Genomic DNA, 115,343 nt, shown 5'->3' on the forward strand with positions numbered 1-115,343 from the left:
GCACTTTGCCCGGAAGTTTTTTATACTCCCCGAAGATTTGCACTGCGATACCAATTAAAATAAACAACAATCCTGCGATTGCAAACAGTTCGATTTTCTCTCCCATGAGGAAGTAAATCCAAACAAGGGAAGCCACCGGAGTAATATACGCCAAATTGGAAATAATCGCTATGTTTCCGGTCTGTAAGGCTTTTGCCCAAAGGGCATAGCTCAGTCCGTAAACCAACACCCCTGTCCATAAGACACCGCCCCACTGCGGCAGTGTTAGCACCGGAATTTCGATTTGCTGTGTCAGTAATGCAATCAGCGATGCAACGGTAGAAATCAAATAATACAACATCATTCCTACAAAATTATCGGCGGAAACGCCTTTATTTATCACGCAGAACAGACCATAACATACTGCTGCTCCACCAGCAAGGCATACCCCGGGAAGACTGATACCACTCAAATTATCAAGATTTCCTTCTGTCACTACGATAGCTACACCAAGGAAAGAAATTAAAAGTGCCAGCCCTTTCCAAACAGTCATTTTCTCCTTTAAAAGGATACAGGAAAAAATCACCAGAAAAAACGGCCATAAATAATTAATGACACTGGACTGCTGCGCTTTTAAGTATCCGAGACTGCTGTTAATCATCGCATTATAGAAAAAGGTCATCAGTCCCAGCAACACTAGAACGTGCAGCTCCTTCTTTTTAATTCCGCTACGACCTTTTTTCAACTTTCCCTGAGCAGTATTTAAAGCAAATAAAAACAAAAAAGCGACCAAACTATTGAAAAAGAGCATAACCATAGGATGCAGTTCCTTTACCATTAGTCCTATGACTGCAAAAGATGACCCCCACAGAAAAATTGTGATTCCTGCATAGGCATATTCTCTTGTCATTTCTTATTATAACATCCCTTCCATTTTTATTATCTTTATAAATCACATAGCATATCCGCAATTTATAAATAGTATACCAAATCTTCCATAAAAAGGAAATTGTAAACTTTTAATCACAGCATTAAGGATTAAACGGTAAAACTACCTACTGGAAGAGAATATAGAAAAAACTCTATGAGATTTGATTTTCTATGCTATTTATTGTATACTGGTAACGCCAAAGTATTTGGCCAGAAAATCTAATAATAATGGTTTTACATCCCCATTTTATAAGCTACATATAAGGAAAGGACTGATTCACATGGATTACGGAAAATTAGCACTGGAACGTCATGAAAAGGCTGGCGGCAAAATTGAAATTACCTCTCGAGTAGAACTGAAAGACGCAGAAGATTTAGCGGTCTACTATACGCCTGGAGTTGCAACGCCTTGTCTTGCCATAAAAGATGACCCAGAAGCAGCTTCCAAATACACATCGAGAGACAGGCTGGTTGCCATCGTAACTGACGGTTCTGCCATTTTGGGGCTTGGCAACATCGGAGCCCTTGCCGGCATGCCGGTTATGGAGGGAAAAGCGATTCTCTTTAAACATTTTGCAGGTATAGATGCCTTCCCAATTTGCCTGGCATCACAAGATCCTGAAGAAATTATTGCAACTGTCAAGAATATTGCCCCTGGCTTTGGCGGTATCAATCTGGAAGATATCGCTGCTCCTGCCTGCTTTGAGGTAGAAAGACGACTGAAAAAAGAACTGAATATCCCGGTATTTCACGATGATCAGCACGGTACCGCCATCGTTACCTGTGCTGCTCTGATCAATGCGCTGCGTATCACAGGTCGCGCCATGGAGAACTGCAAAATTGTCATTAATGGCGCTGGTGCAGCAGGCAGCGCAATCGCTCAAATGGCATATAATCTAGGGTGCCGAGATATCTTAATTTGCGACAGCAAAGGCATTGTTTCCGCTCACAGACAGCTGAGCAGCGCCAAGAAAGAACTTCTTGACTTCACCAATCCTGACAATATAGAGGGCAGTCTGAAAGAAGCTGTTGTTGATGCTGATGTATTCATCGGTGTTTCCGCACCAGGCGTCCTCTCTTCTGATATGGTAAAAACCATGGCAAAAGATCCAATCATCTTCGCTATGGCAAATCCTGTTCCAGAAATTTTCCCGGATGATGCAAAGGCTGCTGGCGCTGCAGTAGTCGGCACAGGTCGTTCCGACTATCCAAACCAGATTAACAATGTATTGGTATTCCCTTCGCTGTTCCGCGGCGCTCTCGATGCAAAGGCTACAACCATCACCGAGGACATGCTCATCGCTGCAGTTTATGCACTGGCTGACAGCATTCCTGCAGACGAACTTTGCCCAGAAAATATTCTGCCGACCGTATTTAACAAAGATGCTGCCAATGCTCTCGCTGCCGCTGTAAAAAAAGCCTGGGAAGACAGATAAATGAATCTGCTGATTTCGCCTATCGCTCACATGGAGAGCGTATTTCCTGATAAATTCGGTATTCCCCGTCAGAGCGGGCTTGCCCAGGGCATAGAATCCAGGATTATCTTTGAAAAGCCCTACCGCAGCATGGATTCTCTTCGAGGTCTGGAAGGCTTTTCACACATCTGGCTTATCTGGGGATTTTCAGAAAACCCTCAGATTACCGAAAAAAACTGGTCGCCTACGGTGCGCCCGCCGCGCCTTGGAGGAAACAAACGAGTTGGGGTCTTTGCAACCCGCTCTTCCTTCAGACCCAACGGTCTTGCTCTCTCATCAGTTCGCATAGAAGAAATCAAGCAGGATCCGAAACTGGGTCCAGTGATTGTCGTTTCCGGCGCAGATTTAATGGATCGCACACCGATTTATGACATAAAACCGTATATCACAACGGACTGCCATTCGGATGCCGTCTGTGGCTTTCAGGAAGAAACCAGAAATTATCAGCTGAAGGTGAATTTTCCCGCACCGCTGCGTTCTGCGATTCCAGAGAAACTGCAAAAAGGACTTTTAGAAGTACTCTCACAGGATCCACGTCCTTCATACCAGAGCGACTCGCAGCGGATTTACGGAATCCGTTTCGCAGGCTTTGATGTGCGGTTTCAGGTAGCAGATGATACCCTGACTATAATAGAAGTAAAAACGCTGTAGCCCACAGGCCACAGCGTTTTTCTCGCAGTTTTTATTTATTCCCGCTCCCAAAGAGCTTTGGCGGTAACCTTCGTATCTAAAAGTTCCGGATGTGCATATTTATTCCTCTGATAAGTATTTTCTTTAACCGTGAGCTCCACTTCAATGGTCCCTAAGGCTCCCTGCTGCCTTGCTCGCTTCTCTGCCGCCTGTTTTGCCAGTCGCTTTGCTGCCTCTACTGCTTCGCTATATTCAGGAATAGAGAAAGTTTTTTCACCGCCGGTAATCACGTAGGTCAAATAGGAACTCTTGATGCCTTTGTACGGTTCGATGATAATCGTACTTTCTGTGCTGATATTCCCCATAGCCGCACCGATAGCGTTTGCAACCTTGCCTGCTTCCGGGAAATCTGCCTCAGTGCCAAGAAGCCTTGCCACATCTTCCATAAAAATCTTTGTCGGGGCACCGATTCCAATGAGCCTGGACGGTGTCACAAATGATGGAATCAGGCAGGATCCACTTCCAGAAACTTGATCTGAAAAAATCATTGTCGTCAGCTTTTCCAACTGCTCTGTTTCCTCTTCCGTAAGATCTTTTCCCGTCTTATATTTCATCAGAATCCGCACCAGATTACTGTATAATCTGGACTTTGTCAGATTGTAAATCTCCTTGCAAACCTCCTCAGCAGGCAGCTTTGTTACGCTAGAAAGGTATGCCGCACCCAGCCTGCTGGCTTCGCAGTCAAACTCCGTATAGTCGCCAAACACGTGCATTGCATCAGTAGGTGTCATCCCCGCACGCATAACAATCCCTTCGTCCTCAAGACGCTTCATATGCAAAACATGCGGACTGATTCTTGCCGCATCTGCAGCGTCCTTAAAAATCAACGGTCCTAAAGCCAGCGCCTTAATAAAACGCTGTTCTGCGATCGTATATCTAGCTAGATTCTCCGGCATTCCCATCAACACGAAAAACTCATGAGCCGGATAGCTGAAAGGCTGATCCATATGTACCAGCGTTTTCAGCTTTTTTATCACTTCCGGATACTGACTTGCCAGCATACAGAGCGGAATATAGCGGCGTTTTTCCAGGTAAAGATTCCGTCCCTTATACTTGACCGCACTGTCGCCGCCAAGCGCGAAAGTATCAATAGAAACGCCCTTTACCATTGTTTTCCACTCGCCAATCGTAATGCCTCCCTCTGTAGAAACGGGCACACCATTTTTGACAAATGCTACATCGCTGGTAGTTCCGCCGATGTCTACAATCAATGCGTCCTCATAGCTGGAAAGCTCCATAGCACCGATAATACTGGCAGCTGGACCGCAAAGCAAGGTTTCTACCGGCCTCTGTGCAGCAAACTCCTTGCTCATAATGGTACCGTCACTCCTGACGATGACGATAGGCAGATGCAAATTCATCTCTGCCAGCGATGCATCGATGGAAGCGAAAAATTCCTCCATGACCGGAAGCAATCTTGCATTGAGCAAAGCTGTCGCACCTCTGCGAAGCACGTTCAGTTCCTGATAAAGCTCATATCCTCTCACACAGGGGATTCCCAGACTTTCGCCGATGATACGCGCCGCTTCTATCTCGTAGGCTCCATCATCGTATTTGGGATTGACCTGCACGATAGCTGCGCTGTCATACTCTGCAAACTGACTTTGTAAATCCGCTTTTAGTTTTCCCCAGTCCGGTGTGTTTTCCGGACTGTCATCTTTCTTCGCATCCCCTGTCATAAAATAGATCTCAGAAAGAGACGGCAATCCGTAAGCCTCCCTGGTCTTTTCAATCTGTGCCGGATTTACGCCGATCAACACCAGCTTAGCTCTGCCTCCCTTATGCTCTACACAGGCATTGGTCGCCAAAGTCGTAGACAAAGAAATATACTGCGCCCTGGAAACAGCTTCTTTCTCCAGTCCTTTCAGCACCGTTAGAATACCAACTTTTAAATCTCGCTTCGTTGTCAGTGTCTTACTCTGAGAAAGCACCTGATGGCTCCTGGTATCGAATACCACTGCATCGGTGCAGGTTCCTCCAGTATCAATTCCAATTCCGATCATGGCGATGTCCTTCTTTCTTTCATATTGCCTTTATTGTAACACATCAGCTGAATCGCTGCACGCACGACTGACAGAAAAATTGGTATAATCTTTAGGCGCATACCTTTCTCAGAAAAAATAACGCAGGAGCTATCTAAAATTCCTGCGTTACATTATTTACTTATCAATTAGTCAGATCCGATTAGTCTTCTTTTACCAATTCCTTCAGAGAAGTTGCAAGGCCTGCAAGACCAGAAATTTCGGACGGAATGATAATCTTGGTCGCCTGCCCGTCTGCTGCCTTCTCAAAGGAGTTCAGACTCTGCAGTGCAATAACCTCTTTATTCGGCTGAGATTCTACCAACATCCTAATACCGTCAGCGGTCGCCTGCTGTACCATTCTGATGGCTTCTGCTTCACCTTCTGCTTCTCTGATTGCAGCTTCCTTTCTGGCCTCAGCTTCCAAAATTTTAGACTCTTTGCTTGCCTGTGCTTCCAGAATCATAGCCTCTTTATTACCCTCTGCAATCAGCACTGCGGATTTCTTTTCACCTTCAGCTCTGAGGATTGCCTCTCTTCTTTCACGTTCCGCACGCATCTGTTTTTCCATAGCCATCTGAATATCTCTCGGCGGTGTAATGTTCTTTACTTCTACACGGTTGATTTTTATACCCCATGGGTCAGTCGCCTCATCCAGCACCATTCTAATTTTAGTGTTGATGTGCTCACGGCTTGTCAGGGATTCGTCCAGCTCCAGCTCACCGATGATATTTCGAAGGGTTGTTGCTGTCAGATTTTCGATAGCGTCCATCGGGCTTTCTACACCGTAAGTATAGAGCTTCGGATCAGTAATCTGAAAATATACAACTGTATCAATTTCCATGGTTACGTTATCCTTGGTGATGACCGGCTGAGGCGGAAAATCGATGACTTTTTCCTTCAAAGATACTTTTCTTGAAATTTTATCGATGAGAGGAATTTTGAAGTGGAGACCCACCTGCCAGGTTCCTTTATATGCACCCAGCCTTTCGATGACATAGGCTCTTGCCTGCGGCACGATTCTGATATTGGTTACAACCAGAGAAATCAGAATAACAATCACGATTGCGATAATAATTACATTAATAATAGCTTCCATATTAATCTCCTTACTGAATCCAAGGGGCTACAACTGCTTTGACCCCTTCTATCCTAATCACTTTAACCTTGCTTCCTTCATCCAGAGAATCCTCGCTGTTCTGGCTGACCGCAGTCCAGTCCTGACCAGAAAGCTTGATGATACCCGGTTCAAAAGGTTTAATCGCTGAAATAACAACGGCTTCTTTTCCAATCAATGCATCAACATTGGTCTTCTCTACACCAGTTTGCAGCTTCTTGACGAAGAGTTTCCTCGTTGAAACCAGCAGAACAACGGATACAACAAAGAAAAGTACTACCTGCACAGCAATGCCTGCACCTAAAAGCGAAGCCGCAAGTGCAATCACTGCGCCGCCTGCAAACCAGATGGTGGTCAGTCCCATAGTCAAGCCCTCTACTACGACAAAGACAATCGTCGCAACAAGCCAGAATACCGACATGCTAACTGTCAGTCCTAAAATCGTCAACAATCTTACCTCCTCCTTGCGTTTCTTTCTTAATCAAAGGCTTACTTTCTATATTCTTAAATCAGCATACTTGCCCCGTATGTGATATAAGAGACAACAATTCCGGCAATTACTACGCCGATAAAGACAGCCGGCAGTGCTCTCTTCAGTCGCATATTCAACATAGCTGCTACCAGTGCGCCGGTCCAAGCGCCGGTGCCTGGAAGTGGCACTGCTACTAAAAGCACTAGACCAAACCATTCGTATTTATCAATCATGACAGACTGTTTCTTCGCTTTCTCTTCAAAGCGGCACACAAGAAAATCCAGTCTCTCGCTTTTTTTTCTCATCCAGTCAAAAACTTTTCTGACAAAGAGAATAATAATCGGTACTGGCAGCAGATTACCTATAATCGAAACGACAAGCGCTTCTTTTACAGAAAGTCCCGCTGCTACACCTGCGGGGATTGCTCCTCGCAGTTCGAGAACGGGAACCATGGAAATCAGCATTGTCATCATTAAATTGCCAGTATGTGTTCCCCAAAAACTCATCATTTAAATCTCAATTACTCCTACTTTATTAAATTATATAATATTTTTGCGCCAATGTAAATACTCTTTCAGAATTTTTGACAAAATTTTGTCAATTTCTGAAGCTACCTTTTACAAAACAGACCTCGCTGCAAAATCCACAGGAGGTCCGCCTATTTTTTTGCTATTGCTTATCGTTTAGCACCGCCTGCGCCGCCGCAATTCTTGCAGCAGCCAAAAGCTGTGGTCTGCAGGACACATAGTTCAGTCCAAGCTGGTGACAGAACGCAATGCTGGCAGGGTCTCCCCCGTGTTCACCGCAAAGCCCGATTTTTAGGGTTGGCTTCACCTGTCTGCCTGCCTTAACAGCTGTATCCATCAGGCTTCCAATTCCATCTCTGTCGATGGTCTGAAACGGGTCCTCCGTTAAAATTCCTTTTCGGATATATTCTGCAATCATTAGTTCCGTGTCGTTTCTAGAAAATCCAAAGGTCATTTGCGTCAAATCGCTGGCACCAAAGGAGAAAAAATCCACCTCTTTCGCTACTTTATCCGCAATCAGTGCTGCTCTGGGTACTTCAATCATAGTGCCCACATAAAAGCGTACTTCACAGCCACTCTTTTCGCTGCACTGCTGTGCCGTTCTAACTACGATGTCCTTGACAAATTCCATCTCTTTATCAATTCCAATGAGCGGCACCATAATCTCTGGTGAAACTTCAATACCTTTTTGCTGCTGCACCTCGATAGCAGCTTCTATAATAGCACGAGTCTGCATTTCCGCCATTTCCGGATAAGTAACAGCTAGTCTGCAACCTCTGTGACCCAACATAGGATTCATTTCCTGAAGCCGCTTATATGTTTCTTCAATCTGCGTACAGGAAATACCTGTACATGCTGAAACCCATCTAATATCCTCCTCTGTATGAGGCAGGTACGTAGAAAGAGGCGCATCCAGCAGCCGAATGGCGACAGGTCTATCCTCCATCACTTCATAGATTGTCTTAAAACACTCTTTCTGATACTGAAACAGTTTTTCCAGAGCATGGGCTTTTTGCTGCTGACTATCCGCCATCACCGCCTGACAGATTATTGGCAAATTTTCTCTTTTAAGAAGAATCTGCTCCGTTCGGCAAAGTCCAATTCCTTCTGCACCAAGGGCTGCTGCTGTCTGCAGTTCCTCCAGTCTGTCCACATTGGCTCTGATTTTCAGTGTCCTAATTTCGTCAGCCCAAGACAGAATTTTTTCCAATTCTTCAGCACAGCCACCGTTTAAGCAGGAGGTTCTGCTTGGATCAATTCTCAAAACCGCCGTTTCCTTGGTAATCAGTCCTTCGCTAGCCATATCTGCCGCCGCTTTTACTGCCGCTTCCGCAGTTCGCTTCGCAGCGCCAGTCTGCACCATGCATAGCTTGCCGCGCTCAACGACAAATTCCATGTCCTGCATGTCCAAAAAATACTTTTCCAATACCGCAGAAATCCGCATAAGTTCTTCATAAGCAGCAGGGAAAATCATTGGCATTTCTTTCAAAGATTTTACTGCACATCGCCCCGATTCTGCCGCCTTCAGTTTTCCCTGCGCGTTTTGCAAGAATTCTCCTAAGAGCAAGTTCTCACCATTTTCTGGGTTTCTGGAATGGGCAACTCCGGTGCAGGAATCCTCTCCCAGATTTCCAAACACCATAGCCTGCACACAGACTGCAATGCCTGTGCCCTGTGTATCTGTGCTATGCCATGCAGAAAATATAGCGGCAATTGCAGCAAGGAGCTGCTCCTTTGGATTTTGCGGAAAACTTCCGCATCCCACTGTCGCTTCATACATCTGCTGCAGTCTTCTGTAACAGTCATAAGCAAATCCGGAATTTGCAGTCTGCTGACTCAAACATTCTGCTATATCATCGTTTAATCCAAGGTTCAAGATAGTATCCGGCGTCTGAACATCAGCACACGCTGCACTAGGGCGAACCGCCACCAACAAAGGATTCTCTTTATCAGCAAATCTTTTTCCGGTGACTTCTTCCAGTTCCTCAAGCTTCACAAATATTTCAGCAGCGATATCCTCGCCAATCGTGCAATCCTGTTCAACATATTGATTGCACGCCTGCGTTGTCACAGTAAATCCAAAAGGTACCGGCAGTCCAATTCTGGTCATTTCAGCCAGATTTGCCCCCTTTACGCCGAGAAGCCCTACGAGGTCCTTTGAGCCTTCGTTAAACGCATATACAAATTTGCTCATGCTCTAATCTCCTTCTTCCACCGATTAAAAGATTAGCTTTTCTTCGATGTATCCCTTTACTTCCCCAATCGGCAGTCTAACCTGCTCCATTGTATCTCTGTCACGAATGGTCACACATCCGTCAGCTTCCGTATCAAAATCTACACAGATGCAGAACGGTGTACCAATTTCATCTTCTCTTCTGTATCTCTTTCCGATAGATCCAGCTGCATCGTAGTCCACGCTGAAATACTTCGCAAGTTCTTCATAAACAGGTTCGGCAACCGGCGCCAGCTTCTTTGCAAGAGGAAGTACCGCAGCCTTAAATGGCGCAAGCGCCGGATGGAATTTCATCACAACTCTGGTGTCTTCCTTTCCGTTTCCGTCGGTCAAAGTTTCTTCACAGTATGCGTCAACGAGGAATGCCAGTGCAACTCTGTCTGCACCCAGAGACGGCTCAATACAGTACGGAATATACTTTTCGCCCGTTTCTGAATCTACATAGTTCATTTCCTGTCCGGAGAACTCACTGTGCTGTCTCAGGTCAAAGTCAGTTCTGTCTGCAATCCCCCAAAGTTCACCCCAGCCAAACGGGAATAAGTATTCCAGGTCAGTGGTTGCATTGCTGTAGTGAGAAAGTTCTTCTTTCTCGTGATCTCTGGTTCTGATATTTTCCATATTCATATTCAGAGATTTGAGGAAGTTAATGCAGTATTGCTTCCAATAGTCAAACCACTCCAAATCGGTTCCCGGCTTACAGAAGAATTCCAGTTCCATCTGCTCAAACTCTCTGGTCCTGAATGTAAAGTTACCCGGCGTAATCTCGTTACGGAAGGATTTACCAATCTGGGCGATACCAAACGGAATTTTCTTTCTTGCCGTTCTCTGTACATTCTTAAAGTTTACGAAAATACCCTGCGCTGTTTCAGGTCTTAAGTAAATCTCCGCCTTGGAATCTTCTGTAACTCCCTGAAAAGTCTTAAACATCAGGTTAAACTGTCTGATGCCTGTAAAATTACTCTTTCCACAATCTGGGCATTTAATCCCTTTTTCGGCAATATATCCTTCCAGTTTTTCATTGGACCAGCCGTCAACAGGAAGAACTTCCATGCCGTTTTCCTGCATGTACTCTTCAATCAACTTGTCAGCCCTGAACCTGGATTTACATTCCTTACAGTCGATTAGCGGGTCCGCAAAGCCGCCTACATGACCGGATGCTTCCCACGTTCTCGGATTCATCAAAATAGCAGCATCAAGGCCCACATTGTATTTCGATTCCTGTACAAACTTTTTCCACCAGGCTTTCTTGACGTTATTTTTAAATTCCACACCTAAAGGACCGTAATCCCAAGTATTTGCAAGTCCTCCGTAAATCTCCGATCCCGGAAACACAAAACCTCTGTTTTTCGCCAGTGCAACGATTTTTTCCATAGTAACTTCTTTGCTCATTAGTATTAAATTCCTGACCTTTCTCACTATATATTTTAGTCTTCTTTCTGAAATTCTTCGTGAATTTCATCATACTGACAGTCATCACATCTTTCTTCACAAGGCTCTACACAAACCTCGCATTCCTTATCGCAAATGTTGACGCAGCAGTCAAAATCATCTTCATCATCATAGCCTTTGTCTTTTTTCAGCTTATCTTTTGCTTCCATCGCTGCATCCTTTGCCTTTGCAAAGGCAATGCCGCTTTTTTCTTTGATATCTTCATAAACGCCAGGCGCCTTTTCTTTAATATCTCCATAGATATCGGAACCTTTTTCTTTGGCATCTTCGTAAAGGTCTTCAGCCTTTTCTGTAATATCAATAACAGAGCCGTCATCTTTTACAAATTCAATCTTGCATTTGAAGCCAAATGCTGCAACGATACCTGCAATCATCCCCCATGGTGCAACAACAGTCCCTAAAACCCCAACAGTCAGAGGAATATTCACCAGTGTATCTCCGTCACGAGTAACTAAAATCTTAGAAATATTTCCTTTCTTCACCGCCTCTTTCATCTTGGCAATCAATGCTTCCTTCTGTTCTCCCAGTTTTGCCGCCGGCTTCTGGTCAATGGTTTCCTCTATTGCAATAATCGCGTCTACCACATTCCCCTCTGCGGCTTCAAGAGCTTCCTTGGCTTCCTTATAGGTCACGCCGGTTCTGTCTTTCACCAGTTCAATCTTTTCTAATGTGATTTCCATGTTGATACCTCCTAAAATTCTCCTCTAAACATATTCTCGCTGTTTAACGTGCCAATCTCTAAATAATATGACATATATTCGCGTAAAATGCACTGCAGCAGCTCGCCTACACTATCTGCAAGCGCAATTTTTTCAAAGCCGCTCATAGGCATTTTTGAAAAAAACTTTAATATATTAACTATATCAAATTTCGGCGCATAAATCAATGTATCATTGCTGTTATTTCTGCATTTTCCGCAAACCATACCGCCGTCCCGAACACTAAAGTACTGCAACTGCTCTTTCTCTCCGCAGCAGGCACAGCAGTCCAAAACAGGAAAGACGCCTAAAATGCCCATCGCCTTGACTTCATAGGCCAAAACCAGTGTCCGATGCTTCTTCTCCCGCTTCTCCATGGCAGTTAGAAATTCCACGAGAAGATTGAAAAGTTTTGGCTGCGGCAAATCCTCCGGCATCATCTTTTCCGTAAGTTCCAGCACAAACGCGGATTCCATATATTTATCTACATCTTCGCCGATTCTAAAAAAGCTGCGCCTTACCTCTCCACTGTTAAGATTATAGTACTCTCTTCCCTTATATAACTCATAATTTCCATAAGTAAACGGGCGCAGCGCCAGCGCAGCTTTATTCCTGCCTTTCTCGCTTAGACTGCTGCCCGCACTGATTTTTCCATATTTTTTTGTAAATAAAAGAATCATTCGCCTGCCGCCGGCTGCTTTTACCTGCCGAAAGACAATCCCCTCTGTGCTCGTGTACATCCCTTATTCCTTATAACCAAAATTAGACAGTGCAAAGTCGCTGTCACGCCAGTTTTCTTTTACTTTGACCCACAGCTGCAAAAACACTTTAGTTCCAAGAAGTGCTTCCATTTCAAGACGGGCACTTTTGCCGATACCCTTCAGTTTCTTGCCCTGCTTGCCGATGATAATACCCTTATGGGATTTTCTTTCGCAGTAAATTACCGCGCCGATTCTAGTAATGTTCGGCTCTTCCTTATAGGACTCAATTTCTATGGCAACACCGTGCGGCACCTCCTCTTCCAGGTAATTGAGCACCTTCTCTCTGATGATTTCGCTGACAATAAACCGTTCCGGATGGTCTGTTACCATGTCTTCGGGGAAAAACATCGGCCCCTCTTCCAAATAGGTTTCAATCTTTGCAAGCAGCTGCGGTACATTTTTTCCCTCAAGGGCAGAAGTACCGTAGATTGCGTCAAAGACGCCGGTCTCTTCGTACTCGTCAAAAATTTCTTTGTATTCTTCCGGTTCCATTTTATCAATTTTGTTGATAACCAGAATTTTGGGCGTATCCAAATCTCTGATCATATCCAGAATATACTTGTCTCCCGGACCTTTTTTCATGCTGCCGTCAACAAGGAATAGAACCACATCTACTTCTTTATAAGTGTTGACCGCCATTTCCGTCATAGCCTCACCCAGCTTGTTTCTCGCCTTGTGTATGCCCGGCGTATCGATGAACACCATCTGCACACCGTCTGTACCGGTCACTGCCTCATCATCAAATCTGGTATAAATACCACGAATGCTGTTTCTGGTCGTCTGAGGCTTGTCCGTTGTAATTGCAACCTTCTCTCCTAATATGCTGTTTAAAAGTGTCGATTTTCCCACATTGGGACGACCGATAATACCGATAAATCCTGATTTCATCATATTCTAAATCCTTCCGGCAATAATTCCTGCAATGTATATTCTTTCAAATGTTCCTCGTCTTCTCCTACAATCACCCGCAGCGCCGGCGCAAACTCATAGAGAAACTGTCTGCAAATACCGCAGGGAAACGCACACCCCTGTTCTGCTGCGATGGCAATGGTCACGAAATCTGCAGCACCTTCAGAAATCGCTTTCACGCAAGCGGTGCGCTCTGCGCAGATAGTGCCGCCATAAGATGAATTTTCTACATTGACACCAGTAAACACTTTCCCCTCTGCTGTTAAAAGCGCTGCGCCAACCCGAAATCCCGAAAAAGGCACATAGGCGTTTTTTAGGACTGATTGTGCTTTTTGAAATAACTCCCTATCTTCCATGTTCATCTCCTTTTTTGCTAAGGTAATTTATCTTCCGATTCCCAGATACGCCATTACCTGCTCTTCTTTCTCCCGCATTTCGTTCTTGTCTGCCTCCTTCATATGGTCATAACCCAGAAGATGCAGCACACTGTGTGTAAACAGATAAATGATTTCCCGTTCAAAGGCATGTCCAAATTCCTCTGCCTGACGCTGTGCCTGTTCTTTACAAATTACCACATCACCCAGACAAATTTCTCCAACTTCCGGAAGCTCATCGAGGTCATCAAACTGTGGGAACGAGAGCACGTCAGTAACCTTGTCCGTCTTTCTGTAATCCCTGTTCAGGCAGCGAATCTCCTCTTCTCCTACAAAGGTAACACTGATTTCGCTGCGACCTTCGTCGATACCTAAAAGAGTAAGACAGCGTCCGAACGCCTTTTCCATGGTCTCTAAAATTTCCTTACTGACCTGCTGTTCTTCTTCAAAAAATATTTTCATCTGGTAAACCTCAATTATTCCTGTATTTCTTCCGGGTGTTTTTTATAATAGATATCATAAGCGTTAATAATTTTCTTTACTAACTCGTGACGCACTACATCGACATCTTTCAGATAACAAAAGTCGATGTCCTTTACATGCTTTAGCACCCGCTCAGCTTCCACCAGACCGCTCTTCCTGCCTCTCGGCAAGTCTATCTGGGTCACGTCACCGGTCACAACGACCTTAGAGCCAAAGCCCATTCTAGTCAGAAACATTTTCATCTGCTCCCTTGTAGTGTTCTGCGCCTCGTCCAAAATAATGAAAGCGTTGTCCAAAGTTCTGCCTCTCATATAGGCCAGGGGCACCACTTCGATGGCTTCTTTTTCCTTGAGCCTCAGTGCATTTTCTCTGCCCAATACATCATAAAGGGCATCGTAAAGCGGTCTTAAATACGGATCCACTTTTTCCTGTAAATCTCCCGGCAAAAATCCTAGACGTTCTCCTGCCTCTACTGCCGGTCTTGCCAGAATGATTTTCTGAACTTCCTTATTTTTAAAAGCACTTACCGCCATAGCAACTGCAATATAAGTCTTTCCCGTTCCCGCAGGACCAATTCCAAACACAATATCCTTCTTGCGAATGCTGTTTACATACTCTTTCTGTCCGATGGTCTTTGGACGCAGAGGTTTTCCCTTGCTGGTAAAGCAGATAATATCCTTGCTGACATTATTTTCTCTATAAGAAAGTCCCTGCTTCTCAAGACCTATGATATAGTTCACTTTCTGAACATCCAGGTGTTCTCCGCTTCTTTGTACCGCCATCAGTTCCTTTAGGATATTCTCCGCCAGCCCGATTTCCTCTCCTCGAAGAAGAAGACTATCATCTCTTTGGAAAATCTCAACACCTGTGTTATCCTGAATCAAATTCAAATTGGCATCCATATTGCCAAAAAGCTCAATCCGATCTATATCATCCTCTATCTGAATTCTCTTTAGTTCCTCGCTTGCCTTTGTCAATTACAATCTCCTTTTCTACGCCAACTCTCTGGCGAGTTTCTACAGTTCCATACACTCTAATTTTACCTTTTTTTTCGTCAAAGTAAAAGTCTTTATTTAAAATTTCAGCGTTTTTAGGTGTATTTTCTTTTATCCAATCCCGTAAAAGGGCTTCCGCCCGCTTTTTTGACTCCCCGGCATCCATATAGAAGGAAAAATAGTACGGTACTCTTGCCACAATTTTGCCGTCTGCATGAGTATAGTGCTCCAGTTTTGCGTCCTCCTCCACCGGATAGGAGGGATGCTCTATCGGCACGGTACCTGCGATAAGAATATCTCCTTTTTTCACAAAATCGTTCTCGGCTACAAGCGCCCTTCCTTTATAGGTGTAAATTCGCTCGATATAGCAGTCTTGATCGCTGACAATATCACAGGGCTTTTTACTATTTGCGGCGGCAGCTGGTGCCTGTTTACTTTCCGAAATCTGCACTTCTACATAGCCGCCTTCATAAGCCACCCTGCTCCAGACGATAGTATCAAAGTTTTGAAATAGTTTTTTCTCTATATCATCACAGTCAAAACGGCGCAGTGCTCCCTCGTAAAGCCCCTCTTCTGCAATCAGTTCCCTGATACTGGTTTCCGTAATGGTTTCACACCCAATAATATTAATTTCCCGTACAAAGAGTGTCTGTGCAAAGAAAAATAACAGAAACACGCAGATTCCTGCAATCATCATCTTTCCTGCCTTCAATTTTTTAAAAAGGCAGACTGTACCGCCTTCACCAATCTGCGTGATTTTGTATTTGCTCCCTGCCAGTTTTTTTAAAGTGCGCAGACCTTCCTTGCTGACTGTAAAATAAACTTCAGTTTCGTCTTTATAGCGGACTTGACGCAGCAGAATGCCCTTTGCTGCTGCCTGCGAGAGAATCCTCTCCGGCTTAAATCCCTCTAGTTTAACGTTTACCCGATGTTTTATAAAATTCGATTCCTGTGATTTCGCCCTCAAGTTCCATTCGCCCTTCCCAAATTTCACTGATGATAAAACGGTCGCCCGTCACCGTTACATAGAAACGCCCCGTATCTACCGTCACCTGCGTGTCGCTTATTAGCACCACCTGTTTCACATTTTCGATGATGGCAGTTTTCGCAGAAGCTGTAATCTTCGGTCCTCTTATATCAAAATCATATGTAATCTCATTTAGCAGTTTCATAAAAAAAGCATATGACATCAACAGCTCACATATGACAAAGATTTGGGAATAAAAGAAAAGGGAAGAGGCTCCCATTTTTATTGTTGCAGAAATACCCCCGATTTCGGATAACTTTCCCCTCTCCATTGGTACTGTTTTTCACTGCTACCTCTCAGAAATTTTTCCATTTCAGGTCTCATCAGTTCCGGATAGTCAGTAATAATCCCGCTAACGCCCATCTGCAAATACTGTCTGGCTTTCTCAAAGTCATATACCGTCCAGACATATACAGGCAACCCGTGAGTTCTCGCCTGATACACCAGCGAATAACTGATTTGATTTTCTTCCGGTGCAAGAAAATCTATATCATACTTCCAAATGGAGTCATCAATATCTCCAGAAGTGCCAAAGATGCAATATCCCACCCACCATTCAGGATGTGCTGTTGTAATAGGATAAATGCAGTCATAATATAAGGACATAAAAATCGTCCGATCACCAAAATCAAATTTTTCCACTAATTTAATAACAGCCGCCGCCAGTTCCTTCTCATTACCGCCCGACGGTTTCAGTTCAATGAGAAGACCCATACCACTTTTCGCATTCTTTGCAAACCGGATGGCTTCCTCCAAAGTCGGAATCCGTCCTTCCTCCCCCGGATGATTTCTATCTCGAATCTTTCGCGCCTGCAATTCTTTCAAAGTCAAATCTGCCACATTAACCCGCTCCCCGGAAAGACGCCAAAGATTAGTGTCGTGAATCAGCACCGGAACACCGTCTTTCGTTAACTGCACATCCACTTCTGCAAATGCGCAGTTCAAATCAGAAGCTCCCTTTACCGCTTCCATCGTATTTTCAATACCTGCACTGCTTCCCCGATGTCCGATAATCCAAGGCCTGTGAACATCTGTAACAGGTGATAATGCACCTGCTGCAACATAAACTGCAACGCCAAAAAACACTGTAGCTGCCAAAACCATATTCCGTTTCTTTTTCATCTTTACGCTAAAGGCTCTGCCGTGGCGACCTAAAATCTGCAATACAACAGCCCAATCACTTTCCCACACCGGATAATGGTTCCTCTCTCTACCCTCATAATTCTCCCAAACAACAACAAGCAGATAAACACTGCCTGCCAAAACTATGACGGAGACCGCTGTGAAGGCAAGCCAAATGAGAAAATCCAGCCAAAATCCCTGGGTATGTACCAAATACTTGGCAAAATCCAGATCGAAGTCCTTATATTCCAATCGTTTCCTACTGGTAATCCACGTAATATACGGCGTTGCAAAGAAGTAAAAAATCGCCCCGCCTGTTGCTGTCACCTTATACTTCCACGCCATCTTTTTCAAAAGCTTCAAATTACTGCTTACGGCTGTAAGCAATGTTTGCTGTCCCATCACCATATAAATCGGAACAAACATAGTCAGCAAATACAGAATAAAATGCGCAGCATAGATTGCCAGTACGCCGACAATGCCAATAAAACTTCGAATCATTTCTCCCTGAATAAACCACGGAATCTCAACCACAGGTACCATGGTGCTGGTCCAAAGTATATTAGTAAAAGGAATTACTAAAACAAAAACGAAAGCCGACAGAATCAGGTTCCAGCCTTTCAGCGAGTTAAAATTCCAAACAGAGCCTTTGAGAACCTGTGGCAGTTTAAATTCCTCTCCATCCCTGCATAACTTTACGATATGAATAACTACTGCATATTCGTAAAACACCAACATACCAGCACATAAAAATAATGCTGTAAAGATGAGGAATCCATTTACGCTGGAAAAAGTTGCAATAATATCCTTGTTAAAGTTAAGACCTCTGGAGGCTACATAAGTCTGATAAATCTCATTCATCAGCGGGTTTGCCAGACAAATGATAAACAGTTTGTATAAAATTTCAAATTGAATCACTTTCTTTAACACTTTCCTCATGTTCCGTCTCCTCCTTTGTCAATTGATTTCTATTTTACAATATCGCAGCCTTGTGGACAAGTATCTCTTTAAGAAGCTGCCAACGGCTAAAGTTGCAAAAATTTATCTCTTCCAAATAGAAAAAACAACCTGACATTTTGTCAGGTTGTCCTGTTTTCGTATTTTGTGCTTTATGACAGAAATTCCATCACAACTTCTTTTACCAAGGAGCCGTCCGCAAGACCCTTGACCTTGCCCATAACAGGCCCCATCAGCTTACCCATGTTCTGCTTGCCGCCTTCAATTCCCAGTGCGTCTGCAGTTTCCTTGACAATCTCCATGACTTTTTCCTTGGATAATTGTTCCGGTAAGTATCTGTTCAGAATTTCTATCTCCGCGTTATATGCTTCTGCCAGATCTGCTCTTCCAGCTCTTTCAAAATCAGCGAGGGCATCCTTACGCATTTTTACCTGCTTGGATAAAATTGCAATAATGCCTGCGTCGTCCAGTTCTTCTCTGTTATCCACCTCATACTGCTTAATGGCAGCACGAGCTAAACTGATTGTACTCTTAGCTGTTTCATCATGGGCTTTCATTGCCTCTTTAAAATCAGCCATTAATTGTTCTTTTAAAGTCATTTACTCTCACCTCGATCCTAAATGACTAGTATTTCTTAGCCTTTTTTCTAGCAGCTTCAGACTTTTTCTTTCTCTTTACGCTTGGTTTTTCGTAATGCTCTCTCTTTCTGAGTTCGCTCATAACGCCGTCTCTTGCGCATGATCTCTTGAATCTCTTCAGAGCGCTTTCCAAACTCTCGTTTTCTCTAACGATTACCTGTGCCATATTCCAATTCACCTCCTGACTAACTTGAAAATAATTAGCTGTGAACAGTCTTTTGCCTATAACGGAACTATTATACTATTTTTGGCGGCGATAGGCAAGTCTAAAATTAAAAATCTTTTTTTACATTTTTTGCCCGAGTACAAACATTCTGCCTGTGCTGGTCCCTTTCCTTCAGCCTAGTCTCAAAATCAGCGGCACTACAATCGGCACTGCTGCGCTTTGCACAACCCCGCTGATAAAAGAATATATGGCAATGTCGCTTCTCGTGGAACGTTCGATAATCGGCAGGCAAACATCCATAGACGAACATGCCGGCACCGCCATTGCCTCCAGATATCCTATCTTTTTTGCCACCAGCGGTACAATCAAAATTGATATAAACTCCCGCATAACGTTGTGCATAAAGCAAATAGCACTTGCGGTCACAAGTCCTGCTTCCATAATCAGTCCCGGTGCAAAGGTATACCAGCCAAAACCGCCGCCCACTGCAAGGGCTTCCTGCAGCGAGATTTCGGAAAGAATCGGCACACAGACCACCGCCCCAATCAGGGTTCCTGCCATCACTGCCACTGGAAAGAGAAATACACGCACGCCCACCTGTCTAAAATGCTGCATCGCTGTACCGTCCACGCCCATATCAAAGCCGACAAAAAACAGCAGTACGCAGAGTCCTGCATTTATCATCACGTTAATTAGATTTGAAAAAACTTCCATATCCGAAAAAATATGTGGTATACAAAAATGTCCAAAGAGCAGTCCGCCCGCCACACAAAGAACGATGATAGCAGTCATGAAGTTCATCTTGTTGTCCGAAGATGCTTCGTCTGCGTCTCCTTCGGTTTTTATTTCCGTTTCCGACGTCATTTCTCGCACCGTCCCGCCGCAGTCTGCCTTACTTTGAAGATTTCCAAAACGGTCAATCCCCATCAGTTTACGAACTGCCGTCATGGTTATGATGGAAAACAAAATGATGGAAATCGTCATAATCAACGCATAGAGTCCAATTGAATTGAGATTCTCCACCACCTCTCGGTTAGCACCCATTCGCATGCCCATGGAAAAAATCAATATGATAATCGCAAAGGTCTGCAGTCTTCCAGTCCATCGAATCAAAGTCTCGTGATTGCGCAGTTTGCTCCCAAAGAAATAACCAATTACCGCCATCGACAGGTATAGTGCTAAATCCGCCATGCCATATCTCCTTTTTTAACATGCTATGGTTCATTATAATATAAAAACAACAGGCTGACAATAGTTGCCAACCTGTTCTATAAAAAGTATCATTAGCCATCAATACTGACAAAATGATAGCAGCGTGTAGGATTTTGTCAGCAAATCGTAAAGACCCCGTCTTAATACGCCTGAAAACCTGACAGTACTGACAGAATCAAAAATAATTGTCAGTCCTGTCAGGTTTTTTGATAAAAACACAGACAAAACTGACAAAAATCTAAAAAGCTGTCAGCTTTGTCAGTTCCAGAAAATCATTAAACGTTTTCGTGCGTTTTACGTGATTTGTTCTCATTGTTTCTGTTATGCCGTCACAAAGCCCAGCGCGATAAATCCAACTGTCGCAATAGCAAAGGGAAGTGCTACAAGCGGTCCCGAAGTACGGAAATACTCTGCATTGGTAATTTGTGTGGAAGCAGAAGTCAAGATAACTGTGTCTGAATACAGACAGATATGACCGCCAAATGCAACGGCAGAAATCAACGCACCACCACAAAGCAGAGGACTTACCCCCAGAGCTGCTGACAGCGATCCTACAATCGGGAATGCAATGGCTGCAAGTCCCCAGAAGCTGCCGGAAGCAAAAGAAAGCAGTCCGATTACCACAAACACTGTTGCAGGAAGCAACGCTGGGTTTACAGCTTTCAATGCCACACCTACAACAAACTCAACAAGTCCCAGCTGTGCATTGACCTCAATTAAGGTGTACGACAAAATAATTACAACCAGCATACCGAACATGTCCTGCAAGCCATCCATGATATTGTCAAAATACTCCTTTGCAGTCATGAGTCTCTGCGGCAGATACATGACAAAGCACAGCGCCAACGCAGCAAACACACCAACGAGCAGATCTTCTGTGGTTACGGTTAACACCGCTACCAATAGAATCGGCGCCAAAAAGTTAATTGCTCTGCACTTTTTATCCTTAAATTTCAATTCTTCATCGGGCAGTTCTCCAAGCTGTGTTTTTGATTCTGGTGAAAATACTTCGCCAGTCGTCAAGGCTCTCTTCTCGGATTTTTTCATAGGTCCGAAGAGCGGAATTATTTTTAGAATAAACAAAGGCACGCAGATTACAGCCAGCCAGCCGTAAAGCATAAACGGAATGGTATGAATATATGCGCCTGATACGCTATAACCGCCCAGCATATCTGCCTTTTCCATCAAACCGCCCATGAATGCAGCCCATGATGAAAACGGAATAATTGCGCATACGGTTACACCTGTTGAGTTAATAATGTATGCCAGCATTTCCCTCGAAACTCTTTCGTTATCAGTAATTTTTCTTACTGCCGCCCCCACTGCCAGACAGTTTAAATAATCGTCAACACAAACAATAATACCTAAAATCCATGTGCCGATCATGGACATCTTTCTGGTTTTCAGGATTTTTTCCGATAGTCTGCTGAAGCCCAGCGCGCCGCCTGCTTCTGTAATCAGCTTAATTAGTGAACCGAACAATCCGCAGATTAAAAGCACCCACGCTGTATTTTCATCGGTCATGACTACATACAAAGAATCCAAAAATCCGTTAAACGCTTCCACCGGATTTCCACCGGCAATCATGAGAAATCCTGCAGCTACACCTAATAAAATAGAAATAAATGTATCCTTTGTAATCAGTGCTGACGCCAAAATCACAAGAACCGGAATTAAACTCCAAAATCCATAACTCATAAAATCATCTCCTCTCTGGTTTATTTAAAACTCTTTTCTGATAAAGTAATTTTTGCAAGCGCCGCTGTAAAAATTATAGCATTTTCCAACAAACACGTTTCTGTGATGTACTCATTTTCTGCATGACAAGTATCTTCATCTCCCGGAAAAATGGGTCCCCAGGATACGATATTAGGCATTGCCTTTGCATAGGAACCACCGTATGCCAGCACAAATTCATTTTTTCTGCCGCAGCCCTCTTCATAGGCCTGTCCAAAGGCATGCATAAAAGGTCTGTCTTTGCTCACATATACAGCAGGCATGTTGGTAATCACCTGCACTTTGCCGCCGCATGACTCCAAAAGGCTCGTAATCTTTCCAATCAGCTTACGGTCATCCGTACCGTATGCATAACGAATGTCAACGTATACCTCCAGCGCATCGTCAGTTGTACAAATTCTTGTCGGTGAAAATACGTTTCTGTCCACGTACTCTCCGTTTATGTACTGTTTCTCGTTGGAAAGCCCAATCCCTTCTCCATACAAATCTGAAAACCATTCTTCTAATCGTTTCAGACTCATCCAGATTGTTCCCTCTTCAAGAGAATATGTCTTTAATTTCTGCGCCATCAAAAAAATTGCATTTTGGCCTTTTTCCGGCTGACAGGCATGTGCGCTTTTCCCCTCGATGTTTATAACTTCCTCCCGGATTTTCTTCCCCTCTTCATACTGAAAAAGTTTTGCAGTGCAGCTGCCCGGCACAGTATTGACTGCGCTATCTGCGAAAAGTTCTGTTAAAAACAGTCCACTTTCCGATATCTGTTCCACCGGAAAAGACAGACACATCGTCATGCAGCCCTTTTCAATATTGCACAAGGGAAATTCCCCATCTGGCGTAAAACCATAATCAGGAAGAGGATACTGTTTCACATAAGCGTCCATATCCGACCATTCCCCTTCCTCCTGCGTGCCCAAAATCAGTTGAATTTTTTTATGCACTGGCATTCCACTGTCTTTAATCGCTTTCATGGCGTAAAGGGAAGCGATAATCGCACCTTTGTCGTCCAAGGTTCCCCTCCCGTACAGTTTGCTATCCTTTTGTACGAGAACAAAAGGAGGCGTCTGCCAAGCTGCTAGATTTCCCGGCGGAACGACATCTACATGCGCTAAAATCCCCACTGTTTCGTCACCATCGCCCAGCTCAATCACACCTACCTGCTCATCAAGGACACTTTTTGCGGAAAATCCCATATCGCGAGCCAGCTTCAAAATATATCGAAGTGCCTGCCTCACTTCCTTTCGATTCTCCGTTATACTGGGAATCCTGACAAATCCGGCTAAATCCCTTATCATGAATTCTCTTTGCCCTGCAATATAAGACTTCACTGCCGATATTTCCATTGTTTCACCTCCTCACAAAAAAGCATAAACCTCGGGGTAACCCCGAGGTCAATGATTTTCTGCAAACTTTTTTATTTTTTTCCTTTTCTTTGTCTGTGAATCGGCGCATAAATCTTGTATAGCCCACGTCGTGCGCCACCAACATAATAATTGGTATCTTCACGACCATAAAATATTCCTGTCAGTTTTATGCCCTGGTCAGCCGCGTAGTCCAACATAGGCTGAATCATTTCAAGTGGCTGACTGCTATAATGCACCTCTGTAATCAAGCAGTAGTCCTCCTGCTCCAAAATTGCGCTTTCACTTAAATTGGACGGGCTCAACTTCTGTATGCCTGCAACGGAAAGATATCTCTTGAGCTTTGGCGCTTCCTCATTTAAATCATAGTAAAAAGACATAGATACACTGCCCCAGTCCTCTTTATCAAAATCAAAACACTCCTGCAAATACCACACCATATGGCTTGCTTCTTCAAAACATCCCGGCCTTCTGAACTCCGCCGGCATAGAGCCAATCTGAAATTTTCCAAGAAGAAGCAGTTCGCTTCTGTACTCGTCTTCCCAGTTCGTCAAAGAATGAAGTGCGTCTACTCTTTCTTTTATTTCTCCTATAAGCTCATTTTTTCTGGTTTCAATAACCCCTGCAATTTCCTGCAGTGCAAGACCCGACATGATGTCTTTGATATCCTTCATAGTCAGCCCCATGGAGCGATAAAACATAATGTCAGTCAGCTTCATTAAATCCTCCGACGAATAAACCCAGTAATTATTTTCTTCATTTCTTTTCGGCGTAATAATCCCTTCTTTTACATAATAGCGAATCGTTTCTGTAGATATACCGAGGGCTTTTGAAATTTCTCCTACGGTCAGATACATGGCCTGCCTCCTTGTCCGCTGTATTATTGTGCAACAGTCCGTTGTACTTTTTATGCCAGTTCCTTTTCTAGTTATTCGTCCCAAGGTTATTATACCATTATTTTTTACTTTTTCAATATATGTGGATAACAGTATTACATTCATCTACCGCCACATTCCCCATCTCTACCAAGGAGAATATCAAGACCGTGAGGCAGTGCCGGCAGAATAAATTCCAGCTGCTCTTTTACCGCCTTAGGGCTTCCCGGCAGATTGATAATCAGCGTCTTTCCACGGAGGACTGCGACTCCGCGAGAAAGCATCGCTTTTGGCGTAATTTCAAAAGATTTAGCGCGCATATACTCTGCAATTCCCGGCACATTTCGCTCTGCCACTGCAAGGGTTGCTTCCGGTGTTACATCCCTAGGTGAAAGACCTGTGCCTCCGGTCGTCAAAATTAAATCCAGCTTCTCTACATCGCAGAGATTACGCAGGGTCTGTTCGATTACAGACTGCTCATCGGGAAGTAATACACTGCAAACAACCTGATAACTGTCTTCTTCAACGTCCTCCAGCAGCTTTATGATGAGAGGCCCGCTTTCATCTTTTCTCTCGCCTTTAGCGCCTTTATCGCTAAGGATCATTACTGCCGTTCTATACGTCTGATTACTGATGTGATTCTTTTTCTCTGAAAATGACATGACCGCTTTTGCCTCCTTCTTTTTCTTCAAGGTGAATTTCTCCGATCTCCATGAATTTATCCATGGCTTTACACATGTCATAGACGGTTAACAGCGCCACGCTGGCTCCCGTTAGTGCCTCCATTTCCACGCCGGTTTTTCCGCTGGACTTTGCAGTACAGATACAGGTAATAATGCAATGGATATCATCCAGCATCCAGTCCACAGAAAGGCCTGCTAATGGCAGCAGATGACACATCGGAATCAGTTCCCACGTCTTTTTAGCCGCCATAATCCCCGCTGTGGTTGCAACTGTCAGCACATCGCCCTTTGCAACGCGCCCCTCTATCACCGCAGCATAAGCCTGCTGTGACATCTTGATACAGCCTCTTGCTACAGCGCGCCGCTCTGTTACATCCTTTTCCGCCACATCTACCATCCGCGCATTTCCCTTTTCATCAAAGTGTGTCAGCTTCATGTTCATCCTCCGTTATCACTTCCATCCTATCTCCGACTTTTACTTTTCCACCCTTGATTACCTTTGCAAATACGCCTTCTGTCGGCATAATACATTTGCCGACAGCCTGTGCAATGGCGCATCCGTGATGACATTCTTTTCCGATTTGCGTAAGGACCAGTTTCGCATCTCCAATCTGAAATATACTGCCAAGGGGAAGTCGTGCAAAATCCACGCCGCTTACCACCAAATTTTCACCAAAATCCCCATCATCCACTGAAACTCCCAGCGCCTTAAATGCCTCTATCTTTTCCCAGGAAAGAAGGGAAACCTGCCTATGCCACGTTCCTGCATGAGCATCGCCTACAAGACCATGGTTTTCTAAAAAAACTGCCTTTCCCACGTTTTTCTTTACAGTCCCCTTTTTTTCACTGGTACACACTGCTTTTACAATTCCTATCATTGTCATCCTCCTATCTGGTACATACTGCGCGTTTCACTGTTGCCTGTATCTGATGTGCAAAACATATGCCGGCTGGGCTTGCTGAAAATTCCATCTGTAATTGCCGACAAAATCTCTGTATCCGTCGCCTTTGACCGCAAAAGCTTTCGCAGATCAATCCCCATATTATGATGCAAACAGGGTTTTAAGAAGCCTCCGGCAGTCAATCGAATTCGATTACATTCTTTACAAAAACTATGGGACATTGGACTAATCATGCCGATTCTTCCACAGAATCCGTCCAGCTTGTAATAAACTGACGGACCGTTACCCCGCTGCTCAAGTGTCAGCTGCGGGGTGCCGTAAACCTCCTCCAATACTTTCAGCACCGTCTCTTGTGTATATCCTGCAAAATTCTTTCCAGGTCCCATAGGCATCATTTCAATAAAACGCACATCCATAGGATAGTCCTTTGCCAGGGCTGCCAACGATGCAATTTCATTCAGGTTATATTCTGCCAAAGTCACTGTATTGACCTTGACCGCAAGATTTTCTTGTTTACAACAGGCGTCCAGAGCCTCAATGACCTGCTTTAATTCTCCTCCTCTTGTGAGAGTTCGATAGCAATCCTCCTTCAGCGTATCTATACTGATGTTAATACCGTCAATTCCTGCATCTAACAAGCCCGGCAGCTGCTCCTTGAGTAACAGACCGTTGGTCGTCAGCGTTACTTCTTGGATTTCAGAAATCCCCTTAAGGCCTCTGACGAGGTGGGAGATATCTTTTCGCACCAAAGGTTCTCCGCCTGTCAGCTTTATTTTGCGAACGCCGCATTTTGCAAACAAGCCGGCCAAACGAAGAATTTCCTCAAGGGATAAAATCTCTCCATGCGCACATGGGTCGATTCCTTCAGGCGGCATACAGTATCTGCACCGTAAATTACATCGATCTGTCACTGAAAGGCGCAGATAGTCTATATTTCGTTCAAATTGATCTTTCATTTTTTCTCAAAGCCTCCATCCCTGTACTTTACCACTGCATGACCACAGTGAGTCAATCTGCACCCTCTGTTTTCGTCAAAATCTTTGTTAGCAATGTGGCATAAAAAGGCGCTGGCAATGCCGGTATGTACCACAACTAAGAATTTTTTCTCCTTGGGATGTGCCTCCATCATTCGAAAAAGGGTTTCCTCCATCCGGCTTGCTGCCTCTGCAAAGGTTTCCCCTGCCGGCGGTGGCACTGACGGATGCAAGCCCCGCAGTGCATACTGCAACGGAAATTCTTTTTCAATCTGTTTGAAATGCATACCTTCCCACAGCCCCATGTCCATTTCAGAAAGCCCGCTTTCCACTCGAATTTCCCGCATACCTTCAGCTAATACTACAGCTGTCTGTTTGCTTCTTAGAAGCGGGCTGCAATAAACTGCTTTTACACTTTTGACTCTGCGAAAAAAGGAGGTTTCCATCAGTTTCTCAATCTGTTCAAATCCGGAAGGCGCTAAGGGTGGGTCGCTACCTTTTCCCAGACAGACCCTACCGTTTTCCTGTAAAATTGAAACTCCATGGCGCACCAAATAAAAAGTTCTGTCACTCATTTTAATTCTCCGTTTTTTCACCTTTCCTTAGGGCAGCCCGCACTGCAATCATCTCCGCTGCAATGCTGACAGAAATTTCCGCCGGTGTCTGTGCACCGATGGAAAGACCGATGGGCGAATGAATTCTTGCAATATCCGCTTCTGAAAAGCCATCACCAAGAAGCCGTGTACGTGTTGTCTGCACTTTGCTTCTACTGCCGATCATCCCCGTATAAGCTGTGTGCTTTTCCAAAACTTGACGCAGCACCGTATAATCAAAGGCATGACCGCGGGTCATAATCACCGCAAAGTCTGCTTCGTTCAGCCGCAAACGATCATTAACACAATCAAAGGATCCGCAAATAACTTCTTTTGCCAAAGGAAAATCTGCCGGATCTGAAAATTCCTCCAAGCTGTCATATACGACACAAGAAAAGTCTACTCCGCTCAGCACCGGCACCAATTTTCTGGCAATATGACCTCCTCCAAAAATGTAGACCTTTCCTTTCACTGCCAGCGGCTGAATGTAGTAGCTTCCCGTCTCCCTCCAAGAAGCTGTAGCCGCCGTGCTCAAACAGTTTAAATACTGAATAGCAGACTTTGCCCCTGCTACCACTTCCGTCTCTGAAAGAACGCTGACAGTGCTGTACTGCCTTTCATCCACCTCAAATACAATCCAGCGATTTTCGTCGCTTTCTGCCTCCTTGCAGATAGTTTCATAAAGAGCGCAGTTTTCATCTGATGGCGCGATATACTGCAAATATACTCTGATATCGCCGCCGCAAATCATTCCCAAATCCTGTACATCATTGGGGTGCAGCATAAAAAAATCCGTTTTAGAGCGACCTTTTTTCATCACATCCGCCGCCATCTTGGAAACCCTATGTTCCACAGCTCCTCCACCGATTGTTCCAAAGCACTGCCCACTTTGACTGACTGCCATACTAGTACCTGCGCCTCTGGGCGCCGAGCCTTCGCTTGAGATAATCGTAATCAGCGTACACGCCTTTCCTTCCTCCAAGTTTTCCTTAATAAATCGACAAATCTGCTTCATTTCTACCTCCTGTTAACGTCTGTACCAGTCAAAACAGCCCGAAAATATTTCCTGACCGCAAGTTTTAAGCTGTTTGCAAAACAGCTCATAAGAACCGATTAACTGCCTGCAAGATGGCGTTAAGGTGGATCCTCCGCCTCCTATCCCGCCCGAATTTTTACAAAGCATGGAAAATCCGGCTCGTCGCTCTGCATTTTTAATAAGCTTCCACCCGTAGCTATAGGCAATGCCCATTTCCTCACATGCTTTTTTTAATGAACCTAAGCGATCCACAAAATTCAGCAAGTAAACCAATTTTTCGTCAAAAAATATCTCTCCATACTGCAAAGACACCTGACATGTAAAGGTAAAAGGTGTCACCCTGCTTCCCATAAGCGTTTCCCTCTCCCAAGCCTGTTTCTTCTCCACTAAAAGACGATAGTCTTCCTTCGTATCCATGTCCATAAGTACAAAGGGATCCTCCACCGCTATCTCTGTGACAGCCTGGATTTTTTTCAACGCCCCGTAAAGCCCTTCCCGTCCGTCATGGGAAAGAATTTTCTCATAAGCAGCCTCCGAAAAAATCACAGGATGTCCGCTGATACCGTTATGCACAGGATATACGACGCCTTCACTTTTTTCCGCTGCGCAAAGGAGCTTCTCCACGGTTTCTTCTGTCACCGCGGGAATGTCTACCGGCCACAGAATCACGTGCTCCGCCCTGTCTTTCATATAGTCAAATCCCATGCAGATGGAGTCGAACATATGACTTTTCCTGTATGCGCCGTTATATAAAATAGTAATATCTTCCTGCTGCAAAGCATAGTTCATCTCTTCAGCCCGATATCCTGTTACCACTGCAATTTCCGTCACCTTCTTTGCTTTGAGCAGATGCAGAATAGATTGCAATACTGTAGTTTCTCCAAAAGGCATCAAAGGCTTAAAATTGCCCATACGTGAAGACAGTCCTGCCGCCGGTATCACAGCAGCAAAGGTTTTTTTCTTCATCGCTCAGTACCTCCCAAATGTACAATTGGGAAAATGACAAACCTCGCACAGTTGACACAGTCCCCCTTCTGCTAAGGCCAGCATATCTTCTTTTGTTATTTTCACATCAGTAAACAGCTGGGGCAGCAATACGTCTAAAACTGTAACCGGCAGACTGATAGCCGCTCCCGGTACGCCGACCAGCGCAGCTTTGCCCAAATAAGAAACCAAGGTCATATTGCCCGGCTGACTTGGCACACCATATGTGATAATCTCAGCACCACACGCTTTGATTGCCGCTGGTGTCAAATCATCAGGATCTACCGACATACCGCCTGAGAAAAGTAAAAGTTCTGCACCCTGATTCAAATATGACTGCGCCGCTTCGACAATCTGCTCCTGTCTGTCATCGCAAATTGTTGCGCCAAGCACTTCACAAGGAAAAGCTGTCAGCTTCTTTTTCGCTACCATTTCAAATTTGTCGGCAATTCGTCCCTCATATATTTCCGACCCGGTGATGATAATACCGACCTTTTTCTTTTTATAGGGCAAAAGAGCCAACAGGTTTTCATTCTGACATAGTTTCTCTGCCTGTTCAATTTGCTCTTCCGTTGTCACCAGCGGTATGATTCTCATAGAAGCCAGTCTGTCTCCTTTCTGAACGGGATAATGATCCGGCAAAGTCGTTATAGTAATGTCACCTATTCGATTTATTTCCGAAAGAAGTCTGCGGTTTACCCGAAACATTCCGGAGGTATCTGCTTTCAGTACCATTTTTCCTTCAGATGGTCCCTCGTAATGTGCATCCTGCAACGATGCCATAGCAGCAAGGCGCTGTGCCGCCTCCTCTTCATGTATTTCCCCAGCCTTATCTTCCCAAATAAAAATATGCTTCTTACCGATTGCCAATAAAGCTTCTATATCCTTCTTAGAAATCACATGTCCGCGGCGAAATGCCGCACCTTTAAATCCGTCTCTCATGGCGGTAATATCGTGACATAATCTTTGTCCGACGGCATCTTCTACTCTGATTTTTTTCATTTTCTATTTTCCTTCCTTATTTACTCTGTCAGCAGCATGACGGCAGCAGGCGGCAAATAAATCTCGACCTCTGTACAGTCCTTCTTCTGCATCTCATCTAGTCCAAAAGGCAGCTGGCAGCGCAGAATCGTTTCTGCTTTTGCCCCATGGGGTCTAAGCAAAAGAATGAAGCAGTCCGGATTTTCCAAATATCCTTCTACTGTACATTTGCAACGATTTTCCCTTGGATCCTCTGGTCTTACCAGCCTGAGATCCCCTTCTCTGATTCCAACATAGCAGGCTGCGCCGGCTCTGTCCTGCGCCTTCTTCGCCCAAAGCTTTAGATTCCAGTCCTGCGCATATACCCATCCGCCCGATTGACATATTGCCCGAGAAAAATTTCTGCATCCTAAAAGCTGTGCGCCTTTTTTCGTTTTGGGATTGCGATAAAGCTCTGTCTTTTCTCCGATGTTCTCTATAACGCCTTCACCCATAACTGCAATACGTCTTGCCATACGATAGCTCTCCTCTATATCGTGGGAAACTAAAATAGCAGTTTTTCCAAAGTCTCTCAGCAACAGCTTAATCTCCTGCTCCATCCTCTGACGAAGATGAGAATCAAGCGCCGAAAAGGGTTCGTCCAAAAGCAGTATTTCCGGAGCTGAAAGCAACATTCGGGCGAGGGAAGTTCGCTGTCTTTGTCCACCGGAAAGCTGCGCAGGATAGTGATTCATCAAATTCTTTAATCCCATTCGTTCAATCATATCCAAAGCTAAGCTTTTCCGAAGGGATTTTTTTCTGCGATAGGCGCCTGCCATAATATTTTCCAGTACCGTCATTGAGGAAAACAAGGCATAATCCTGAAACAAAAGCCCCGTATGCCTCTGCTGCGGCGGCAAGTCGATACCCTTTGCCGAATCAAATAGCACCTTTTGATTCAGTACAATCCGGCCACAATCCGGTTTTTCAATTCCTGCAATGCATTTCAGCGTCATAGTCTTTCCGCACCCTGAAGAGCCTAATATTGCCAACGTTTCTTCACCTGCCTGAAATTGTACTGACAGCTGAAAATTCCCAAGTCTCTTTTCAAGTTCTACTTCTACGGCCACTTTTCTTTCCCCTTTCCTGCTTTCTTTCCAGCAGATTCACAGCTAAAAGTACAATAAAGGAAATACCCAAATTGACAAGTACCCACCTGCCCGCTAGCCCGTCCTGTCCGGTCTGCCACAGTTGGTAAACTGTCGTTGAAATTGTAGCGGTTTTTCCCGGCATGTACCCTGACACCATACTGGTTGCTCCATATTCGCCAAGACCTCTTGCAAAAGTCAAAACCGTTCCTGCAAGAATTCCCTGTCTGCATTCCGCCATACGAATATGCCAAAAAACATACGTATCCGTCAGCCCTAAGGTTCTGCCCGCATATGCCAAATTTTCATCAAAGGATTCAAATGCACCTCGCGCCGTTCTATACATCAGCGGAAAAACGACTACTGCAGTTGCAAAGATAGCAGACCACCACTGCATAGTCAGCTTGACATCGAACATCTCAAGAAGCCAGCTTCCAACCATTCGCCTTGGACCCAGTATTTTCAGCAGCAGAAAGCCTATCACCGTAGGCGGCAGTACAAGGGGCAGGGTTAGAGCTACGTCTAAACAGCCTTTGACAAGTCGCGGTAATTTGGAAATGTAGTATGCCGCAGCAATCCCTGAAAAAAATACCAAAACTGTACTGATTAAGGCAATACGCAGCGAATTCAGCAGCGGAAACCAATCCATACTTTTCTCTCCTTCTATACTTCAAGTTATCACTGCTACACGGGTGTAAAGCCATACTTTAAAAATACAGCAGCAGCTTCTTCGCCCTGCAAAAAGTCTAAAAATGCTTTTGCCTCTTCAGTTTTTTTTGATGTATCCAGCAAAGCCGCCGGATAGATAACCTGTCCGCACATCTTTTCCTCCGCAGTATCCACTACGGTTAATCCCGCAGTCTTTGCATCTGTCTCATAGATAATGCCGCAATCTACCATTGCCTCTGTCAACTGGGTTGTAACTTCTTTTACATTGCTGCCGTAGGTAATCAGTCCTGCCTTAGACAGCGCCTGTTCTGAAAGCCCCAGGTAATCCAAAATCTTCTGGGTATACTGCCCTACAGGTACATCGCTGTTACCCATAGCTAAAATAATCGTTCCCTCTTCAAGCCCTTTTTTTAGATCCTCAAAGGATTCTATTTCTGCGGGATTTCCCTCCGGCACTGTTAGAACCACCTTGTTCTCCAAAATATCAAAGCGGCTGTCCTCTACACGGTCAGAAAGAGCATCCATCTGCTGCTGGGCTGCGGATATAAAGATGTCGCACGCTCCACCTTCTTCAATTTGGGTCAGCAGCGTTCCTGAAGAGTCGAAATTAAATACCAGCTTTACTTCTTTATTCTCCTGCATATATGTATTTCCAAGTTCTGTCAAGACTTCAGTCATAGAAGCTGCTGCAAATACGTGCAGCTCTGCAGGCTCTGTTTCTTTCTCCCTTTCTCCGCAGCTCCCGAGTAAAAGCAGAAGTATCATTGTCAGCAATATTGCTGCCTGTTTACATGTTTTTTTCATCGCTTGCCTCCTTATCATACCGTTATATTCCTACAAGAATAACGGTGCTTCCAGCAAAGCAGGAATTCTTTCATTCCTGCTTTACTTTTCCATATTGGTTATATCAGCTTTTCCAAAGTTCTGCGGGTTAGTACTTCTAGCAGATGTACCTTATAGGCATTTTCTGCAAGGGGTACACAATCTTCAACAGCAAGGGCTGCTGCTTCCTCTGCTACTTGGCGAGTCAGATCTTTTCCGCGAAGAAACTCTTCTACTTGGTGCATCCGCTTTGGAACCGGCGCTGCCGCTCCAAATACGACTCTGATGTCCTTGACCTTCTGTCCGTCCATATCCGCATTTAACGCGATGCTTAGGATTGGGAAATCGATGGACTTTCTGGTTCTATGCTTGTAGTAAATCTGCTTGTTTCCGGCTGCCGCTTGCGGCACACGAATTTTCGTAACGATTTCGCCTTTTTCCAGCACGGTAGAGCCCATAACAGCCGCCTTAAAGAAATGCTCTGCCAAAATCTCCCGTTCATTTGTTACGATCATCGCATCAAGTGCAATTAGGGCTGTGCCTACATCCGTAGGACTGACAGCTACACATCCGCAGTTTAAGCAGCGCTCTGCCTCCTGCAAAATTTCTTCTATGTTGAGGGTCGTAGAAATTTCTTTATACAGTTCCCGCTCCTCTAAAGGTGCATTGGCAGTCTTTGCTTTTTCCGTTTTCTGCAGCGCATATGAGCTGAAGGAGATTTTTTCGCCTCTTTCAGTCTGTACCACTTCCTCCATTCCGCCGATGGTTTCGCAGATGGACTTTGCACAGTTTCTTCCTTGGAAAATTGCCTTGACTGCAGTTGCCGGGCCATAGGCTGCATCTCCTGCTGCAAAGATTGCTTCTTCAAAGGTCTTTCCGCTTTCTTTTTCAGAAAGCGCAATCAGTCTGCCGCCGCTGCTTAAGGACTCAAAGCCTTCTAAATCAATGGTCTGTCCGATTGCAACTATGACATTATCTGCCTCAAGCTCTCTGGTTACATCCTGAACCGGCGCAATATTCCCAAGCCCCGTTTCATCCTCATCGATTTTTTCCATTTGCTGTAGTACCAGCGTTTTAACTTCTCCGTTTTCTCCTTTGATGACCTTCTGCAAGGTGGTCAAATCCAGGATTTGTACGCCCTCTTCCAGCGCTTCTGTAATTTCCTCCTCTTCTGCCGGCATTTCGTCATATGGCAGAATACTCAGCAGAGTAACTTCCTTTGCTCCCATCTTTCTTGCACTTCGACAAACGTCGAAGGAAGTATTACCGCCGCCGATAACGACTACTTTTTCTCCCAGCTTCTGCGGTACTCTGTCCGCTGCTTTTTGCAGAAATTCAAGGGCATTGAGTACGCCTTCTGCATCTTTTCCCTCAAATTCAAGACCCAGTGAAACCCATGCACCAATTCCTACAAGAACAATATCACATTCCTTGTATAAATCTTCCAGTGTAACAGTTTCTCCTACCTTGGTATTCATCCTGAAGTTCACACCCAGACCCAGCAAGATTTCCTTATATCTTGCCAAGATTTCCTTTGGCAGTCTGTAGGACGGAATTCCGTAATATAGCATACCGCCGATTTCCGGATTCTGATCCAGTATCGTCACTGTATGTCCCGCCTGCCGCAGATAAAATGCCGCTGATAATCCGGCAGGACCACTGCCGATAACGGTAACCTTTTTGCCGCTTTCTTTCTTAGGCGGGGTAATGAAATCTTCCGGATGTTCCAGCACATAATCGCCGAGAAAACGTTCTGCTTCCCTAACGGAGACACTTTCATCAAATTTCTTTCTGTTGCAGGTCTGCTCACAGGTATGAGGACAGATTCTGCCCGTTACCGCTGCCAATGGATTGACTTCAAAGAGAATCTTTGCAGCACCTGCAATATCGCCGCTGCGCAGCCGCTCCATATAAGCCGGTATGTTGGTAGAGTTTGGACACTCCACTTGGCACGGCGGATCGCAGACTTTGAAAGCTCCGAAAACTGAATGATATAGATTGTTTCCTACCACTGCGTTGCAGCGTTCTCCGCCTTTTCTAAGACAGTTAAACTTATCGCCCTGATAGCGATAATACCAGCAGCGTACCTGTTGGCAGATGTTGCCGCCGACTGTCGCAACGTGTCTGATTTGTGGCGATGCAACTGTTCTTGCCGCCTCTGCCAATGCCGGAAAAATTTGGTTGATTTCCGCATTTTTCTCAATTTCAGAAAGTGTTGTTGCCGCGCCCAGCGTTAAATAGTTTTCATCTTTGATAATACCTTGTAAATCCTCCGCCTTTTTCAAAGATACTATTTCATTAATTTGCTGTGGCAAAATGCCTTCCCTAATGACGCCGATCAGGTCTGTGCCGCCTCCCATAGGCCAGGAGGAATCACCTTTTTCCTTCAGCAGCGCGGAAGCTTCCTTTGCGCTTCCTGCATAATATACTTCTAAATCTTTCATGCTCTGTTTCCTCCCTTTTCCATCAGTTTATTTAAAACTTTCGCAGGTGTAATGGACTGATCGTCAATTCTGATTCCCACAGCATTATAAATTGCGTTGGCAATAGCTGCACCGGCGCCTGTAAATGCCCCTTCTGCCATGCCTGCAGCGCCATATTTTCCAAGACCTTTCCATTCCTCTATCAAAACAGGGGTAATCTGTTTTGGAAAATCTGCCATGGTCATCATTTTATAGTCGATATAGTTATTGTTTAAAACAGTTCCAGTCTCTTTATCGTAGTGAAGTTCTTCAAAGAGGACTTCTCCGATTCCCATGGCCTGTCCGCTGATCTGATGACTTTCTGCTCCGGAGGCGTGCATAACGCAGCCCACATCATTGAGGACTACCATATCGGTTACCTCAACCTGGCCTGTTTCAATATCTACCTCTACATCTGCAAACCATGCGCCAAATGGCAATCCTGCTTCCTCTCTCACATTATGGCGCGCATGATGAATATGAATTGGTACACAGTCGGTATGCAGCATGAACCATTCAACACCAATACGGTTTTCCGGCTTTACCTTTTCAAAGACATACCCGTCTTCGATTTCCAATTCTTCCGGACTTTTTTCCATATATTCGCCGACTCTGCGCAGGATTTCACTCTTTAGCTTCTGCGCACCTTCTGCCATCGCCTCTGCGTAAAGGAAAGAAACGACACTGTCTGTCGGTGCATTATCCCGCAGTCCCAATTCCGTATCGCCAAGTGGTGTCCACAGAATATCTTCCGGTTTAATATTGAGATAATGCAGATTTTCTGCACAGGCAAAGACTGCTGCACTGTTGCCGCCAGCTCCTGTTTCTGAGGTCGGCGCTTGAATAATTACCGACATATCCGGATTCAGTCTGATGCTCACTTCATAGAAGCCGCGCGTTAATTCATTAAGTTCTGCATGCCACTGATTCCATACAGCTACACCCATGCCACGTTTTTTACATCCTTCAATCAACTGCCCTTCACCGGCCTTATGGCGATTTTTCCAGCCGATTATTTTTGCACCTTCGTCCAGCACTCTGCAAATACTCCGATTCTTTTCCCCCGGCCAATTAAAGTCATTGGTGCAGTTCAGCTTAATAATATCTATCACATCAATGCCGGTTCTTTCCGCCAGTTCATCTAACAGCGACATAAAGCACCAGCAAAGCTGCACATTCCCGATACCGCGTACGACACCACCCGGAACTTTATTTGTAAACCAAGTATAGGAATACAGGCTGACATGTTCAACAGGAGCAAAGGCTCTGTTCATGGTTTCACTGACAATGAACTCTACATTATGGTCACAGCCGCCGATATATGCGCCGCTGTTTCCCTCTGCGATCATTTCCATACCGGTAATCTTTCCACAATTTGTGCAGGCTGCTTTAATTTTATATCGATTTTCACTTCGGGTTTCGTGAAACTCTTCATGGTTTGTCATCTTATATCTGACAGGCCTGCCTCCCGCTCTTTTTGACAGATACGCAGTAATCATAAAGAAGATATCTTCCCCAGTGTTCCATTTACCCATATGTGCGCCGCTGTTTCCGTTCCTGACACGGATTTTATTTAAAGGAACGTGGGTATAATCGTGAAGATACATTCTGGTTTGGTCACTCATATAATGGTTGGTCCAAACGTCCATTTTGTCCTCATCCCAGCGTATCACGCAGCCTCTGTACTCCAAACAGCCATGGGTGCTGACCCCGCCATAGGTTTTTTCTACCTCCAGTACAAAGTCAGCTTCCCGCAAAGATTTTTCTACATCTCCTCTCTTATAGAAGAGATGGTTCTCAATTCCATCTTCACTGTGTCTAAGCTGGTTTGTAGAAGGGTTCAGTTCCGGATGCAAAATCGGTGCATCCGGCTTTTTCGCCTCATCCATTTCATATACAGCCGGAAGAATTTCCCACTTAATGTCGATTAGTTTTAAAGCTTCATCTGCAATTTCAGGGGTTTCAGCCGCAACTGCAACTCCCATATGATCTCCGACCCAAAGACCTGTCTGCGGTAAGAAATCCCTGTCCCAATAACGCGTAATCGTATCCGACTCTTTTGGCGTAATGGCAATATCTGTCCACGCATGGGTGGTTCTGCCAAGCGCCCGGATTTCTTCATCGTCATAGCGAAGCACTGCAAAAACGCCCGGCAGTTCCTCGGCTTTCGTCGTATTCATCTTTAAAATTCTTGCATGGGGATACGGGCACTGCAAAATCTTTGCATAGAGCATGCCCGGCAGTTTTCCCTTCAAGGTGATATCATCCAAATACTGGGTTTTCCCGAGGGTCTTCTCCTTGGCATCAATCTTCGGACGATATGTACCCATATAACGTTTTTGCTCTCTCGGCACATAGGCAATCCTATCTTTACTCATTTGAAGCCTCCTTTGCCTCTTCCCTGCACTTGCAAATATGGTCTGCGGCTTTTTCTACCGCTTTGTGGATTCCGTGATAGCAACCGCAGCGGCAAATATGACCTGACAATGCTTCCGTAATTTCTTCGTCTGTGGGGTTTGGATTTTCATTGAGTAAAGAATGCGTTTCCATAACAAAGCCCGGCGTACAAAAACCACACTGCATGGCAGTCCCTTCTCCGGGTCCGTATGTATTGACAAAAGCATCAACCACAGGATCACTTCCATCTAAGCCCTCTATAGTCAAAATATCACATCCATCTGCATCGGTTACCAGCATCATACACGAAAGTGCTGATTTACCATTTATTAAAACCGTACACGCACCACAAGCACCCTGCTCGCAGGATACGCGTACGCCTGTCAAACCGAAGTGTTCTCTCAGCACCTTTGACAGTGTATCCGCCTCTTCATAATCCCTTCCCTTTTTCAAGGCATAGGCACGTCCATTTACATTCATTTGAATTACATCTTTGTTCATTTTGTTTGCCCCTTTCTCTCCATGGCAATCACTTTTTACTTATACCTATAAATACAGCAAAAAATATGCCAAAGGCTGTTTTCATGATTTTCTGTTGTTTTTCAACCCTTTTCGGGTCCCCATCTTTTTCTTTTGCCGGCGATAGTTTCTAAATTGAAACATTTATCGATTTTAGTTTCATTTTTGTAACTTCACAATTTTATCAAGTACAGCCTCCGGCGTAATGGACTGCTCGTCAACCCTTATCCCCACCGCATTATATATGGCGTTTGCAATGGCTGCTCCCGTTCCCGTAAAAGCGCCTTCTGCCATGCCAGCTGCACCATATCTGCCAAGTCCTTGCCATTCTTCTACCAAAATCGGTGTAATCTGCTTTGGAAAATCCGCCATGGTCATCATCTTGTAATCGATGTAGTTGTTATTGAGTATTGTTCCTGTTTCAAAGTCGTAGTGCAGCTGCTCCATCAGCACCTCGCCTACGCCCATAGCCTGTCCGCTGATCTGATGACTTTCTGCGCCGGAAGCGTGCATAACACACCCCACATCGTTGACAACGACCATATCGACAACTTCTACATTGCCCAGCTCTGTATCCACTTCAACTTCCACAAACCAGGCTCCGAAAGGAAGCCCCGCCTGTTCTCTCACGTTGTGTCTTGCATGATGAATATGAATCGGCACACAATCTGTATGTAGCATAAACCACTCTACACCGACTCTGTTCTCCGGATTAGCTCGCTCATAGACTTCCCCGTGTTCAATGTCTAAAAGAGAAGGTTCTTTCTCCATATATTCGCCGACTCTGCGCAAAATCTCAGCTTTCAATTTCTCTGCAGCCTCTACCATTGCCTCGGCATAAAGGAAAGAAATTACACTGTCGGTTGGCGCATTATCTCTTAATCCCAGTTCTGTATCGCCAAGAGGCGTCCACAAAATATCCTCCGGTTTTACATCCAGATAGGCAAGATTTTCCGCACAGGCAAAAACTGCGGCGCTGTTGCCTCCTGCACCAGTCTCTGAGGTTGGCGCTTGAATGATTACAGACATATCGGGATTTAATCGAATGCTGACTTCGTAAAACCCTCGTGTCAGCTCGTTTAATTCTGCGTGCCATTGATTCCAGATAGCTACTCCCTTGCCTCTTTTCTTGTACCCATCAATGAAAGGACCCTTGCCCGCCTTGTGGCGATTACCCCAGCCGATTGCCTCTGCGCCGAGGTCTAACACCTTGCAAATGCTGTGATTGGCTTCTCCCTGCCAGTTGACATCGTTACCACAATTCATTTTTAAAATTTCCAGCACATCAATGCCCGTTTTTTCTGCCAGTTCATCAAGCAACGCCATGAAGGTCCAACATAGCTGCACATTACCAATGCCGCGTACCACGCCGCCCGGAATTCTGTTGGTGAACCAGGTATAGGAATGCATTCGGATATGGTTTACCGGCGCAAAGTCTCTGTCCAGCACTTCCCGTACCAGAAACTCCACATTATGGTCGCAGGCTCCAATATATGCCCCCGTATTACCCTCGCAAATCATATCCAGCGCCAGCACCTTTCCTTCCTTGGTGCATCCGGCCTTTACTCTGTACCGATTTAGATTTCTTGTTTCATGGAATTCCTCATGGTTGGTCATCTTGTAGCGCACCGGTTTTCCTGCCCGCTTAGATAAGTAAGCTGTAATGATGAAAAAGATATCTTCTCCTGTATTCCATTTTCCCATATGTGCGCCGCTGTTTCCGTTTCTGACGCGGATTTTGTTAAGAGGCACGTGGGTGTAATCATGGAGAAACATTCTCGTCTGATCGGACATATAGTGGTTGGTCCATACATCCATCTTGTCCTCTCTCCAGTCGATGACACAGCCACGGTACTCCAAGCAGCCGTGAGTCGATACCCCACCATAGGTCTTGTCCACTTCTAAAATAAAGTCTGCAGCTTCCATATTTTTGTCCACATCTCCGCGACTGTAGTAAAGATCGTTTTCAATGCCATCTTCACTGTGGCGCAGCTGGTTTGTCGTCTCATCTAATTCCGGATGAATGATAACCGCATCTGCTTGTTTGGCTTCCTCCATCTCATAAATAGCGGGCAAAATTTCCCACTTGATCTCCACCAGTTTTAGCGCCTCTTCAGCAATCTCCGGTGACTCCGCTGCAACTGCTACGCCCATATGGTCGCCAACCCAAAGTCCTGTTTCCGGCAAAAACTCCCGATCCCAATATCGCATGACGGTGTCGACATCCTTCGGTGTAATCGCAATATCTGTCCAGCAATGGGTAGTTCTTCCTAATGCGCGAATTTCCGGATCGTCACATCGAAGCACTGCCCACACACCAGGCAAGGCCTCTGCTTTTTCCGTATTCATCTTAAGAACCTTCGCATGTGGATAAGGACACTCTAAAATCTTTGCATAGAGCATTCCCGGCAGTTTTCCCTTCAAGGTAATATCGTCGAGATATTGGGTTTTCCCCAAAGTTTTCTCCTTAGCATCAATCTTTGGCCTGTATGTACCCATATAGCGTTTCTGTTCCCTTGGTACATAATGGGTTTTTACTTTCTCCATGACTTTCTACTCCTTCCTCCATATATCTTTATATAAAGCAAAATATATGCCAGTACTCTTCTGCGCAGCATAACTCTCTGTCCTGCTGTAAATTTCAATCCTTTCAACTAAATCATGTTCTCTCCAACGTTCCTTTTATTGTTTCAATTTCGATATACAGTTTCATCATTGCAACCTTTTCTTGAAACATGTATCTAAAGAAATAACAGGGAGCACAACTTAAAATCATGCCACCTGTTATTTTATTTAGCCGTTTGAATTTGCTTTCATGTCAATTACCATGTAGTCGTGCGCCGATGCCGGCATCAAGGTATTCTTTGCAAGGCCTCGATAATCCTTACCGTACATATCCCAAATATTGGTATTGCACATCAGTTCCTGGGTTCTGCCTATAAACTCACCATTTTCATACACCATGCCAAATTGTATCGGAAGGGCGTAGCCTCCTATGTTGTTATAGGAACCTGCCAAAGAGAAGAACACATAGATTGCCCGCTCTTCTCCTACCAGGGTATCCAGTGCTTGGTGCTGACCAGTAATTGTCAGACCCACTGGACGGATTTCAGGAATTCCTGTGCCACCAATGCCGCCCAAACAAGGTACATTCTCCGGCTTAGCCTCTGCGCTTCCCGTATTTTCAAGCCCGTATTTCAGACTGACGCTTTTATCGGTGTACGGTCTTAAAAAAGTACCGTCTTTGACAAACTCTACCACGCCGCCGTCGATGATGGTGCCCTCCGCGTCAAAGAAAGGTCTTCCGATATACTTTGCAGGGTCACTATACTGTATCAAGTTAAAATCCTTGCTGAACACCTGCTTGCCCTGCTGCCCGCAAAGCAGCGAGCCGCCGGCACCATAATGCTGCCCGTTGAGTTCCCGTTCAAAACAGGTGTTGATGAATCCATAATAAACGTTGAAGCAATCCGTTGTCGATATAATAATCGGATAAGTTTTTCCCTCTTCGACGGTGATTACATTCTCATAATTTGCAAGAACCCGCTCTGCATGGGCAAATATCTCATCAGGCTCGAAGGTTCTGCTTTTATACGGAATTGCGCCATCGCTGATGTTGATTCCATCACGCATTTTTAGATTGATTTCCCCTAAGTAATATCGGTCTTTGAAAGACAAATCCAATCCTTGAGTATTTTCAAGCTTATGCTCTTCTTCTACAATCCGAATAGAATTGCTGAAAATAATGCCCGGAAATCTCTTTTTTAAGCGAATTACCAAATCCTCACACTGATTCTCGAACGCCTTATAATCCGGCTCTTTTTCTCCTTCTGTCATATCCATGTGACAAACTTTTTCTTCTTCCGGAGCCGGCTCATACGGCACTTGATAGCGGAGCATTTCCTCCGCCCCGCGAAACATCTTCTCTTCGTCGCAGTCACTTTCAGTGTATTTCAGCCCAATTAAACCGTTGTCATAAACGCGAAAGCCTTTCTTCTTGCTCCGGCGCTTGCGAGTTGCGTCCAATCTCGAATTGAGGAATACAGCTGCATACTCAGTGCTGTTAATTTCATATTTTTCTCTGATCATTGCCATTCCTCCTTATACGACACTCATAGACTTAAATCTGACATACGGTCCGCCGTCAGAAGTTGCAAGTCCTAGCTGTGGCGGCTTACCGCAGCGAATATAGTATGCCGGCTTCAAAATAACCTCAGCCGTTCTGCCCTCGATGGCTGCCAGCGCATCTTTACATCTTGAAAAAATTAGTGATACAGCAACTGGTTTTGTAATCTTTCCATTTTCAATCAGGTAACATCTACCGGGCGCAATACTGAACACATCCATGCCTCCACCTGCGATATAGGTATCAGCAAAAATGCCCTTTTCGATTCCTTTGAATAAATCTTCCATAGGCATAGTGCCCGGATTAAGGTAAACCGTGGTCATTCTCACCATAGGCTCCCATGTATAATCAATCGCTCTGGCATTTCCCGTCATCGGAAGATTTAGTTCAGCTGCTGCAGCAGCATTTGTCATTCTATCACCGACACAGCCTTCTTTTACAATAGCAGTTGGTCTCGACCTAGTTCCCTCATCATCAAAAGGCAAATAAATAGATGACTCAATTTCTCCATCATCCACAATGGAAATACCCCTATCACAAAACTCCTCGCCCATATTCCAAATCTTTTCCATACCTGGTGAATCTACGAAGAAATCGCCTTCACTTTTATGCCCCACACTTTCGTGGCAGAGAAGTCCGGTATTCTCTGGAGAAAATACTACAGGGTAGGCGCCTGGCTCTACACTGACACACTCGCGCACAAACTCTTCTGCCTTCTGAATGTGCTCCGTAATCTCTCTGTCCACACTTTCATCAAGGTCAGATAACCGATGTCCAAACTTTTCATAATTTTCTACAAGCACATTCTCTCCGCAAGCAAAAGTTCCGGACAGTACCAGCGATAAAACCTCTTCATCGTAATAAAGATTTGCACCTTTGCTGGAATAAAACTCTCTCACATTGTGAATTAGAAGCAGCTGCGTTGTTAAATCGGTCATCAAAGAACACTGAGATACGTACTGCTTTGGATATTTTGAAACCACTGCAATTTTCTCATCCAAAGACAGGCTTTGAAATCCGTCCTCATAAGAAAGCTTTCGATACTGATTTGCCTCCAGCTTCTTTATAATCGGGCAATCGTATACATTGGGATTTGGCGTAGCCTTTTCCGCCAGCACATCAATTTCCGTCTGAATGTTCTCTTTTCCGGTAAAGGAACTGTAGTACCAGCGATGACCGTCGTAAATGCGAAGGAATATACCTTCAACATCTTTCTCTTTTATTTCTGCCAAAACTTCTACGTCATAAGTCAGCTGGGTTTCACTGTAATTGTCAATTCTAATATCCGTATACAGGTTTTCCGGAAACTTATACATAGCGTTTTCCCCCTTTATAAACAGTAAACGGCTCTTTGATTACGCTGGGTTCATCGTAAATACATTTTTGCAAAATCAACAAATCAGCAGCTTTTCCAGGCTCTACGCTCCCGTGGCTGTCTTCTACGCCAATGAGCTGCGCCGCAACGCAAGTTGCACTTTTCACCGCCTGCACCGGACTCATACCCGCTTCAATCATATAGAGAAATTCATCTCTTGCGCTGCCAAACTGGTTAAACGGCGTACCTGCGTCTGTTCCCAGTGCAATCTTTACACCGGACTTTAAAGCAAGCTGAAAACTTGCCCTGTGCGCCTCCTTTGCCGTTTGTGCCTTTTCTACTAAATAGGCCGGCAGACTGTCCTTTTGTTTTAAAATCTCATAGACCGCTACCAAGGTCGGCACATAGAAAGTTCCCTTTTCCAGCATCCAGCCAATGACTTCCTCGTCCAGATAAAATCCATGCTCTACAGAATGAATACCTGCACGCACTGCATTTTTAATTCCTGCATTGCCCTGAGCGTGAGTCGCAGTCCGAACGCCTGCATGTTCTGCTTCTTCGATACCTGCTCTCAGCTCTTCATAGGTCAGCTGCGTTGATGTAGTTTTCACGCCTTTCGTCATCACGCCGCCAGTTGCCATCATTTTCAGATGACCTGCACCATCCTTTAAAAGCTGTCTGACGGCCTTTCTCATCTCATCAGGACTATCTACCTCTACGCCAAGCTGCCACCCGTGACCGCCGGTCATGCAAATCAGCTTACCACACGGCAAAATATCAGGTCCTGCAATCTGGTCTGCTTTCTTTGCTCTTGCAAGGTCAATATCGATATTCCGTGGATCTCCCATGCCTCTTACATAGGTGATTCCATTTTTTAGCAGCGCATCCATATGGTTGATTGCATCTATTGTCAGTGCTGCATCGCTTCTTGCCGCTATAACACCGGGATCAGGACAGAAAGGATCCATACAGAGATGTACATGACAATCTATCAGCCCCGGCATAATGGTCTTTTCAGTACAATTCACCCGCTCTGTGTCTTCTCCAAAGGAAAGCTGCCCGTGGGGGCAGACTTCCTTTATCATATCACCTTCGATATAGACATCGTAACCTTTACGGCTCTCTCCTTCATATACGTCTATCACATTTGCATTTTCAAGTAAAATCTTATTCTCCATCATAATTTCCCCTTTTCAATTACAGCAGTTCCTTAAATTCTTCTGTTGAATACGCAAGTCCGGCCTTTTTCTTTTCAAGGGCATCCTGCAACGCCGCGAAGTTCTTCTTCGTTACTGGATACTTATAAAGTGCTATGGTTGCTAAGATAAAGAATATCGTCGGAATCACAGTAATCACTGTGTTAAGTCCGGACAGTACTTCCGGAGTCTGTTCTGCCGCCATACCGTCATAGCCGATAAAGGTAAGAGAAAGACCTGCAACCCACATTGCAAGGGCTCCGCCAGCTTTTTGGATAAAGGACATTAAGGCCACAATACTTCCTTCACGGCGTTTTCCATTGACAAACTCATCTACTTCACAGCTGTCATAGGACAAGGTAACATAGTGTGCAACAAAACATCCGTTGCAGAGTACCAGCCCAACGATATAAATGTAGAAGGCAATTCTATTTTCCAAACTCATAAAGAAACAGATAATACCTACAATAACCTGAATTATGGCTACACCCATCAAAACTTCTCTCTTGCCTATACTGTTACAAAGCTTATTGGCAAATGGGAGCATTACCATAATCGCTACACTGAATACTATCCAGAACAGACTCTGCTCCTCAGGAGTCAATCTTGCCAGATTATTCATAACATAGACTAAATTGGTAGAAATTAGAAGCAGTCCAAACAAAGCAAGCATCATAGAAATTGTCAAAATTTTAAAAGTGCGAATCTTAAACAGTTCTTTAAAGGTTGCCAGCAGGTTTTCTGTTTTCACATTTTCGGACTTCTGATAAGGCTGATCCCATCCTTTTGTGAAATAAACGCATACCGCACAAGTGATTAAAAGAATTGCCCCAGTAATCCATGCAGTATATTTCCAAGCGTCAGCTTCTTCTCCTCCATGGTTCAGGGTCCAGCTGAGTACCCACATCGGACCTGACGTACACAAAATTAGAATCGCATTTTCTAAAATCATAACTACAGTTCTAAGGGTATTTCTTTCGTTATAATCGGTAGTAATCTCTGCTCCAAAAGCAAAGAATGGAATTACCCACATTGTGAGAGTCAGCCAAAAACCCAGTGCTGCCACAACATAGTATGCCATTTGTGCAATTCCTGTAAAGTTTACCGGTGTAAAAAGCATAATTACAAATAATGCCAACGGAATAATCGCTCTGCACATATACGCCCTTCTTCTACCCATTGGGGACGTACAGTTATCCGACAATTTTCCCACAATTGGGTCTGTAATTGCATCCCACAGCACGCCGATTAAAGCAATCGTACCCGCTAACGCTGCAGGAGCTCCAGCCACGTCGGTCATAAAATATACGAAGTAAACATTAAATAAGTTCAGTGGCATCGCTTCACCAAATCCGCCCATACTATAGGCGATCTTGGCTCTCAAAGGTAATTTCTTGTCCATATGTATCCTCCTTTTCCATTATGGCACTGTGAACAGCCTTGTGCTGTCTTCTTTCATATATAAAGCAAGGAGTATGCCAATGCGTTTTTTTCAAATCAGCCGCTTGAATCCCTTAATTTTTCAATGATTTTGAAAAAAACTTTCGGCATGTGCCTAATTTTCTCCAAGAACTGCGTTTCATGTTTGAAACATTGCATTTTTTTAGTCCTAAAAAAGTAACATTTCCTTGACAGGTCGCCGTACCAGTTTTATAATTCTACCATATCATAAATGGAGGAAAAATACATGAGCAGATTAGTTAAAATTCAGCCTACCGTCCAGCAAGTTGCCAATGCCATATCCACGGTTCTAAACATCGAAACCTTGATTCTCGATGAGAATTTAAAGATTATTGCCGGTACAGGCCAGTATCAGGAACGCATCGGCACCTATGAAGCAGAAAGCCGTTACGTCGAAGAATTTCTGTACAAATACCTCCTGCGTGTAGGCGGCACCTATGTGGTAGACGATATCAAGGATCCCCTGTATGGTCCTACAGAATGGATCAGTGGGGAAAAAGGCGAAATCTGCTGCACGATCTCCTATCACGAGAAACATATTGGCATCATTTCACTGGTTGCTTTTACAGAAGAACAATACAATCATCTGATTGATAACCAGTTTTCAATTTGCAACTACTTAAAAAATATGGCAACGCTCCTTTCCTCCTATTTAGAAAATATCGACCATGTGCGGGACTTAAACGTGCAGTCTAACCTGCTGACTGAAATTGTCAACGGTTCCCCACAAGGTATTGTTGTCATCGATCGTGATGGCTATATCACTAATGCAAACAAAAAAGCAGAATACCACATTTTAACAAATGCTAATCTCAGCTGGGGTCTTATCGGACTTCATCTTGATGCATTCTGGCCTGCTGCCACCGCTATCTTTTTAAATACAAAGACAGGATTTCAGAACAGAGAGCTTCATTTCAAAGAAGAGAATATTAAAATCATGGCTTCATGCAAGCCTGTTTATGATGAAAATGCGCTGCAACGGGTTATTATTTTCTTTGACGATATTGCTGAAGTCAAGAAAACTGCCTACAAAGTGTTAGGCTCAAACACTATGAATTTCGATTCTATTATCAGCTGCAGCGATGAAATCGCAAAGGTAAAAGAATTTGCCCGTAATATTGCAAAAAGCACCTCTACCGTACTGATTACCGGCGAAAGCGGCGTAGGCAAAGAAATGTTTGCTCGTGCCATTTATGCAGAAAGTCCTAGATTTAGCGCACCATTTGTCACAATTAACTGTGGCGCTATTCCGGAAAACCTTATCGAAAGTGAGCTTTTTGGCTATGCTGACGGTGCATTTACGGGAGCTTCGAAAGGCGGACACATCGGCAAATTTGAAGCCGCAAACGGCGGCACCATATTCATCGACGAAATCGGAGAGCTTCCTCTTGCTATGCAGGTCAAACTTCTTCACGTCATCCAAAACAGGCAGATTGAACGAATCGGCAGTAACAAGCTCATCGATATTGATGTACGTATCATCGCTGCGACCAACAGAAATCTAGCAGAAATGTGTAAAACAAAGGAATTCCGCGAGGATTTGTATTATCGTCTCAATGTAATCCCTATCACAATACCGCCTCTTCGCAAGCGAACAGACGATATACTCCCTCTAGCCAAATACTTCTTGGAAAAATATGCACAAATGTTAGGCAAAGAGCATCTGGATTTTTCGCCTGAGGCCGCAGATTTGCTACTTCTCCACCGTTGGCCCGGCAATGTACGTGAAATCGAAAATGTTGTAGAATACATTTCCAATGTTGCCCAAGGCACATTGGTTTTGCCGGCAGACTTTCCGCCGCTCTTCCAGTCCCTAACCCACTCCAAAATAAAAGCAGACGAAAGAGAAACTCTGAAATCCAATGTAGAAAAATATGAAAATCTGGTTCTGTATAAACATCTGCAAGACTTAGAAAGCGGAGTCATCACTCGTGAAGAACTGGCAAAAAAGATGGGTATCAGCAGAACCACCCTCTACCGAAAGCTGAAAAAGCTGGAAGAGGGTTCTCCGGATCAATAACCGAAGACACATTGACAAAAGATAAAGTTCCAGACCTTTAAACTGTAGTGCGTGGCAACATCATCCCCATAATCATATATATTGCAATAAAAAACCTCAAAAATATGCATATTTTTCTCGAAAGGTGTGCATTTTTTGAGGTTTTTCTTTACAAAACATGTAAACTTTCAACAAATATAACTGCTGAACAGACGTAAAAAATGGATGGTTTACACAAACCACCCATTTTATTTATGCTATTAATCTACAGCTGTTTTCTTCTAGGATCTCTTTTTCCTAATTCCATATACTGTGCCGCAAAGTCCAAGGACTGCTGCGCCAAGCACTACAAGCCATGTCAGCATATTTGCTGTATCGCCTGTTTTTGGAATCCACCAAGGCAGTTCATCTGTATCTGCCGGTTCATTCTCGTTCAAAATATCCTTGATTTCGCTCGGGTCTTTGATATTCTTATCTGGTTTCCCGTCTCCATCTGTATCGATATTGGTATCTGGCTTGCCGTCTCCGTCCGTATCTACATTCAGATCCGGAATACCATCGCCATCGGTGTCGATATTGATATCCGGCTTGCCATCTCCATTGGTATCTACATTTACATCCGGTTTGCCATCTCCGTTAGTGTCAATATCTAAATCTGGTTTGCCATCTCCATCCGTATCCTTGTTGATGTCTGGTTTACCGTCTCCGTCTGTATCGATGTCCACATCCGGTTTGCCATCTCCATCTGTATCCTTGTTGATATCCGGCTTGCCATCTCCATTGGTATCTACATTCACATCCGGTTTGCCGTCTCCATCTGTGTCGATGTCCACATCCGGTTTGCCATCTCCATCTGTATCCTTGTTGATATCCGGTTTACCGTCTCCGTCTGTATCGATGTCCACATCCGGTTTGCCATCTCCATCTGTATCCTTGTTGATGTCTGGTTTGCCATCTCCATTGGTATCTACATTCACATCCGGTTTGCCGTCTCCATCTGTGTCGATGTCCACATCCGGTTTGCCATCTCCATCTGTATCCTTGTTGATATCTGGTTTACCGTCTCCGTCTGTGTCGATGTCTACATCCGGTTTACCGTCCCCATCGGTGTCGATGTTGATGTCCGGTTTATCATCTCCGTCGGTGTCGATGTTGATATCTGGGATACCGTCATCATCTGTGTCGATATTGATATCCGGAATACCGTCATCGTTGGTATCTTTGTTAATATCCGGGTCAATCAGCACTGGTGAACGAAGATTGAAAGTCAACTCTATCGTTGTTTTATTCCCATTGGCATCTTCTATCTCTGCAGTGATAAGATACTTGCCCTTTTCAGAAAGATCTATCTCATCAATCGGCTTGCCCGTAGCATCGGTAATCACAATATCTTTTGGTTTAATCTTCAACGGTTGTTTATCTGCACCAAGCAAAGGATGCCCTGCCTTATCAACAAAGGCATATCTTGTATTAAGCAGCGTCTCAAAGTAAGATACATCTGCCACACCCTTTTCTGTTTTTTGTGATACGCTGTCTCTATAGATTCCGTGAAGTCTATAATTGTTTTCATCCGCTGTCGCACCGCCCGGCGGATCAATTCGTTCTACTTCTACCGGCGGTAATTTTTGACCCGGAATTACCTGATCTGGATCGTCCGGATTTATCTCACCATCTGATCCCGCAGGTTTCAAAACAGGTGTCGGTGGTGCAATATATGGAAAATCTTTATCCGGATCAAATTTTGTTGTATCATCCTCTACCTTTGTTGCCTGTGCCTCTGAGCCAGTATAGTTTGTTCCGCCGTAATACTTCGCTTCAACAACAAACTCTCCTGCCTCCGGAACCGGCGGCGTAGTTGTTCTGAATGAAACACTCTTCGTAACTGTCTTTGAGTTATAGCCATCTGTGGTTCCGGTTTCTACTGTACCCGCGCTTCTGGTTTTGCTGTCATTGAGGCTGACCAGATTTCCCACCTTTACGCCATTGATATAGAACTGAATAAATCCATCCGGCGCTTCACAAGTTGTTGCTTCTCCCTTTTTCGGTAGAACAGTTGCTGTAAAGTCCATCTGTGTCAGTTTCATCGCTTTCTTTCCATCAGCGTCTGTAACTTCTTCCATCGTAGGTTTGTAAGTCACATCTACAAGACGAGTATCTGCTGGTGTAATGGATGCTGACAGGCTAGTCTGATGTCCCCAGAAAGTTTTGCTGAAATCTGCATCCTTCGCATATTCCATGTAGTTTACTGTAATTGAATATCCTCCGGCATTTTTAATTCCGGCATCACTGCTACCTTCTCCTGTCGGTTTTCCGTCAGCGCCGGTTAAACGCACTGCGGAAGGCTTCATCTCTTCAACCTTAGAAATTTTACCACCGTGCGGCTGCGGTACTGTAATCTCCTGCTTCGCAATCTCCTCTTTGAGCTGATCCCAGTTAAAGGTCAGTCCGTCATAACGCTTGTTCAGCTGTTTTTTCAGCTCCGCACTAAACTCGTCCGTATCTACGGTAAATGTAACGTAACGCTTGGTTTCACTTGGATTTCCTGGCACAGGAACTAGGTTCGTAAACGGATATTCTGTATCTATCAGTGTGCCGTCAGCTGCCAAAAGCTTTAGATTGGAAATTGCTACAGTTTTTCCTATAGCAGACGTAGGAAGCCAGAAATACAATTGCTTCGTGCTGTCCAGCTTCATAGCAAGACCGTATTCTGGGCTTACAGGCACGCCATCAACTGCAACAGAATAGCTGTGCAGATAATCGCCAGGCTGTAAAGTATGACTTACGCCGTCCTTATCTTCATATGCATAGCTGGAAAGGTCTACCTTTACCATAGTAAGGGAAGTACCGTCGGAACTGATAACCGACGCCCCTTGAATACTATATTTAGTCGCAGTTCCTGAATTCGCAGCCGGGCAGAAAGAGCCACCGGTAACGATAACTTTACCGCCCACTGCACCAACATCGTACTGCGTACCATTATTGTTTGATTTTGGTAATAACGTACCGCCTGTAATCACGATCTCGTGCGGTGTACTTGCATCTCCATGCCCTATATTATCTGCACTACCGCACGCACCGCCGAAGGCATTTCCATGATCCTTTCCTGTAGCAGTAATATATCCGCCATTGATAGTAATATCTCCAGGCTTATTACCACTATGTCCTGTTCCTACAATATTCGCATGCCAACCAGCACCAATACCAGCACCGTGGTAGCTGGCAGTTGCATCGATAATACCACCGTTGATAACAACACCGCCGCCATCCAGCAAACAACCAGCGCCGCCATAATCGCCGCCTCCAATACCAGCGCCCGCGCTACTGCCTCTGCCATTCTTATATGCGTTTACCACAATATTGCCGCCATTTACGGTAATTTTACCGCTGTTTTCTCTATTATTACCACCGATACAAGCAGCACTAGTACCGCTATACACAGTGAGGGAGCCAGGATTTTTGCTGTCCATCAGCCATGCAGGATCATCTTTCTTTGCCGCCTCTCCGTTTATGGTACAATCCTTCGTCAGTCTGCCGCCATAGACCGCAACTGGGTTTTTGACACTGTCATCAATGGTAAGCGTTGCTCCATAAGAAACATGAATACCTGCATTGTTAGTCCCAGTTAACGGGTCCATTGTATTACTGCTTCCATCCTTCAGTGTTAAATATAAAGTGGTTTGATCCGCCACAGTGTTAGGAATCAAATTAATCGGAGAAGCAGCGGCATTCTTAATAGACACATTGTCCAATGTCAGATTTGCCTTCACCCCCTGTGCAATTGCAAGCGTATGCGTAGTACTGGTTCCTGCCAGCGTCAGTGCTCTGTTGGTGTTGATATAAATGACATTGCCGCTCAGGTAAACTTCGCTGTCGTTGGTCGTACCAGAAGTCAGTTCCTGCCCATCATCTGCTGTAATGGTTAAGCCACCAGCGCTATAGCTTGCATCCAGTAATGCCGAACTGTCTATTCTGACAACTGCTACAAGCGCTTCCACATCGTCTGTCAAAGCATATCCTTCCGGCAAAGAAGCCGTAAAGGTGTACTCTCCCGCGGTTACGCCATCACCGATTTCGCCGAAATCCCAAGTGATTTCAACACTCTTTTCTGTACCATCCGCAAGTACTGCTTCGATAGACTTCGGTAAATACTCCTTCAGAAGTTCTGCTGTAACAGGATTCTCTTCATCTGCCGTAGGGCTCACCCACCATATTTTAGCCTTCTTGTCATAGGTCAATATCTCAGAATCATCTACCCATTTCCAAGAAGAAATTACAATAGGTTCTCTGTTCTCAGTATCATCGCCTGAGAGTTCCATACCCGGCTTGTTCTCTTCTGATGGTTCACCACTGGTATGGTCTGGAGTCACAGTAACTCCGTTCTCACTATCACTTACAGTGTTTCCTTCTGCATTGACTAGGAATAAATCATTGAATCCAGCCGAATAAGCAAAAACAACCATAAAGCATAGCAACATACTAATTGCTTTCTTTTTTAATGATTTACTTTTCATCATTTCTCCTTTCTTAATAAAGTATACTAAAATATCAATAAAAAGCAGCAAGACAATATACGCTACACAAAAATTATTACTTTTTACGCAGCGTCACTTTTACCATTCATTAGGGAAAGCATGTATTGACTTTGCTTTCTCTTTCTGTCTTATTACAGAAAAATCGCTCTTTATCTCATAATAAATTGTAACCCCCCCCCTGCATTTTGTCAAGCTTTATTCCATGTGCTAACGCTATAGAGAGAAGTCGAGAGAAGTCACACTAATGCCGTATTTTATATTGACATCTTCCCAAAATTAAAGTAGTATGAATAGTTGAGTAATTATCCCTACCGTTTCAATAAAGGAGAATCAATATATGACTGAGAAAGAAACACTAGCTGACGGTATCTATGACGCTTCTTCCCTAGGCATGCCAAAAATGCTGATTCTAGGGTTGCAGCACACTTTCGCCATGTTTGGCGCGACCATACTGGTTCCGATTCTGACAGGTCTTGACGTATCTGTTACCCTGCTGATGGCAGGTCTTGGAACCCTTTTATTCCATTTACTGACCAAATGCAAAGTTCCTGCCTTTCTAGGTTCGTCCTTTGCATTCCTTGGCGGTTATGCTGCTGTTGCACCGATGGTAGACGGCACGCCTAACGAAGAGATGCTGCCTTACGCATGCGGCGGTGTCTTTGCTGCCGGCATCATCTACGTAATTATGGCGGCGCTAATTAAAGCTTTCGGCGCAAGAAGAGTTATGCGTTTCTTTCCGCCGGTTGTAACAGGTCCGATTATCATTTCCATCGGACTGATTCTGGCACCGACTGCTATCACTAACTGCCAGACCAACTGGCCCCTTGCACTGATTGCCCTGCTTTCCATCATTATTTTTAACATCTGGGGAAAAGGCATGGTTAAAATCATTCCAATCATTCTTGGTGTAATCATTTCCTACATTGCAGCAATCTTCATGGGCGAAGTCGATTTGTCAGCAATCAGTGAAGAAGCCATCATCGGACTTCCTCACCTGACAGTGATGAAATTCGACATTTCCGCCATTATCACTATTATGCCGATTGCTCTTGCAACCATGATGGAGCACATCGGAGATATTTCCGCTATCGGCGCTACCACAGGAAAGAATTATATTTCTAATCCGGGACTGCACAGAACCCTTCTGGGCGATGGACTTGCTACTTGCCTTTCCTCAGCTTTCGGCGGTCCTGCAAACACTACCTATGGTGAGAACACCGGTGTTCTTGCTCTAACAAAGATTTATGATCCACGCGTTGTCAGAATCGCAGCCTGCTTCGCAATTCTGCTTTCCTTTATTCCAAAAATCAGCTTTGCAATTTCTTCTATTCCGGCGGCTGTCATCGGCGGTGTTTCCCTGATTCTCTACGGCATGATTTCCGCCATCGGAATCCGCAACGTAGTCGAAAATCAGGTTGATTTCACAAAATCAAGAAACACCATCATCGCAGCTTTGATTCTGGTCTGCGCACTGGGCTTTAACGCTGCAGGAGGTATTTCTTTCACCATCGCAGGTGCAACCATCACTTTATCCGGACTTGCTATTGCTGCAATCGTCGGCATCGTTGCTAACGCAATTCTGCCGGGCAACGACTACGAGTTCAGTGAGGAAGAGGGAACCGAGGAAAAGTTCCAGACCTTTAAGCTGTAGTGCGTGGCGATGTCATCAACTTCATGACCATACATATTTCAACAAAAAACCTCAAAAATATGCACATTCTTCTCGAAAGGTGTGCATATTTTTTGGATTTTCCTTCAAAATATGTGAATCTCCAATAAAATAACTGCTAAACAGACGTAAAATTCGTGTCTAGCAGTTACAAACGTGCATATATTTTTGATTTTCTCTTGAAATATGTACGTCTCTGTGCATATTTCGGGACTTTTTCTCCAAAATATGCACATGCGTCGATATTCGCTTTGTTCCGCACCGCAGCTTGCTATCAGCCTGGTGGCCAGGTCAGCTTACGTTTTCCAAGGATATGGAAATGCAAATGCTTTACAGTCTGGAAAGCATCTTCGCCGTTATTGCTGACAACTCTGTAGCCATTTTCCAGCTCCAAATCGGTCGCAATTTCGTGAATCTTGAACATGATGTGTCCCATCAGCTCCCGGTCCTCTTCCTTAACATCATCCAGAGACGCAATATGCTTTTTCGGAATCACCAGCACGTGAACTGGCGCCTGCGGATCCAAATCATGAAATGCAATAATCTGATCATCTTCATATGCCACATTGGAAGGAATCTCGTGATTTGCAATCATGCAAAAAATACAATCAGCCATTTTCAATCTCTCCTTTCATGCCGTCTTGATATGGTTCTAAAAGTTTTACCCAGTAAAACTGATTTAGCATTTCGGGCGTTCCCATAGCATAAACCTTAACATAATTATCCGAATATCCCGTCAGAAGTCCATCTTCTGTCAATTCCTCGAACAAAACCCTGCGAACAGCGCCGGTACACTTTTCAAAAAACTGTTGACTGGCAGCGTCGGCTTTTTCTATAAGTCTCTGACTGCGCGCATTCTTAACTGTTCCACCTACTTGTTCGGTCATGTCAGCAGCTTTGGTGCCTTTGCGCGGAGAGTATTTGAAGACGTGTACTTTTAAGAAACCGGCTTGATCCACTATGCGCAGACTGTCAGCAAACTCGTCCTCCGTTTCCCCGGGAAAACCTACAATAATATCCGTTGTAATGCCGTAAAGGGGATCAAAACCCTGTAGAACTTTCACAATATCCAGATACTCCTCCCGACTGTAATGCCTGTTCATGCGGGAAAGTACGCTGTCAGCACCGCTTTGAATGGACAGGTGCAGATGCGGACACAACTTCTCGTAGCCTAAAAGTCCCTTTACATAATCTTTGTTGATAACCGTAGGCTCAAGAGAGCTGAGGCGTATGCGAAAATCACCGGCAAGAGCGCTCAGTCTTGCTATCAGCGGCTCTATTCCATCGTAGCCTAAATCCTCTCCGTAAAGGGCGGTATTAATGCCGGTCAAGATGATTTCTTTGAACCCTTTCTCAATAAGCCCTTTGGCCTCCTCAACAATTTCCTCTAAAGTTCGGCTGCGAACTTTGCCTCTGGCATAGGGAATGATGCAGTAAGAACAAAACCTGTTACAGCCCTCCTGAATCTTGATATAAACTCTCGTACGAGATTCCATAGACGTAATAATCCCTGTGGACTGATATTCGGTCAGCTCCTCATAGGCAAGCACATGACAACTGGAAACACCAGCCTCAATATAGCTGAGCAAGTTCTGCTTTTCGCCAGTTCCTGCAACAATATCTACCTCTGCAATAGCCTGTACTTCCTGAGGACTGACCTGAGCGTAGCATCCCGTTACCGCTACAAGCGCCTTTGGGTTTACTTTTTTCATTCTGCGAATATACTGGCGTGACTTACGATCTGCCAAATTCGTCACCGTACATGTATTGATAACATAGGCGTCAGCAAAGTCCTCTTCCCCTACAATCTGGTGCCCTGCAGCAGCAAACTGTTCCTTCATGGCTTCTGTTTCATACTGATTGACCTTGCAGCCCAATGTGTGAAATGCAATTCTCATAAAATTCCTTTCTGCTCTTTCTATATAAATAGTACAACCTTTTTCCCTTTTCTTCAAGAATAATCTTGTCTTTTCCCGATATATTATCTTGAAAGGATAGTATCATGCTAAAAAAATTTTTTTCTGTTTTTCTTTTATGTCTGCTGGTTTTTGTAACGGTCGCAGAAAAATCCACACCGCCCGCCGAATCTTCTGCCACTGCCGTCTCTGCTGTCGCAAGTACAAGCAAACAGACAGACTATATCAAATGGGTGGATTTTAATATCACTTACGAAGCTTTAAAAGACGCTATGGAACTGGATATTGAAACCTTTGAGCAGGATCTGCACCTGCCCTGGGTAGAAAGTCTGGCTTATCTGGCGGCTCAAAATGGCGGAAACTTTAAAAGTTATAAAAAAACGAATCTGCAACAGTTTGCAGAAGCCCGCCAAGCGGGCAGTTCCATGGACGATCTGACCAAAAACTTAAAGGTCTACGATTATTATTACAAAGCATACTCAGCTGTCATCGGCAACCTGCTGGGACTTCGCAAAGACGGCACCTACGGGCTTACCGCCTATTCTCCTGTCGCTGCCGGCTACTGGTACACCGAAAGTGATGACTTTGGCAACGGCCGCAGCTACGGTTTTGCAAGAAAACATCTGGGGCACGATATGTTTTGCTCTGTCGGTACACCGATTATCGCCGTAGAGGACGGAAAAGTCGAAGCGTTAGGTTGGAACCAATACGGCGGCTGGCGTATCGGCATTCGCTCCGGTGACGGACAGCGTTACTATTATTATGCGCACCTGCGAAAAGACACTCCTTACATCAAAAATCTAAAGATCGGAGACAGTGTAAAAGCAGGTCAAGTCATTGGCTACTCCGGTCAAACCGGTTACAGTATCAAAGAAAACGTCAATAATATCAATGTGCCGCATCTACATTTTGGCATGCAGCTCATCTTTGACGAATCTCAAAAAGAATGTCTTTCGGAGATCTGGATTGACACATATCCGCTGATTCGTCTGCTCTCTGCAAACCGTTCACAGGCTCTTGCCCCTGCCGCCGCAGAAACAGAAATCCCAGCTGATCCTGCCGATACGAAAGAGGTTCCAATCTTGATGTACCATGGCTTAAGCGACGGCAGCATCGCTATGGGAGATTACTATGTCAGTCAAGCAGCTTTTGAAAGTGACCTGAAATACCTGAAAGAAAACGGTTATACTACCATTACCATGAGCGAACTCATAGACTATGTCTATGATAAAACAGGAAAAATGGCTCTTCCAGAAAAGCCTGTCATCCTCACCTTCGACGATGGATTTCTCAATAATCATACCTATGGTACGGATCTTCTGAAAAAATATCAAATGAAAGCTGTCATCTCCGTCATCGGCAGCGCCACCGAAGAGATGTCAAATACGCTTTATAAGAATAAAAAGACCTGTGCTGTCACTTGGGAAGAACTTTCAGAGATGCAAAAATCCGGTGTCTGGGAAGTTCAGAATCATACCTATGATCTGCACGATCTAAACAAAGGACGCAAAGGCGCCAGTCGCAAAGCCGGTGAAGCCGAAGAAGCGTACGAAAAGATGCTCAAAGAAGATTTGTCTTCTCTTCAGACAGAGCTAAAAAAAACATTGAATACTGTTCCCAACACATTCACCTGGCCCTATGGTGCTTACACGAAGGATTGCCGCAGTTTACTGAAAACTCTTGGCTTTGAGGCAAGTCTCAGCTGTAACGGCGGTGTCAACAAAATCCAACAAGGCGATACAGAAGGATTATTCTTGTTAAAACGTAATATCAGAACTCCTCGTTCTAATATCGCAGAATGTCTTAACGACTAAAAGGGACTGTTTTATAACAGTCCTTTTCGGTTACAGTTCAAGTTCGTACATAGTCATGGCAAGAGCCGCCATACCGGCAGTCTCCGTACGTAAAATGGTTTTTCCCAAAGTCACGCAAGAGGTATTCCACTCTTTCATCAGCGCTGCTTCCTTATCAGAAAAACCACCCTCCGGTCCAATGACAATAGCAACAGATTCCGGATTTTCGGAAAGTCCTCGCAGGCAATCCTTAATAGAGTAATTTTCCTCATTTTCGTATGGAAACAACACTAGATCAAATTCTGCCAACTGCTCACCCAACTCTGCAAATTTTATCTGCTGGCAAACACTTGGAATAACGCCGCGCTTACACTGTTTGACCGCCTCGTCTGCTACCTTCTGCCAGCGCTCCAATTTTTTTGCAAAATTTCCCTTTTCGACCACAACTGTTCTGTCCATAAAGACTGGAACCACAGAAGACACCCCCAGTTCTACGCACTTTTGAATAATGGTTTCCATCTTTCCCGCCTTTGGCACGCCTTGAAATAAAGTCACCTGAAGCCGCGGCTCTCTGGCAAATTTCTGCTTATCCAAAACAGACAGCAACACCAAATCTTCATCGATAGACAGAATCTCTGCCTGATATTCCCATTCTGTCGAATCAGAAACATCAAGCATATCGCCTTCTTTCATGCGCATGACCTTAATCATATGGCGAATGTCTCCTTTGTCGGTAATACGAATCAGACTTTCTTCTATATTAGCTGCATCTGTAAAAATCTTCATATCCATCCTCCTAAAATTCCTGACAGAACATGAAAATACACCAGTGCAAAAGTAAAGACAATGATAAACGGAAGCGCCATCAACTTCTGCATTTTACCCGGTGCCATGATGATATAAAGCACCACTGCGCACACGATATCAAAAGCCAGGGAAATAGAAAATCCCTTATATATATAGTAGCCTTCCGCCACCAGAAGAGAAATCGGCACCGCCGCACAGGCTGCCCCGAGCCATTCCTTTCCGCAGGCATGCCAGTCGATAAAGCCGACCAGCGCCCCGATTGCGCCAAATATCAGCCAATAAATCAGTGTCCGGAAAGATACGCTGCCGCCCATAACGACAAAATTCGTAAAATATGCAGCAATCACGCCGATAAAGTACAGCAGCACGTGAAGCGCCGCTTTAAAAGCCTCTGGAGTATACACAGCAAGAAGAGCCGAAACAAATACCCAAATTCCAATATTTTTTATAATTGCACCGGCAATGCCGATGCCCTCAAGGTCATAAGCTGCCCATCCCATGAACAGTCCCAAAACCAGCGCAAACAGCATAAATATAATATCGTTTCTTTGTTTTGCGTTACCCTTTTTCAAATAGTTTCCTCCCATGTGCTATTTTCTGCAGACAATACAACACCAACCGCCGTCTTCTCTAACTTCTACAATACCAAAGCCTTGACTGCGCAGATGTTCTGTGACCTGTACTTCTTTTTCCACCAGAATACCGGAGGAGATAAAAAGCCCACCCGGCTGCATATGCCTTGCCACATCTTCTGATAACATCATAACAAGGTCTGCCATCAAATTAGCGACCACAATGTCCGCCTTATAGTCGATTCCCTTGGTCAAATCTCCATACTGTGCCTTTGCCACATTGGCAACACCGTTTAATTCGATGTTTTCCGCCGCAACTTCCACAGCAACTGGGTCAATATCCACGCCCAATACGTCTTCTGCTCCAAGGAGCGCCGCCGCTATGGAAAGAATACCGCTTCCGCAGCCTACGTCCAGTACCTTATCGCTTTCTTTCTGATACTTTTCCAGCATTTTCACGCAGAGGGAAGTCGTTTCATGGGTGCCTGTGCCGAAAGCCATACCCGGGTCAATTTCGATGACCTTTTCATCGCCTTGCCTTTCGTAGCTCTCCCAAGTCGGCTTTACGACAATGTTCTCTGCAATCCTTGCCGGCTTAAAGTACTCCTTCCACTTGTCCTTCCACTGCGTGTCGTCTTCTTGTTTCTTGCTTACACGCAGGCTTCCAAAATCGGCGCCTTCTCCAAAGATGCCTTCCCTTGCCTTCGAGCGTAATTCCTCCATAGCCGGCGCAATTTGCTCTGCCAGGGTTCTGTTTTCTTCGGTATCCTCCAAGTAGACCGTCACCTTTGGACTTTCCTTCATCTTTTCGATAATACTGTCGTCCAGATAATCCCAGTCATAGGTCTGCTTCTTGTCCATCAGATCCTCGATATCTCTGGGATCCTCTACCACCGTATCCGTAATACCCAGGTTCAAAAGCGCACTGACTACCGGCTCGATTCCGGCGGCTGAAGTTTCTATGTTAATTTCCAAATATTTCATGTTCCTGTCCTCCTGCTCTACTATTCTACCGTAAAACCGCCGACTTGGCAATCATAGAAGAAAGAAAAAAGCGAAAACAGACAGCCCCATAGCGGTTCCGCCTGTTTTCGTATTTTACTTAGAAGGTTCTTTATTTTTTTATGCCTGCAATGGTCTTCGCCAAGTCTTTCTTTCCCTCAATGTTTCCCTGTCTTCCAATCATAATTCTCTGAGCCTGCGGAGATCCTGCGCCGTGAAGCGACTCTGTTCTGTAGCCTACCGCGGCGGAGCCCAAACAGATATTTTCCAGGAAACGAAGGACGCGCATTCTGTCTTCCGTGCTTACATCACTTCTGCCTGCAAAATATTTCTGACAGATTTCACCGACGGTTTCTCCGTTTTTCCCTACTACCGTATCGGATTCAAAATCCGCCTGAGACGGCATGGTAACCATCAAGCCTCCCGCAATGTCTTCTGCCAGTCTGACGATTTCATAAGGATATCTGGTAATGTTCTGCTTACAGACATTTGCCAGTAAAAGGTCAATCTGATAATTTCCTGCTTTGGTCGCACATCCTTCGCAGGAACATGCAATGCCGCAGGAATACAGGGTTTCATTTAAGTGGGTCATTTCAATCAGCTTATCTTTTACATGAGAAGCCTTTTCTGCGCCGTTGTATTCCGCCGCCAATGCTGCTGCACCGATGACCACATCGCCAACGCCGACTTTGCATCCACCGTAGCTTTGTCTGTGGTAACCTGCGAACCGTTCTACCATCATGCCCGCAAAGTCATATTCGCCTGCCATAAAGATGTATGCATTCGGAATAAAGACATCATCAAAGACAACCAGTGCTTCCTGCCCGCCAAACTTCCGGTTGCCCAGATCGATATCTGCTTTCTCTTCCAGTTTTCTGGTATCGCAGGACTGTCTGCCGTAAATCATATACAGACCTTCCGCATCGCTTGGACAAGCAAATGAAACGGCATAATCCGCATCGGCCTCCTTCATGGCCTGGGTCGGCATAATAATATGCCAATGGGAATTGATGGAGCCTGTCTGGTGTGCTTTTGCACCTCTGACTACGATGCCATCTTCTCTTCGCTCTACGATATGTAAAAAAAGATCCGGATCCTCCTGCTGGTGCGGCGCCTTACCACGGTCACCCTTCGGGTCAGTCATGGCTCCATCTACCGTTAAATCTTCCTCCTGCACCATTTCCAGGAATTTAACAAAGCGCTGATGGTAGTCAGTACCATACTTTTCGTCTAGCTCAAAGGTGGTAGAAAATACTGCATTAAATGCGTCCATTCCCACACATCTTTGGAAGCAACTTGCTGTTTTCTGCCCCAAAAGCCGCTGCATCTTTACCTTCTTCACTAAATCATCCGCACTCTGGTGCAGGTGCGTAAAACGATTGATAGTCTTACCTGTAATGCTGGATTTCGCTGTCATAATGTCTGCATATTCCGGCTGCTGCGCCAGTGCATAAGTCATCGCCACACAGTTGATAGACGGGCGAATAATCGGATGATCCACCCAGTTATCAACCTTTTCTCCGAACATATATACTCTAGTTTTTAATTTACGCAGACTCTCGATATATTCTGCTGCTGTCATCAATGCCATCTGTTTTACCTCCTAAATACGATCCAGGGCTCTCGCCACTTTAATCAGACCTTCCAGCAAATCTTTCTGGGATTTTTCGATTTCTTCTTTGGACCACTTCATAAAGCCTTCGCCGCTCTTAAAGCCCAATTTTCCCTCCTCCATTTTCTGTTTCAGCAGCCGAGACGGTTCCTTACTGTTTTCAATATGCGGAAACAGATATTCATGAATACTGTAGGTTAAATCGGTACCGCCTGCATCGATGACTTCCATCGGCGCTCTCACGCCAAGGCGCATGCCAAACCCATATTTAATCGCCTTGTCCACATCCTCTGCAGTCGCGATTTCGTTTTCCACGATGGAAATCGCTTCTCTAAACAAAGCATGCTGCATTCTATTGGCAAGAAATCCCGGAACATCCTTCTGTACGATAACCGGACATTTCCCAGCCTTTTCAAGGAGATCATAGGTTTCCTGCACGATATCCTCCGCCACATATCTGGTCTTAATGACTTCGACCAGCGGCACCAAATATGCCGGGTTCCAGAAGTGAGTCCCGATAATTCTTTCCTTATGTATTGATTTTTCCGCAATTTCCGTCACACTGATTGCTGATGTATTGGTAGCCAAAATCGTGCTCTCTTTGCACATCGCATCCAGCTTGGCAAAATAATCCTGCTTCACCGCCAAATTTTCTACGATACATTCAAAGATTACATCTGCAAATTCTGCTGCTTCTTCTAGGCTTTCTGTGCATCTGACTCTTCCTATAACTTCCGGTATTGCAGCTTCTTCAATGACGCCGTTTTCAGCCAGTATCTTCAAATTTTCAGTCATGGTTTCAATCGGTTTTGCCCGCAATTTGTCATCATAGACATAGATCATCATGACCTCATGTCCTTTCATCGCAAAGGTCTGTCCGATTCCCGTGCCCATGACGCCGGCGCCCAAAACCGCAATCCTTTTCTTTTCGTTCATGTCAGTTTTTCCTTTCTCCATCTTCTTTCCTATGAATATGGGAAACTCCTGCGTGCGGAATTTCCCATGAAGTTTTTAATATACGCCGTACGGATATTCTTTATCCGGAACGTTTCTGTCAATTCTGTCAGACGGAACAAATGCAACGGCACGAACGATGGTACCATCACCCATGTACCAGCGAAGTGGGAACGCGCAGAACAGGAATCTCTGATTGGTTACTTTGTCCAAATCTCCGCCCAGATTTTCAATTCCCATGACGTTGTTTGCCATCAAAATATCGTGGCATGGCTCCCATTCCGGGAAATCTTCCAATGCAGGATGTCCAAACTGTTCCTCATACTCTTCTACGATACGCGGTACATATGGTCCAGGGCCATGATCTGCAGCATAGGTGTACAAAATATGGTCAATAGCCTGCATATCAAAGCCAACACCTCTTACATGGTGTTCTACAAACCACTTCGCGCCATCAATAGAAAGACCAGGACTATATGCGAAGTAGTCATCGTTTTCACCCCAGCGTCTGTGTGTGCCGGTGTTCAGAAGCACCCAGTCACCCTCTTTGATACCGCCCGGAACCTTCTTTGCCGCCTCTTCAATGTCTTCAACAGTAATCAGTTCCCATTTTCCCTTTGGAATATCCAGACAAACTGCCTCGCCAAAATAGTTCTGAATTGGCAGCTCATGGGTAAACGGACTCTCCGGAATGACATGGGACGGAGAATCCGCATGAGTAGAATTGTGCATATGAAAATCATTGAAAGTCTGTAGTAATCTGTAGTGCATCGGCATATGCTGTACTCTGTCAATATGAAAATCTCCGTTGGACGGCCAGAGCGGATTACCTCTGCCAAACGGGTTTGAAAGATCAATCAGTTCAAATGAGCCATCTCTAAACATATCAAAGATACTTCCATCATAAGGTTTTTTCCAATCATTTGTATGAGCGAAGCACTCTTCGCGCGTGTGTCTTACAGCGATTTCTGACATAATAAGTTCTCCTTTTCATCTTATATTTTTTGGTGTAGCAATTTTTCCTCCGACACCAAAAGAGAAATTTTAATTCTTGATGCTATATTGTATCGCAAAGGTTGTGCCAAAGTTTTAACCAGGGCTCAAAAAAACTCTCTTGCCCTGAAATTGCTCTTTTTCCATCAAAGGATGTCCCGCCCGCCTTTTCTCTATCACAGGCTTTTTCTGTTGCAAAGCGGCACCTCCGTTGCGAAAGGACAACACAGACAATTTCTTACTTATTTTCCAAGACCCAGAATTTCTCTGGCTTCATCTGGGGTTGCGACGGACTTGCCCATTTCCTCCGCAAGCCGTTTCACACGAGCCACAAACTGTTCATTGGATTCTGCCAACTGTCCCGCATTATAATAAACATTATCTTCAAGACCGACACGAATATTTCCGCCCATGGCAAGGGCAGAAAGCAGAATCTCGTTGGCGCCTCTACCGATGCCGAAAGCACTCCAGGTACAGTTTTCCGGCAAATGATTTACAAGATATACCAGATTCTCTGTGGTTGCTTCCATACCGCCCGGCGCACCAAGGCACAGCTGGAAATGGGCAGGTTCTTTGATCAAACCCTTTTTAATATAGTATTTGGCGGTATTCAGCATGCCCATATCGAAAACCTCTATTTCGGGCTTTACGTTTGCCGCAATCATTTCCTTGCCGCATAGTTCCAGAAATCCCGGCTCATTCATAAACACTACTGAATTGAGCCAGTTCATCGTTCCTGCATCGAAGGAAGCCATGTCCGGTTTCAATTCTTTAAACGGACGGATTCTTTCTTCCCAGGAAAAGCCCTGTCCTCCGGAAGATGTCAGATTGATGATAACCGGGCAGCCGGACTCGCGCAGCAACTTAACCGTTTCCTCAAACTTATCAAAGCGCATGCTGGCCCTATCTTCATCATCTCTGACGTGAATATGCGCTACCGCAGCACCAGCTTCATAGCAAGCGATCGCAGATTTTACGATTTCCGCTGGCTGCGTCGGTAAATTGGGATTATTCTCCTTTGTCGTAACGGCACCCGTCAAAGCTGCCGAAATAATCACTTTACTTTTGTGATTTAATCTTCTGGTTTCAAACATATTCTAACTCTCCTTTGCTTCTACTAATATCAGTTCCAGCGGCGCAAGACCGGTATCTCGTTTCCCCGTTCCGTAGCCTCTGGATAATATATCTTCTCGAATTTCGTCCCAGCCGAACGTATCGGTTAGACCTGCTAAAATTGACGCGCCGGTTGGCGTCAAAACTTCCTGGTGAATATCTGAACGATAATGCGGAATCTGTTCATCGCTCAAAATCTGTCTGACTGCAGGAGCCGGAACCGGCAGTTCTCCACAGGCACATTGTACTGTGCCAAAACCAGTTGGAACTTCCTTTGCAATAATCTCACCGGCATCTAAATAGTCACAGCAGATGGCAATGCCTACAATATCCACGATAGAATCCACGGCACCCGCCTCATGAAACTGCACCTCATCTTCTGATACACGGTGAACTTTCGCTTCTGCCTTCGCCTTGATATCGAAAATTCTGCGACTCAATGCCTTTGCGTTGTTGCTTAGATTGCTCCCCGCGATTATCTTCTTTATCTGGCCATAATTCCTGTAGTTTCCACTGTAAGGCGCAGTAGTCAAATCGCTCGGCTGATTCAGCACTACATCTACATCGGTTGCGACCACACCGCCAGTTTCTTTCCTCTTTACAGCGAGCTGAAATTCATCAAGCTTCAGATGGGACAGATTTTCCGTCAAATATTCCTCCGGTACTCCTAAATTCAGCATTGCGCCCAGCATCATATCGCCGCTGACGCCTGACTGGCAATTGATATACAGTTTTTTCACGAAACGCCGCCTCCTTTTCTATCTGTTATCAATATTAAAAGCAAATACCATGCCAAAGCATAATGATTGAAATTCAGCCAATTTTTCTGCTTTGCGTTGCATCAGTCAAATCACTGTTGCGTCAAAGCAACAACTTTGTTATACTAATAGTAATTTCATAAAGGAGACAGTCGTATGGATCAGGTTTTAGCAATTCAGAAGGTACAGGAAAAAATCAAACATTCACTAGAAGCAAACGACCATCAGAGTCCGGAGAAAAGCGCACACATCTTGCGAGAAATCTATCAGGATTTATCGGTATTCCTGGCACAGGGTGTCGATTTTAAGATTGTTGTCGATGCGCTGGATGACAGCATTTTTATCACCGACAAGGACGGCGTCTGCCTATACGTAAATCCCGCCCATCAGCGCAACACGACCATATTGCCGGAAGAAGTGATTGGGCACAAAGTGTCTGACATTGTGGAAGATGGGCATTTGTTCACCGGTGGCGCCACACTAGACGTTCTCAGAACACAGAAAAAAGTGTTTCGTCTTTCCACCGTACAGAAAACCAATCCGCCCAGCGTCGGCTATGCAGTAGGTGTACCGATTTTTAACCAAAATGGCACTCTGCACCAGGTGGTGGTCAGCAGCCGCCCCATTCTGTCTCTGCAATCCTTGCAGGAGGATTTCGGTAAATTTCTGGCAGAGGCCAATGCCTTGGACAAGAGCCGCGAAAATGTGCGCATTATCGAAAGCACAGAAAATTCCAAGCGACTGGTCGGATCCTCCTATTCTCTACAGAAGGTCTGGAACACCATCAGAATGGCCGCTCCTACCGATGCAACCGTTTTGATTACAGGAGAATCAGGAGTAGGCAAAGAAGTTGTTGCCGATGAAATACACCGGCTCAGCAAACTTTCCGACAAAACCTTTGTCAAAGTCAACTGTGCCTCTATCCCTGCGAATCTTCTGGAAAGTGAGCTCTTTGGCTACGAAAAGGGCGCCTTTTCCGGTGCAAACGCAAGCGGCAAACAGGGATTGTTTGAAATGGCAAACGGCGGTACCCTGCTGCTGGATGAAATCGGCGATATGTCCATGGATTTGCAGGTCAAGCTCCTTCGCGCGATTCAAAACAAAGAAATCACCCGCGTAGGCGGAACAAAACCAATTAAACTGGACATTCGATTTATCGCTGCAACGAACAGCAATCTGAAACTGAAGATTGCAGACGGCACATTCCGCCAGGATCTCTACTACCGTCTCAACGTCATCCCAATTTCCATTCCGCCCCTTCGAGAGCGGCTCAACGATTTGGACGAGCTTTGCAGACACTTTGTCAGATATTTTACCGAAAAGCACAATCGTCCCTTTACGCTTACCGACGACCAGCTTACGATTATGAAACAGTATTCTTGGCCAGGTAACATCCGTGAGCTGGAAAATGTCATCGAATATCTGACCATCTGCTCCTCCGGCACAAAAGAAGTCGCCGATGAAATGCTTTACGGTCTTTTAGATATCTCCCAAGGTGATGATATGCTCCCGTCTTCTGGCAGTTCCCTGTCTCAGTCGCTGGAAAACTACGAAAAGAGTCTGATAGAGTCTGCTCTGCAAAACTCCAGAAGTCTTCGGGACGCCGGTGCAAAGCTGGGTGTCAACGCCTCTACCATATCCCGCAAGATCAAGCAGTACGGCATCGACTATCCGGGAGCGAAATAATCGCATATAAAAAACACAAGAAGAAAAAGCTGTCTGCAGTTCATCCCTACCTGCAAACAGCTTTTCAAATTTTGAAACTATATAAATCTATGATTTCTTCCGCATTACCACATGTTCTAGCAAAAACGCTGCTGCCATTCCTACAATCAGTCCATTAGACAAGAGGCAGGCTGCCGTAGCCGGAAGCTTGCTGAACGTGCCCGCCGCCAGAAACATGATGCCGCAGCCGATAATCATAGACAATCCTACGATCAGGTTTTCTCTACTCTCAAATTCCACTTTACGAAATTCCCTGAGCGCCTGCCCGATGCACAGCGCGAAGATGATAATCAGCGCACCGTTTCCCACGCAGGCAGGAATAGTCGCAAAGAGCGCACCGAAGGGCGCGATTAATCCCATGACAATCATACCGCCCGCCGCCAGATACATGGGTCTCCTGGATGCTACGCCGGTCATTTCCACCACCCCGATAGAAGAAACATACGGCATAAATGCAATCGAAGAAAATCCGCCGGTCATAAAGGTCGCCATCCCGTGAAAGAAGATAGAACGCTGCATTTTCTTCTCCGTAATCGTTTCTCCTACCATAGCGCCCATGCCGTTAATACTGGCAAACACCATAGAAATCAGTACAAAAGCGCTAATCATGCAGGTCAAAACGACACCACCGTCATAGGTCGGTTTTCCCCAGGCTAAAAGCGTAGGCATCGTCACGATCCCGTTCTGCAGAAAATTCACCTTTTCTGTAATCCCCAGCACCACCGCTAAAATCCATCCCGCCACCATGCCGATAAAGGTCGCAATACTGCGGATAAATCCCTTTGTAAACAGATTGATGAAAAGAATTACTACCATGGTAAAAACTGCTACGAGAAATGCTGTTCCGTCAATGCCCGGCGATTCCTCGCTGACGCCCAGCATGCCTTTCATGATGCTGGCGCTGATCTGCAGCACCATGAGAAGAATCAGAAGTCCATTGATGATTGGTGTAAACAGCTTTGCCATCCGACAAATCAAACCGCTTGCCGCCAGCGCCATGACCAGAATTCCTGCAAGCAGCATGCCCATTTCCAGATCTGTCCGAAGGCTCTCCAAAGAAATGCCAAGGGCCGGTGCGGAGGAAACCATCAGCAGAAACAGTCCCGACCAGAGACCTGCCGGACCGTCCTGAATCGGAAAGCGATGACCCCATCTAACCTGCAGCAACGTCATCACACCGCAGAGGACAAAGGTTCTCTGCAGCATAGCCGCCACCGCCGCCGGCGCCAGTCCTAAGGCGTATCCCACGACAACCGGCATCACCACAGCCGACGCGACAAACAGGACAATCTGCTGAAAGCCGTACATCATATTTTCTCCAAAAGGCACCCTGTCGTCCAGCTGGTATTTCAGACCATTTTCAACATTTTGTTCCATTATACCATGACGATTCCTTTGAATATAGAATCGCAAGTCATGATTCAATGAACGCTTCCTTGCAGCAACGCTGATATGGTTATTTGCGTTCATTATACCATCTCAATAATGACTGCAGTTCCCATACCGCCACCAGCACAAAGGGTTGCAAGTCCATACTTCTGCTTCCGCTTCATCAGTTCGTACATACAGGTAATGACAAGACGAGAACCGGTCGCACCTACCGGATGTCCCAGAGAAATTCCACTGCCATTGACGTTCAGCTTTTCATCAGGGATACCCAGCGTCTTCTGGCAGGCGAGACACTGCGCTGCAAAAGCTTCGTTGATTTCAAAGAGGTCGATGTCGTCCACTGCCAGACCTGCCTTTTCCAGCGCCTTCTGGGATGCGCTGATTGGACCGATTCCCATCACCTCAGGACGCACGCCTGTGGTTGCCACTGCTTTGATGCGGGCAAGAATCGGAACACCCAGCTTCCTTGCCTTATCCTCCGCCATGAGAATCACGCCGGAAGCCGCGTCATTCATGCCGGAGGCATTGCCTGCCGTTACCCTGCCGTCCTCTTTGAAAGTCGGCTTCAGCTTTGCCAGCTTTTCGAGACTGGCATCACGACGCGGATACTCGTCTGTATTGATGACGGTATCGCCTTTTTTACCTTTTATAGTAATCGGAATGATTTCGTCCTGAAACTTGCCGGCGTCAATGGCAGCTACGGCTCTCTGCTGAGAACGCAGAGCATAGGCGTCCATCTGTTCTCTGGTCACGTCGTACTCGTCCGCCACATTTTCTGCCGTGATACCCATGGCAGGGCCTACGCCCAGATTAGTCAGAGAATCCCACATAGAATCCCGAAGCTCCATATGGCCGTATTTCTGCCCGTAGCGAGCGTTGAATACCATATGCGGCGCCGTACTCATGCTGTCCGCGCCTCCTGCCATGATGCAGTCCGCTTCACCAGCTTTAATCTGATAATAGCCGAACTGAATGGAAGACATGGAGGAGGTGCAGTTTCTGTGAATGGTGATACCGGGAACGGTCACCGGCAGCCCCGCTTTGACTGCAGCTACTCTGGCTAGATTGTTTTCTTTATAGGTTCTTTGATAGTTGCATCCCCAAATTACGTCCTCGATGATAACCGGATCAATGCCTGCGCGCTCGATGAGGTTCTGCATGACCGGAATAGAAAGATCTAAGGATGTCAAAGTTTTAAACTGGCCGCCAAGCGCTCCAATCGGCGTTCTGCAGCCCGCTGTAATCACTACGTTTCTCATGTGAAATTCCACCTTTCCGTTTATATATACGGGCAGGCCGCTTCACTACGGAAGCAGCCTGTCCAGATTTTCTAAAACTGTTTACGCACCCAGCTCTTCTTCTCTCTTGTAGTCCAGGTTGTACTTCTTCGTATCGAAGCAGTTGATCAGTACAACATTGACAACTAAAAGACCGATGAATACCAGGTAAGCGCCTCTCAGGGATCCGGTCAATTCCAGAGCCTTCGCGTTGATGTAGTAGTTCATCATCAATACGATCTGCATCACCGGGAAGTAGATGGAGTATACAACGTCAAAACTCTGTCTTCCGAATACGGATGCAGGAAGTGAAGTCATGAAGTTGGCGGCAGCGCCGATGGCTACGCCTACCATTGCCACGCAGATATATCCGCCTAACATACTGTTCAGGACGTAGTTTACAGCCAGAGCTGCACAATACCATACCAGGAACATGATGACCGCCTTCTTAACACCCAGCTTCTGGTCAAGCCAGCCGAATCCGTAAGATCCGCAGACGCCGACAACGGCGCAGACTGTCATTAACCATACAGCCTTTTCAGGCGCAAAACCCAGTTCGATGTTTCTTGGAACCATCTGGCTCATTACGCCGGTGGTAACCAGCTGGTTGATGCCGATGATGATGGCAACGAACCACATCTCTTTGGTCTTTAACAGCTTCGCGACGGTCCATCTTGGTTCGTCGTTTTCTGTCTCCTGCGCATATTCGGATTCATATGTTTCCTTTGATACATTATCGGGATACATACCTCTTTCCTGCGGTGTGTTTCTTATGATGAAGTAAGCGATTACAGCGATAATAATCGCAGCGATACCAGGCATCATCATCCCTTTCGCAATGCCGAATGCACCGATCAATCCGCTAATCAGTGGTACATAAAATGCAGAGCCCAGATTGTGACCCATGGTGGTGTATCCGTTTGCCAGACCCTTTTTCTTCGGGAACCACTGCGTAACCAGGTTGCCGCCTCCGATGTAAGCAGCGCCGTTGATAAATACTGTAACCAGCGTTAAACCGATGAAATATCCTGTAGTTGTCGTTGAATGTCCGTAGTAGATGTAGGAAGCGCCTGCTAAAGCAAGACATGCTGCAGAGAGCGCTCTTCCTCCAACCTTGACCAGGATTCTACCGATGACAAAGTAAGCAACTACGCCGATGAATCCGGCATACATGGCCAATTTCAGCAGTTGCGGTTTTAATTCGGTTGGATCAGCTCCGCCGCCGTTCGCATTGATCCACTGATCGATTACGATATTCTGCCCATCGATAGAGAAGCCAATCAGAAAGAAAAACATAATCATTGAATAAAATATGATCAGCCAGCCTTTACCAAAGTTAGATTTGGTGTTTTCAGACTGGAGCTTTTGTTTGTTGTCAGCCATATCTATATCTCCTCTTTATCATTTTAGTTTTAGCTTATTTTCTTCTCAAATTTTTCGTCCGCCGCTTTCATGACCATCTCGTCCCAAGTCTTGAAAACAGTGCTTTCGACCACAAAATTATTGAAGACAGTTTCCGGATAAATCATATATTCCCCGCTCCAACTGCACATTACCGCGCTGGAATAACGGAAGTACTCAAAGTTCTCAAAGTTGGTATGTTTCTGCATGAATTCATCGGTAAAAATGAGATTCAGAATATCCCAAAATTCCTTCCCAGCTTTTACTCTGATATAACCGTCCATTATTTTGCCTCCGGATTTTCTTTTTTGTATTCTTCAAATTTAGCGAAAACGTAATCGTGCCATACCTGTGCATCTCTTGCCATGCACGGACGAATGATTTCATCCTCCTGATCACCTGTTCCATCAATTGTTTCATGCCTCTGAATGGTCAAATACAGAGCCGGTTCATTCGGAGGACATCCCAGGATATGATATGCGCCAGGATGCTGTTTCAGATATTTCTTGGTGCAGTTTCCATGAAGTACAATCTTTTCATCTGGAATGTCTTCCGGAATTTCGTTGAGTCCGCCGATTACAACAGTCATTCCGGCATTCTCATCGTAAGCGTTTACCGCCTTGAGTTCTTCCATATTAATGGCAAGCAGCGCCTGACAGCTGGAGCATCCGCCTTTGCATCTTACATCGTATTCCGGCCATCTGGTGCTCATATCTCCGATATACGGAATCCACATCTTCATGAAGGACTCTTCGATGGTATTGCCCACGACTTCAATCTGATCCATGGCATAGTTTCCTAAACCGGTTTCTTCTGCTACTTTGAAATAATCTACGGCTGTCGTATCGATACCGGTCACTTCACAAGCAACACGGTCGATGGCAACCGGATCTTTAGAGCCCAAAATCATATGAGATTCAATTGGAACCGGCATATGCGGGCTGTACCCAGACGCTGCACGGTGCGCATCCATAATATTGATATCAGCGCGGCATACGGACCACACGTCCATCATCGCCATCGTCAAGTTCTGCTTGTGCATATCCATATGTACTTTGTCCTGTACCACTCCCTTGATATTCTTCAGCGCGCCGGAGAATACCATGGAAGCATGTGCCTTCAGAATCGGCAGGTTGATTAGATGATCCGCTTCCAGCAGGAATCTAGGCAGCTTTACGGAATCGATATTAGAGCGGAATCCGCGAACTGCGACCTTTACCAAATCCTTGTCGCGTTTGATATCCATCAGTTCAACGCCTTCCTCTTCAGCAACAGCCTGAATGCCGCTGACCTTAAAGCATTCCATCGTATCACATCCAATTGCAGCAGCTTCCGCTACGATAATTCTCTTCGGTTCTGCCTTTTTTACCTCGCGAATAACCGCCCTTACTACCTCCGGATTGGTACATACAGAAGTTTCTGGTGGTTCCGCATGTCCTGCGTTTGGTTTTAGAACCACAGTAGTCCCTTTGCGAATGACATTGGTAACACCGCCCATCAGGTCAAATACCTTTGTTACATTTGCCTGAATATCATCGCCTTTTGCAAGAGCAACCAGTGATTTCGCTTTACTCATTTTTCTCCTCCTTAAAAATTCCGACATAATTTATAATTACATTTCTAACTAGAGCAAAAACTGTGCCAAAGAAAAAATGTGATTTTTGCAAGGAATTGTTATGAAAATAACAAATCTTGTTGCGTGTACTCGCAAACCTGTTGCGCTTATGCAACACATACCAGGCATTTTCTATAAATTTTTTCTATATCTGCGGCAGAAAGCCCTGCCAGGCCCCATCCGATAAACGGTCTTCCATTCAGCGTCTGTTCAGCCAACTTAGCAAAATCTCTTTCCTCTATTTCCAGTCTTTGAGAAAGGCCAATCTCCGCAATAAAACGCTCTAAGGCAGCAATTCCATTTTGGATAATCTCTTGTTCGCAGGTTCCCTCAACGCCAAAGATTTCCCGGAAAAATTCACAAAAGCGTTGTGGCGCGCGATGACTGACAGATTCGCACCAAGCCGGAATTAGTATGGCCAGAGCAGCGCCATGCGCCACGCCGAAGGTCTCTGTGATCTGGTGACTCATTTCATGGCAGGCAAAATCACCGCCCGGGCCAAGCATGTCATTATGCGCTGCTGTCGCCGCCAGCATGAGTTCTGCGCGCAGCCCTTCGTCTTCCGGATTTTTGAGCACTTTAGGCAAAGTTTCCACCACTTCTTTTATGAGCGCAAGTGTCATACGATCCAAGAGACTACTCTTTCTGTTTAAGTCAAAATACCGCTCAAAGGCGTGCGCAAAGATGTCGAAACCTCCGCTGGCAGTCTGAAAACAGCTGATGCTAAGGGTCAGCGCCGGATTAAGTAACGCGAACTTAGGCTTTGACTGGGCAAATGCCCGGGCAATTTTCTTTCCCGATATACTGTCACTGATTACCGACATTTCATTGGATTCACTGGCTGTAGCCGGCATCGTCACCACTGCACCCACAGGCAAGAATCGACTCGGCTCAGCCTGTGGATCCGAATACAATTCCACGATGTCTCCCTCAAAATAAGCGCCTGCGGAAATGGCTTTCGCTGAATCCATGACGCTGCCGCCGCCAATGGCCAAAATGCCGTCAATCTGTTTCCTGCGAACCAGCTCTATCGCGCTGCGAATATAGTCTGTGCTCGCATTAGGCTTCACTCCGCCTAATCGAAATACAGTGCAGCCCGCTTCTTCCAGCCATGAGACCAGTTTTTCACCCAGCCCCATCTGAAAAATCCGCTCGCTTCCATACACCATCAGTACCCGGCTGGCATATTGGCCCATGAGAGCGCCAGCCCGCTCTTCACATCCCTTTCCGAAATAGATTTCCGTCGGTATACTAAAATGAAAATCAAACATATCTGTACCTCCATTTGTTTCTGATCAATAAAAAAGCAAGAAATATGCCAGCTTAACTTTCTTATCTACAAAAAAACGTGCATATGCTTTTAGCATATACACGCTTATTTTTCTCTCGAAAATTGCTATTTAAACAGTTCCTTCATCTTCTCCGCAAAGCTGGATTTTTTCTGATAGCACTTATGGTCTACTGCTTTTCCCATATCCTCAATGACCTTTTTCTGCTTTGCGTTCAGCTTGGTTGGAACTTCCAGCACTGCTTTCACATAGAGGTCACCCATGCGGCCGCTGCGTACATTCTTCATCCCTTTGCCTTTTAACCGGAATACTGTGTTGGGCTGTGTTCCGGCAGGCACTTTGTAGGAAACCTTGCCGTCCAGAGTTGGCACGGTGATTTCATCGCCTAGCGCCGCCTGATTAAATGTGATTGGAATATCTAAGTATAAATTGTCACGTTCACGTCTGAAAACCTTGTGCGGTTTTACAGTAATTACAACGTAGAGGTCTCCGTTTGGTCCGCCGTTTTCTCCCGGTTCACCCTGCCCTCTGATTGGAATTACGCTGTCGTTGTCCACGCCGGCAGGAATATCCACGTTGATTTTAATGGTCTTGCGAACTCTACCGCTACCGCTGCAGTCAGGACACGGTGTCTCAATCACAGTACCTTTACCGCCGCACTCAGGACACGGACCTGTGCTCTGAAACTGCCCAAACGGCGTTCTCTGCACGGTATGAACCTGACCTGTTCCGCCGCAGTTTGCACAAGTTTTCTTCTCGGTTCCGGGCGCATTTCCTTCGCCGTTGCAGGTGCTGCACTTTACATATTTATTAATACTAATCTCTTTCTTTGTTCCGAAAGCAGCTTCTTCAAATTCAATCGTAATCGCCTTTTGCAGATCCCGACCTTTTTTCGGTCCGTTCCTTCTGGCACTGCCGCCGCCAAAGCCGCCTCCGCCACCGAACATATTGCCGAAAATATCAAAGATATCATCAAAGCCACCACTTCCGCCGAAGCCGCCAAAGCCACCTCCGCCAAAACCGGCATTTGGATCCACACCGGCATGACCGAAGCGATCATATTTACTCTTCTTATCAGCATCCGATAATACACCATACGCCTCATTGACTTCTTTGAATTTTTCTTCGGCCTCCTTATCACCCGGATTTCTGTCAGGATGATACTTCATCGCCATCTTTCGGAAGGCCTTCTTTATTTCATCGTCACTGGCACCCTTTTGTAGCCCCAGGACCTCATAATAATCTCGTTTTTCTGCCATTACTTTCACCTTCCATTACTTAATTTACAATAACGCAGAAATTTGCCCGCGACGGAGTCCCTCCGCCGTGAGCAAATTCATAAATTTCATTTAGCAGCTAGTTGTTTTCACGTCGAAAAATTTTCGTAGTGCACAGGTTTGCCAACCATCGATTTGCTCATGCAAATCGGGCTAGGGCTTCAACAACGCCACAAGCGATTTTAGCAAGCATTTTATTTGTCGTCGTCCACAACCTCGTAATCTGCATCCACAACATTATCCCCTGCAGGACCTGCTGCGCTATCTGCGCCTGCATTCGGATTAAATCCGCCAGCCATATTCGGATCAAAACCTGCTCCGCCTGCCGCCTGCTGTGCCTGCGCAGCCTGCTCGTAAAGCTTGGTGGAAATTGCATGGAACTTTTCAGTTAAAGCTTCAGTCTTTGCCTTAATATCATCCGGATTGTTTGCTTCTAATGCTTTCTTCAGGTCTTCCTTTGCGTCTTCTACAGATTTCTTTTCATCATCAGAAATCTTGCCTTCTAATTCACCCAGCGCCTTTTCTGTTTCGTATACCAGATTTTCAGCCTTGTTTCTTTCTTCGATTTCAGCTTTTCTCTTCTTGTCCTCTTCTGCGTACTGTTCTGCTTCTTTTACCTTCTGGTTGATTTCATCTTCAGACAGATTGGTGGAAGAAGTGATAGTAATGTTCTGCATTTTGCCGGTACCCAAGTCTTTTGCGCTAACATTTACGATACCGTTTGCGTCGATGTCGAAGGTAACCTCAATCTGCGGAATACCGCGAGGAGCCGGTGCAATGCCGGTCAGCTGGAAACGACCCAGTGTAATGTTGCCGGAAGCCATTTCGCGTTCACCCTGCATTACGTGAATATCTACAGCAGTCTGATTGTCAGCAGCTGTGGAAAAAATCTGACTCTTCTTAGTTGGAATCGTTGTATTTCTTTCAATCAGCTTAGTAGCTACGCCGCCTAGTGTTTCAATGGACAGAGACAGCGGTGTAACATCCAGAAGCAGTACATCGTTAACTTCGCCGGTTAATACGCCAGCCTGAATAGCAGCACCGATAGATACACATTCGTCAGGATTGATACCCTTAAACGGATCTTTTCCGGTTACATTCTTAACAGCTTCCTGTACTGCCGGAATTCTGGTGGAACCGCCGACTAAGATAACCTTTGCCAGGTCAGCATTGGTAACACCTGCGTCTGCCATAGCTTTCTTCATTGGCTCGATTGATTTCTTTACTAAATCAGCAGTCAGCTGGTCAAATTTCGCTCTGGTCAGATCCATATTCATGTGCAGCGGACCGTCTGCGGTTACTGTAATAAACGGCAGATTGATGTTAGTGGTCTGTGCACTGGATAATTCTTTCTTCGCTTTTTCAGCTGCCTCTTTCAGTCTCTGCAGTGCCATCTTGTCTGCACGAAGATCTACACCGTTTTCCTTCGCAAAGCTGTCAGCCAGGAAGTTCATCACTGCATTGTCAAAGTCGTCACCGCCCAGGTGGGTATCACCGTTGGTTGCCAGTACTTCAAATACGCCGTCGCCCAGTTCCAGAATAGATACGTCGAAAGTACCACCGCCCAGGTCATATACCAGAATCTTGTGAGACCCTTCTTCCTTGTCAAGACCATATGCCAAAGATGCAGCAGTCGGCTCGTTGATGATTCTCTTTACTTCCAGACCTGCAATTTTACCTGCATCCTTAGTTGCCTGCTTCTGGGCATCGGAGAAGTAAGCAGGAACAGTGATAACTGCCTCTGTTACTTTTTCACCTAAATAAGCCTCTGCATCCGCCTTCAGCTTGGAAAGGATCATTGCAGAAATATCCTGCGGCGTATATTTCTTGCCGTCGATTTCTACAGTGTAGTCTTCACCCATGTGTCTCTTGATGGACGCAATGGTTCTGTCCGGGTTGGTTACTGCCTGTCTCTTTGCAGTTTCACCTACCAGTCTTTCACCATTCTTTGCAAAACCCACTACAGATGGTGTAGTTCTGTTACCCTCTGCATTTGCGATTACGACAGGATCGCCACCTTCCAGCACGGATACGCAACTGTTTGTTGTTCCTAAATCTATACCGATTACTTTAGCCATTTAAAATTCCTCCTTTTGGATTATAATAAATTTTCTTTTTTTACATTAGTTTCGTTAAAGCCGTTCCTTTTAATTAACGCCGTAAAATTGTTTCACAGCTAGGCGCCGAAGATGTTGAGCCTCGGAGCGTACTCCTGGTACGTGAGAAGCGAAACATCAAGAGCAACAACGCTGTGGGACAATTTGACAAGTTAATTATTGACTTTAACCATCGAAGGTCTAATAACCTTCTTATTAAGCAAATATCCCTTTTGAAGCACTTCTGTCACTTTGCCGCTTTCATACTCTGCATTGTCTTCAGTCATGACAGCATTGTGGAAGTTCGGATCGAAATCCTCGCCCTGTGCCTTGATCTCTTCCAGACCGGCTTTTTCTAATACGTCAGTCAGCTGTTTGAAAATCATTTTCATGCCTTCTGCAAAGCTTTCGTCTGCGGATTCGTGCTGCAGCGCTCTTTCAAAATTATCCATGACGGTCAAAAGTTCTACAATAATTTTCTCATTGGCATAGGCATAAATATCGCCTTTCTCTTTTTCTGCCCGTCTCTTATAGTTCTGAAAGTCTGCCATCAATCTAAGATATTTGGTATTCAGCGCCTCGTCTTCCTCAGATGTCTCTTCTTTGGTTTCAGTCTGCTCTTCGCAGGATTCCTCAGCATTATCATCTTCCGGAATTTCTTTTTCTTCCATTTCTACTGCTTCTTCTTGGTTCAGTTCTTCTTTTAATTCTTCCTGGTTCACCTTAGTCTCCTCACTCACTCTTCGTCTTCACCGCCTTCTAGTTGAAATGTGCTGCTGAGATTGTCAGTCAGATACTCGATGATAGAAGTAATTTCTCCATACTTCATACGAGTCGGTCCGATAACGCCAATCTTGCCGACCATCTTGCCATCTACATGATAGGTTGCCGTAATCATGGAACAATCATTCATCAAATCATCAGCATTTTCATCTCCAATGGTAACGATGATACCATCTTCTCTCTCCATTAACTTCTTCGCAAAGTCTTCTTTCTTATCCAGAAGCGAAAGAAAGCTCTTTGCCCTTTCCAGATCGTTATATTCCGGAATGTCGAATATATTAGTAAGTCCATCCATATAGAGATTCACATTGAGCATATCTTCCAATGTCTTCATAAAGTTTGGCATGATATTCTCAGCCAGCTTGCTCATCGCCTCTATGTCAGACTCAAAACTTGCGATAATGTGTTCTTTCAGAACATCTGTAATCTTCTTGCCGTTAAAATTATAGGTCATATTCTTTGCCAGAATCTGCAGTCCTTCTTCGGTATATGGTACCCGCATTCTTAGGGCTGTATTAGAAATCTTTCCACTCTCTGACACGATCATCAAAACCACTGTAGTCTCATCCACCGGCAATAGGTTGATGAACTTCAGGGTATCCTCATTTTTGGTCGGCGTCATCGCAAAAGAAGTCAGATTGGTAATCTCTGAAAGGATTCTGGCAGCGTGCTTGATAGTCTCATCAAATTCGCTGACATCTGCCCTGAGTTTTTCTGCAATGAGATTTTTCTCAATCGGGCTCAGCTCACGTTTCTCCATCAGCTTATTCACATATAATCTGTACGCCTTATCAGAAGGAACTCTACCAGCCGAAGTATGCGGATGGGTCAGATATCCCATCTCCTCCAGGTCACTCATTTCATTTCTGATTGTGGCTGGACTGATACCTAGATCAAATCTCTTCGAGAGGGTTCTGGAACCCACAGGCTCTGCTGATCTGACATAGTCACTGATAATGGCCTGTAAAATCTTCAATTTTCTATCTGTTAATTCCATAACGCTTCTCCTTATTAGCACTCACTTCTTTCGAGTGCTAATCACTATATATAATATAGTCCTATTCTACCCTAATGTCAACAGGATTTTCACATTTTTTTATGATGTTTTTGTGTATTTTTGGTGAATGCATGCACTGTTCCACTGTACAGAGAAACAGCGTTTCATGTTTATAAACCACAATATATATGAATATTTTTTGTTCAAGTATAACAATTATACCTTGCATTGTCAAAAAAACTGTGCTATTCTTTTCTTAGTTATTTTACAAGAGGTATTTTTTCATGAAAGAGAAATCGAAAAAACTTTTGGAAGAATCCCGCAAGCGCCGTACATACAGAGAATTCCTGCCAGATCCCATTGACATGGAAGTGATCAAAAACTGTGTTTTAACTGCGGGAACTGCCCCTAACGGTGCAGACAAGCAGCCTTGGCATTTTAGTATCGTAACCGATCCGGCTATGAAAGCAAAAATTCGAGAAGAAGCCGAAAAAGTCGAAAAGAAATTTTACGAAAGCAAAATTACTGCCGAATGGCAAGCTGACCTTGACAAGCTGGACGTCAACTGGGAAAAGCCTTTCCTTACACAAGCACCTTGTCTCATCGTTATCTTCAAGGAATGGTACAAAACATTGGAAGACGGTACCAAAGATCAGAATTATTATGTCAACGAATCCATCGGTATTTCCATCGGTTTTCTGATCAATGCGCTGCGAAACGCCGGTCTTGCCAGTCTGACCTATACACCGGCACCGCCAACCTTCCTTCGCACCCTTCTCGGGCGTCCGGAAGGGGAAACTCCGGTTATGGTTCTTGTCGTGGGTAAACCTGATCCTAACTACAAACTTCCTATACTAAAGAAAAAGAGTTTTGAAGAAATCGCAGAGATTATCTAGTACAATATCAAAGGGACGGTACGTCATTTGGCGCACCGTCCTTTTCTTTCATGTTCTCTTCAATTTCCCTTTTCAACATTGCAGTGACTGCAGCCACCGCCGCAGCCATCGCAGCCTGCACAGCCGCCGCCATTTTTCTTGCTCTTGATAATCGACCAAAGCGCAAGCCCTGCCAGTATTACTACAATGAGTAATACGCCAATCGTTGCTGCATTCATGCTATCACCCCTCCATATTTTTTATGCCGCTTTATTATTCTTATACGCAACTTTTTTAATACTTTCAGTGCTCTGAGAAGCCGGACGAACCAACATATAAATGATGAACGCTGCCGCTACAATTGCTGCGACTGTTCCGATTCCGAATCCGCCGCCGGCGAAAGCTGTCCAGAACTGATATACACACATAGATACCAGATAAGCAAGGATTGTCTGATAACCGATTGCAAACCAGAACCACTTGGTGTTGTTCATTTCTCTCTTAATTGCACCCATTGCCGCAAAGCATGGAGCGCAGAGCAGATTGAATACTAAGAATGCGTAAGCTGCTGCTGCGGTAAAGTCTGCGGACAATGCACTCCAGTATTCTGCACCATCTTCAGCAACTTCTGCAAATCCATAAAGTACGCCGAATGTACCAACTACGTTTTCCTTCGCTACAAGACCGGTAATAGCCGCAACGGTCGCTTTCCAGCTTCCGAATCCCAGTGGAACGAAAATCCATGCAAGAAGTGTCCCCAGATTTGCAAGCAGTGTCGTATCCTGTTCCAATACGTCGGAAATCATATGGAATCCGCCCTGTACACTGAAGTTGGACAGGAACCAGATTACGATTGTGGATAATAAGATAATTGTACCAGCTCTTTTAATAAAAGACCAGCCTCTTTCCCACATTCTTCTAAGAAGTGTACCGATGGTCGGCATATGATATGCCGGAAGTTCCATCACAAACGGTGCAGGTTCTCCCGCAAACATCTTTGTCTTCTTCAGGATGATTCCTGAAATTACGATAGCGGCAACACCTACAAAGTACGCACTTGTTGCCACCCATGCATCTCCATCAAAGAGCGCGCCTGCAATGAGCGCTACAATCGGCATCTTTGCGCCGCACGGAATAAAGGTTGTCGTCATAACAGTCATTTTTCTGTCCCGGTCGCTTTCGATGGTTCTTGAAGCCATAACGCCCGGCACACCACAGCCAACACCGACCAGCATCGGAATAAAAGATTTTCCAGAAAGTCCGAACCTGCGGAAAATTCGATCCATAATGAAGGCAATTCTTGCCATGTAGCCGCAGCTTTCCAGGAATGCCAGCAGAATGAACAGCACTAACATTTGCGGTACAAATCCGAGCACTGCGCCTACACCGGCAACGACGCCATCTACAATTAAGCCGACCAGCCAGTCTGCACAGCCGATTCCTTCTAAGAATCCGGAAACTGCAGGTGGTACAATATCTCCAAAGAGTACATCGTTGGTCCAATCCGTTGCCATAGCACCGACTGTAGACATGGCGATATAGTATACCAGCCACATAACCACGATAAAAATTGGAAGTGCTAGAATTCGATTGGTAACAATCCTGTCAATTTTATCAGAAATAGTCAGATTTTCGCGTCTTTCTTTTTTTACGACTGCACTGCTGACGATTTTACTGATATAGGCGTATCTCTGATTGGTGATGATGCTTTCCGCTTCATCGTCCAGTTCCGTTTCGCAGTCTTTGATATGTTCTTCCAAATGTTCTAATAAATCGGCATCTATTTTCAGCGTATCTAAAACATCTTCATCTCTCTCAAAGATTTTAATTGCATACCAGCGCAGGAAATTTTGATCGACCATCAGTGAGATGGATTCTTCAATATGCGCAATGGCATGTTCCACGCTTCCAGTAAATACGTGAGGCATATCTACTGTCTTATGTTTCTCTGCGATTTTCAGCGCTTTTTCTGCTGCCTCGATGCAGCCTTCCCCTTTCAAGGCGCTGATTGGAAGAACCTGGCAGCCCAGTTCTTTGCTAAGCTTGTCAAGGTCAACCTTATCTCCGTTCTTTCTGACAAGATCCATCATGTTGACGCACACCAGCACAGGAATCCCCAGCTCGATGAGCTGTGTGGTTAAGTACAGATTTCTTTCGATGTTGGTGCCATCGATAATATTTAAAATTGCGTCCGGTTTTTCAGTGACAAGATATCTTCTGGATACAACTTCTTCTAAGGTGTATGGGGACAGGGAATAAATGCCCGGCAAGTCCTGAATAATAACATCGTTATGTCCTTTCAGTTTTCCGTCTTTCTTTTCTACGGTTACGCCAGGCCAGTTGCCCACATACTGGGCGCTTCCTGTCAAGGCGTTAAATAAAGTCGTCTTACCGCTGTTTGGGTTTCCGGCAAGGGCTATTTTGTACTGCATTCTTTCTTCCTCCCTTATTTAACATCTATCATTTCAGCATCCGCTTTTCTGATACTGAGTTCATATCCTCTGACAGTCAATTCAATAGGGTCACCCAGCGGAGCAACTTTTCTGATATAAACAGTCGTTCCTTTTGTCAACCCCATGTCCATAATTCTTCTTTTTACTGCGCCTGCTCCGTTAATTTTCTCCACTGAAACAGTTTCTCCTACGTTTACTTCCTTTAAAGTACGCATCATTACCTCCCAATTTAAAACATAATTTTTCCGGCCATATCTTTGCCCAAAGCAATTCTGCTATCTTTTACCTGCAGAATCATATTTCCACCGACTTCGCTGACAACGGTTACCGTCTCATCTACCACAAACCCGAGTTCTGCCATATGCTGACGGACTTCAGGCTTACCGCCGATTTTCTTTATTGTTACGGTTTCACCCGGTTTTGCCATGGATAAAGGCATCATAATTCCTCCTTACATGTGTTCTTGCTGCAATAGTTAGCACTACCTAACTCACGGATTCAAAGACGCAGGTATCTGCTGCTTCAGCACTTCTGCCAAAGCGTAGCCGCTGCTGCTGTGACAATGTGCAATCGGAAAGCCGCCTCGCTTTGCCTCTTGAGACGCCGCATGTACCATTTTATGCGATACTGTAGTAGTAAAACAAATCAATAAATCCGGTGAGCCGATTTTTTTCTTCATGGCGCCCTTTTCCTTGGTGTAAACTTTGGCAGTACACCCGTATTCCTCACATATTTTCTGATACCTGCGCTCCATTCGCTCGTGTCCTCCAATAATTACCACACTCATCGACCTATCCTCCTCTCCAGTTAGTTTATTCTAACTCATTGCTTTTATAGGTTAGCACACCCTAACCTTCTTGTCAATACTTTTTTTTTATGATAGAATAGGAAAAAATGAAATGAGGACATGTTATGAAAATCCAACAATCTGCAGAAGATTATTTTGAAACCATATATATTTTAAAGAAGAGAAACGGTTCGGTCCGTTCCATCGATATCGTCAATGAAATGGGTTTTTCTAAGCCTACCGTCAGTGTCGCCATGAAAAAGTTTCGCGAAAACGGTTTTGTGACAATGGACAGTGATGGACAGATTGAGTTGACAAAACAGGGACTATTTATCGCTGAAAAGACCTATGAGAAGCACAATGTGCTGGCAAAAGCACTGATACTTCTGGGTGTAGAGGAATCCCTTGCTTACGAAGACGCCTGCCGCATGGAACACTGCATCAGCGACACCAGCTTTGAAGCGATTAAAAAACATATCGAAAAGCTGTAACGTTTCTGTTAGGATTTGTTATGAGAAATTCAAATTATACATTCTTTGAAGAATTCAAACGACTGGACAAGCTGTGCGGCGACCTCTATGGTGAAAACCACGGTGTGACGCTTTATATTGATGAAATGCAAAAAACCTACGCGCGGGAATGTCAGGGCATTCCCAACTGGTACTCTGATTTGAAGCAGCTGAAACACCTTCGCTACATACGTAACTATCTGGCCCACGAAGAGGACGCATTTTCTGAAGACCTATGTGATCAGGAAGACATAGACTGGGTTCGTTCATTTTACCTGCGGATTTTAAATCAAACTGATCCGCTGGCATTGCTTTATAAACAGCAGCAGAGCAAGAGATGCATGAAGCCAAAGCAAGAGCCTCTTCAAAAAAAGCCATCTTATTCATCGCAGTCATCTTACAGAAATCAAGAGTCCCATTACGGCTGTTTAGCTTTTGCTTTCATTGTAATTTTTGTTTTCATTTATTTTATGAAAACCATGTAAGGATTTCTGTTCGGTATGACTTCAGTCAAAAAAGACGTATCGCCGACCCTCATGCTCTTTCTGAAAGTCAGCGTATGCGGCGGTTTTACAACCTTTTCCACTTTTTCACTGGAAACGCTAACCCTGTTTGAAGAAGGAAAATTTCCATCGGAATCATTTTCGCTGTGCTCAGCGTTTTTTGCTGTATTTTAGGCGTTTATGCCGGTCAGCTTGCTGCACTTAGCCGACCGACAATGCATAAGTCTAGCGCTCCCAGACTACTTCAGCCGCAATTCATAATATCGCAGAAAATATCCCGTGAACAGGAACAGACCAATCAGTAAGATTAATAGGCCGATGCCTGTTCCATTATTTTGCGGATAATAATAATTAATCATAAAATGAACAGGTGCCAGCAATACGGCAGCGATAGTCCAAATCAATTCCACCCTGTTTAGGGCCTTTCTTGCTTTTTCTTTTTTCTCCTGCAGTTCAATTAAATTTTTTTCTGCTTTTTTCTGATAATGCTCCATGGAAATCCTTTCTCCGCTCAAAAGCTCATTGACCGTAATACCCAAAATGCCGCATAGTTCAACCATGATGGATACGTCCGGCATACTCTTTCCGGTTTCCCACTTTGACACTGCTCTGTTGGTAATGTTCAATTTCTCCGCAAGCTGTGCCTGGGTAATGTGTTTCTCCTTGCGGCAGTCTGCTATGAATCTGCCGATTTTTACTTGATTCAAAATTCCTTCCTCCTTACCCTTTTATTATAGGGAAATACGTTTTTTTGAACAGGAACCGTCGGTTGATTTGCTGTTTTTTAGTACCTCGTTTAACCCATTTTCTATTTTTACCTGAAAAATGTATAAAACTTTCGCCTTCCATCACTGCATGGCTTGCATTTTCTGCAAGATACTTCTCAACATCTCGATATTCTTGCATAATCTATAAGGATTTAAGGAAAATTCACGATGTACCGCAATACACCTTACCCTCACTTATACACTTTTTCAATGCTTTCTGTTTTTCGGTTAAAAATTGCCCACCTTCTTATACACTTTTTTAGAAAAATAGCGATTTAGGTTAAAGTGCCTCTTCCTACTTGCGTATTATCTTCCGCGCTTTCTTCACATACTTGCAAGCAGCAGCAAACCCCCGGACATACTGCCGAGGGCTTTCTCATCTATTTCTCATATTCATACAAATAATAGTTTCCGCCTGCATACAGGTAAAGACTGCACTTGCCGTCTCCTGCAGCTTTTGGAATGCTTGCCACGCCGTAAGTCCCGCGGTTTTTTCCCTTCCCGATATCCTCGTAAGAGGTGATGTTGGCTTTGTTTTCATCGTCAGCCACCACGTTGCCGATATAGTTCTCCCCATCCTCCGTCACGATACGAACACCATAAAAACTGTCAGCGTCTTTCTTCTCGCTGGAAAGATTCTTCACCTTCACATAAAGAACAAGAAGTTTCTCGTCCTTGTTGCTGGCTTTAAAATAGTTGTAGAAATAGCCAGGGTTTTCCGGCTCAATCTTTGTGGTAAAGCGCAGCTTACCTGGGGTCAACTCACAAAGCCCATCAACAATAACCTTCTCTTTCAATTCCAGTTTCTGATATACTGCTACTGGCTCTGATGTATCAATTGGAAGTCTGTAGTTATATGAAGCTTTATCTTTATCGGTATCGAAAGCAAATGCTGCTATCATGTTGCCTGCACTAGCCTCTGATTCTTCCAGCTTTGTGACAAAATACACCGTGCTTTCTTCCCCAGCTTTGATAGTCGGGTAGGATGTCAGCGTCTTGCCTCCTTCATCAACGGCTGCCGTCATCTGTTCTGTAAAGGTTTCTTCGTCTCTTTCCAGCCTGAAAGCGCAGATATCTGCAAGAGTCATATCCTCTGCTGCCAGATTTTTTACAGTAGCTTCTACCACAACAAAGCTCTCATCTTTACCAGCTTCCCAGCCCATACTGAAGTTCTGAGTAAGAGGCGCATAAACCTGCGGCGTTACCAGCACATTCTTGGGCGTAATCTCAGCCTTTTCAGAAATGACGGAAGTCTCTCCCATCTGAAGAGTCACTTCTGCATCTCCACAGGCACAAAAAACGAAAACACCAGCCAGAATCACCAGATATAGCAACAACTTTTTTATAAGACTTTTCTTCATTTTGTTCACCTTTTACAGCTGTGCTGCCAGCCGCTCCATTTCCTCGCTCACATAATCTTCAATGCGGCCGCTGTCGCATGCCTTTGCAACCTCCATATCCATCGGCAGCTTGGCAACGTTTGGAATACCGTGCTTTGCAGCTACTTCTTCAATGTGGCTTTCACCGAAAATCATGTGCTTTTCATTGCAGCTTGGACATTTGAAATAGGACATGTTTTCTACGATTCCAAGAACAGGAATATCCATCAGTTCCGCCATCTTCACAGCTTTTTCCACAATCATGCCTACCAGTTCCTGCGGAGAAGTTACGATAATAATGCCGTCTACAGGCAGGCTCTGATATACAGTCAACGCCACATCACCGGTTCCCGGCGGCATGTCGACAAACATCACATCTACATCACCCCAGCATACATCGCTCCAGAACTGCTCGATCACGCCGCCCAGAATCGGACCTCTCCAAACAACCGGATCGGTTTCATTTTCGAGAAGCAGGTTGATAGACATCGCCTTAATGCCGCTGCCAGTTACCGACGGCAGAATCATCTGGTCGTTACCTTGCGCTTTTTCAGTAAGACCGAAAGCCTTTGGAATGGACGGGCCAGTAATGTCCGCATCTAAAATGGCAACGTTCTTGCCCTGTCTCTTTGCAGCGACTGCCAGCATGGAAGTTACGGAGGATTTACCTACGCCGCCCTTACCGCTGACAACACCGATTACTTTTCTCACATCAGACAAATCGTTCATCGGGGCTTTCTTGATGCCCGGATCTTCTTGTCTTTCTCCGCAGGTTGCACTGCAGGATCCACAATCATGATTACAATCACTCATCGCTTTTTTCTCCTTTATCTCTCATTCATATTTTAAAACATTCCCAAGTTTTTAAACAGGAATATCCATAAAAACATGGTAAAACTTGCAAATGCCGTGGTAAAAATTACAATTTCTCCCGCCAACTGTCCGTCGCTGTCCATGGACTGCGCCATCGTAAAAGAGGATACCGCCGCAGGGGATGCGAACATAGCGAGCAGCGTCACAAACTCAATACCGCGAAATCCGCAAAGCGCCGCTGCGCAAAGCCCAACTGCCGGAATCACCACCAGCCTTCCGATGACGCAGATAAAGAGATTCTTGCCCCTGTTTCCCATCTCCTTAAAATCAATGGAAGAGCCCAAAATGACAAGTGCAAGAGGTGTTGTCACAGCCGCCATATCGCTGATGACATCTTCCAGCATCTCTGGAAGTCGAATCTTAAAAATCACTGTTGCAAGTCCCGCCATTGCACCCAAAATCAATGGATTGGTCAACACTTTTCTGACAATCTCGCTGGGGCTGGGGTTTCCTCCCCGAAACAGTTCCAGGGTAATCACCGCCATCACATTGTACATAGGTACTATCACCGCTACCATCATAGCAGTTACACCTAAGTTTTCTCTGCCAAGAAGATTCACCGCAATGGGAAGCCCCATGATGACAAAATTGCTCCGGTAGAGTCCCTGAATCATAGCACCCCTGCTCTTTGGATTCTTCTCTACGGCAAAAGTCACCGCCATAGCTACTGCATAGATTACCAGCACTGCAATGACACCAAAGGCAAGCAGCTTTCCGTTAAAGGCTTCCCCAAGGTCTTTTCCGTAAAGGCTGTGAAACATCATGGCTGGAAAAAATACCACAAAGACCATATGGTTCATCTTCTTGATTTCAGGAGGCTCCATCAGCTTTGTTTCTTTGACCGCTACGCCAATTGCCATGAGAATGAACATGGGAAGCACCGCTTCCAAGGCTATGATAAAATTACTAAGCATTACTTATAAAAAGGACATGCCGCGCACTCCGGTCTTCTCGGATTTTCCGGGTCACAGTGAAGCGGAAAAATCCGAAGGTCGTGGCTCAGCTTATCTCCCATCAGGGATTTCAGAGCAGCAATCTGACACAGAGTTCCTACAAACTCCGTAGTAGTGCCCGCCTTTAGCTGGCGCATGGTTTCTCTATAAACCTTTGCCATATCCCTTTCATAATACTCATCTTTATACTCGTAAAAATTCTCAAACTCCGGCAAATCCACCGGGTTGAAGACCGGACAGTAAAGAACACAGTTGTTGCACTTGGAACAGCCGTCCTCGTTGATGACCGGTTTCTTATTGCCGTTTTCGTCTCTTTCCATTTTGATGCAGGCATACTTGCAGCCGACGGTGCAGGCCTCACATCCGTTACAATTTTTTACTCTATCTGTAATTTGCATTGCTCAAGCTCCTTTTCTCTTCTATATTATTATTCTATCATAAATAAGACGCAAAGAAAAGCCCGCCCGTTCACTTCTTCATAGCAAAGACTTCACGTGCATATAATCCAAATTTTCCATCAAAATATGCACATTTTCTCAGAAATCCATGCAGATTTTCGAGTAAATCACAAAAAATATGCACAAATCCACTCAATACTGGCTAGTTACGCGCTGAAAGGTGCCCCATATGTGCATATTTTTAATGATTCTTTTAAATTTACGCACAGCTATGTGCATATTTTTACGATTTTCCCCAAATCTATGCACTAGAGCGGTAGATGGGGTAGGGATCCCTTTGCCAGCTGACCAAAGAGGTAACTTCCTGAAATAAAATTACAGCAGTTCATCCAAAGACATCTGCCAGCGAATCCAGCTTTCCTGCTCGCAGGATTTTATAATATCCCCATCCATAAAATCCCCGATTAAAAAAGGTGAAAAAGGATCGTGCTGTTTCATATTGTACTCCACAGTCTCCCTGTCGTAGTTAGCATAGCAATAAAGACAGCCGTGTCCGCAGGTATTGTACGCACCGATATCGCTGCCCAAAATACAGCTGCAACCATCTCTTGTCATGGCAGATTTTGGAACCGATAAGGGCAGTCCTATGGCCTTTTCGAGCACTTTCTGGCTCTGACAACCGCTGCAGTCTGCACCAAACTGCGCAAGCTCATCACCCTCACCGCAGGGGTGCAGTTTCATACCCGCTTTTTCCGCAATCCTTACAAAGGCTTCACCAAGGCGCAGCCGGTCTTCTCGTGACACGCTCTTCCCTTCCGGAAAGTTTCGCTTGGTCTTATCATAAAGATCTAGAAAGCTGATGACACAATGCTCTGTGTAACCGGAAAGCTTTTTTGCCATATTCTCAAAGGCTTCCAAATGAAAATCTACTGAATACTTTTCCGTAATAAAAATCGGATCGTACCGCCAGCTGACACAGCTTTTTCCTACCTTTTCAGAAAGAGCGCAAAAGCTTTCCATTACAACATCAGCAGGCGGTACATATGGTTCAATATCCGTTCCATAAGGCGTAATCGTCACCGACCAAAATTGGCGAAAAGGTGCTAGCTGCTCCAAATTTTCCAGCATAGGCGCAGGATTCTTTGTGCAGAAAGTAATGCAGTCGATGACGGTCGGATCCAGGAGATAACGGGTCACCTGCTGGGACTGATATGGGTTTCTTGCAAAGACAAAGCCTTCTTTGAGGCGGCGGTAAAACCACTTGCTGTAGAAGGCCGGTATGTCTGTTCTGTTTCCTGTATTTAAAATCATTTATCTGTTCACAATCTTTCCGATATTTTTCAGAGCAATAGAAATGGTTCCGTCCGGATTATTGGTAAACTCTACATATCTACTGTTTTCCAGATATTCCGTCGGAATTTTGATTTCAATGCCCGTGTCGGTCTTTATCTTGTGGCTGCGAATACTCTTGACAACTTTCGGGTTTTCTACAGAAATTTTCGGCGGCATATCCGCCTCCATTGCTTTCTGCCTGAAAGTCTTTTTCATCACCTCGTTGTCGTGAAATACCTCTTCACAAAGATCCGATGGCGTAAAAGGTACGTTCTGCTCCGCACGCTCAATGATGCAGCTTTTCGCTCGGCTCACAGCCACAGCCGAATTGCTGCCGTATTCCTCTGCCACTTCACTGGTGATTTTTTTAATCATGCGCACAGTTTCTCTTGCCGACTGACCATAAGTACACTGCAAAACCTTATCAGGCAGCACCATAACTTCATCTCCGTTAATAGCACGTTTTTTATCACAAACCACCACCGACAAATCCTCTGTGTCGATAATCGCATAACAGGAAATCTTCTGGTTGGTACCTGGCAGCATAGTGAAATAACGGATAATTTTGTTGGCAACACCTTCCTGACCGTTTTCTACCTGGTGCGTGTAAGCAGTCTTGTTGGGAAGCAGCAGAAGTCCGATATATTCCCTGCTTTCTTCAGTAAACTGGCATACCAGAAAATCCATGGATTCCGGCTCATCAGCCTGAGAAATCTGGTCATGAAGCAGATTGCCCGCCGCCGTAGAAAACTCCGCAAAATCGATATTTCCAGAAAGATACCGGTCCAAGGTCTGTTTTAAAATACTATACTCTAAAAACTCACCTTTTTTCTTTGCCGAATCTTCCATAATGCGCAGCAAATGTTTTTCTATAAACTCACCCGTTCCATAATCGCCAATTTCCAGCTCTTTCTGAGAAAAGATACAAATATCCGAGTTAAAGTCCATAATATGTAAAATTGCTTTTTTAATAATCATTGTTTACTGTTCCACCCTCGCAAATTCTGTATAAATCGCCTGAATTGCAGCCATATAGTCTGCGCTGTTCACACCGACCATCATGTTGATTTTCTGTGCGCCGTGGTCTATAAGCTTCACATTAATTTTGCGGTTTGCCAGAGCACCAAGCACCTTTACGGCAACAGCTGGCGAAGTGCCAAGCTCCCGTCCGACGATGGCAATTAAAGCCACATCGCTGGTAACCGTCACTGTTCCCTGGGGCACTTTGTCCCAGATTTCTTCGGTAAGCACAGAAATGCAATCTCTCACGTCAAACTCATGGACGATGATATTGAGAGAGTCGATACTGGACAGGATATTCTTGACAGCGATTTTTCTCTCATCAAAGATTTCCAAAATCTCTGCACGAAGCTGCGGCTGCTCGCTCATCTTTCCCTTTTCGATTAGGATTGCAGTATAGCCTGTCTTTCCGGAAATGCCGGAGATTTCCAGACTGCTCTGGTAATAGTCCGCATTCTTTACAATCAGCGTGCCGTGCTCCTGCGGCTTATTGGTATTTCTAATGTTGATTGGAATTTCCAGCTTTACTACAGGGAAAACCGTATCCTCATGAAGAACGGCGGCGCCCATATAGGAAAGCTCCCTCAGTTCTTTATAAGTAATCACCGGCACGCTGCGTGGGTTATCTACAATCCTAGGATCTGCCATAAGAAGTCCCGATACATCAGTCCAGTTTTCATAGAGGTCTGCACCTGCTACCGCAGCCACGATAGCACCTGTAATATCAGAACCGCCTCTTGCAAAGGTCTTAGCCTCTCCGCTCGGAAGCGTCCCGTAAAAACCCGGAATTACTGCACGATTAGTTTCTGCCAGCGCTTTACCAAGAACCTTTTTGGTTTTTTCTTCATCGAAAGTCCCATCTTCCTTTAAGAAAATATGGTCTTTTGCATCGATAAAGTCCGCCCCGATATATGCTGCCATAATCTTAGCGTTAAGATATTCACCTCGGCTGATGATATAGTCAGATTTGGTATTATCTGACAACGCATTTCTAATCTGGTTAAACTCCTGATCAATATCGAGTTTCACACCAAGTCCTCTGACCAAAACCTTGTATCTGGACTGGATTTTGTCAAGAATTTCTTCTGCCTGCTCGCCTTTCTTTTCGATGCAGGCGATGAGCAAATCAGTCACTTTTACGTCATCTGCAGACCGCTTTCCCGGTGCAGACACAACAATATACTTTCTTGCCGTATCCTCTTCAATAATAGCGGCGCACTTTTTGAACTGCCCGCTGTCAGCAAGCGAGGTGCCTCCAAACTTGGCAACTTTGCAGTCAGCCTTCTGCGTAAATGCATCGGACAAGGTCGCATCGTTAATCTGATTCACATCATACTGGGTTGTCTGGTATACAAAATAGTTCAGCCAGTTGCAGTAAAGCAGATTGGCCGATGAGCGCCACTTTACGATAGGTTCTTTGGTGTCGTCATCTTCAGGAAAATAGTTGCACGGCACATCAGGATTAAGACCTGCATTCTTGTCACGCAAATATTCCTTCAGCAGAGTATCGCCGTCATATTCTGAATGCCCCATGATAAAAATCTGCTTATCATTTCTGGATTTGATAGCATAGATTCCCGCTTCGTCGGAAGTGGAAATGATTTCCAGTTCCGAAATCCTCTCCACATCTTCCCTGTCCACCGTAGTGTTTCTGGAATGAGGCACAAAAAACTCATCGTCGAAACCTCGGAACAGCATGCCTTTTTTGTAATCCAGGGTATGCTTATACACGCCGGAAAGCTTCTTAGGCAGCTTTCTCTTTTCAATGCCATAGTGGTAGTAAAGTCCTGCCTGCGCTCCCCAGCAAATGTGGAAGGTGCTGTGAACGTGACGCTTGGACCACTCCATGATTTCACAAAGTTCATCCCAGTAGTCCACTTCCTCAAAGGGCAGCAGTTCCACCGGTGCGCCTGTGATAATCATTCCGTCATAATTTTTATGTTTTATCTGATCAAAAGTCTTGTAAAAAGCAATCATATGCTCCTGCGACGCATTGGACGCCTTGTGAGTACTGGTCTGCAAAAGTTCCAGTTCCACCTGCAACGGTGTATTTCCAAGGAGTCTTGTCAGCTGCGTTTCCGTATCTATTTTGGTCGGCATCAGGTTGAGAATCAAAATCTGCAGCGGTCTGATGTCCTGTGTCATGGCGCGGGTATCGGTCATGACGAAAATGTTCTCCGCAGTCAGTGTCTCAATAGCCGGTAAATCATTTGGTACTTTAATTGGCATAAACAAACGCCTCCTCTACTAAAAAAATGGACTGTCCGTCTCCTTCTATCCTTGGGACAAACAGTCCTATCATTTCTATTATGCGACAAATCCGCCCGACTTTCAAGAGGAAGTTTTCTTTTTACGAAAGAATCATTCCCCCTGCTGAAAGCGCTGACAAGTTCCTGTCGTTTATCATATTTTCCATACTGTAGAGCGTCAGCACCTCGGTAATGCCCTGTTCCGCTGCGTATTCTGCCAGATTGCCACTGAAATAGCGCAAATCTACCATATATACGTTGTCGTAATGGTATGCCGCCAAAGGTGCAAAACAGTTAGCAAAGGAGTCCTTGATAATCAGCAGATTCTGCCCGGTTTCCTTCTTTCCTGTTTCAATGGCAAGTCTGCCGTAATTTCCGCCGAAAAACACAGCGTACTTGTCCTTTTTCTCAAGGAACTGCCTTTGGTACATGCCTCCCGGCAGCGCCTTGCCGTCTGCAGTCACTTTGTATCCATCCTGCTCCGGCGCTGTAAACGTACTGATAGTATCCCGATGACCATCGTCCCAAAGGACCTTAGAATACAGCGTGCCCTGAAAATCCTCGGTCAGCACGTTTTCTTTCGTTCCCAAAAAATCCAGCCACGGCTTCCACACACCAAAGGCAATAGCCGCCCCGTCTGTGGTCCAGTGGTGATCTTTCCTATAGTAAAGCTGGGTATTTCCGCGGCCTGCAATGAAGCTAAAGGTCTCGTAAAGATCCACATAACCGCAGTTTGTCAGCTGCTGCGCTGCTTCTTTTGCGTAAGCCGCCTCATCAAAGCAAGCAGCCCCACTGGGCAGCTTATCTCCCATCACCGCGCCAGTAGTCGGCACCAACATAACGGATTTTTCCATGTCAGAAGGCAACTCCTCATAAAAGGATTTTATCCCCTGCAGATTCTTTAAAAACTGTTGGTGATCCATCTGTTCTTCGGTGAGTTTTTCTATAAACCAGCCATCCTTACCCAGATAAACGCCGCCGATATCTTTTTTCAATAACAGCCGCTGTAAGGCAGTCTTTGCAGAAATCCACTGGTTGCGAAGCGGTACCTGATCGTCCATATACCGCTGAAAATCCTCCTCAAACGCTCCTGAGAGCACACGTTCTGCGGTAAATTTCGGCGCTTGCTGCAGCATCCGGTTTTCGTTGTCAGAAAAAACCTTATCCTTCAGGAAGATTCCTCCCAGGAGAAGAATCAGCAGAAATCCAGCAAACAGCACAGTCATGATAATGTCATCTTTCTTTCTCATCTTCCACACGCCTCCTATCAGAACCTGAAATACAGAAACGGATTATATGTATCGCTGACTAAAAACGCCATAGATGCTGTTAAAATCAGCAAATATGTGACATTCTTTACAGTCAGATAAACTGCTGGCTTTCTCTGAAGCTTTCCAAGCAGCGCTCTTGCACATTTTGATGGAAACTGCGTAGACGCAAAAGCCATGATGACAAGTAGCACCCCAGACGTTGCAAGGAAGTACCCGCTTCGCCCGTTCCAAAGACCACTGCAAAAAGCCATGGCCTTCAAATAGGTGAAAAACGTTGTACCATCGGTCAGAGCAAAAATAACCCAGCCCAGCACGATAAAAAACAGCGCGTACGCATGCTGCACAAAACACGGCAGCTTTTCCAAAACCCGCAGCAAAAATACTTTTTCTAAAATCAGCAGAATACCGAAATACACACCCCACCACAGAAAATTCCAGCTGGCGCCATGCCAAAATCCGGTCAGCGCCCAAACAATAAAAATATTTACCACCTGACGGCTCATTCCTTTGCGATTTCCACCCAGCGGAATGTACACATACTCTTTAAACCATGTGCTCAGCGAAATATGCCATCTTCTCCAAAAGTCGGTAATGTTCTTTGCAGTGTACGGATAATTGAAATTCTCTTCAAAATGAAAACCGAACATTCGTCCAAGACCGATTGCCATATCCGAGTAACCGCCAAAATCAAAATAAATCTGAAAGGTAAAGGCAATTGCGCCCAGCCACGCCGTCGCTGCCGGCATCTGATCGATATTCATAGACGAGATTTCGTCCCATATATGCCCCGCCTGATTGGCAAGAAGGACTTTTTTCCCAAGACCCATGACAAAACGTCGTGCGCCCTCCGCAAAATTTTCCAGATTGCTCTCTCTTTCAGCAAGCTGCATCTGGATGGTTACATAACGCACGATAGGTCCCGCAATGAGCTGCGGAAATAAAGTAATATAAAGTGCAAATCGAAGCAGATTCTTCTGTGATGCTGCCTTTTCCCTGTACACATCTATCACATAGGACATAGCCTGAAATGTGTAAAATGATATGCCGATAGGCAGTACCACCTCCGGAAATCCCAGACGTCCAAAGAAGAAACCTGCATATTTAAAATACCCCAATATAATCAAATTTCCAAGAGCAGCGAAACAGAGCATAAGCCTCGCTGGCCTATGCTCGTTATTTCCGAAATTTTTACAACACGGTATTGCCAGCCCGCATCCGTAGTTAAATAGAATGGACACCAGCATAATCAGTAAATATCTGGGCTCTCCAAAGCCGTAGAATAAGAGGCTTCCTAAGAGCAGTACACCGTTTCGCATACCCTTGGGCACAAGATAATACAAGATTATCACAGTTGGCAAAAATGCCAGCAGAAAAGCTGTACTACTGAAGACCATCGATGATCTCCTGCAGCTTCTCTAAAATTTCCGGATCAAGCTGTCCACCCATTCCGTCATCTGCCTGATATGCTTCTATCGTGTAAATAGTTTTATCCCCAACCTGCATAGTTGTACCCTGGCACAATTCAGTCATACCGTCATTAAACGCACTGGTAATATAGCTTGCAACATCTTCATTATAGTTTTCAGCATTCTTTAAAGTAAAAGCAATTCTACGGCTGCCTTCGTCCATCTGTGTTTTCACGTATTCCGGTATATCGTAGATATCCTTTAAATCACCGGCATTTTCTGCAAGGTAACAGTACTTGGTACCGTCAGCAGCCGGAATTTCCTCGTGATTCCATGGATAACTTCCATCATCTTTAACACTGTCAGGCACATTAAAATATGTATATCCCGGTTTTTCGCCGGTGCCTCCATCAAAAGTTACATCGCAGTGATACCATTCGTCGTCCAGCTTAACTAAATCCCATGCATGCTCGCCTTCCTCTGTAGAATGAATAATCTGACACTCAATATCCAGCATATCCATCAGTAGTTTAAAGGTAGTCGCATGACCCACGCAAATTGCCTGATGATACTTGAAAACTCCGTATGGAAGATGGCTGTATTGTCCGCCGCTTGCAATTGGAGCCAGAGAATTATCATTATATGCCGTATATGCCATCTGCCAGTCGTAGATTGCCTTTTCCTTTTCGTAGTCGCTCATGCCATCTGTTATATTCTCGTCGATGACTTTCTTTGCCTGCTCCAGCACATATTTATCCTGTTCATTGAGTCCTTCTGTCGTTCCTGACTTGTAGGCTTCTACCACTGCCGTATCATCGTAAATCTCGTGAATTTCACCTTTTGAAGCAACATATTCCTTTAGCATATCTGCCAGAGCATTGTTTTGCAAAAAAACACCCGCAACAGAAATAAGCAAAATCGCCTGCATTCCGATTAAAATCCCTGTTAAAATTTTTGTCTTCTTTGTCATTTTCTGCATCTCCTATTAATCCTGATTTAATACACCCTGAATTACTGTAATCATCTCTTCCGGCTGATCTGAAATTACCAGAAATACGTAATTCTTTAACACTGTAACCCTTGCATTTTCTAGCTTATAAACCTCATCCGGCTTGTAGTTCTCAAAATCATGGAGCCGTTTTGCGAGCCTTGCTTCCATGTATTTTTTGATTTCGCTAACGTCTGCATTTTCGCCTGCTCTAACGATGGAAATCTCATCTGCATTACCACCATCTGCTGCATAGGCAATAGTTCCTCCGTCAATCTTCTTTATGGAGAAATTGTACAGCCTTTCAAAATTATCAGCATATACATCTTCCCCTAAGCTGACGGTTGTATCCATCGGCGTGGTGTCAAACTGTTCCAGTACAGTTTTCACCGCCTCATTACATCGCCCTTCGTCCTTGTCCTCACTACAGCTGCAAAGCACACTTACAGTAAGTAGAATACAAGTTACTAACGTCATAGTTTTTATTATTTTCTTCATGTTTTTCCCCTTTCCCAAAGTTTTCTCTGTAAAATTCATTCTACAACTTTCTAAGGGAAAAATATATAGGATTTCTGAGATTTAAGAATTATTAAGAATACCCTCGCTACTTCCTGCTGCTGATAAAAAGCTGCACCGAAGCTGCACCATACTCGTATCCTCTGCTGCCAGTCATGTCATAAGCGATAGCAGTAGCCACAGTGTCATACCTGGATTCCAGCATATTTTTGCGGTGAGCCGATGATTTCTTCCACTGCTGAAACATTCCCTTTGCTGCGGCTTCCGGCGAAGTCTGATAAGCTCTCCATGCTAAGTTTTCTCCAGTGCCCCGATAAGAGATACGCAATTTCAAATCTGTATACACGCTGGAAAAACTTCGAAGTTCTCCTTTTTTATTATAGCGCCTGTGGCTTAGTTGTGGATATTGCAACGCCTCCGTCGCTCTCAAATCTGCTGCTTTCTGCAGCTTCTTATTGAGAGAAAGAGGTTTTACTCCGTGAGCCTTGCGATACGCATTAAGCAGCTTCAAAGCTTCTCTTTGATAACGTTTTGCATAAGCCTCCAATGTCAATGTTTCCGTCATATCAGCTGTTTCCAGCACTGGTGCGGCTTCTGCATATGCTGCATTTGCTGTGGCGTGCAGCTGCACGAGCAAAACCATTGCAAAAATCATCCACACTATGAATCTCATCTGCATCTTATTTTTTATCACACTTATTCCTCCCCTGCTCTTTTCTTTGCCGTTATTGTATCCGACTTTTTCCCAAAAAGAAAGGGAAAAAAGCTGACATTTCCCCATAGTCGTTGGAATGTAAGGGAAAAAAGTTTTAAAATAAATTATCTTGATACGTCTGCTGCCGCTTTTTTCTCTCTCGAAATTGAACTTTTTTCCAGTTTCGGAAGCGCTGGAAAGAATATTTCCTTTATTCGAAAAGAATGGAAAAAACAGTATGGAGCTTCCTCCTTCATATCGCAAGCCTTCTAAGCTTTAAGCCCTGTCATCGCAAGCAACAAAAAAACACCATTCATCAGAAAGGTGTTTTCTTTTTCTATGGTTGCGGGGACAGGACTTGAACCTGCGACCTCCGGGTTATGAGCCCGACGAGCTACCAGCTGCTCTACCCCGCGATATTAAGTTGTACAGATAAGAAATTGGTGCCGGAAACCGGGGTCGAACCGGTACGATCGGTAAGGATCGCAGGATTTTAAGTCCTGTGCGTCTGCCAATTCCGCCATTCCGGCACATCAATACAAATCTGTCAAAAAAATGGCTCCGAGAGTGGGGCTCGAACCCACAGCCTACCGGTTAACAGCCGGTTGCTCCACCATTGAGCTATCTCGGAACAATGTTCCGTCATTCCTGACGGCAGATATTATTATACACCAGTATCACAGTTATTGTCAATATCTTTTTCTACTTTTTTTATATTTTCAGATTCAATTCGAATTTAGGCTTCCGCTCACCATCTACAGTCTATTATAACAATAAATTCCGGTTTTATTCCTGCTTTTTACTGATTTCCAAAAAAATTATCAGAAGACCTCGGGGTTATAGATTTCCTGCATTGACAAATTCTCGATTTTTCGCTACTTTTGTCAATCTTTCCTTAAAAATTCAGCAAAAGACAACTGAAATTCGGATATTTTTTGACTAAATTGACAAATTTCAGCTTTCTTGTCAATTTTGTCAACGCAGGAGGGGATGTGGGCGACTGCTTGACAGACTCAATGCCCGCAAACAGCTGCCAGCCGCTGACCGCAACTCATTAAACCAGGCAACCAGCCGCCGACTGGCGCACAAGCCGGCAGCCTATCCTTAGGACAGGCTGCTGCTTTTCTCTGCTTTATCCAGCTGCGCGTTATGTTTAACTACTGCAATTTTCTTAGTATATTTTTCCGCTTTTTCTATCTCTCCGGAGGCCGTATAGTAGGCGGCCAGGCTTTCCATCGCTTCTACATTGCTTGGTGAAAGCTGCAGAACTCGAAGATAACAGCTTTCGGCATCTTCCAGTTGTTCTTCTGCTTCGTAGGCAACGCCCAGATAGTACCACAGAGGCCACCAGGTATTGAAACGTTCGTCCTCCTTGTAGCCAGCCAGAATGGTGATTCCTTCTGCAAAGCGGCCTGCCAGCACATGATTATAGCCCTCTTCGATTTTTACAGGCTCAGCCAGTTTTTCCAGCCAGCCGCTGACTTCTTCTTTCTGCTCCTTGTTATCCGAAAGTTCCATAAAGGTATCAAAGGTCAGCTTCGCTTTTACGTAAAGTCCCATATTCAGATAACCATAACCCAAGAAGTAAAATCCCATGTCGAAGTCCGGTTTCATCAGGGTCAGTTTTTCAAAGGCTTCCAGGGACTCTGCCTTATAGCGTCCGACATACTCTTCCCCTTCTCCGATTTCATAGGAGTCCTTGCAGGCTCTGCCGTAGCAGTACAGCGCGTCAGCGGACTCAGGATCAATTAAGAGAGCGCTACGAAAGCAGATACAGGCATAGTCAAAATCATTTTTAGCAGCAGATTCCACACCTTCGTTAATCAAAGGCTTTACAAACTCTTTGGTAAAGGTTCTGGTAATATATGCCACATAATGATCTCTATATTTGAAGTTGATGTCACAGCCGATAATAAATGCCATATTCTTAGCAATTACCAAGGTCGAAAGTCCTGTCATGGCAGTTTTGCGAATTGGCACCGGAACACCGGTCAGAATATCTGCAATGCCTGCTTTTTCAAGGTAGCTGTCCGACAGTTCATCAAAGATAAACTGGTCTGCATGGGGCAGCAGATATTCACCGATACGGTCCTGCAAAATTTGCGGTTCTTTATGTTCAAAATCCATTAAAATTCCCATCCTTTTTTATGAAATTTCTTTACTGCGTCAAAATTCATGGTCTGCTCTAAATCGGCAGAAAGCAGCGTTTTTGTCTTTTCGGAAATGCCCGGAAAATCTTCTTCCAGATGCAAAGCAAAGCGAAACAAAATACGGTACAAATCTTCTTTTTTGTGCGATCTGTGCTGGTAGCCTTCCTCATAGAAGAATGCCGACAATTTCTCATAAAACCGAAAAGCAGTCGCAGAAGAAGCTTTGCAAAGGTAGTGCAAACTCTGTGAAAATCCGCCCTTGTTTGCATACAGGTCCAGTACGTGCTCAATCATCTTCAGCCTCACCAGTTCGCCAGCAGATATAAAATCATTTGCAATCACCTCGTAAGGCGCTTCACTACGGTACACATAGCCATAGCTTTCCGCCTGACTGCGTGCCTTTGTGCCTTTCAAAAGCTTCAAAAATCCCAGCTGCAAGTTGTCCGCTCCCAAGGCATAGACCGCATTGAATGAATGTCCAAAGGAAGTATATCCCTCAAAGGGAAGTCCTGCGATTAAATCCACATGGATATGGCTGTTTCCAAGAGCGATTAGTTGCTCTACATTGGAAAGCAGTTTCGGTATGTTGCTGCTTCGCTGGATGGCAGTAAGAGTTTTCTCATTGGTCGTCTGAATGCCGATTTCAAACTGAAACAGACCGTCTCTCGCCATCCCAAGCAGCGAAAAAGTTTCCTCGTCCAAAAGTTCCGCACAGATTTCAAAGTGAAAGTTGGTCACTCCGTTATCCTGCTCGATGAGGTATTTCCAGATTTCCCTCGCCCGATTTCTATCATAATTAAAGGTTCTGTCGATAAACTTAACCTGCTTGACCTTCTCAGCAAGGAAAAAATCCAGTTCCTTAAAAGTTCTCTCAAGAGGCAGGGCTCTGATAGTCTTTTCTAAGGACGACAGGCAGTAGCTGCACCGATATGGACATCCTCTTGCCGATTCGTAGTAGACCACTTTGTCCGTCTCCATCTCCAAAATCTCATAAGGAAAGGGGAGTTTCTCCATAGCGAGCACAGGACCATCTGCAGTCTCTCGCACCTCTTTGTCCTTGCGATAGGTAAGCCCGTAGACCTTTTCCGGATTGAGTCCAGAAAGCACGCTGCCGCTAAGAACCAGTTCTTTGCAGAACTGGAAAAATCCCAGTTCTCCCTCGCCACGAAGAATATAGTCTGACCAAGGGTTCTCTTCCATAAAGGATGCCGCCTCATAGCTAGCCTCAGGTCCACCCAGCATAATTCGAATTGACGGATTTGCCTGCTTCAGCTGCCTGCCCAGCTGGCAGATTTTCTCCACATTCCAAATGTAAGTAGAAAAACACACTAAATCATAGCCGCCTCGCAAAATTTCACCGTAGATGTAGCCCATCTCATTGTTGATGGTAAACTCCTTAAGCTCGATGTCAAGCCCGGAGCCAACCGCCACGCTGTAGAGATATTTCAGCGCCAGATTGGAATGGACATATTTCGAATTCAGCGTCGTCAGTAAAATTTTCATTACAGCATCCTGAATCTTTCGTCTTTGAGAAGTCCGGTATCTGCCATGGCTCGCTCCAGCTGCTCCATCAATCTCGGTTTATCAGCCGGCAAATTACCTCTAAGGGACACATAGTTGGAGGCGTGATTGCTTCTAAATACGCAAGGTTTTGTCGGATTTGCGTGCTTTAAGAGAAGATAAGCCTCCGCCACCACTTCCTCCGCAGAAAGCAGAGTAAGCTCACCTCTATTAATCTGCCCCACAATAGGCGCACGATTATCTAACATCAGTGTCAGAAGACTCACGTAGGAAGCGTTCATCTCGCTGATCATCTTGCCTGTCTCGACCGCGTGCTCTTCCCAGGCCTCTTTTCCTGCAAGACCGGAAATAAAGGTTACCGATGCTGGGATTCCCGCATCCTCAATTTTGCAGACAGCCTCAATCATTTCCTCGCGGCTGACGCCTTTGCAGATCATATCCAGCACCTTCTGGCTACCCGACTCCGCACCCAGATAAATCATGCCCATGCCGTGGTCACGAAGGGTTTTAAGTTCAGCAGGCGTCTTGCGCAGTACGTCTTTGGCAGATCCGTATACGCTGACTCTTTTGCACTCCGGAAACAGCTCTCTGATTCTGTCCAAAATAACTAACAGCTTATCGTTTGACAGACAAAGGGCATCCCCGTCGCAGAGAAAAATTCTTTCCACCTTGCGATAGGTCTTTCTCGCCGTTTCCAGATCCTCCATGACTTCTGAAACCTCCCGCACGCGAAACATTTTGTCCTTGAACATGCTGCAGAAGGTACATTTGTTGTGAGAACAGCCTATCGTCACCTGAATCAGCAAACTGTAGGCTTCACTTGGCGGTCTGTAAATATCCCCTTCATATCTCATAGTTTCTATCTTTTCCTTTCCGTCTTTTCAAAATTACATACGTTCAGGCGCTTTCATGCCAAGAAGCGCAAGGCCGTTTCTAATTGCATTTTTCGCGGCCAGTACCAACGCTACCTTGGCAGTCTTTTCTGCTTCGTTGTCAGTGAGAATATGCTCATCGTGATAGAAGCGGTTGAAACTCTGCGCAATATCTACAATATGTCTGGTTACGATAGACGGTTCATATTTTTCACCTGCGTCAGCCACAACTTCTGGGAATTTGTATAACAGTTTAGCCAGTTCATATGCGCTTTCACTGCACAGATATTTGCAGTCGATGTTTTCAAGGGCTGCTGCCTTTGCGGTAATCTCATCACCGGCTTTGCGCAGTACAGAAGCACATCTTGCGTGAGTGTACTGTACGTAAGGACCGGTTTCACCGTCGAAGTTAAGGACTTTATCCCACTTGAAAACATAGTCCTTGATTCTGTTGTTAGACAGTTCCTGGAAAATAACAGCGCCGATACCGACAGTCTTTGCAATTTCGTCAATATCCCCTTCGGAAGCATTCGGGTTCTTCTCTGCGATGATTTCTCTGGTCTTTTCTACAGCTTTGTTCAGCACGTCCTCCAGGAATACCACTCTACCATGTCTTGTGGACATCGTGCCTTCTTCCAGGCTGACAAGACCAAACGGAACATGAACGCAGTCCTTAGCACATGCATAGCCCATCTTGCCTAAAATGGTGAACCACTGCTGGAAGTGGAGATTCTGCTGAGACGCAACAACATAAATGTTTTTATAAAAATCGTAGGTTTCTTTTCTATAAACGGCAGCCGCAATATCTCGGGTAATGTAAAGGGTGGAACCATCCGACTTTGTAATCAGCGCAACTCCCAGACCTTCTTCTTCCAGATTTACAATGTGAGCGCCCTGAGATTCTTCCAAAAGACCTTTTTCTTCTAATTCCTTTACAAAACGCGGCATCTTATCGGAGTAAAAACTTTCGCCGGCGTAGGAGTCGAAGGTAATGCCCAGCATGTCGTATACGCGGCTGAATTCCTTCAGTGATTCGTCTCTGAACCACTGCCATAGCTCGGTTTCTTCCTTTTCACCGTGTTCCAGCTTTGTAAAGATTTCTCTGGCTTCATCGTCCAGTTCCGGGTGTTCCTCTACTTCTACGTGGAACTTAGTGTAGTAGCTGAGCAGAGTCTTAATCGGCTCTTTGATGACATCTTCTTTGTTGCCCCAATGTCTATAAGCACAGATCATCTTGCCGAACTGGGTGCCATAGTCGCCCAGGTGGTTGATTCTGACTACATCGTAGCCGAGGGCATCATAAATTTTGTAGATGGAGTTACCGATTACGGTACTTCTGATGTGACCGATATGGAACGGCTTTGCAATGTTCGGGGAAGAGTACTCCACGATGACTTTCTTGCCTTCGCCCACGTTGGATTTTCCAAAATCTTCGCCAGTTGTCAAAACTTCATCCAACACATCTTTCACAAATTCTTCTTTGGAAATGAACATGTTCACATAGGCGTTAACCTGCTCAACCTTTTCAAAGAGAGGCTCTGCACTGATTCCCTCAGCGATTCCTTTTGCAATGAGCGGCGGCGCCTTTCTGAGCACCTTGGCCAGTTTAAAACAAGGAAACGCATAGTCACCCATTTTGGTATCCTGCGGCACCTCGACCATATCCATAATTTCTGCAAGTTCCAGACCATCTACGTGTTTCGCAATGATCTTTGCAATTTCTTCTTTAAAATTTACCATCCATAATCTCCTTTTCTGAAATGACTTTGATTCCTCTGTCCCGAAGCTTTCCTGCAAAGCAGCCATAGCCTGCTGTTAATGTTCCTGTAAAGGTGCCGTCATAAATCTGCCCGCTGCCGCAGGAAGGACTGTTGGCCTTCAGGATTGCTCCATCTATTGGTTCGCCGAGCTTTTCGGCTTCTTTTATGGCCTTCTCAAGGGAGATTTGCGCCCCTTTCTCAAAAGCCTTCGTAACATCACTGCCTTCTTTGTCTACAATATGGCCGCCTATATACTCTGCAGGCGGTCTCGGCACGGGAAGCCCGCTTAAAGCTTCCGGGCAGACAACACAGAAACTGCGTCCTTTACAAAACTCAATGACCGCTTCATTTCGGTTATTGCCACCGTTATATTTGCAATTGTGTCCAAGAAGACATCCGCTGATTACATACATATTCTTTACTCCGTTTTTAACCTGACAATGGTCACGCCCTCGCCGCCTTCATTATAGTTTCCTTTGCGGAAGCTGACCACATGTTTGTGTCGTTTCATCATGTCTCGCAGACCTTTTTGTAAAACACCTTCGCCTCTGCCGTGAATAACGGTCACCTCGGAAAGTCCTGCTACATAAGCGTCGTCCAGGTATTTGTCCACCTCCACAATGGCATCGTCCAGATACTTTCCTTGTACATTGATAGTGATGGAAATATTCTGGGCTTTCTTCTTATAAAGACTGCCGTAGCCAGTGGCTTTCGGTTTCTTTTTCTTCTTGGTGCCATCATTGATCAGCATTAAATCATCCACATTCAGGTTTGCTTTCATGATACCGATTTTTACCTGTAAATCTCCCTTTTCATCTGGCAGGGATAAAACCTCGCCGTTCTGATCGAGAGACACCACTTTGACCCTGTCGCCTACTTTGATTTCTGCAGCACTGACCGGGTTGCTGTTGACCTTGGCAACAATTCGCTCTGCATATTTATCTTCTTTTTCCCGCAAACGCTTCCTGCTCTTATCGTAGCGCTTATTGCGCTCACCCATACTCTCAAGCTTAGCAAGCTCTTTCAGCTCTTTCTGTACCTCGCTTGCCGTTTCTCTGGCATCTTTGAGCATCTCCCTTGCCTCTTGCCTTGCGTCTGCAATAATTTTGTCTTTTTTTCTATTGATTTCATCAAGCTTTGCTTTCGCCTCTTCCTGCTGTTTTTGCATTGTAATGCGAATGGCAATAGCTTCGTCACGCTCAGCTTCAGCTTTTTTCTTATCTGCTTCAATGGCGCCGATGACGTCTTCAAACTCGATATCGCCTCGCTCAATCAGCTTAGAGGCTCTTTCTATGAGACTGTCCGAAAGCCCCAGCTTCTTTGAAATTTCAAAAGCGTTGGACTTACCGGGAATGCCGATGGATAGCCTGTAAGTCGGACTTAAGGTTTCCACATCAAATTCCATAGAAGCGTTCTCTACTCCCTCTGTAGAAAGGGCATATTTTTTAATTTCGTTGTAATGGGTCGTGGCAACCGTTACCGCTCCCTGCCTGTACAGGGTTTCCAAAATCGCAATAGCAAGGGCTGCGCCCTCTGTCGGATCCGTACCCGCGCCCAGTTCGTCTACCAACACCAAGGAATGCCGGTCTGCCTTACCCACAATTTTTACGATGTTCTTCATGTGAGAAGAAAAGGTGGACAGGCTCTGCTCGATGCTCTGCTCGTCGCCGATATCCGCAAAAATTTCTGTAAAAATTGGGATTCTGCTCTGACTGCTTGCCGGAATGTGCAGACCGCTTTGCGCCATCATGGAAAGAAGTCCGATAGTCTTTAAGGTGACTGTTTTGCCACCGGTATTGGGACCTGTCACCACCAAGGTCCTGTATCCATCTCCCACCGATACGTTGATTGGAACTACCTTCTTGCTGTCGATGAGCGGATGTCTGCCCCTTCTGATATCAAGCACGCCTTTCGAATCAATGAGGGGTTCCTCCCCCTCCATCTTACGAGAAAGTTTTCCCTTTGCCATAATAAAGTCCAGCTGCAAGAGCAGCTTTTGATTATTTTTAATATCGTGGTAGTGTTCTGCCACTGCTTCAGACAGTTCTTTGAGAATCTTTGCGATTTCACCTTCCTCGGCAAGTTCCAGTTCTCTGAGCTCGTTGTTCAGGTTGACGATGACCTGCGGCTCAATAAAGAGGGTTGCCCCTGCCTTGGACTGATCGTGGATAATCCCCGGAAATCTGCTTCGATGCTCCTGCTTAACCGGAATCACATATCTGCCGTCGCGCATGGTAACCAGCGCATCCTGCAAATAGGTTCTGTTATCTGCTGTATTCAAAATATGGTTTAACTTGTTTTTAATTGCGTCATTTTGCCTTGCAATGCTGCGCCTGATATCCTTAAGCGCAGGTGACGCATTGTCGCTCATCTCATCTTCAGACAGAATGCAGCGGTCAATTCTCTCAGAAAGTCTGGGCATTGCCACAAGCAGCTCCGTCATGGAGGAAATTAGCGGCATAGGAGGCAAATCGCTCCCCTTAGTAAAGGAAATGACCCGCTCAGCAATGCGCAGATTGAAAAGAATCTGCAAAAGCTGTTTCATGGTCAATGTGCCGCCTTTTCTTGAAAATTCAACGCTTGAGACGATATCATAGATACCGCCTGTAGGCAGCGCTCCTTTATGCACAATAAGGTCAACCGCTTCCGTGGTTGACCTTAGCTCTTCTGAAATTACCCGTTCATCGGTATAGGGAGAAAGTTCAGAGATGATTTCCCGGGTCATCTCTGAACCTGCCTCGCATTTCAGAAGCTCAATAATTTTGTGATATTCTAACACTTCCAGTGCTTTTTTGTTCATAATATATCCTCTATCGATTATTTTTCAGTTTTTCAAGTTCACTCTTGAGCTGAATGTTCTCCATCTGTAAATCGAAAAAGGAATTCTCGAACTCCGTGCATTTGGATTGCAGTTCTTTGAAGCGTTCGTCGCTTTCCTGCTTCTGGTTTTTCATCTCCGCCATATTATCTTTATATTGGGCAAAGTTTTTCTTTGCGTCCTCCCACATCTTCAGATAATACTTGGAGTCGTTTTCCATCTGCTGTTTGGCAGTGCGAAGCAGTTCCACCTCACGCAGTGCCTCAAAGTACTCCTCTGCAATATTTATGGCAGAAAGGATACTGATATTGCCCTGCATTGCGTCTCCGCAAGCTCTGCTGATGAGACGCATTTTGTTATCGACATACTCGGCAATTCTCGTAATTTCTTCTTCGGATTTATCTCCTGCGATTGTGTATTCCTGTCCGTAAATTTTTACAGTTACTTTGCTATCCATATGTTCACCTTTTCTGTATCTTGTGTATTGCTAAAATCAGTTAGAACTCTCTTCGCCGTCATTCTTCCGGCCCTCCCGCCGGACCTCGGACTCTCGCCGTAGAGTGCCACGCACCATTTCCTGGTGCTGCACTCCTGACGGGGGTCCTACCTACGACTCCTCTTCGCCGTCATTCTTCCGGCTCGACTCGCCGGGTTAGGACTCCCTTATTACAGCCTTGAATGCGTCTTTCAGGGCTTCTAAAACTTTGCTGTGTACGCCGTCGGTTTCTTCGTCGGTCAGGGTCTTTTCGTCGTGTCTGTAGGTCAAGCTGAACGCAACGCTCTTCTTACCTTCATCCACCTGCTGGCCTCTGTAAACGTCAAAGAGTTTCACATCTCTGAGAATCTCTGTACCAGACTCCCTGATTACTTTTTCAATGTCACGCACCTGTAAATCCTCGTCAACAATCATTGCGATATCTCTTGAAGTTGACGGATACTTCGGCGGCTGATGGTACAGAATTTCTCTATTTGAAAGTTCTACAATCACGTCAAAGAACAGTTCACTGATATATGCACGTGTTCCAATTCCGTATCTTTCGCTTACGTCCGGATGTACTTCACCCATGATGCCCAGTTCAACCTCCTGACCATTTGCGTCTTTGGTGATAATACGAGCGCATCTGCCCGGGTGATATACCTTGTAGTCAGATTCAGCTACAAAATCCAGTTCTTTAATTCCCAGTCTCTCCAGCATGGTACTGATGATTCCTTTCAGTGTAAAGAAATCTTCATCTTTGCCGTAAAGACCGAGAGACAAGTTATAAGATTCAATCGGAAGAGCCTTTGGATCCATCAGATTGTTCATAAAGGTCAAAGCAAGCTCATAGGCTCCTACTCTTTCGATATTTCTTGCATAGTTTCTGCCCAGAACTTCTAACATACCTGGTGTCAGAAGGGTTCTCATGGCAGCAGTTTCTTCTCCCATCGGATTGATGATTTCAACCAGATTTCTTTCCCAGGAATCTTCTTCAATTCCGATGTTATCTAAAATTTTGTTGTTGGAGAAAGAATAGGTCTGAATCTCATTAAGACCCATGCCGCAGAGCAGGTTTCTAGTCATATCACGCAGTCCCCAGCTCTTGGAAACGGTTCCAACGGTATCAGCCTTCGGCAGTGTCAGCGGTAAATTATCAAATCCATACAATCTTGCAATTTCTTCGACACAGTCAATTTCTTCCTTCATATCCTGACGAACAGTCGGCGGCGTTACCAGCATGATATCGCCTTCACCTTCTACCTGCATGTCAAGTCTTCTCAGATATCCTTCCATCTCTTCTCTAGGAATATCAGTACCAAGCACCTTGTTCACCTTGCTGACTCTACAGCTGATAGTTACAGGCTTTTGCGGATTGTGATACACATCCACGCTGCCGTTTAAGACTTTACCACAGCCCAGCATTTCTACCAGCTTGCAAACTCTGTCAGCTGCTGCTTCAGCAAGGTTCGGATCCAGTCCTCTTTCGTATCTTGCAGAGGCCTCCGTTCTCATTTCTAGCTTCTTCATAGAGCGATGAATGGAATTCTTGTGGAAGCATGCGGACTCTACCAGTACTGTGTTGGTATCATCTACGATTTCAGAGTTGAGACCACCCATGATACCTGCGATACCGATTGGTTTTTCAGCATCGTTAATCATCAGCGTATCGGAATAAATATCTCTTTCCTGTCCGTCCAGGGTGGTAAATTTGTCGCCGTCCTTTGCCACGTCAACGATGATTTTTCTGCCCGCAACGCTTCTAATATCAAATGCGTGAAGTGGCTGACCGTATTCCATCATGACAAAGTTGGTGATATCTACCATATTGTTAATCGGTCTCATGCCAGCTGCCATCAGTCTTTGCTGCAGCCACCACGGAGACTGTTCGATTTTTACATCTTTAATGACTCTTGCAGTGTAACGCAGACAGTTCTCATTTCTGACTTCTACGGAAATGTAGTCGGACGCATTTTCATCAGTCTTTTCGCATTCGTTTTCCGGATAAGTCATTCTCTCTTCAAATACTGCAGCCGCTTCCTTTGCCATGCCCAGCATGCACAGGCAGTCCGGACGGTTTGGCGTAATGCAAAAGTCGATGGCATAATCGTGAAGTTCCAAAGCTTCCACAAAGTCTTCACCCAGATGTTCGTCCCAGTTGCCTGGCAGCATCCAAATACCATCTTTGGAAATATACGGTGCAATCTTATCTTCGATCCCCAGTTCCTGTGGTCCGCACATCATACCATTGGAAACAATGCCTCTCAGCTTGCCCTTGGTAATCTTTACACCGCCTTCTACCTTTGGCTGACCGTGAAGCGGTCCCGGAATATGGCTGTTATGCTTTGCAATCGGGCAGTAACCACCCTCGTAAATGTTGGTCGCTCCCGTTACAATCTGCAGCGGCTCATCTTCTCCCACGTTAATCTGACAAACGACCAGTTTATCTGCGTCAGGGTGCTGTTCGATTTTATCGATTCTGCCAACCACAACACCTTCAATACCAGTTCCAAGCTCATCACAAGTTTCCATATCAGAGCCGGACATAATCATGCGGTTGCAAAATTCCTCAATTGGCACATTGACATCTGTATAATCTTTTAACCAATTTAATGATACTAACATTGTATATAACCTCCTATTTGAACTGCTCGATGAATCTCATGTCGTTTTCATAGAGGTAACGAATGTCATCGATTCCGTACTTCAGCATAGCGATTCTCTCTACACCCATACCTACTGCAAAGCCGGTATACTTTTCTGTATCGATGCCGCCTGCCTGGTGTACGTGCGGGTGCGTCATGCCGCAGCCCAAAATTTCAATCCAGCCGCTGCCTTTGCAAACAGGGCAGCCCTTGCCGCCGCATTTGAAACAGGAAACGTCCATTTCTGCGCTCGGCTCGGTGAACGGGAAGTGACTCGGACGGAACTTGGTTCTTGTCTCCGGACCAAAGAGCTGTTTCGCCATATGGTCAAGAGATCCCTTTAGGTCGCCCATATTAATACCCTCACCGATAACCATCATTTCAATCTGATGGAACGTTGGAGAATGCGTAGCATCCGGGGTATCTACTCTGTAACATCTGCCCGGAATCAAAACTTTATATGGCAGCGCCAAATCGTGCTCTGCTCTGATTTCTGCCGAAGAGGTATGAGGTCTTAATACCGTATCTTCGCTTACATAGAATGTATCGGTCATATCTCTTGCCGGATGGTTTTCCGGAGAGTTAAGCGCATCAAATGTGTTATACACCGTATCTACATCCGGTCCTTCGTAAACGGAGTAGCCCATGCCCTTAAAGATTTCTACTACTTCGTCGATTACTTGCGTAATCGGATGTTTTACACCGAATACGACTTCTTTGCCCGGCTCGGTTACGTCAATTTTTTCTGCCTTGAACCTAGCTTCTCTTGCCTTTTCTTTTACTTCGGCAGCCTTCTCGGAAAGGAGCTGTTCAAACTCCGCCTTTGCTTTGTTGGCAGCCATACCCAGCGCTTTCTTTTCTTCTGGCGGAAGCTTGCCCATGGATTTCAGGATTGCTGTCAGTTCTCCCTTTTTACCGAGAATCTTTACTCTTACGTCTTCCGTATCTGCTAAAGAAGTGGCAGCTTCAAGCTGCGATTTTGCTTCTTCCAGCATTTGCTTCAGTTTCTCTTGCATGTTCTTAAACCTCTTTTCAAATATTTCTTTGCCCTTATATACTAAATTTATTTGTACCTCGCAGCCTCGTACATTAGAATGCCCGCCGCTACAGAAGCATTGAGAGATTCCAATCTGCCCTTCATCGGAATCTTGACTTTGATGTCCGCCATTTCTATCAGTTCCAAAGATACGCCATTGCCTTCGTTTCCGATGACCAGGGCTGTGTCTTTGGAAAGGTCCACATCAAAATAATCATTGTCGGTATCAAAGCAGGTGACCGTAAGGCGTTTGCCCAGACTGTCCACAAGCTTTCTAAGCTCCCTATTATCCTCGACATGAATAATAGGGATCCTAAAGACAGATCCAGCTGCACTGCGAATGGTCTTCGGCGAATAGACATCACCTGTGCCCTTGACAATCACAGCAGCAGCGTACCCTGCACCCTCGGCAGTCCGCAAAATGGTGCCGATATTGCCCGGATCCTGTAATCTATCCAAAACCACCAGATTGGTACCTGCACCGCATAGGCTCCCCAGCTCTTCTGCGCTATAGGTCTGCTTTTCTATGACGGCCATAATGCCCTGGCTGGTCTCAGTCTGTGCAATTTTGTCAAAGAGTTTCTCATCCATGACATAAATCTGCTGCGTCTTTAATGCTGGCGGAACCAGTGATTCCTTCCCTTTTTTGCTCACTATGTAATGAATCTGCTCAGAAGGTGTCTCCGCCAAAAGATTTTCTCCCTCGACGAGATAAAGTCCTTCTCTATCCCGATATTTCTTTTGAGATAGTTTCTGGCATTCCTTGAATATTCTGTTTTCCTTAGAACTAATTTCTTTTATCATAGTAATTACACGAAAAAGCCGGTCAAAAAAATGCCGGCTTTTAAACATAGCGCTTGTGTCTTATTTCTGCCCACTTAAGAAGTCAGGCAAATCGAATCTGGAATTGCTCTGATCCTCGTCTTTGGTCTCTTCAAAGATTTCACCAAGGGTTACGCTTCTTCCTGTCAATCCATTTTCAGTGGTCACAACCTCCTGCGGTGATTTCTTCTGGAAATTGCTATAGTTTACGGGAGCCTCATCAAGACCCTCTCCAAAGCCTGTTGCAATAACAGTAATTGCAACCTCATCATTCATTTCTTCGCTGACAGCCGCACCAAAGATCAGAATTGCTTCTCTATCTGCCTGCTCTTCTACCAGACTTGCAATTTCGTTGACTTCCAGCATACCCAGGTCATATCCGCCGGATACGTACAGCAGGATAGCTCTTGCACCTGCAATGGTGGTCTCAAGCAACGGACTTTCGATGGCGGATGTAACTGCATCCTTGGCTCTGTTCTCGCCGCTTCCTCTGCCCACACCCATGTGTGCAATACCTCTGTCCGTCATGACGCTCTTGACATCGGCGAAGTCTACGTTGATTAATGCAAAATCCGAAATCAAATCAGAAATACCCTGTACACCCTGTCTCAGGATGTCGTCTGCCATAGTAAATGCCTGCAGCATGGAGGTGTTTCTCTCGCAGTTCTGTAACAATTTATCGTTTGGTACAACAACCAATGAGTCTACATACTTCTTTAAAAAGCCCAGCCCCAGTTCAGCCTGATCCTTTCTCTTCTTTCCTTCAAAGGAGAAAGGCTTGGTTACAACGCCTACAGTAAGGATTCCAAGATCTTTGGAAGCCTTGGCAATAATCGGCGCTGCCCCTGTGCCAGTACCACCGCCCATACCGGCGGTAATAAAGACCATATCGGAACCTTCTAAAAGGCTTGTAATCTCATCTAAAGTCTCTTCTGCAGATCTCTGTCCAACTTCTGGATTTCCTCCTGCTCCAAGACCCCTTGTCAGCTTCTCACCAATCTGAATTTTGGTTTCTGCCTTACATCTATTCAGCGCCTGCCTATCGGTATTGACTGCGATAAACTGCACGCCCTTCAAATCAGCCTCCATCATTCTATTGACTGCGTTACAGCCGCCGCCACCGACCCCGATGACCTTGATGACTGCTGCATTATCCTGACTTGTCTCAAATTGCAACATGCTAAATTGCCTCCTTGCATCCCATAATATATTTTATTTTATCACACAATTTATTTCTTTGCACCATTTTTTTATTCAAATTCTGGTGAAAACGGCATATAATTATGCTCTCCCAGATGAATTGTGCCTCTCGTGGTGTCGCTTTTCAATAAATTGTTAATTACTTTCTGTAAGTCTCCGCTTTCCAGTCCGCTTAAAATTTGCTTTGCAGTGCCCTTTACCACAAGTGTGTCGTATATGTAAGCCCGCAGCACGATACTGGATACATCAATACGTTTAAAATAAACATCTCCATTCTGCATTGCGTGAAGCATAGTCAGCGTGGTTTTCAGCGTCGCTGCCTCCTCTGCCTCCACTTTTTCACCTGCCGACAACTTACTGATAGTAAGTCCCGTAAGCAGCGTAATCTTAGGATCGACCTTGCTTTTTCTAAGAACTAGTCCATCTTTATCGATGACCACATACTGCTCGCCATAAACAATAGCCGCAATCTGAGTCCGCTCCTTAACCTCAATAATCAGCGTCGACGGAAGCTTCCGCCTTACACTGACTTCCTCAAAATAAGGATCTTTCAGAAGGTTGTCCTCAATTGTGCTAACATCACCGCCCCAGAAAATATTGTTGCCTGTGGTTGCTACTGCTAGGTTTCTCACTTCCTCTGCATCGTAATATCCGTTTCCGTCTACCTCAATAGTCTTGACGTCGAAAAAACTGGACGAAAGAAATAAAGCTGCCGCTGCAAAAATTCCAATGAACACACAAAACCGCAGCAAATAGTTTTTCTTCTTTCTGACCTTCTTTTTTCGTTCAACCTCTTTAAACTCTATGTCCTTATACTCGCTCATCCTTTTTCATCTCCGCATAAATCAGTTCAGTTGCCTCAAGAGGTGCGCAGGCTTTGCTGGCATTGCTCATCTCAGTAAGAGTCGTTAGATTATTTCTAAGTCTCATCACTTCAGAAAGAAGCAGCTCCGAAGTCAGATTTTTTTCTTCGATAAGAACTGCGCCGCCCTTGTCCGCTACAGATTTTGCATTAAAGAACTGGTGGTTGCCCGTTACGTTTGGTGACGG

At 45.0% G+C, this 115,343-nt stretch carries 103 protein-coding genes and 3 tRNA genes (2 of these 106 cut by a window edge); 10 read left to right on the plus strand and 96 right to left on the minus strand.

Annotated features, from left to right (window positions below; all coding sequences use genetic code 11):
- Nucleotides 1-889, minus strand: partial view of a DMT family transporter gene (locus D1155_RS00285; RefSeq protein WP_160200416.1) — the 5' portion only. The gene continues 14 nt to the left of window position 1, outside the view; 889 of the gene's 903 nt are visible here — the first part of the coding sequence; it begins with the start codon at nucleotides 887-889; its stop codon lies off the left edge, out of view.
- 301 nt (nucleotides 890-1,190) lie between these two features.
- On the opposite strand from D1155_RS00285, the gene D1155_RS00290 reads away from it, so the two are divergent.
- Together D1155_RS00290 and tsaA are read left to right on the plus strand one after the other, a co-directional pair.
- Entirely contained in the window at nucleotides 1,191-2,345 is a 1,155-nt protein-coding gene (locus D1155_RS00290) for an NADP-dependent malic enzyme (protein ID WP_160200417.1), read from the plus strand.
- Complete coding sequence (tsaA, locus tag D1155_RS00295) at nucleotides 2,346-3,035, plus strand: tRNA (N6-threonylcarbamoyladenosine(37)-N6)-methyltransferase TrmO (protein WP_160200418.1); 690 nt, start codon at nucleotides 2,346-2,348, stop codon at nucleotides 3,033-3,035.
- 35 nt (nucleotides 3,036-3,070) lie between these two features.
- Here the strand turns inward: tsaA and D1155_RS00300 are convergent, their stop codons facing one another.
- The 40 genes from D1155_RS00300 to D1155_RS00495 all read right to left on the minus strand — a co-directional run bounded on the left by D1155_RS00300 (nucleotide 3,071) and on the right by D1155_RS00495 (nucleotide 46,393).
- Nucleotides 3,071-5,077, minus strand: a complete 2,007-nt coding sequence (locus tag D1155_RS00300; protein WP_160200419.1) for a hydantoinase/oxoprolinase family protein — start codon at nucleotides 5,075-5,077, stop codon at nucleotides 3,071-3,073.
- Between the two features lie 181 nt (nucleotides 5,078-5,258).
- The gene (locus tag D1155_RS00305) at nucleotides 5,259-6,194 is read right to left on the minus strand and encodes an SPFH domain-containing protein (RefSeq protein WP_201759494.1); all 936 of its coding nucleotides are present in this window, start codon (nucleotides 6,192-6,194) and stop codon (nucleotides 5,259-5,261) included.
- A 10-nt stretch (nucleotides 6,195-6,204) separates the two neighbouring features.
- Nucleotides 6,205-6,660, minus strand: a complete 456-nt coding sequence (locus D1155_RS00310; RefSeq protein ID WP_160200420.1) for an NfeD family protein — start codon at nucleotides 6,658-6,660, stop codon at nucleotides 6,205-6,207.
- Between the two features lie 56 nt (nucleotides 6,661-6,716).
- A complete protein-coding gene (locus D1155_RS00315) occupies nucleotides 6,717-7,193 on the minus strand; it encodes a small multi-drug export protein (RefSeq protein ID WP_306770900.1) in 477 nt (158 codons plus the stop codon).
- Nucleotides 7,194-7,353: 160 nt separating this feature from the next.
- The gene (locus tag D1155_RS00320; RefSeq protein ID WP_160200421.1) at nucleotides 7,354-9,405 is read right to left on the minus strand and encodes a putative PEP-binding protein; all 2,052 of its coding nucleotides are present in this window, start codon (nucleotides 9,403-9,405) and stop codon (nucleotides 7,354-7,356) included.
- A gap of 24 nt (nucleotides 9,406-9,429) precedes the next feature.
- Nucleotides 9,430-10,833 carry a glycine--tRNA ligase gene (locus D1155_RS00325; protein WP_160200422.1) on the minus strand — a complete coding sequence of 468 codons (1,404 nt, stop codon included), beginning with the start codon at nucleotides 10,831-10,833 and terminating at the stop codon, nucleotides 9,430-9,432.
- A gap of 35 nt (nucleotides 10,834-10,868) precedes the next feature.
- Complete coding sequence (locus tag D1155_RS00330) at nucleotides 10,869-11,573, minus strand: DUF4342 domain-containing protein (protein ID WP_160200423.1); 705 nt, start codon at nucleotides 11,571-11,573, stop codon at nucleotides 10,869-10,871.
- Between the two features lie 11 nt (nucleotides 11,574-11,584).
- Nucleotides 11,585-12,331 carry a DNA repair protein RecO gene (recO, locus tag D1155_RS00335; RefSeq protein ID WP_160200424.1) on the minus strand — a complete coding sequence of 249 codons (747 nt, stop codon included), beginning with the start codon at nucleotides 12,329-12,331 and terminating at the stop codon, nucleotides 11,585-11,587.
- Between the two features lie 3 nt (nucleotides 12,332-12,334).
- Entirely contained in the window at nucleotides 12,335-13,243 is a 909-nt protein-coding gene (gene era, locus D1155_RS00340; RefSeq protein ID WP_161880223.1) for a GTPase Era, read from the minus strand.
- A complete protein-coding gene (gene cdd, locus D1155_RS00345) occupies nucleotides 13,240-13,644 on the minus strand; it encodes a cytidine deaminase (RefSeq protein ID WP_338548181.1) in 405 nt (134 codons plus the stop codon). Before cdd ends, era begins: the two co-directional genes overlap by 4 nt.
- Nucleotides 13,645-14,097 carry an rRNA maturation RNase YbeY gene (ybeY, locus tag D1155_RS00350; RefSeq protein WP_160200426.1) on the minus strand — a complete coding sequence of 151 codons (453 nt, stop codon included), beginning with the start codon at nucleotides 14,095-14,097 and terminating at the stop codon, nucleotides 13,645-13,647.
- Nucleotides 14,098-14,111: 14 nt separating this feature from the next.
- Nucleotides 14,112-15,020, minus strand: coding sequence for a PhoH family protein (locus D1155_RS00355; protein WP_160200726.1), 909 nt, complete (start codon nucleotides 15,018-15,020; stop codon nucleotides 14,112-14,114).
- Between the two features lie 28 nt (nucleotides 15,021-15,048).
- Nucleotides 15,049-16,080: a sporulation protein YqfD gene (locus tag D1155_RS00360; protein ID WP_160200427.1), complete on the minus strand. Its 1,032-nt coding sequence runs from the start codon at nucleotides 16,078-16,080 to the stop codon at nucleotides 15,049-15,051.
- Nucleotides 16,028-16,285: a YabP/YqfC family sporulation protein gene (locus D1155_RS00365; RefSeq protein ID WP_160200428.1), complete on the minus strand. Its 258-nt coding sequence runs from the start codon at nucleotides 16,283-16,285 to the stop codon at nucleotides 16,028-16,030. The genes D1155_RS00360 and D1155_RS00365 overlap by 53 nt, the downstream gene beginning before the upstream one ends.
- 77 nt (nucleotides 16,286-16,362) lie before the next feature.
- On the minus strand, nucleotides 16,363-18,201 hold the full coding sequence (locus D1155_RS00370; protein ID WP_160200429.1) for a glycerophosphodiester phosphodiesterase family protein: 1,839 nt from the start codon (nucleotides 18,199-18,201) through the stop codon (nucleotides 16,363-16,365).
- A gap of 170 nt (nucleotides 18,202-18,371) precedes the next feature.
- Nucleotides 18,372-18,818, minus strand: a complete 447-nt coding sequence (locus D1155_RS00375; RefSeq protein WP_160200430.1) for a GatB/YqeY domain-containing protein — start codon at nucleotides 18,816-18,818, stop codon at nucleotides 18,372-18,374.
- A 25-nt stretch (nucleotides 18,819-18,843) separates the two neighbouring features.
- Nucleotides 18,844-19,023 carry a 30S ribosomal protein S21 gene (rpsU, locus tag D1155_RS00380; RefSeq protein ID WP_022146591.1) on the minus strand — a complete coding sequence of 60 codons (180 nt, stop codon included), beginning with the start codon at nucleotides 19,021-19,023 and terminating at the stop codon, nucleotides 18,844-18,846.
- A 171-nt stretch (nucleotides 19,024-19,194) separates the two neighbouring features.
- On the minus strand, nucleotides 19,195-20,214 hold the full coding sequence (locus D1155_RS00385; RefSeq protein WP_160200431.1) for a lysine exporter LysO family protein: 1,020 nt from the start codon (nucleotides 20,212-20,214) through the stop codon (nucleotides 19,195-19,197).
- 342 nt (nucleotides 20,215-20,556) lie between these two features.
- A complete protein-coding gene (locus D1155_RS00390) occupies nucleotides 20,557-21,933 on the minus strand; it encodes a Na+/H+ antiporter NhaC family protein (RefSeq protein WP_160200432.1) in 1,377 nt (458 codons plus the stop codon).
- A 20-nt stretch (nucleotides 21,934-21,953) separates the two neighbouring features.
- Nucleotides 21,954-23,312: a Sapep family Mn(2+)-dependent dipeptidase gene (locus D1155_RS00395; RefSeq protein ID WP_160200433.1), complete on the minus strand. Its 1,359-nt coding sequence runs from the start codon at nucleotides 23,310-23,312 to the stop codon at nucleotides 21,954-21,956.
- A 71-nt stretch (nucleotides 23,313-23,383) separates the two neighbouring features.
- On the minus strand, nucleotides 23,384-24,187 hold the full coding sequence (locus D1155_RS00400) for a MerR family transcriptional regulator (RefSeq protein ID WP_160200434.1): 804 nt from the start codon (nucleotides 24,185-24,187) through the stop codon (nucleotides 23,384-23,386).
- 140 nt (nucleotides 24,188-24,327) lie between these two features.
- Nucleotides 24,328-24,897, minus strand: a complete 570-nt coding sequence (locus D1155_RS00405; RefSeq protein ID WP_306770910.1) for a MogA/MoaB family molybdenum cofactor biosynthesis protein — start codon at nucleotides 24,895-24,897, stop codon at nucleotides 24,328-24,330.
- A complete protein-coding gene (moaC, locus tag D1155_RS00410; protein WP_347560943.1) occupies nucleotides 24,833-25,330 on the minus strand; it encodes a cyclic pyranopterin monophosphate synthase MoaC in 498 nt (165 codons plus the stop codon). The genes D1155_RS00405 and moaC overlap by 65 nt, the downstream gene beginning before the upstream one ends.
- The gene (locus D1155_RS00415; RefSeq protein ID WP_347560948.1) at nucleotides 25,305-25,763 is read right to left on the minus strand and encodes an MOSC domain-containing protein; all 459 of its coding nucleotides are present in this window, start codon (nucleotides 25,761-25,763) and stop codon (nucleotides 25,305-25,307) included. The genes moaC and D1155_RS00415 overlap by 26 nt, the downstream gene beginning before the upstream one ends.
- A gap of 5 nt (nucleotides 25,764-25,768) precedes the next feature.
- The gene (gene moaA / locus D1155_RS00420) at nucleotides 25,769-26,746 is read right to left on the minus strand and encodes a GTP 3',8-cyclase MoaA (RefSeq protein ID WP_160200437.1); all 978 of its coding nucleotides are present in this window, start codon (nucleotides 26,744-26,746) and stop codon (nucleotides 25,769-25,771) included.
- Nucleotides 26,743-27,339: a histidine phosphatase family protein gene (locus D1155_RS00425; protein ID WP_160200438.1), complete on the minus strand. Its 597-nt coding sequence runs from the start codon at nucleotides 27,337-27,339 to the stop codon at nucleotides 26,743-26,745. The genes moaA and D1155_RS00425 overlap by 4 nt, the downstream gene beginning before the upstream one ends.
- Nucleotide 27,340: 1 nt before the next feature.
- Nucleotides 27,341-28,372 (minus strand): XdhC/CoxI family protein, encoded by a 1,032-nt coding sequence (locus tag D1155_RS00430; RefSeq protein WP_160200439.1) that lies wholly within the window; start codon nucleotides 28,370-28,372, stop codon nucleotides 27,341-27,343.
- Nucleotides 28,373-28,384: 12 nt separating this feature from the next.
- On the minus strand, nucleotides 28,385-29,359 hold the full coding sequence (locus tag D1155_RS00435; RefSeq protein WP_160200440.1) for an NTP transferase domain-containing protein: 975 nt from the start codon (nucleotides 29,357-29,359) through the stop codon (nucleotides 28,385-28,387).
- Nucleotides 29,360-29,362: 3 nt separating this feature from the next.
- Complete coding sequence (locus D1155_RS00440; RefSeq protein WP_160200441.1) at nucleotides 29,363-30,379, minus strand: molybdopterin-binding protein; 1,017 nt, start codon at nucleotides 30,377-30,379, stop codon at nucleotides 29,363-29,365.
- A 20-nt stretch (nucleotides 30,380-30,399) separates the two neighbouring features.
- On the minus strand, nucleotides 30,400-31,467 hold the full coding sequence (locus D1155_RS00445) for an ABC transporter ATP-binding protein (RefSeq protein WP_160200442.1): 1,068 nt from the start codon (nucleotides 31,465-31,467) through the stop codon (nucleotides 30,400-30,402).
- Nucleotides 31,445-32,134, minus strand: coding sequence for a molybdate ABC transporter permease subunit (modB, locus tag D1155_RS00450; RefSeq protein ID WP_160200443.1), 690 nt, complete (start codon nucleotides 32,132-32,134; stop codon nucleotides 31,445-31,447). Before modB ends, D1155_RS00445 begins: the two co-directional genes overlap by 23 nt.
- A 35-nt stretch (nucleotides 32,135-32,169) precedes the next feature.
- The gene (gene modA, locus D1155_RS00455) at nucleotides 32,170-32,958 is read right to left on the minus strand and encodes a molybdate ABC transporter substrate-binding protein (RefSeq protein ID WP_160200444.1); all 789 of its coding nucleotides are present in this window, start codon (nucleotides 32,956-32,958) and stop codon (nucleotides 32,170-32,172) included.
- Nucleotides 32,959-33,056: 98 nt separating this feature from the next.
- A complete protein-coding gene (locus D1155_RS00460; RefSeq protein ID WP_160200445.1) occupies nucleotides 33,057-35,420 on the minus strand; it encodes an FAD-dependent oxidoreductase in 2,364 nt (787 codons plus the stop codon).
- Nucleotides 35,417-37,816 carry a xanthine dehydrogenase family protein molybdopterin-binding subunit gene (locus D1155_RS00465; protein WP_160200446.1) on the minus strand — a complete coding sequence of 800 codons (2,400 nt, stop codon included), beginning with the start codon at nucleotides 37,814-37,816 and terminating at the stop codon, nucleotides 35,417-35,419. Before D1155_RS00465 ends, D1155_RS00460 begins: the two co-directional genes overlap by 4 nt.
- Nucleotides 37,809-38,336: a (2Fe-2S)-binding protein gene (locus D1155_RS00470; protein ID WP_160200447.1), complete on the minus strand. Its 528-nt coding sequence runs from the start codon at nucleotides 38,334-38,336 to the stop codon at nucleotides 37,809-37,811. The genes D1155_RS00465 and D1155_RS00470 overlap by 8 nt, the downstream gene beginning before the upstream one ends.
- 177 nt (nucleotides 38,337-38,513) lie before the next feature.
- Nucleotides 38,514-40,901: a molybdopterin cofactor-binding domain-containing protein gene (locus tag D1155_RS00475; RefSeq protein ID WP_160200448.1), complete on the minus strand. Its 2,388-nt coding sequence runs from the start codon at nucleotides 40,899-40,901 to the stop codon at nucleotides 38,514-38,516.
- A gap of 246 nt (nucleotides 40,902-41,147) precedes the next feature.
- Entirely contained in the window at nucleotides 41,148-42,443 is a 1,296-nt protein-coding gene (locus D1155_RS00480) for a metallopeptidase TldD-related protein (RefSeq protein ID WP_160200449.1), read from the minus strand.
- A gap of 12 nt (nucleotides 42,444-42,455) precedes the next feature.
- Nucleotides 42,456-43,796 (minus strand): TldD/PmbA family protein, encoded by a 1,341-nt coding sequence (locus D1155_RS00485; protein WP_160200450.1) that lies wholly within the window; start codon nucleotides 43,794-43,796, stop codon nucleotides 42,456-42,458.
- Entirely contained in the window at nucleotides 43,789-44,976 is a 1,188-nt protein-coding gene (locus D1155_RS00490) for an amidohydrolase family protein (RefSeq protein WP_160200451.1), read from the minus strand. The genes D1155_RS00485 and D1155_RS00490 overlap by 8 nt, the downstream gene beginning before the upstream one ends.
- A gap of 16 nt (nucleotides 44,977-44,992) precedes the next feature.
- A complete protein-coding gene (locus D1155_RS00495; RefSeq protein WP_160200452.1) occupies nucleotides 44,993-46,393 on the minus strand; it encodes an MFS transporter in 1,401 nt (466 codons plus the stop codon).
- 285 nt (nucleotides 46,394-46,678) lie between these two features.
- On the opposite strand from D1155_RS00495, the gene D1155_RS00500 reads away from it, so the two are divergent.
- Complete coding sequence (locus tag D1155_RS00500; protein WP_160200453.1) at nucleotides 46,679-48,472, plus strand: sigma 54-interacting transcriptional regulator; 1,794 nt, start codon at nucleotides 46,679-46,681, stop codon at nucleotides 48,470-48,472.
- A 260-nt stretch (nucleotides 48,473-48,732) separates the two neighbouring features.
- On the opposite strand, the gene D1155_RS00505 is transcribed toward D1155_RS00500, so the two are convergent.
- Nucleotides 48,733-52,962, minus strand: a complete 4,230-nt coding sequence (locus tag D1155_RS00505; protein ID WP_160200454.1) for an Ig-like domain-containing protein — start codon at nucleotides 52,960-52,962, stop codon at nucleotides 48,733-48,735.
- 358 nt (nucleotides 52,963-53,320) lie between these two features.
- Between D1155_RS00505 and D1155_RS00510 the strand changes: the two genes are divergently transcribed.
- Nucleotides 53,321-54,634: a uracil-xanthine permease family protein gene (locus tag D1155_RS00510; RefSeq protein WP_160200455.1), complete on the plus strand. Its 1,314-nt coding sequence runs from the start codon at nucleotides 53,321-53,323 to the stop codon at nucleotides 54,632-54,634.
- Nucleotides 54,635-54,926: 292 nt separating this feature from the next.
- On the opposite strand, the gene D1155_RS00515 is transcribed toward D1155_RS00510, so the two are convergent.
- Nucleotides 54,927-55,268: a histidine triad nucleotide-binding protein gene (locus tag D1155_RS00515; protein ID WP_160200456.1), complete on the minus strand. Its 342-nt coding sequence runs from the start codon at nucleotides 55,266-55,268 to the stop codon at nucleotides 54,927-54,929.
- Nucleotides 55,261-56,550, minus strand: a complete 1,290-nt coding sequence (gene mtaB, locus D1155_RS00520; RefSeq protein WP_160200457.1) for a tRNA (N(6)-L-threonylcarbamoyladenosine(37)-C(2))-methylthiotransferase MtaB — start codon at nucleotides 56,548-56,550, stop codon at nucleotides 55,261-55,263. The genes D1155_RS00515 and mtaB overlap by 8 nt, the downstream gene beginning before the upstream one ends.
- 104 nt (nucleotides 56,551-56,654) lie before the next feature.
- Between mtaB and D1155_RS00525 the strand changes: the two genes are divergently transcribed.
- Nucleotides 56,655-58,382: a polysaccharide deacetylase family protein gene (locus D1155_RS00525; protein WP_160200458.1), complete on the plus strand. Its 1,728-nt coding sequence runs from the start codon at nucleotides 56,655-56,657 to the stop codon at nucleotides 58,380-58,382.
- Between the two features lie 30 nt (nucleotides 58,383-58,412).
- Here the strand turns inward: D1155_RS00525 and D1155_RS00530 are convergent, their stop codons facing one another.
- From D1155_RS00530 to D1155_RS00565, 8 genes are all read right to left on the minus strand, one after another.
- Nucleotides 58,413-59,147 (minus strand): 16S rRNA (uracil(1498)-N(3))-methyltransferase, encoded by a 735-nt coding sequence (locus D1155_RS00530; protein WP_160200459.1) that lies wholly within the window; start codon nucleotides 59,145-59,147, stop codon nucleotides 58,413-58,415.
- Entirely contained in the window at nucleotides 59,144-59,740 is a 597-nt protein-coding gene (locus D1155_RS00535) for a hypothetical protein (protein WP_160200460.1), read from the minus strand. The genes D1155_RS00530 and D1155_RS00535 overlap by 4 nt, the downstream gene beginning before the upstream one ends.
- A gap of 18 nt (nucleotides 59,741-59,758) precedes the next feature.
- Nucleotides 59,759-60,724: a 50S ribosomal protein L11 methyltransferase gene (gene prmA / locus D1155_RS00540; RefSeq protein WP_160200461.1), complete on the minus strand. Its 966-nt coding sequence runs from the start codon at nucleotides 60,722-60,724 to the stop codon at nucleotides 59,759-59,761.
- A gap of 130 nt (nucleotides 60,725-60,854) precedes the next feature.
- Nucleotides 60,855-62,333 (minus strand): 4-hydroxyphenylacetate 3-hydroxylase N-terminal domain-containing protein, encoded by a 1,479-nt coding sequence (locus tag D1155_RS00545; protein ID WP_160200462.1) that lies wholly within the window; start codon nucleotides 62,331-62,333, stop codon nucleotides 60,855-60,857.
- A 12-nt stretch (nucleotides 62,334-62,345) separates the two neighbouring features.
- Entirely contained in the window at nucleotides 62,346-63,290 is a 945-nt protein-coding gene (locus D1155_RS00550; RefSeq protein ID WP_160200463.1) for a 3-hydroxyacyl-CoA dehydrogenase NAD-binding domain-containing protein, read from the minus strand.
- Between the two features lie 75 nt (nucleotides 63,291-63,365).
- Nucleotides 63,366-64,283: a cyclase family protein gene (locus tag D1155_RS00555; RefSeq protein WP_160200464.1), complete on the minus strand. Its 918-nt coding sequence runs from the start codon at nucleotides 64,281-64,283 to the stop codon at nucleotides 63,366-63,368.
- 260 nt (nucleotides 64,284-64,543) lie between these two features.
- The gene (locus D1155_RS00560) at nucleotides 64,544-65,395 is read right to left on the minus strand and encodes a 3-keto-5-aminohexanoate cleavage protein (protein WP_160200465.1); all 852 of its coding nucleotides are present in this window, start codon (nucleotides 65,393-65,395) and stop codon (nucleotides 64,544-64,546) included.
- Nucleotides 65,396-65,398: 3 nt separating this feature from the next.
- Nucleotides 65,399-66,154, minus strand: coding sequence for a LarC family nickel insertion protein (locus D1155_RS00565; RefSeq protein ID WP_160200466.1), 756 nt, complete (start codon nucleotides 66,152-66,154; stop codon nucleotides 65,399-65,401).
- Between the two features lie 174 nt (nucleotides 66,155-66,328).
- Between D1155_RS00565 and D1155_RS00570 the strand changes: the two genes are divergently transcribed.
- The gene (locus D1155_RS00570) at nucleotides 66,329-67,858 is read left to right on the plus strand and encodes a sigma 54-interacting transcriptional regulator (protein WP_160200467.1); all 1,530 of its coding nucleotides are present in this window, start codon (nucleotides 66,329-66,331) and stop codon (nucleotides 67,856-67,858) included.
- A gap of 87 nt (nucleotides 67,859-67,945) precedes the next feature.
- Here D1155_RS00570 and D1155_RS00575 read toward each other — a convergent pair whose 3' ends face one another.
- The 10 genes from D1155_RS00575 to hrcA all read right to left on the minus strand — a co-directional run bounded on the left by D1155_RS00575 (nucleotide 67,946) and on the right by hrcA (nucleotide 80,021).
- On the minus strand, nucleotides 67,946-69,274 hold the full coding sequence (locus D1155_RS00575; protein WP_160200468.1) for a purine/pyrimidine permease: 1,329 nt from the start codon (nucleotides 69,272-69,274) through the stop codon (nucleotides 67,946-67,948).
- Between the two features lie 92 nt (nucleotides 69,275-69,366).
- Complete coding sequence (locus D1155_RS00580) at nucleotides 69,367-70,545, minus strand: thiolase family protein (protein WP_160200469.1); 1,179 nt, start codon at nucleotides 70,543-70,545, stop codon at nucleotides 69,367-69,369.
- A gap of 81 nt (nucleotides 70,546-70,626) precedes the next feature.
- Nucleotides 70,627-71,946, minus strand: coding sequence for an MFS transporter (locus tag D1155_RS00585; RefSeq protein ID WP_160200470.1), 1,320 nt, complete (start codon nucleotides 71,944-71,946; stop codon nucleotides 70,627-70,629).
- A 29-nt stretch (nucleotides 71,947-71,975) separates the two neighbouring features.
- A complete protein-coding gene (locus D1155_RS00590; protein ID WP_160200471.1) occupies nucleotides 71,976-72,248 on the minus strand; it encodes a hypothetical protein in 273 nt (90 codons plus the stop codon).
- Entirely contained in the window at nucleotides 72,248-73,540 is a 1,293-nt protein-coding gene (locus D1155_RS00595; RefSeq protein WP_160200472.1) for a DUF362 domain-containing protein, read from the minus strand. The genes D1155_RS00590 and D1155_RS00595 overlap by 1 nt, the downstream gene beginning before the upstream one ends.
- Nucleotides 73,541-73,686: 146 nt before the next feature.
- Complete coding sequence (locus D1155_RS00600; protein ID WP_160200473.1) at nucleotides 73,687-74,850, minus strand: iron-containing alcohol dehydrogenase; 1,164 nt, start codon at nucleotides 74,848-74,850, stop codon at nucleotides 73,687-73,689.
- A gap of 125 nt (nucleotides 74,851-74,975) precedes the next feature.
- Nucleotides 74,976-76,127, minus strand: a complete 1,152-nt coding sequence (gene dnaJ, locus D1155_RS00605; RefSeq protein ID WP_160200474.1) for a molecular chaperone DnaJ — start codon at nucleotides 76,125-76,127, stop codon at nucleotides 74,976-74,978.
- 212 nt (nucleotides 76,128-76,339) lie between these two features.
- The gene (gene dnaK, locus D1155_RS00610; RefSeq protein ID WP_160200475.1) at nucleotides 76,340-78,223 is read right to left on the minus strand and encodes a molecular chaperone DnaK; all 1,884 of its coding nucleotides are present in this window, start codon (nucleotides 78,221-78,223) and stop codon (nucleotides 76,340-76,342) included.
- Between the two features lie 191 nt (nucleotides 78,224-78,414).
- The gene (gene grpE / locus D1155_RS00615; protein WP_251613582.1) at nucleotides 78,415-78,963 is read right to left on the minus strand and encodes a nucleotide exchange factor GrpE; all 549 of its coding nucleotides are present in this window, start codon (nucleotides 78,961-78,963) and stop codon (nucleotides 78,415-78,417) included.
- Between the two features lie 14 nt (nucleotides 78,964-78,977).
- Nucleotides 78,978-80,021, minus strand: a complete 1,044-nt coding sequence (hrcA, locus tag D1155_RS00620) for a heat-inducible transcriptional repressor HrcA (protein ID WP_160200477.1) — start codon at nucleotides 80,019-80,021, stop codon at nucleotides 78,978-78,980.
- A 284-nt stretch (nucleotides 80,022-80,305) separates the two neighbouring features.
- Between hrcA and D1155_RS00625 the strand changes: the two genes are divergently transcribed.
- Nucleotides 80,306-80,917 (plus strand): nitroreductase family protein, encoded by a 612-nt coding sequence (locus D1155_RS00625; protein ID WP_160200478.1) that lies wholly within the window; start codon nucleotides 80,306-80,308, stop codon nucleotides 80,915-80,917.
- A gap of 59 nt (nucleotides 80,918-80,976) precedes the next feature.
- On the opposite strand, the gene D1155_RS00630 is transcribed toward D1155_RS00625, so the two are convergent.
- From D1155_RS00630 to D1155_RS00650, 5 genes are read right to left on the minus strand one after another with little or no spacing between them, the layout of a single operon-like run.
- Complete coding sequence (locus D1155_RS00630; protein WP_160200479.1) at nucleotides 80,977-81,135, minus strand: FeoB-associated Cys-rich membrane protein; 159 nt, start codon at nucleotides 81,133-81,135, stop codon at nucleotides 80,977-80,979.
- Between the two features lie 21 nt (nucleotides 81,136-81,156).
- Nucleotides 81,157-83,328: a ferrous iron transport protein B gene (gene feoB / locus D1155_RS00635; protein ID WP_160200480.1), complete on the minus strand. Its 2,172-nt coding sequence runs from the start codon at nucleotides 83,326-83,328 to the stop codon at nucleotides 81,157-81,159.
- 14 nt (nucleotides 83,329-83,342) lie between these two features.
- Complete coding sequence (locus tag D1155_RS00640) at nucleotides 83,343-83,564, minus strand: ferrous iron transport protein A (RefSeq protein ID WP_160200481.1); 222 nt, start codon at nucleotides 83,562-83,564, stop codon at nucleotides 83,343-83,345.
- Nucleotides 83,565-83,578: 14 nt separating this feature from the next.
- Entirely contained in the window at nucleotides 83,579-83,791 is a 213-nt protein-coding gene (locus D1155_RS00645) for a FeoA family protein (RefSeq protein WP_160200482.1), read from the minus strand.
- 48 nt (nucleotides 83,792-83,839) lie between these two features.
- Nucleotides 83,840-84,136 (minus strand): DUF2325 domain-containing protein, encoded by a 297-nt coding sequence (locus tag D1155_RS00650; protein ID WP_160200483.1) that lies wholly within the window; start codon nucleotides 84,134-84,136, stop codon nucleotides 83,840-83,842.
- Between the two features lie 125 nt (nucleotides 84,137-84,261).
- On the opposite strand from D1155_RS00650, the gene D1155_RS00655 reads away from it, so the two are divergent.
- Genes D1155_RS00655 through D1155_RS00665 form a run of 3 tightly spaced genes read left to right on the plus strand, consistent with a single transcriptional unit; the run spans nucleotide 84,262 to nucleotide 85,322 of the window.
- Complete coding sequence (locus tag D1155_RS00655; protein WP_160200484.1) at nucleotides 84,262-84,627, plus strand: metal-dependent transcriptional regulator; 366 nt, start codon at nucleotides 84,262-84,264, stop codon at nucleotides 84,625-84,627.
- Nucleotides 84,628-84,647: 20 nt separating this feature from the next.
- Nucleotides 84,648-85,130, plus strand: a complete 483-nt coding sequence (locus tag D1155_RS00660) for a DUF6548 family protein (protein WP_160200485.1) — start codon at nucleotides 84,648-84,650, stop codon at nucleotides 85,128-85,130.
- Nucleotides 85,131-85,145: 15 nt separating this feature from the next.
- Entirely contained in the window at nucleotides 85,146-85,322 is a 177-nt protein-coding gene (locus D1155_RS00665; protein WP_160200486.1) for a CrcB family protein, read from the plus strand.
- 65 nt (nucleotides 85,323-85,387) lie between these two features.
- On the opposite strand, the gene D1155_RS00670 is transcribed toward D1155_RS00665, so the two are convergent.
- The 29 genes from D1155_RS00670 to murG form a co-directional block, all read right to left on the minus strand.
- Nucleotides 85,388-85,855, minus strand: coding sequence for a helix-turn-helix transcriptional regulator (locus tag D1155_RS00670; protein ID WP_160200487.1), 468 nt, complete (start codon nucleotides 85,853-85,855; stop codon nucleotides 85,388-85,390).
- Nucleotides 85,856-86,295: 440 nt separating this feature from the next.
- Nucleotides 86,296-87,276: a hypothetical protein gene (locus D1155_RS00675; protein ID WP_160200488.1), complete on the minus strand. Its 981-nt coding sequence runs from the start codon at nucleotides 87,274-87,276 to the stop codon at nucleotides 86,296-86,298.
- 12 nt (nucleotides 87,277-87,288) lie between these two features.
- Nucleotides 87,289-88,107 carry an Mrp/NBP35 family ATP-binding protein gene (locus tag D1155_RS00680; RefSeq protein ID WP_160200489.1) on the minus strand — a complete coding sequence of 273 codons (819 nt, stop codon included), beginning with the start codon at nucleotides 88,105-88,107 and terminating at the stop codon, nucleotides 87,289-87,291.
- A 32-nt stretch (nucleotides 88,108-88,139) separates the two neighbouring features.
- Nucleotides 88,140-89,081: an AEC family transporter gene (locus D1155_RS00685; protein ID WP_160200490.1), complete on the minus strand. Its 942-nt coding sequence runs from the start codon at nucleotides 89,079-89,081 to the stop codon at nucleotides 88,140-88,142.
- Complete coding sequence (locus tag D1155_RS00690) at nucleotides 89,081-89,518, minus strand: 4Fe-4S dicluster domain-containing protein (RefSeq protein WP_160200491.1); 438 nt, start codon at nucleotides 89,516-89,518, stop codon at nucleotides 89,081-89,083. Before D1155_RS00690 ends, D1155_RS00685 begins: the two co-directional genes overlap by 1 nt.
- 375 nt (nucleotides 89,519-89,893) lie before the next feature.
- Nucleotides 89,894-90,829 carry a DUF1848 domain-containing protein gene (locus tag D1155_RS00695; protein ID WP_160200492.1) on the minus strand — a complete coding sequence of 312 codons (936 nt, stop codon included), beginning with the start codon at nucleotides 90,827-90,829 and terminating at the stop codon, nucleotides 89,894-89,896.
- On the minus strand, nucleotides 90,830-91,828 hold the full coding sequence (locus tag D1155_RS00700) for a nucleoid-associated protein (protein WP_160200493.1): 999 nt from the start codon (nucleotides 91,826-91,828) through the stop codon (nucleotides 90,830-90,832).
- A gap of 3 nt (nucleotides 91,829-91,831) precedes the next feature.
- The gene (locus D1155_RS00705) at nucleotides 91,832-94,099 is read right to left on the minus strand and encodes an aspartate kinase (protein ID WP_160200494.1); all 2,268 of its coding nucleotides are present in this window, start codon (nucleotides 94,097-94,099) and stop codon (nucleotides 91,832-91,834) included.
- 121 nt (nucleotides 94,100-94,220) lie between these two features.
- A complete protein-coding gene (locus D1155_RS00710) occupies nucleotides 94,221-95,369 on the minus strand; it encodes a DHHW family protein (RefSeq protein WP_160200495.1) in 1,149 nt (382 codons plus the stop codon).
- Nucleotides 95,370-95,386: 17 nt separating this feature from the next.
- Nucleotides 95,387-96,784, minus strand: a complete 1,398-nt coding sequence (locus D1155_RS00715) for an MBOAT family protein (protein ID WP_160200496.1) — start codon at nucleotides 96,782-96,784, stop codon at nucleotides 95,387-95,389.
- Nucleotides 96,771-97,766, minus strand: a complete 996-nt coding sequence (locus tag D1155_RS00720) for a transglutaminase domain-containing protein (protein ID WP_160200497.1) — start codon at nucleotides 97,764-97,766, stop codon at nucleotides 96,771-96,773. Before D1155_RS00720 ends, D1155_RS00715 begins: the two co-directional genes overlap by 14 nt.
- 15 nt (nucleotides 97,767-97,781) lie before the next feature.
- A complete protein-coding gene (locus D1155_RS00725) occupies nucleotides 97,782-98,282 on the minus strand; it encodes a DUF4358 domain-containing protein (protein ID WP_160200498.1) in 501 nt (166 codons plus the stop codon).
- A 106-nt stretch (nucleotides 98,283-98,388) separates the two neighbouring features.
- Complete coding sequence (locus D1155_RS00730) at nucleotides 98,389-98,994, minus strand: CAP domain-containing protein (protein ID WP_160200499.1); 606 nt, start codon at nucleotides 98,992-98,994, stop codon at nucleotides 98,389-98,391.
- A gap of 340 nt (nucleotides 98,995-99,334) precedes the next feature.
- Nucleotides 99,335-99,410 (minus strand) — tRNA-Met (locus D1155_RS00735).
- 25 nt (nucleotides 99,411-99,435) lie between these two features.
- Nucleotides 99,436-99,524: transfer RNA gene (locus D1155_RS00740), tRNA-Leu, on the minus strand.
- A 26-nt stretch (nucleotides 99,525-99,550) separates the two neighbouring features.
- A tRNA-Asn gene (locus tag D1155_RS00745) sits at nucleotides 99,551-99,625 on the minus strand.
- A 473-nt stretch (nucleotides 99,626-100,098) separates the two neighbouring features.
- A complete protein-coding gene (locus D1155_RS00750; RefSeq protein ID WP_207709504.1) occupies nucleotides 100,099-101,133 on the minus strand; it encodes a tetratricopeptide repeat protein in 1,035 nt (344 codons plus the stop codon).
- Nucleotides 101,121-102,647 carry a B12-binding domain-containing radical SAM protein gene (locus tag D1155_RS00755; RefSeq protein ID WP_160200501.1) on the minus strand — a complete coding sequence of 509 codons (1,527 nt, stop codon included), beginning with the start codon at nucleotides 102,645-102,647 and terminating at the stop codon, nucleotides 101,121-101,123. Before D1155_RS00755 ends, D1155_RS00750 begins: the two co-directional genes overlap by 13 nt.
- Complete coding sequence (locus D1155_RS00760; RefSeq protein WP_160200502.1) at nucleotides 102,647-103,519, minus strand: radical SAM protein; 873 nt, start codon at nucleotides 103,517-103,519, stop codon at nucleotides 102,647-102,649. The genes D1155_RS00755 and D1155_RS00760 overlap by 1 nt, the downstream gene beginning before the upstream one ends.
- Nucleotides 103,520-103,552: 33 nt before the next feature.
- Nucleotides 103,553-105,277: an arginine--tRNA ligase gene (gene argS / locus D1155_RS00765; protein ID WP_160200503.1), complete on the minus strand. Its 1,725-nt coding sequence runs from the start codon at nucleotides 105,275-105,277 to the stop codon at nucleotides 103,553-103,555.
- Nucleotides 105,264-105,710: a DUF523 domain-containing protein gene (locus D1155_RS00770; protein ID WP_160200504.1), complete on the minus strand. Its 447-nt coding sequence runs from the start codon at nucleotides 105,708-105,710 to the stop codon at nucleotides 105,264-105,266. Before D1155_RS00770 ends, argS begins: the two co-directional genes overlap by 14 nt.
- Nucleotides 105,711-105,715: 5 nt before the next feature.
- Complete coding sequence (locus D1155_RS00775; RefSeq protein ID WP_160200505.1) at nucleotides 105,716-108,097, minus strand: endonuclease MutS2; 2,382 nt, start codon at nucleotides 108,095-108,097, stop codon at nucleotides 105,716-105,718.
- Between the two features lie 10 nt (nucleotides 108,098-108,107).
- On the minus strand, nucleotides 108,108-108,572 hold the full coding sequence (locus D1155_RS00780) for a cell division protein ZapA (RefSeq protein WP_160200506.1): 465 nt from the start codon (nucleotides 108,570-108,572) through the stop codon (nucleotides 108,108-108,110).
- A 195-nt stretch (nucleotides 108,573-108,767) separates the two neighbouring features.
- On the minus strand, nucleotides 108,768-111,215 hold the full coding sequence (pheT, locus tag D1155_RS00785) for a phenylalanine--tRNA ligase subunit beta (RefSeq protein WP_160200507.1): 2,448 nt from the start codon (nucleotides 111,213-111,215) through the stop codon (nucleotides 108,768-108,770).
- A 13-nt stretch (nucleotides 111,216-111,228) separates the two neighbouring features.
- Nucleotides 111,229-112,251, minus strand: a complete 1,023-nt coding sequence (gene pheS, locus D1155_RS00790; protein ID WP_160200508.1) for a phenylalanine--tRNA ligase subunit alpha — start codon at nucleotides 112,249-112,251, stop codon at nucleotides 111,229-111,231.
- A 47-nt stretch (nucleotides 112,252-112,298) separates the two neighbouring features.
- Nucleotides 112,299-113,075, minus strand: a complete 777-nt coding sequence (locus D1155_RS00795; RefSeq protein WP_160200509.1) for an RNA methyltransferase — start codon at nucleotides 113,073-113,075, stop codon at nucleotides 112,299-112,301.
- 60 nt (nucleotides 113,076-113,135) lie between these two features.
- Nucleotides 113,136-114,272, minus strand: a complete 1,137-nt coding sequence (gene ftsZ, locus D1155_RS00800) for a cell division protein FtsZ (RefSeq protein WP_160200510.1) — start codon at nucleotides 114,270-114,272, stop codon at nucleotides 113,136-113,138.
- Between the two features lie 71 nt (nucleotides 114,273-114,343).
- On the minus strand, nucleotides 114,344-115,117 hold the full coding sequence (locus tag D1155_RS00805) for an FtsQ-type POTRA domain-containing protein (protein ID WP_160200511.1): 774 nt from the start codon (nucleotides 115,115-115,117) through the stop codon (nucleotides 114,344-114,346).
- Nucleotides 115,104-115,343, minus strand: the end of a protein-coding gene (gene murG / locus D1155_RS00810) for an undecaprenyldiphospho-muramoylpentapeptide beta-N-acetylglucosaminyltransferase (protein ID WP_160200512.1). Its footprint extends 867 nt past the window's final position; the window shows 240 of its 1,107 coding nt (coding positions 868-1,107); its start codon lies beyond the right edge, outside the window; the stop codon is at nucleotides 115,104-115,106. The genes D1155_RS00805 and murG overlap by 14 nt, the downstream gene beginning before the upstream one ends.

This window comes from Anaerotruncus sp. 80 (assembly GCF_009936115.1).
Classification (GTDB): domain Bacteria; phylum Bacillota; class Clostridia; order Peptostreptococcales; family Anaerovoracaceae; genus Senimuribacter; species Senimuribacter intestinalis.

What these genes read in the sequence shown, in the direction of transcription:
- D1155_RS00290 (WP_160200417.1), top strand. Translation starts at nt 1,191, where the DNA reads ATGGATTACGGAAAATTAGCACTGGAACGTCATGAAAAGGCTGGCGGC.
- tsaA (WP_160200418.1), top strand. Translation starts at nt 2,346, where the DNA reads ATGAATCTGCTGATTTCGCCTATCGCTCACATGGAGAGCGTATTTCCT.
- D1155_RS00300 (WP_160200419.1), bottom strand. Translation starts at nt 5,077, where the DNA reads ATGATCGGAATTGGAATTGATACTGGAGGAACCTGCACCGATGCAGTG.
- D1155_RS00305 (WP_201759494.1), bottom strand. Translation starts at nt 6,194, where the DNA reads ATGGAAGCTATTATTAATGTAATTATTATCGCAATCGTGATTGTTATT.
- D1155_RS00315 (WP_306770900.1), bottom strand. Translation starts at nt 7,193, where the DNA reads ATGATGAGTTTTTGGGGAACACATACTGGCAATTTAATGATGACAATG.
- D1155_RS00320 (WP_160200421.1), bottom strand. Translation starts at nt 9,405, where the DNA reads ATGAGCAAATTTGTATATGCGTTTAACGAAGGCTCAAAGGACCTCGTA.
- D1155_RS00325 (WP_160200422.1), bottom strand. Translation starts at nt 10,833, where the DNA reads ATGAGCAAAGAAGTTACTATGGAAAAAATCGTTGCACTGGCGAAAAAC.
- D1155_RS00330 (WP_160200423.1), bottom strand. Translation starts at nt 11,573, where the DNA reads ATGGAAATCACATTAGAAAAGATTGAACTGGTGAAAGACAGAACCGGC.
- recO (WP_160200424.1), bottom strand. Translation starts at nt 12,331, where the DNA reads ATGTACACGAGCACAGAGGGGATTGTCTTTCGGCAGGTAAAAGCAGCC.
- era (WP_161880223.1), bottom strand. Translation starts at nt 13,243, where the DNA reads ATGATGAAATCAGGATTTATCGGTATTATCGGTCGTCCCAATGTGGGA.
- ybeY (WP_160200426.1), bottom strand. Translation starts at nt 14,097, where the DNA reads ATGAAAATATTTTTTGAAGAAGAACAGCAGGTCAGTAAGGAAATTTTA.
- D1155_RS00355 (WP_160200726.1), bottom strand. Translation starts at nt 15,020, where the DNA reads ATGGATGCCAATTTGAATTTGATTCAGGATAACACAGGTGTTGAGATT.
- D1155_RS00365 (WP_160200428.1), bottom strand. Translation starts at nt 16,285, where the DNA reads ATGAAACTGCTAAATGAGATTACATATGATTTTGATATAAGAGGACCG.
- D1155_RS00370 (WP_160200429.1), bottom strand. Translation starts at nt 18,201, where the DNA reads ATGAGGAAAGTGTTAAAGAAAGTGATTCAATTTGAAATTTTATACAAA.
- D1155_RS00375 (WP_160200430.1), bottom strand. Translation starts at nt 18,818, where the DNA reads ATGACTTTAAAAGAACAATTAATGGCTGATTTTAAAGAGGCAATGAAA.
- rpsU (WP_022146591.1), bottom strand. Translation starts at nt 19,023, where the DNA reads ATGGCACAGGTAATCGTTAGAGAAAACGAGAGTTTGGAAAGCGCTCTG.
- D1155_RS00385 (WP_160200431.1), bottom strand. Translation starts at nt 20,214, where the DNA reads ATGGCGGATTTAGCACTATACCTGTCGATGGCGGTAATTGGTTATTTC.
- D1155_RS00390 (WP_160200432.1), bottom strand. Translation starts at nt 21,933, where the DNA reads ATGAGTTATGGATTTTGGAGTTTAATTCCGGTTCTTGTGATTTTGGCG.
- D1155_RS00395 (WP_160200433.1), bottom strand. Translation starts at nt 23,312, where the DNA reads ATGGAAATATCGGCAGTGAAGTCTTATATTGCAGGGCAAAGAGAATTC.
- D1155_RS00400 (WP_160200434.1), bottom strand. Translation starts at nt 24,187, where the DNA reads ATGTATCTGACCGTAGGAGAAATTTCAAAAGCCCTCGGTATATCTACA.
- moaC (WP_347560943.1), bottom strand. Translation starts at nt 25,330, where the DNA reads ATGAACATGAAGCTGACACACTTTGATGAAAAGGGAAATGCGCGGATG.
- moaA (WP_160200437.1), bottom strand. Translation starts at nt 26,746, where the DNA reads ATGAAAGATCAATTTGAACGAAATATAGACTATCTGCGCCTTTCAGTG.
- D1155_RS00425 (WP_160200438.1), bottom strand. Translation starts at nt 27,339, where the DNA reads ATGAGTGACAGAACTTTTTATTTGGTGCGCCATGGAGTTTCAATTTTA.
- D1155_RS00430 (WP_160200439.1), bottom strand. Translation starts at nt 28,372, where the DNA reads ATGAAGCAGATTTGTCGATTTATTAAGGAAAACTTGGAGGAAGGAAAG.
- D1155_RS00435 (WP_160200440.1), bottom strand. Translation starts at nt 29,359, where the DNA reads ATGAAGAAAAAAACCTTTGCTGCTGTGATACCGGCGGCAGGACTGTCT.
- D1155_RS00440 (WP_160200441.1), bottom strand. Translation starts at nt 30,379, where the DNA reads ATGAAAAAAATCAGAGTAGAAGATGCCGTCGGACAAAGATTATGTCAC.
- modB (WP_160200443.1), bottom strand. Translation starts at nt 32,134, where the DNA reads ATGGATTGGTTTCCGCTGCTGAATTCGCTGCGTATTGCCTTAATCAGT.
- modA (WP_160200444.1), bottom strand. Translation starts at nt 32,958, where the DNA reads ATGAAAAAAACATGTAAACAGGCAGCAATATTGCTGACAATGATACTT.
- D1155_RS00460 (WP_160200445.1), bottom strand. Translation starts at nt 35,420, where the DNA reads ATGAAAGATTTAGAAGTATATTATGCAGGAAGCGCAAAGGAAGCTTCC.
- D1155_RS00465 (WP_160200446.1), bottom strand. Translation starts at nt 37,816, where the DNA reads ATGAGTAAAGATAGGATTGCCTATGTGCCGAGAGAGCAAAAACGTTAT.
- D1155_RS00470 (WP_160200447.1), bottom strand. Translation starts at nt 38,336, where the DNA reads ATGAACAAAGATGTAATTCAAATGAATGTAAATGGACGTGCCTATGCC.
- D1155_RS00475 (WP_160200448.1), bottom strand. Translation starts at nt 40,901, where the DNA reads ATGGAGAAAGTAAAAACCCATTATGTACCAAGGGAACAGAAACGCTAT.
- D1155_RS00480 (WP_160200449.1), bottom strand. Translation starts at nt 42,443, where the DNA reads ATGATCAGAGAAAAATATGAAATTAACAGCACTGAGTATGCAGCTGTA.
- D1155_RS00485 (WP_160200450.1), bottom strand. Translation starts at nt 43,796, where the DNA reads ATGTATAAGTTTCCGGAAAACCTGTATACGGATATTAGAATTGACAAT.
- D1155_RS00490 (WP_160200451.1), bottom strand. Translation starts at nt 44,976, where the DNA reads ATGATGGAGAATAAGATTTTACTTGAAAATGCAAATGTGATAGACGTA.
- D1155_RS00495 (WP_160200452.1), bottom strand. Translation starts at nt 46,393, where the DNA reads ATGGACAAGAAATTACCTTTGAGAGCCAAGATCGCCTATAGTATGGGC.
- D1155_RS00500 (WP_160200453.1), top strand. Translation starts at nt 46,679, where the DNA reads ATGAGCAGATTAGTTAAAATTCAGCCTACCGTCCAGCAAGTTGCCAAT.
- D1155_RS00505 (WP_160200454.1), bottom strand. Translation starts at nt 52,962, where the DNA reads ATGAAAAGTAAATCATTAAAAAAGAAAGCAATTAGTATGTTGCTATGC.
- D1155_RS00510 (WP_160200455.1), top strand. Translation starts at nt 53,321, where the DNA reads ATGACTGAGAAAGAAACACTAGCTGACGGTATCTATGACGCTTCTTCC.
- D1155_RS00515 (WP_160200456.1), bottom strand. Translation starts at nt 55,268, where the DNA reads ATGGCTGATTGTATTTTTTGCATGATTGCAAATCACGAGATTCCTTCC.
- mtaB (WP_160200457.1), bottom strand. Translation starts at nt 56,550, where the DNA reads ATGAGAATTGCATTTCACACATTGGGCTGCAAGGTCAATCAGTATGAA.
- D1155_RS00525 (WP_160200458.1), top strand. Translation starts at nt 56,655, where the DNA reads ATGCTAAAAAAATTTTTTTCTGTTTTTCTTTTATGTCTGCTGGTTTTT.
- D1155_RS00530 (WP_160200459.1), bottom strand. Translation starts at nt 59,147, where the DNA reads ATGAAGATTTTTACAGATGCAGCTAATATAGAAGAAAGTCTGATTCGT.
- prmA (WP_160200461.1), bottom strand. Translation starts at nt 60,724, where the DNA reads ATGAAATATTTGGAAATTAACATAGAAACTTCAGCCGCCGGAATCGAG.
- D1155_RS00545 (WP_160200462.1), bottom strand. Translation starts at nt 62,333, where the DNA reads ATGGCATTGATGACAGCAGCAGAATATATCGAGAGTCTGCGTAAATTA.
- D1155_RS00550 (WP_160200463.1), bottom strand. Translation starts at nt 63,290, where the DNA reads ATGAACGAAAAGAAAAGGATTGCGGTTTTGGGCGCCGGCGTCATGGGC.
- D1155_RS00555 (WP_160200464.1), bottom strand. Translation starts at nt 64,283, where the DNA reads ATGTCAGAAATCGCTGTAAGACACACGCGCGAAGAGTGCTTCGCTCAT.
- D1155_RS00560 (WP_160200465.1), bottom strand. Translation starts at nt 65,395, where the DNA reads ATGTTTGAAACCAGAAGATTAAATCACAAAAGTAAAGTGATTATTTCG.
- D1155_RS00570 (WP_160200467.1), top strand. Translation starts at nt 66,329, where the DNA reads ATGGATCAGGTTTTAGCAATTCAGAAGGTACAGGAAAAAATCAAACAT.
- D1155_RS00575 (WP_160200468.1), bottom strand. Translation starts at nt 69,274, where the DNA reads ATGGAACAAAATGTTGAAAATGGTCTGAAATACCAGCTGGACGACAGG.
- D1155_RS00580 (WP_160200469.1), bottom strand. Translation starts at nt 70,545, where the DNA reads ATGAGAAACGTAGTGATTACAGCGGGCTGCAGAACGCCGATTGGAGCG.
- D1155_RS00585 (WP_160200470.1), bottom strand. Translation starts at nt 71,946, where the DNA reads ATGGCTGACAACAAACAAAAGCTCCAGTCTGAAAACACCAAATCTAAC.
- D1155_RS00590 (WP_160200471.1), bottom strand. Translation starts at nt 72,248, where the DNA reads ATGGACGGTTATATCAGAGTAAAAGCTGGGAAGGAATTTTGGGATATT.
- D1155_RS00595 (WP_160200472.1), bottom strand. Translation starts at nt 73,540, where the DNA reads ATGAGTAAAGCGAAATCACTGGTTGCTCTTGCAAAAGGCGATGATATT.
- D1155_RS00600 (WP_160200473.1), bottom strand. Translation starts at nt 74,850, where the DNA reads ATGTTTGATTTTCATTTTAGTATACCGACGGAAATCTATTTCGGAAAG.
- dnaJ (WP_160200474.1), bottom strand. Translation starts at nt 76,127, where the DNA reads ATGGCAGAAAAACGAGATTATTATGAGGTCCTGGGGCTACAAAAGGGT.
- dnaK (WP_160200475.1), bottom strand. Translation starts at nt 78,223, where the DNA reads ATGGCTAAAGTAATCGGTATAGATTTAGGAACAACAAACAGTTGCGTA.
- hrcA (WP_160200477.1), bottom strand. Translation starts at nt 80,021, where the DNA reads ATGGAATTAACAGATAGAAAATTGAAGATTTTACAGGCCATTATCAGT.
- D1155_RS00625 (WP_160200478.1), top strand. Translation starts at nt 80,306, where the DNA reads ATGAAAGAGAAATCGAAAAAACTTTTGGAAGAATCCCGCAAGCGCCGT.
- D1155_RS00630 (WP_160200479.1), bottom strand. Translation starts at nt 81,135, where the DNA reads ATGAATGCAGCAACGATTGGCGTATTACTCATTGTAGTAATACTGGCA.
- feoB (WP_160200480.1), bottom strand. Translation starts at nt 83,328, where the DNA reads ATGCAGTACAAAATAGCCCTTGCCGGAAACCCAAACAGCGGTAAGACG.
- D1155_RS00640 (WP_160200481.1), bottom strand. Translation starts at nt 83,564, where the DNA reads ATGCGTACTTTAAAGGAAGTAAACGTAGGAGAAACTGTTTCAGTGGAG.
- D1155_RS00645 (WP_160200482.1), bottom strand. Translation starts at nt 83,791, where the DNA reads ATGATGCCTTTATCCATGGCAAAACCGGGTGAAACCGTAACAATAAAG.
- D1155_RS00650 (WP_160200483.1), bottom strand. Translation starts at nt 84,136, where the DNA reads ATGAGTGTGGTAATTATTGGAGGACACGAGCGAATGGAGCGCAGGTAT.
- D1155_RS00655 (WP_160200484.1), top strand. Translation starts at nt 84,262, where the DNA reads ATGAAAATCCAACAATCTGCAGAAGATTATTTTGAAACCATATATATT.
- D1155_RS00660 (WP_160200485.1), top strand. Translation starts at nt 84,648, where the DNA reads ATGAGAAATTCAAATTATACATTCTTTGAAGAATTCAAACGACTGGAC.
- D1155_RS00665 (WP_160200486.1), top strand. Translation starts at nt 85,146, where the DNA reads ATGACTTCAGTCAAAAAAGACGTATCGCCGACCCTCATGCTCTTTCTG.
- D1155_RS00675 (WP_160200488.1), bottom strand. Translation starts at nt 87,276, where the DNA reads ATGAAGAAAAGTCTTATAAAAAAGTTGTTGCTATATCTGGTGATTCTG.
- D1155_RS00680 (WP_160200489.1), bottom strand. Translation starts at nt 88,107, where the DNA reads ATGAGTGATTGTAATCATGATTGTGGATCCTGCAGTGCAACCTGCGGA.
- D1155_RS00685 (WP_160200490.1), bottom strand. Translation starts at nt 89,081, where the DNA reads ATGCTTAGTAATTTTATCATAGCCTTGGAAGCGGTGCTTCCCATGTTC.
- D1155_RS00690 (WP_160200491.1), bottom strand. Translation starts at nt 89,518, where the DNA reads ATGCAAATTACAGATAGAGTAAAAAATTGTAACGGATGTGAGGCCTGC.
- D1155_RS00695 (WP_160200492.1), bottom strand. Translation starts at nt 90,829, where the DNA reads ATGATTTTAAATACAGGAAACAGAACAGACATACCGGCCTTCTACAGC.
- D1155_RS00700 (WP_160200493.1), bottom strand. Translation starts at nt 91,828, where the DNA reads ATGATTATTAAAAAAGCAATTTTACATATTATGGACTTTAACTCGGAT.
- D1155_RS00705 (WP_160200494.1), bottom strand. Translation starts at nt 94,099, where the DNA reads ATGCCAATTAAAGTACCAAATGATTTACCGGCTATTGAGACACTGACT.
- D1155_RS00710 (WP_160200495.1), bottom strand. Translation starts at nt 95,369, where the DNA reads ATGAGAAAGAAAGATGACATTATCATGACTGTGCTGTTTGCTGGATTT.
- D1155_RS00715 (WP_160200496.1), bottom strand. Translation starts at nt 96,784, where the DNA reads ATGGTCTTCAGTAGTACAGCTTTTCTGCTGGCATTTTTGCCAACTGTG.
- D1155_RS00720 (WP_160200497.1), bottom strand. Translation starts at nt 97,766, where the DNA reads ATGACAAAGAAGACAAAAATTTTAACAGGGATTTTAATCGGAATGCAG.
- D1155_RS00725 (WP_160200498.1), bottom strand. Translation starts at nt 98,282, where the DNA reads ATGAAGAAAATAATAAAAACTATGACGTTAGTAACTTGTATTCTACTT.
- D1155_RS00750 (WP_207709504.1), bottom strand. Translation starts at nt 101,133, where the DNA reads ATGGGAATTTTAATGGATTTTGAACATAAAGAACCGCAAATTTTGCAG.
- D1155_RS00755 (WP_160200501.1), bottom strand. Translation starts at nt 102,647, where the DNA reads ATGAAAATTTTACTGACGACGCTGAATTCGAAATATGTCCATTCCAAT.
- D1155_RS00760 (WP_160200502.1), bottom strand. Translation starts at nt 103,519, where the DNA reads ATGAGATATGAAGGGGATATTTACAGACCGCCAAGTGAAGCCTACAGT.
- argS (WP_160200503.1), bottom strand. Translation starts at nt 105,277, where the DNA reads ATGGTAAATTTTAAAGAAGAAATTGCAAAGATCATTGCGAAACACGTA.
- D1155_RS00770 (WP_160200504.1), bottom strand. Translation starts at nt 105,710, where the DNA reads ATGTATGTAATCAGCGGATGTCTTCTTGGACACAATTGCAAATATAAC.
- D1155_RS00775 (WP_160200505.1), bottom strand. Translation starts at nt 108,097, where the DNA reads ATGAACAAAAAAGCACTGGAAGTGTTAGAATATCACAAAATTATTGAG.
- D1155_RS00780 (WP_160200506.1), bottom strand. Translation starts at nt 108,572, where the DNA reads ATGGATAGCAAAGTAACTGTAAAAATTTACGGACAGGAATACACAATC.
- pheT (WP_160200507.1), bottom strand. Translation starts at nt 111,215, where the DNA reads ATGTTAGTATCATTAAATTGGTTAAAAGATTATACAGATGTCAATGTG.
- pheS (WP_160200508.1), bottom strand. Translation starts at nt 112,251, where the DNA reads ATGCAAGAGAAACTGAAGCAAATGCTGGAAGAAGCAAAATCGCAGCTT.
- D1155_RS00795 (WP_160200509.1), bottom strand. Translation starts at nt 113,075, where the DNA reads ATGATAAAAGAAATTAGTTCTAAGGAAAACAGAATATTCAAGGAATGC.
- ftsZ (WP_160200510.1), bottom strand. Translation starts at nt 114,272, where the DNA reads ATGTTGCAATTTGAGACAAGTCAGGATAATGCAGCAGTCATCAAGGTC.
- D1155_RS00805 (WP_160200511.1), bottom strand. Translation starts at nt 115,117, where the DNA reads ATGAGCGAGTATAAGGACATAGAGTTTAAAGAGGTTGAACGAAAAAAG.